This is a genomic window from Klebsiella sp. 2019SCSN059, from assembly GCF_021739525.1.
In the GTDB taxonomy this organism is placed as follows: domain Bacteria; phylum Pseudomonadota; class Gammaproteobacteria; order Enterobacterales; family Enterobacteriaceae; genus Klebsiella; species Klebsiella quasipneumoniae.
The window spans coordinates 284,682-383,274 of the sequence record NZ_JAKKOM010000002.1 but is presented as its reverse complement, the minus strand read 5'-3'; the positions used below and the strand labels follow the sequence as shown (position 1 = coordinate 383,274).

Annotated in this window: 100 protein-coding genes and 2 pseudogenes (1 of these 102 running past the window's edge); 55 read left to right on the top strand and 47 right to left on the bottom strand. The window is 59.3% G+C overall.

Going from position 1 to position 98,593, the window contains the following annotated elements:
* Window positions 1–845: 845 nt before the first annotated feature.
* From phnE (L2I46_RS04540) to phnC, 4 genes are all read right to left on the bottom strand, one after another.
* Window positions 846–1,730 carry a phosphonate ABC transporter, permease protein PhnE gene (gene phnE / locus L2I46_RS04540; protein ID WP_032453207.1) on the bottom strand — a complete coding sequence of 295 codons (885 nt, stop codon included), beginning with the start codon at window positions 1,728–1,730 and terminating at the stop codon, window positions 846–848.
* The gene (gene phnE / locus L2I46_RS04535; protein ID WP_023288541.1) at window positions 1,727–2,599 is read right to left on the bottom strand and encodes a phosphonate ABC transporter, permease protein PhnE; all 873 of its coding nucleotides are present in this window, start codon (window positions 2,597–2,599) and stop codon (window positions 1,727–1,729) included. Before phnE (L2I46_RS04535) ends, phnE (L2I46_RS04540) begins: the two co-directional genes overlap by 4 nt.
* A 66-nt stretch (window positions 2,600–2,665) precedes the next feature.
* A complete protein-coding gene (gene phnD, locus L2I46_RS04530) occupies window positions 2,666–3,604 on the bottom strand; it encodes a phosphonate ABC transporter substrate-binding protein (protein ID WP_032428601.1) in 939 nt (312 codons plus the stop codon).
* 22 nt (window positions 3,605–3,626) lie between these two features.
* Window positions 3,627–4,469 (bottom strand): phosphonate ABC transporter ATP-binding protein, encoded by an 843-nt coding sequence (gene phnC / locus L2I46_RS04525; RefSeq protein ID WP_064155221.1) that lies wholly within the window; start codon window positions 4,467–4,469, stop codon window positions 3,627–3,629.
* An 842-nt stretch (window positions 4,470–5,311) separates the two neighbouring features.
* Here phnC and ecpR point away from each other — a divergent pair.
* The 6 genes from ecpR to L2I46_RS04495 all read left to right on the top strand — a co-directional run bounded on the left by ecpR (window position 5,312) and on the right by L2I46_RS04495 (window position 12,105).
* Entirely contained in the window at window positions 5,312–5,854 is a 543-nt protein-coding gene (gene ecpR / locus L2I46_RS04520; protein WP_023288544.1) for an ECP biosynthesis operon DNA-binding transcriptional regulator EcpR, read from the top strand.
* A 73-nt stretch (window positions 5,855–5,927) separates the two neighbouring features.
* Window positions 5,928–6,515: a common pilus major fimbrillin subunit EcpA gene (gene ecpA / locus L2I46_RS04515; RefSeq protein WP_023288545.1), complete on the top strand. Its 588-nt coding sequence runs from the start codon at window positions 5,928–5,930 to the stop codon at window positions 6,513–6,515.
* Window positions 6,516–6,573: 58 nt separating this feature from the next.
* Complete coding sequence (locus L2I46_RS04510; protein WP_023288546.1) at window positions 6,574–7,242, top strand: hypothetical protein; 669 nt, start codon at window positions 6,574–6,576, stop codon at window positions 7,240–7,242.
* Window positions 7,243–7,267: 25 nt separating this feature from the next.
* Window positions 7,268–9,793, top strand: a complete 2,526-nt coding sequence (locus tag L2I46_RS04505; RefSeq protein WP_023288547.1) for a fimbrial biogenesis outer membrane usher protein — start codon at window positions 7,268–7,270, stop codon at window positions 9,791–9,793.
* Window positions 9,783–11,426 (top strand): fimbrial adhesin EcpD, encoded by a 1,644-nt coding sequence (ecpD, locus tag L2I46_RS04500; protein ID WP_236947573.1) that lies wholly within the window; start codon window positions 9,783–9,785, stop codon window positions 11,424–11,426. The genes L2I46_RS04505 and ecpD overlap by 11 nt, the downstream gene beginning before the upstream one ends.
* The gene (locus L2I46_RS04495) at window positions 11,395–12,105 is read left to right on the top strand and encodes a fimbria/pilus periplasmic chaperone (protein WP_077271762.1); all 711 of its coding nucleotides are present in this window, start codon (window positions 11,395–11,397) and stop codon (window positions 12,103–12,105) included. Before ecpD ends, L2I46_RS04495 begins: the two co-directional genes overlap by 32 nt.
* Before the next feature lie 3 nt (window positions 12,106–12,108).
* On the opposite strand, the gene L2I46_RS04490 is transcribed toward L2I46_RS04495, so the two are convergent.
* From L2I46_RS04490 to L2I46_RS04475, 4 genes are read right to left on the bottom strand one after another with little or no spacing between them, the layout of a single operon-like run.
* Complete coding sequence (locus L2I46_RS04490; RefSeq protein WP_017900979.1) at window positions 12,109–12,798, bottom strand: amino acid ABC transporter permease; 690 nt, start codon at window positions 12,796–12,798, stop codon at window positions 12,109–12,111.
* Window positions 12,788–13,540 (bottom strand): amino acid ABC transporter permease, encoded by a 753-nt coding sequence (locus L2I46_RS04485; protein WP_023288550.1) that lies wholly within the window; start codon window positions 13,538–13,540, stop codon window positions 12,788–12,790. Before L2I46_RS04485 ends, L2I46_RS04490 begins: the two co-directional genes overlap by 11 nt.
* Window positions 13,537–14,355: an amino acid ABC transporter ATP-binding protein gene (locus L2I46_RS04480; RefSeq protein WP_023288551.1), complete on the bottom strand. Its 819-nt coding sequence runs from the start codon at window positions 14,353–14,355 to the stop codon at window positions 13,537–13,539. Before L2I46_RS04480 ends, L2I46_RS04485 begins: the two co-directional genes overlap by 4 nt.
* 1 nt (window position 14,356) lies before the next feature.
* Window positions 14,357–15,166: an ABC transporter substrate-binding protein gene (locus L2I46_RS04475; RefSeq protein WP_002890106.1), complete on the bottom strand. Its 810-nt coding sequence runs from the start codon at window positions 15,164–15,166 to the stop codon at window positions 14,357–14,359.
* A gap of 329 nt (window positions 15,167–15,495) precedes the next feature.
* Between L2I46_RS04475 and L2I46_RS04470 the strand changes: the two genes are divergently transcribed.
* Complete coding sequence (locus L2I46_RS04470) at window positions 15,496–15,666, top strand: hypothetical protein (RefSeq protein ID WP_002890108.1); 171 nt, start codon at window positions 15,496–15,498, stop codon at window positions 15,664–15,666.
* A 116-nt stretch (window positions 15,667–15,782) separates the two neighbouring features.
* Here the strand turns inward: L2I46_RS04470 and L2I46_RS04465 are convergent, their stop codons facing one another.
* The 5 genes from L2I46_RS04465 to L2I46_RS04445 are packed head-to-tail and all read right to left on the bottom strand — an operon-like array spanning window position 15,783 to window position 20,314.
* Window positions 15,783–16,478 (bottom strand): ABC transporter ATP-binding protein, encoded by a 696-nt coding sequence (locus L2I46_RS04465; RefSeq protein ID WP_032453291.1) that lies wholly within the window; start codon window positions 16,476–16,478, stop codon window positions 15,783–15,785.
* Window positions 16,471–17,253 (bottom strand): ABC transporter ATP-binding protein, encoded by a 783-nt coding sequence (locus L2I46_RS04460; protein WP_023288553.1) that lies wholly within the window; start codon window positions 17,251–17,253, stop codon window positions 16,471–16,473. Before L2I46_RS04460 ends, L2I46_RS04465 begins: the two co-directional genes overlap by 8 nt.
* Window positions 17,240–18,289, bottom strand: a complete 1,050-nt coding sequence (locus L2I46_RS04455) for a branched-chain amino acid ABC transporter permease (protein WP_008805324.1) — start codon at window positions 18,287–18,289, stop codon at window positions 17,240–17,242. The genes L2I46_RS04460 and L2I46_RS04455 overlap by 14 nt, the downstream gene beginning before the upstream one ends.
* Window positions 18,289–19,188: a branched-chain amino acid ABC transporter permease gene (locus L2I46_RS04450; protein WP_002890128.1), complete on the bottom strand. Its 900-nt coding sequence runs from the start codon at window positions 19,186–19,188 to the stop codon at window positions 18,289–18,291. The genes L2I46_RS04455 and L2I46_RS04450 overlap by 1 nt, the downstream gene beginning before the upstream one ends.
* Before the next feature lie 19 nt (window positions 19,189–19,207).
* Window positions 19,208–20,314 (bottom strand): ABC transporter substrate-binding protein, encoded by a 1,107-nt coding sequence (locus tag L2I46_RS04445; RefSeq protein WP_072096492.1) that lies wholly within the window; start codon window positions 20,312–20,314, stop codon window positions 19,208–19,210.
* On the opposite strand from L2I46_RS04445, the gene L2I46_RS04440 reads away from it, so the two are divergent.
* Entirely contained in the window at window positions 20,307–20,450 is a 144-nt protein-coding gene (locus L2I46_RS04440) for a hypothetical protein (RefSeq protein ID WP_032428606.1), read from the top strand. The two genes, L2I46_RS04445 and L2I46_RS04440, sit on opposite strands and share 8 nt — an antisense overlap.
* A gap of 440 nt (window positions 20,451–20,890) precedes the next feature.
* On the opposite strand, the gene eutC is transcribed toward L2I46_RS04440, so the two are convergent.
* The 3 genes from eutC to eat are packed head-to-tail and all read right to left on the bottom strand — an operon-like array spanning window position 20,891 to window position 24,441.
* Window positions 20,891–21,667 (bottom strand): ethanolamine ammonia-lyase subunit EutC, encoded by a 777-nt coding sequence (eutC, locus tag L2I46_RS04435; protein ID WP_023288555.1) that lies wholly within the window; start codon window positions 21,665–21,667, stop codon window positions 20,891–20,893.
* Window positions 21,664–23,052, bottom strand: a complete 1,389-nt coding sequence (locus tag L2I46_RS04430; RefSeq protein ID WP_117132783.1) for an ethanolamine ammonia-lyase subunit EutB — start codon at window positions 23,050–23,052, stop codon at window positions 21,664–21,666. The genes eutC and L2I46_RS04430 overlap by 4 nt, the downstream gene beginning before the upstream one ends.
* Window positions 23,053–23,061: 9 nt before the next feature.
* Window positions 23,062–24,441, bottom strand: a complete 1,380-nt coding sequence (eat, locus tag L2I46_RS04425) for an ethanolamine permease (protein ID WP_032453381.1) — start codon at window positions 24,439–24,441, stop codon at window positions 23,062–23,064.
* A gap of 62 nt (window positions 24,442–24,503) precedes the next feature.
* On the opposite strand from eat, the gene L2I46_RS04420 reads away from it, so the two are divergent.
* The 7 genes from L2I46_RS04420 (at window position 24,504) to tauD (ending at window position 30,681) form a co-directional block, all read left to right on the top strand.
* Complete coding sequence (locus L2I46_RS04420; RefSeq protein WP_072199122.1) at window positions 24,504–24,632, top strand: hypothetical protein; 129 nt, start codon at window positions 24,504–24,506, stop codon at window positions 24,630–24,632.
* An 82-nt stretch (window positions 24,633–24,714) separates the two neighbouring features.
* Window positions 24,715–26,124 (top strand): S-methylmethionine permease, encoded by a 1,410-nt coding sequence (gene mmuP / locus L2I46_RS04415; protein ID WP_032453383.1) that lies wholly within the window; start codon window positions 24,715–24,717, stop codon window positions 26,122–26,124.
* A complete protein-coding gene (mmuM, locus tag L2I46_RS04410) occupies window positions 26,111–27,043 on the top strand; it encodes a homocysteine S-methyltransferase (RefSeq protein ID WP_236947572.1) in 933 nt (310 codons plus the stop codon). Before mmuP ends, mmuM begins: the two co-directional genes overlap by 14 nt.
* Window positions 27,044–27,267: 224 nt before the next feature.
* Entirely contained in the window at window positions 27,268–28,230 is a 963-nt protein-coding gene (tauA, locus tag L2I46_RS04405) for a taurine ABC transporter substrate-binding protein (RefSeq protein ID WP_023288560.1), read from the top strand.
* 11 nt (window positions 28,231–28,241) lie between these two features.
* Entirely contained in the window at window positions 28,242–29,009 is a 768-nt protein-coding gene (tauB, locus tag L2I46_RS04400) for a taurine ABC transporter ATP-binding subunit (protein WP_023288561.1), read from the top strand.
* Window positions 29,006–29,833 (top strand): taurine ABC transporter permease TauC, encoded by an 828-nt coding sequence (tauC, locus tag L2I46_RS04395; protein ID WP_032453385.1) that lies wholly within the window; start codon window positions 29,006–29,008, stop codon window positions 29,831–29,833. The genes tauB and tauC overlap by 4 nt, the downstream gene beginning before the upstream one ends.
* Entirely contained in the window at window positions 29,830–30,681 is an 852-nt protein-coding gene (tauD, locus tag L2I46_RS04390; RefSeq protein ID WP_023288563.1) for a taurine dioxygenase, read from the top strand. Before tauC ends, tauD begins: the two co-directional genes overlap by 4 nt.
* 161 nt (window positions 30,682–30,842) lie before the next feature.
* Here tauD and L2I46_RS04385 read toward each other — a convergent pair whose 3' ends face one another.
* From L2I46_RS04385 to ampH, 4 genes are all read right to left on the bottom strand, one after another.
* Window positions 30,843–32,561, bottom strand: a complete 1,719-nt coding sequence (locus tag L2I46_RS04385; RefSeq protein WP_223064031.1) for a lysophospholipid acyltransferase family protein — start codon at window positions 32,559–32,561, stop codon at window positions 30,843–30,845.
* Between the two features lie 178 nt (window positions 32,562–32,739).
* Window positions 32,740–33,231 (bottom strand): REP-associated tyrosine transposase, encoded by a 492-nt coding sequence (locus L2I46_RS04380; RefSeq protein ID WP_236947571.1) that lies wholly within the window; start codon window positions 33,229–33,231, stop codon window positions 32,740–32,742.
* 255 nt (window positions 33,232–33,486) lie between these two features.
* Window positions 33,487–34,461, bottom strand: coding sequence for a porphobilinogen synthase (gene hemB / locus L2I46_RS04375; RefSeq protein WP_002890201.1), 975 nt, complete (start codon window positions 34,459–34,461; stop codon window positions 33,487–33,489).
* Between the two features lie 106 nt (window positions 34,462–34,567).
* Window positions 34,568–35,728, bottom strand: coding sequence for a D-alanyl-D-alanine-carboxypeptidase/endopeptidase AmpH (ampH, locus tag L2I46_RS04370; RefSeq protein WP_236947570.1), 1,161 nt, complete (start codon window positions 35,726–35,728; stop codon window positions 34,568–34,570).
* Window positions 35,729–35,947: 219 nt separating this feature from the next.
* Here ampH and L2I46_RS04365 point away from each other — a divergent pair, with 219 nt between their 5' ends.
* The 3 genes from L2I46_RS04365 (at window position 35,948) to L2I46_RS04355 (ending at window position 38,923) form a co-directional block, all read left to right on the top strand.
* A complete protein-coding gene (locus tag L2I46_RS04365; RefSeq protein ID WP_236947575.1) occupies window positions 35,948–36,460 on the top strand; it encodes an isochorismatase family protein in 513 nt (170 codons plus the stop codon).
* A 117-nt stretch (window positions 36,461–36,577) separates the two neighbouring features.
* Window positions 36,578–37,798 carry a peptide antibiotic transporter SbmA gene (sbmA, locus tag L2I46_RS04360; RefSeq protein ID WP_236947569.1) on the top strand — a complete coding sequence of 407 codons (1,221 nt, stop codon included), beginning with the start codon at window positions 36,578–36,580 and terminating at the stop codon, window positions 37,796–37,798.
* Window positions 37,799–37,816: 18 nt separating this feature from the next.
* On the top strand, window positions 37,817–38,923 hold the full coding sequence (locus L2I46_RS04355) for a DUF1615 domain-containing protein (RefSeq protein WP_017898945.1): 1,107 nt from the start codon (window positions 37,817–37,819) through the stop codon (window positions 38,921–38,923).
* On the opposite strand, the gene L2I46_RS04350 is transcribed toward L2I46_RS04355, so the two are convergent.
* Window positions 38,920–39,222, bottom strand: coding sequence for a YaiY family protein (locus L2I46_RS04350; protein WP_023288568.1), 303 nt, complete (start codon window positions 39,220–39,222; stop codon window positions 38,920–38,922). The two genes, L2I46_RS04355 and L2I46_RS04350, sit on opposite strands and share 4 nt — an antisense overlap.
* Window positions 39,223–39,474: 252 nt before the next feature.
* Here L2I46_RS04350 and L2I46_RS04345 point away from each other — a divergent pair, with 252 nt between their 5' ends.
* A complete protein-coding gene (locus tag L2I46_RS04345; protein ID WP_004204881.1) occupies window positions 39,475–39,678 on the top strand; it encodes a DUF2754 family protein in 204 nt (67 codons plus the stop codon).
* A 31-nt stretch (window positions 39,679–39,709) separates the two neighbouring features.
* On the opposite strand, the gene ddlA is transcribed toward L2I46_RS04345, so the two are convergent.
* Window positions 39,710–40,807 (bottom strand): D-alanine--D-alanine ligase, encoded by a 1,098-nt coding sequence (gene ddlA, locus L2I46_RS04340; protein WP_023288569.1) that lies wholly within the window; start codon window positions 40,805–40,807, stop codon window positions 39,710–39,712.
* A 99-nt stretch (window positions 40,808–40,906) separates the two neighbouring features.
* Between ddlA and L2I46_RS04335 the strand changes: the two genes are divergently transcribed.
* The 5 genes from L2I46_RS04335 (at window position 40,907) to psiF (ending at window position 45,450) form a co-directional block, all read left to right on the top strand.
* Window positions 40,907–41,590, top strand: coding sequence for an extensin-like domain-containing protein (locus L2I46_RS04335; RefSeq protein ID WP_023288570.1), 684 nt, complete (start codon window positions 40,907–40,909; stop codon window positions 41,588–41,590).
* 169 nt (window positions 41,591–41,759) lie between these two features.
* The gene (locus tag L2I46_RS04330; protein ID WP_023288571.1) at window positions 41,760–42,959 is read left to right on the top strand and encodes a multidrug efflux MFS transporter; all 1,200 of its coding nucleotides are present in this window, start codon (window positions 41,760–41,762) and stop codon (window positions 42,957–42,959) included.
* 301 nt (window positions 42,960–43,260) lie between these two features.
* Window positions 43,261–43,521, top strand: a complete 261-nt coding sequence (iraP, locus tag L2I46_RS04325) for an anti-adapter protein IraP (protein WP_004204875.1) — start codon at window positions 43,261–43,263, stop codon at window positions 43,519–43,521.
* An 89-nt stretch (window positions 43,522–43,610) separates the two neighbouring features.
* Window positions 43,611–45,041, top strand: a complete 1,431-nt coding sequence (gene phoA / locus L2I46_RS04320; protein WP_032428614.1) for an alkaline phosphatase — start codon at window positions 43,611–43,613, stop codon at window positions 45,039–45,041.
* A 91-nt stretch (window positions 45,042–45,132) separates the two neighbouring features.
* Window positions 45,133–45,450: a phosphate starvation-inducible protein PsiF gene (psiF, locus tag L2I46_RS04315; RefSeq protein ID WP_023288573.1), complete on the top strand. Its 318-nt coding sequence runs from the start codon at window positions 45,133–45,135 to the stop codon at window positions 45,448–45,450.
* A gap of 67 nt (window positions 45,451–45,517) precedes the next feature.
* On the opposite strand, the gene proC is transcribed toward psiF, so the two are convergent.
* On the bottom strand, window positions 45,518–46,327 hold the full coding sequence (gene proC, locus L2I46_RS04310; protein ID WP_023288574.1) for a pyrroline-5-carboxylate reductase: 810 nt from the start codon (window positions 46,325–46,327) through the stop codon (window positions 45,518–45,520).
* A gap of 116 nt (window positions 46,328–46,443) precedes the next feature.
* Here proC and L2I46_RS04305 point away from each other — a divergent pair, with 116 nt between their 5' ends.
* Window positions 46,444–46,902 carry a YaiI/YqxD family protein gene (locus tag L2I46_RS04305; protein WP_101862436.1) on the top strand — a complete coding sequence of 153 codons (459 nt, stop codon included), beginning with the start codon at window positions 46,444–46,446 and terminating at the stop codon, window positions 46,900–46,902.
* Here L2I46_RS04305 and L2I46_RS04300 read toward each other — a convergent pair.
* On the bottom strand, window positions 46,899–47,591 hold the full coding sequence (locus L2I46_RS04300; RefSeq protein ID WP_023288576.1) for a DUF2076 domain-containing protein: 693 nt from the start codon (window positions 47,589–47,591) through the stop codon (window positions 46,899–46,901). The two genes, L2I46_RS04305 and L2I46_RS04300, sit on opposite strands and share 4 nt — an antisense overlap.
* A gap of 328 nt (window positions 47,592–47,919) precedes the next feature.
* Here L2I46_RS04300 and aroL point away from each other — a divergent pair, with 328 nt between their 5' ends.
* From aroL to ppnP, 4 genes are all read left to right on the top strand, one after another.
* Entirely contained in the window at window positions 47,920–48,453 is a 534-nt protein-coding gene (gene aroL / locus L2I46_RS04295; protein WP_085551224.1) for a shikimate kinase AroL, read from the top strand.
* A gap of 71 nt (window positions 48,454–48,524) precedes the next feature.
* A complete protein-coding gene (locus tag L2I46_RS04290) occupies window positions 48,525–48,716 on the top strand; it encodes a YaiA family protein (RefSeq protein ID WP_008805350.1) in 192 nt (63 codons plus the stop codon).
* A 249-nt stretch (window positions 48,717–48,965) separates the two neighbouring features.
* Entirely contained in the window at window positions 48,966–49,646 is a 681-nt protein-coding gene (locus L2I46_RS04285; RefSeq protein WP_072096489.1) for an AroM family protein, read from the top strand.
* A gap of 77 nt (window positions 49,647–49,723) precedes the next feature.
* Entirely contained in the window at window positions 49,724–50,008 is a 285-nt protein-coding gene (gene ppnP / locus L2I46_RS04280) for a pyrimidine/purine nucleoside phosphorylase (RefSeq protein WP_002890284.1), read from the top strand.
* Window positions 50,009–50,080: 72 nt separating this feature from the next.
* Here ppnP and rdgC read toward each other — a convergent pair whose 3' ends face one another.
* Window positions 50,081–50,992: a recombination-associated protein RdgC gene (gene rdgC / locus L2I46_RS04275; RefSeq protein ID WP_002890285.1), complete on the bottom strand. Its 912-nt coding sequence runs from the start codon at window positions 50,990–50,992 to the stop codon at window positions 50,081–50,083.
* A gap of 91 nt (window positions 50,993–51,083) precedes the next feature.
* On the opposite strand from rdgC, the gene mak reads away from it, so the two are divergent.
* Entirely contained in the window at window positions 51,084–51,998 is a 915-nt protein-coding gene (gene mak / locus L2I46_RS04270) for a fructokinase (protein WP_023288578.1), read from the top strand.
* A 74-nt stretch (window positions 51,999–52,072) separates the two neighbouring features.
* Here mak and sbcC read toward each other — a convergent pair whose 3' ends face one another.
* Together sbcC and sbcD are read right to left on the bottom strand one after the other, a co-directional pair.
* Complete coding sequence (sbcC, locus tag L2I46_RS04265; RefSeq protein ID WP_236947568.1) at window positions 52,073–55,210, bottom strand: exonuclease subunit SbcC; 3,138 nt, start codon at window positions 55,208–55,210, stop codon at window positions 52,073–52,075.
* Window positions 55,207–56,412: an exonuclease subunit SbcD gene (gene sbcD, locus L2I46_RS04260; protein ID WP_023288580.1), complete on the bottom strand. Its 1,206-nt coding sequence runs from the start codon at window positions 56,410–56,412 to the stop codon at window positions 55,207–55,209. The genes sbcC and sbcD overlap by 4 nt, the downstream gene beginning before the upstream one ends.
* A 182-nt stretch (window positions 56,413–56,594) precedes the next feature.
* Here sbcD and phoB point away from each other — a divergent pair, with 182 nt between their 5' ends.
* The 5 genes from phoB (at window position 56,595) to malZ (ending at window position 63,764) form a co-directional block, all read left to right on the top strand.
* Window positions 56,595–57,284, top strand: a complete 690-nt coding sequence (gene phoB / locus L2I46_RS04255; RefSeq protein ID WP_004204861.1) for a phosphate response regulator transcription factor PhoB — start codon at window positions 56,595–56,597, stop codon at window positions 57,282–57,284.
* Window positions 57,285–57,305: 21 nt separating this feature from the next.
* The gene (gene phoR / locus L2I46_RS04250; protein WP_060591738.1) at window positions 57,306–58,601 is read left to right on the top strand and encodes a phosphate regulon sensor histidine kinase PhoR; all 1,296 of its coding nucleotides are present in this window, start codon (window positions 57,306–57,308) and stop codon (window positions 58,599–58,601) included.
* A 414-nt stretch (window positions 58,602–59,015) separates the two neighbouring features.
* The gene (brnQ, locus tag L2I46_RS04245) at window positions 59,016–60,335 is read left to right on the top strand and encodes a branched-chain amino acid transporter carrier protein BrnQ (protein ID WP_023288582.1); all 1,320 of its coding nucleotides are present in this window, start codon (window positions 59,016–59,018) and stop codon (window positions 60,333–60,335) included.
* Between the two features lie 86 nt (window positions 60,336–60,421).
* Window positions 60,422–61,795, top strand: a complete 1,374-nt coding sequence (gene proY, locus L2I46_RS04240) for a proline-specific permease ProY (RefSeq protein ID WP_023288583.1) — start codon at window positions 60,422–60,424, stop codon at window positions 61,793–61,795.
* Window positions 61,796–61,946: 151 nt separating this feature from the next.
* On the top strand, window positions 61,947–63,764 hold the full coding sequence (malZ, locus tag L2I46_RS04235) for a maltodextrin glucosidase (RefSeq protein WP_236947567.1): 1,818 nt from the start codon (window positions 61,947–61,949) through the stop codon (window positions 63,762–63,764).
* On the opposite strand, the gene L2I46_RS04230 is transcribed toward malZ, so the two are convergent.
* Window positions 63,761–64,663 (bottom strand): LysR substrate-binding domain-containing protein, encoded by a 903-nt coding sequence (locus tag L2I46_RS04230; protein ID WP_023288585.1) that lies wholly within the window; start codon window positions 64,661–64,663, stop codon window positions 63,761–63,763. The genes malZ and L2I46_RS04230 overlap by 4 nt on opposite strands.
* A gap of 266 nt (window positions 64,664–64,929) precedes the next feature.
* Here L2I46_RS04230 and L2I46_RS04225 point away from each other — a divergent pair, with 266 nt between their 5' ends.
* The 3 genes from L2I46_RS04225 (at window position 64,930) to L2I46_RS04215 (ending at window position 68,146) form a co-directional block, all read left to right on the top strand.
* Window positions 64,930–65,571 (top strand): hydrolase, encoded by a 642-nt coding sequence (locus tag L2I46_RS04225; protein ID WP_002890357.1) that lies wholly within the window; start codon window positions 64,930–64,932, stop codon window positions 65,569–65,571.
* Window positions 65,572–65,707: 136 nt separating this feature from the next.
* Window positions 65,708–66,253, top strand: a complete 546-nt coding sequence (locus L2I46_RS04220) for an antibiotic biosynthesis monooxygenase (RefSeq protein WP_023288586.1) — start codon at window positions 65,708–65,710, stop codon at window positions 66,251–66,253.
* Between the two features lie 24 nt (window positions 66,254–66,277).
* A complete protein-coding gene (locus tag L2I46_RS04215) occupies window positions 66,278–68,146 on the top strand; it encodes an amidohydrolase (RefSeq protein WP_236947566.1) in 1,869 nt (622 codons plus the stop codon).
* A 58-nt stretch (window positions 68,147–68,204) separates the two neighbouring features.
* Here L2I46_RS04215 and fba read toward each other — a convergent pair whose 3' ends face one another.
* From fba to L2I46_RS04190, 5 genes are all read right to left on the bottom strand, one after another.
* Window positions 68,205–69,059, bottom strand: a complete 855-nt coding sequence (gene fba, locus L2I46_RS04210; RefSeq protein ID WP_072199152.1) for a class II fructose-1,6-bisphosphate aldolase — start codon at window positions 69,057–69,059, stop codon at window positions 68,205–68,207.
* A gap of 35 nt (window positions 69,060–69,094) precedes the next feature.
* A complete protein-coding gene (locus L2I46_RS04205; protein WP_236947565.1) occupies window positions 69,095–70,057 on the bottom strand; it encodes a carbohydrate kinase family protein in 963 nt (320 codons plus the stop codon).
* A gap of 65 nt (window positions 70,058–70,122) precedes the next feature.
* Window positions 70,123–71,514 carry a PTS ascorbate transporter subunit IIC gene (locus tag L2I46_RS04200; RefSeq protein ID WP_032453580.1) on the bottom strand — a complete coding sequence of 464 codons (1,392 nt, stop codon included), beginning with the start codon at window positions 71,512–71,514 and terminating at the stop codon, window positions 70,123–70,125.
* 20 nt (window positions 71,515–71,534) lie between these two features.
* Window positions 71,535–71,822, bottom strand: coding sequence for a PTS sugar transporter subunit IIB (locus L2I46_RS04195; RefSeq protein WP_017898931.1), 288 nt, complete (start codon window positions 71,820–71,822; stop codon window positions 71,535–71,537).
* Between the two features lie 5 nt (window positions 71,823–71,827).
* Window positions 71,828–72,271: a PTS sugar transporter subunit IIA gene (locus L2I46_RS04190; protein WP_023288591.1), complete on the bottom strand. Its 444-nt coding sequence runs from the start codon at window positions 72,269–72,271 to the stop codon at window positions 71,828–71,830.
* A 55-nt stretch (window positions 72,272–72,326) separates the two neighbouring features.
* On the opposite strand from L2I46_RS04190, the pseudogene L2I46_RS04185 reads away from it, so the two are divergent.
* A pseudogene (locus tag L2I46_RS04185) lies at window positions 72,327–72,491 on the top strand (hypothetical protein); the annotation flags it as partial.
* Window positions 72,492–72,617: 126 nt separating this feature from the next.
* Here L2I46_RS04185 and L2I46_RS04180 read toward each other — a convergent pair.
* Both L2I46_RS04180 and acpH read right to left on the bottom strand, forming a co-directional pair.
* Complete coding sequence (locus L2I46_RS04180) at window positions 72,618–73,220, bottom strand: peroxiredoxin (protein WP_004178733.1); 603 nt, start codon at window positions 73,218–73,220, stop codon at window positions 72,618–72,620.
* 127 nt (window positions 73,221–73,347) lie between these two features.
* On the bottom strand, window positions 73,348–73,929 hold the full coding sequence (gene acpH / locus L2I46_RS04175; RefSeq protein WP_023288592.1) for an ACP phosphodiesterase: 582 nt from the start codon (window positions 73,927–73,929) through the stop codon (window positions 73,348–73,350).
* An 88-nt stretch (window positions 73,930–74,017) separates the two neighbouring features.
* Between acpH and L2I46_RS04170 the strand changes: the two are divergent.
* The 8 genes and pseudogenes from L2I46_RS04170 to L2I46_RS04135 all read left to right on the top strand — a co-directional run bounded on the left by L2I46_RS04170 (window position 74,018) and on the right by L2I46_RS04135 (window position 80,931).
* Window positions 74,018–74,133, top strand: a pseudogene (locus L2I46_RS04170) (hypothetical protein).
* 64 nt (window positions 74,134–74,197) lie between these two features.
* Window positions 74,198–75,262, top strand: coding sequence for a tRNA preQ1(34) S-adenosylmethionine ribosyltransferase-isomerase QueA (gene queA, locus L2I46_RS04165; RefSeq protein WP_004204841.1), 1,065 nt, complete (start codon window positions 74,198–74,200; stop codon window positions 75,260–75,262).
* Between the two features lie 108 nt (window positions 75,263–75,370).
* Window positions 75,371–76,498, top strand: coding sequence for a tRNA guanosine(34) transglycosylase Tgt (gene tgt / locus L2I46_RS04160; RefSeq protein WP_002890395.1), 1,128 nt, complete (start codon window positions 75,371–75,373; stop codon window positions 76,496–76,498).
* Window positions 76,499–76,520: 22 nt separating this feature from the next.
* On the top strand, window positions 76,521–76,853 hold the full coding sequence (gene yajC, locus L2I46_RS04155) for a preprotein translocase subunit YajC (RefSeq protein WP_002890398.1): 333 nt from the start codon (window positions 76,521–76,523) through the stop codon (window positions 76,851–76,853).
* A 26-nt stretch (window positions 76,854–76,879) separates the two neighbouring features.
* Complete coding sequence (gene secD, locus L2I46_RS04150; RefSeq protein ID WP_008805370.1) at window positions 76,880–78,727, top strand: protein translocase subunit SecD; 1,848 nt, start codon at window positions 76,880–76,882, stop codon at window positions 78,725–78,727.
* 10 nt (window positions 78,728–78,737) lie between these two features.
* Entirely contained in the window at window positions 78,738–79,709 is a 972-nt protein-coding gene (gene secF / locus L2I46_RS04145; protein ID WP_008805371.1) for a protein translocase subunit SecF, read from the top strand.
* Window positions 79,710–79,845: 136 nt separating this feature from the next.
* A complete protein-coding gene (locus tag L2I46_RS04140; RefSeq protein WP_012968837.1) occupies window positions 79,846–80,211 on the top strand; it encodes a VOC family protein in 366 nt (121 codons plus the stop codon).
* 24 nt (window positions 80,212–80,235) lie between these two features.
* Entirely contained in the window at window positions 80,236–80,931 is a 696-nt protein-coding gene (locus tag L2I46_RS04135) for a helix-turn-helix transcriptional regulator (protein ID WP_023288594.1), read from the top strand.
* A gap of 42 nt (window positions 80,932–80,973) precedes the next feature.
* On the opposite strand, the gene L2I46_RS04130 is transcribed toward L2I46_RS04135, so the two are convergent.
* Window positions 80,974–81,858 (bottom strand): nucleoside-specific channel-forming protein Tsx, encoded by an 885-nt coding sequence (locus L2I46_RS04130; protein ID WP_004204836.1) that lies wholly within the window; start codon window positions 81,856–81,858, stop codon window positions 80,974–80,976.
* A gap of 300 nt (window positions 81,859–82,158) precedes the next feature.
* Window positions 82,159–82,698: a DUF3251 domain-containing protein gene (locus tag L2I46_RS04125; protein ID WP_236947564.1), complete on the bottom strand. Its 540-nt coding sequence runs from the start codon at window positions 82,696–82,698 to the stop codon at window positions 82,159–82,161.
* Window positions 82,699–82,845: 147 nt separating this feature from the next.
* Between L2I46_RS04125 and nrdR the strand changes: the two genes are divergently transcribed.
* The 6 genes from nrdR to pgpA all read left to right on the top strand — a co-directional run bounded on the left by nrdR (window position 82,846) and on the right by pgpA (window position 86,938).
* Window positions 82,846–83,295 (top strand): transcriptional regulator NrdR, encoded by a 450-nt coding sequence (gene nrdR, locus L2I46_RS04120; RefSeq protein WP_002890417.1) that lies wholly within the window; start codon window positions 82,846–82,848, stop codon window positions 83,293–83,295.
* Between the two features lie 3 nt (window positions 83,296–83,298).
* Window positions 83,299–84,402 (top strand): bifunctional diaminohydroxyphosphoribosylaminopyrimidine deaminase/5-amino-6-(5-phosphoribosylamino)uracil reductase RibD, encoded by a 1,104-nt coding sequence (ribD, locus tag L2I46_RS04115; RefSeq protein ID WP_032453582.1) that lies wholly within the window; start codon window positions 83,299–83,301, stop codon window positions 84,400–84,402.
* Between the two features lie 87 nt (window positions 84,403–84,489).
* A complete protein-coding gene (gene ribH / locus L2I46_RS04110) occupies window positions 84,490–84,960 on the top strand; it encodes a 6,7-dimethyl-8-ribityllumazine synthase (protein WP_001021161.1) in 471 nt (156 codons plus the stop codon).
* 19 nt (window positions 84,961–84,979) lie between these two features.
* A complete protein-coding gene (nusB, locus tag L2I46_RS04105) occupies window positions 84,980–85,399 on the top strand; it encodes a transcription antitermination factor NusB (protein WP_002891356.1) in 420 nt (139 codons plus the stop codon).
* 71 nt (window positions 85,400–85,470) lie between these two features.
* The gene (thiL, locus tag L2I46_RS04100; protein ID WP_109546608.1) at window positions 85,471–86,442 is read left to right on the top strand and encodes a thiamine-phosphate kinase; all 972 of its coding nucleotides are present in this window, start codon (window positions 85,471–85,473) and stop codon (window positions 86,440–86,442) included.
* Window positions 86,435–86,938 (top strand): phosphatidylglycerophosphatase A, encoded by a 504-nt coding sequence (gene pgpA, locus L2I46_RS04095; RefSeq protein ID WP_004177266.1) that lies wholly within the window; start codon window positions 86,435–86,437, stop codon window positions 86,936–86,938. The genes thiL and pgpA overlap by 8 nt, the downstream gene beginning before the upstream one ends.
* A gap of 45 nt (window positions 86,939–86,983) precedes the next feature.
* Here the strand turns inward: pgpA and L2I46_RS04090 are convergent, their stop codons facing one another.
* From L2I46_RS04090 to xseB, 4 genes are read right to left on the bottom strand one after another with little or no spacing between them, the layout of a single operon-like run.
* Window positions 86,984–87,958 (bottom strand): aldo/keto reductase, encoded by a 975-nt coding sequence (locus L2I46_RS04090; protein WP_023288598.1) that lies wholly within the window; start codon window positions 87,956–87,958, stop codon window positions 86,984–86,986.
* A gap of 60 nt (window positions 87,959–88,018) precedes the next feature.
* On the bottom strand, window positions 88,019–89,881 hold the full coding sequence (gene dxs / locus L2I46_RS04085; protein ID WP_023288599.1) for a 1-deoxy-D-xylulose-5-phosphate synthase: 1,863 nt from the start codon (window positions 89,879–89,881) through the stop codon (window positions 88,019–88,021).
* 18 nt (window positions 89,882–89,899) lie between these two features.
* Complete coding sequence (ispA, locus tag L2I46_RS04080) at window positions 89,900–90,799, bottom strand: (2E,6E)-farnesyl diphosphate synthase (RefSeq protein ID WP_004204826.1); 900 nt, start codon at window positions 90,797–90,799, stop codon at window positions 89,900–89,902.
* A complete protein-coding gene (gene xseB, locus L2I46_RS04075; protein ID WP_004204824.1) occupies window positions 90,800–91,042 on the bottom strand; it encodes an exodeoxyribonuclease VII small subunit in 243 nt (80 codons plus the stop codon).
* Between the two features lie 181 nt (window positions 91,043–91,223).
* Here xseB and thiI point away from each other — a divergent pair, with 181 nt between their 5' ends.
* Entirely contained in the window at window positions 91,224–92,672 is a 1,449-nt protein-coding gene (thiI, locus tag L2I46_RS04070; protein WP_004151340.1) for a tRNA uracil 4-sulfurtransferase ThiI, read from the top strand.
* Between the two features lie 66 nt (window positions 92,673–92,738).
* Here thiI and L2I46_RS04065 read toward each other — a convergent pair whose 3' ends face one another.
* The 3 genes from L2I46_RS04065 to panE are packed head-to-tail and all read right to left on the bottom strand — an operon-like array spanning window position 92,739 to window position 94,734.
* The gene (locus tag L2I46_RS04065) at window positions 92,739–93,215 is read right to left on the bottom strand and encodes an SRPBCC family protein (RefSeq protein ID WP_236947563.1); all 477 of its coding nucleotides are present in this window, start codon (window positions 93,213–93,215) and stop codon (window positions 92,739–92,741) included.
* Between the two features lie 51 nt (window positions 93,216–93,266).
* Entirely contained in the window at window positions 93,267–93,860 is a 594-nt protein-coding gene (gene yajL / locus L2I46_RS04060) for a protein deglycase YajL (protein ID WP_236947562.1), read from the bottom strand.
* Entirely contained in the window at window positions 93,823–94,734 is a 912-nt protein-coding gene (gene panE, locus L2I46_RS04055; protein ID WP_023288602.1) for a 2-dehydropantoate 2-reductase, read from the bottom strand. Before panE ends, yajL begins: the two co-directional genes overlap by 38 nt.
* A gap of 218 nt (window positions 94,735–94,952) precedes the next feature.
* Between panE and L2I46_RS04050 the strand changes: the two genes are divergently transcribed.
* A complete protein-coding gene (locus L2I46_RS04050) occupies window positions 94,953–95,444 on the top strand; it encodes a YajQ family cyclic di-GMP-binding protein (RefSeq protein WP_002891465.1) in 492 nt (163 codons plus the stop codon).
* Between the two features lie 43 nt (window positions 95,445–95,487).
* Here the strand turns inward: L2I46_RS04050 and L2I46_RS04045 are convergent, their stop codons facing one another.
* From L2I46_RS04045 to L2I46_RS04035, 3 genes are all read right to left on the bottom strand, one after another.
* Window positions 95,488–96,852, bottom strand: a complete 1,365-nt coding sequence (locus tag L2I46_RS04045; RefSeq protein WP_023288603.1) for an MFS transporter — start codon at window positions 96,850–96,852, stop codon at window positions 95,488–95,490.
* Between the two features lie 159 nt (window positions 96,853–97,011).
* Entirely contained in the window at window positions 97,012–98,190 is a 1,179-nt protein-coding gene (locus L2I46_RS04040; RefSeq protein WP_023288604.1) for a Gfo/Idh/MocA family protein, read from the bottom strand.
* A gap of 333 nt (window positions 98,191–98,523) precedes the next feature.
* Window positions 98,524–98,593 carry the 3' portion of an MFS transporter gene (locus L2I46_RS04035; protein ID WP_121936313.1) on the bottom strand. Its footprint extends 1,292 nt past the window's final position, so 70 of the gene's 1,362 nt are visible here — the last part of the coding sequence; the start codon falls outside the window, past its right edge; its stop codon occupies window positions 98,524–98,526.

Sequence of the window (98,593 nt, the reverse complement as noted above, 5' to 3'; positions counted from 1 at the left end):
CTGAGCTGGCGGCTGGAATAGCGGAGCGGATAAATGTTTCTGCGGGTTCAGTCGTTGTAGGCCGGATAAGGCGTGAGTCGCCATCCGGCATAAAGGCGGCTTCGTGCCGGCGGTCGTTGCCCGGCGGCGCTGCGCTTGCGCGGGCCTACAGACTGAGCTGGCGGCTGGAATAGCGGAGCGGATAAATGTTTCTGCGGGTTCAGTCGTTGTAGGCCGGATAAGGCGTGAGCCGCCATCCGGCATAAAGGCGGCTTCGTGCCGGCGGTCATTGCCCGGCGGCGCTGCGCTTGCACGGGCCTACGGGGTGTGAGCCTGTGAGAGGAACTTGTAGGCCGGGTAAGGCGCGGCCGCCACCCGGCAACATCACGGGTACTGCGCCTGGCGTCTCGCCCGGCGGCGCTGCGCTTGCACGGGCCTGAACGCCAGCCGGACTGTTTCCTGGAGAGGGGAAGCATTGCCGTGTGGTTGTTTATGTTATCTGTGGCTTCAGCGTAGTTTGCGCTCCCGGTTCGTCTTCTGCGTTATGTCCCTTATGGCGCAGGGAGCGCACAGGGGGCGGCCAGTCGCCGCCGCCCCCTGTACCCCCGGGCTCCGGCCAGCAAAATCGCCACTGCGTGGTGCCTTCGACTTATCCCTGCAGGCTTCGGGTCGGGCCGAGGCAGCGTCCGTGCAAAACACGGCCCTCAGCCCGCATCCATGCGGGCTGCCCCGGCCTTCCGGGAACGTCTCAGCGATTTTGAGGCCGTCAGCACCGGCAGTTTCAGCAACAATGATGAATAAATTAACGACAGGTCGTAAGAACGTAGGCCGGGTAAGGCGCAGCCGCCACCCGGCACAAAGGCGCGCTAGCGTTCCTCCTGATACAGCGGCACTACGGCGCCGCCGATATAGCGACGGCGCAGCCAGGCGGAGAGGGTGTCCATGATCATCACCACCGCCACCAGCAGCAGCGTGATAAACATCACCACATCCCAGTTCCACAGGCGCATATTCTCGGCATAGATAAGCCCGATACCGCCGGCGCCGACGAAGCCCAGCACCGCCGCGGAGCGGGTGTTGGATTCAATCTGGTACAGGCTCAGCGCGAGGAAGGTCGGGAACGACTGGGTAAAAATACCAAAACGATGCTTTTGCAGGCCATTCGCGCCCACGGCGGTCAGCCCGCGCCCGGGGGAGCGGTCCACGGCTTCGTGTCCTTCCGCGTACAGCCGTCCCAGCAGACCGGTGTCCTGCATGATGATCGCCAGCACCCCGGCCAGCGGCCCGAGGCCTACCGCGCGCACGAAAATCAGCCCCCAGATAGCCATGTCGATCCCGCGCAGCACATCAAACAGGCGGCGCATCAGCAGGGCGAGGGTCCCCAGCACCACGCCGCGCATGATGTTGCGGGCGGCGAAGAAGGAGAGCAGCAGCGCCAGCACCGTGGCGGTGAGCGTCCCGGCGAAGACGATAGCCAGGGTAATGCCGATTTGCGTGAAGTAATAGCCGAACGGCCAGTTCCAGAAGTCGTGCCAGACGAACATCCGCGCCAGATAGCGGCCAATCTGCTGCAGGCCGGTGGTCAGCTGTTCGCCGCTGATGCCGAACTGCAGAAAAAACCAGACGTAATAGAGCACGCAGGCCAGCGCCACCAGCCCGACGTAGCGCAGGTAGCGCCCCTGGACCTGATAGAGCTGTTTATGCTGCCGACGGCTGGCGGCGATATCCGGTTGCATGTGCCAGACGCTCATTTCTTACCCTCCAGTACCCACAGGCGCAGACGACCGGACAGCATGTCCAGCGCCGACACCACCAGAATGATCAGCAACAGGGTGATGCTCACCTGATCGTAACGGTCGAGCTTGATGTTGGTCATCAGCTCCTGGCCGATGCCGCCCGCGCCCACCAGCCCGAGAATGGTCGACGAGCGGAAGTTGATTTCAAGCCGCATAAAGCCGTAGGAGAGAAACAGCGGTTTCACCTGCGGCCACAGGGCGAAGCGAATTTTCTGCAGCGGCGATGCGCCGCAGGCCGCCAGGCCGCGTACCGGTTTGTTTTGCGCGCTTTCCACCGCCTCGTAGAACAGTTTGGTCAGACTGCCGACGGTATGCAGCATGAGCGCCAGAAAGCCCGGGATCGCGCCGATGCCGAACGCCATCACAAAGATCACCGCCCACGCTAGCTCGGGCATGGTGCGCAAAAACGCCACCAGCACGCGAATGGCAAAGCGCACCGGCGCCGGGGACCAGGCGTTATTGGCGGCGAGAAACGCGAAAACCGTGGCAATGGCGACCGCCACCAGGGTTGAGGCCAGCGCCAGCTGCAGGGTTTCCCAGATCAGCGGCAGCTGGATCGGCAGGCGATAGCCCCACCAGGCCAGCGACCCTTTGGTCTGCACGTCGGCGAACAGGTTGCCGGCGCTCAGGGGCGGAATAGTCTCTGCCATATAGTCCAGGAAGTGGGGCAGCGAGTGCCAGATAGTCAGCAGATTAAATTCCGCGGCGCTGCCGGCGGCAAAATAGAGCGCCAGCAACAGCAGCGACCAGCAGACGGCATCGCGCTTTTGCCGCGAGCGTACCTGCTGGTAATAGCGTTCAAATTCGATGTGGGTCGTCTTCATGCGTCGGGAATCTTCAACGTAGCGCCGCCGCTCACCTCAGGGCAAGCCGGCGGCGTTGAGGCAGGATTAACGCGCGCTCACCAGCTCGCGTTTCATATCGATAATCTGCTGGAAATCAGCCACGCTGCCCGGGCCGATGTGCTGAGTACCGCCCATCGCTTTGATAAAGCAGGCGTGATCCTCGGTATCCAGTTTTTTCACCGCCGCCACGACCTTCGCCTTAAAGTCCGCCGGCAGCGCATTGCTCACCAGGATCGGGCCGTTCGGGATCAGCGGCGATTGCCAGATAATGCGGATCTGCTTCATCAGATCCGGATGATCCATGCGAATCAGGCGGTTGAACGCGCCGGTGGTGTAGCCGGTGTTGTAATCGCCAACCATCGAGGCCCAGGTCACCGCCCCCGCGAACTGGCCATTCAGCACGCCGAGGATGTCCTGCTCGTGGCCACCGGAGAAGGTGACGCTGGAGAAGGTGTTGTTGTATTTGTTGTCGGCGTTGCCGCCAAATTTTTCTTTAAACGCATGGTTAGGGATCAGATACCCGGAAGTGGAATCCGGGTCGGCGAAGCCAAAGGCTTTGCCTTTTAAATCGTCCAGCGTTTTATACGGGGAGTCGGCTTTGACAATCACCACCGAGTGATAGCCGCGAGACTGATCTTTGTCGTCCACGGCGATGCCGACGATATCCACCGCTTTCGGGTTATTGAGATAAACCGAGGCGTAAGAGGAGGGGGACATGCTCAGCACCACGTCGACTTTACCCCCCAGCAGACCCTGAATCACCCCGGAATAGTCGGAAGAGTTACGCAGTTTGGTATCCACGTTCAGCTCTTTATCGAGGAAGGTCTTCACGCACTGGTTATCGCCGATTTGCTGGGTGGCGTTCTGGCCGCCGAGAATGCCCAGATTCAGCTCTTTCGGCTGCGCCGCCGCTGCCTGCCATGCCATCATCATGCCCGCGACCATTGCGGATAAACGAACTGCGCCAGTCATATATTTTTTCATTATCTTGCCCGTGTGAGTGAAATTAATGCAATTGGCTAACGTCATCGCCGTACAGCTGCTGCAGTACATCCTGCGTCAGCCGGGCGGGGTGATCGTCAAAAATAAGCTGTCCGTTGGCGACGCCGATAACCCGGGTGCAGTAGGTCCTGACCAGCTCCACCGAATGCAGGTTGACCATCACGCTGATGCCCTGCTCGCTAATCTCGCGCAGCACATCCATGATGCGCTGAGTGTTTTTCGGATCCAGCGAGGCGACAGGCTCGTCGGCCAGCAAGATCCCGGGGTTTTGCATCAGCGCCCGGCAGATCGCCACCCGCTGCATCTGCCCGCCGGAGAGGTTCTCCGCCCGCTGCAGCGCGTGCGGCAGCATGTTCATCCATTCAAGCAGCGCAATGGCGCGCGCCCGGTCGGCTGCGGGAAAGATTTTAAACAGCGATTTCAGGGTTGAAGTCTGGCTGAGGCGGCCCAGCAGAACGTTGGTGAGTACGTCGAGGCGCGGCACCAGGCAGAAGTCCTGGAAGATCATCCCGCAGTGGCTGCGCCAGGCGTTGAGCGCGCGGCCTTTCAGCCGGGAGACATCGTGCGGGGTACCGACTTCCGGGTAGCTAAGAATTTCGCCGCCGCTGGCGCTGTGGGTGCCATTGAGAACATGCAGGAGCGTCGATTTACCGGCGCCGGAGCGACCAATAACCCCGACCATTTCACCGGCGTGCAGATCAAAGCTGATGCCGTCCAGCACCTTGTGCTGAGCCTCGTAGGCTTTACTCAGGTTACGCACGCTTAAGACCTTCCGCTGCCGGCCGGCATTGAGATCGGTGAACGGCTGGAAATCAGTTTCGGCCACCGCGGCAAGAGAGCTGTTCATAAGAGTGTCCAGGTTCGTCATTAACTGGCCACTATTAATAGGTCTTTATGTGAAATTTCGATGACGGTATTGCGAACAAACCGTGAACAGGCGGGAAAGGGCGGCGGTGAGCGGTCCACCCGAGCGCGCGTGGCGCGCTGGCGAAGCGCCGAAAAGCGGCTATGCTTTCGGGGGCGCGGAGCCAGGCGCCCCTTGACGGCCGGAACGCTCGTCAATCTTCGCTTAATCTTGCTGATGAGAACTGTTATATCGAATAGATAATGCGTCTGCCTTTGTTTAGCATTCAACATTCCCCAGGTATTAACATATACATAACTATTTTGTGCGGCAGGTTAATCTATTCATGAGTCTTATGTGTTGGTGAATCATCCTGGTTGTTGCTTCTTTTTGGATTTATATTCTTTATTTTTTAATAAATTTGGTTTATTCGACAACTTCATTCTGCCCTGCATTAAGAATATTCCTAACATAATAGGGTGAAGATCCTGGGTAATATAAAATTCAGCTAAGAATCGACGGTAATATTGCCAATAACCTTATGAAAATAAATGTCTTTTTTCTTTCCTCAAAAAAACGATATTTTCAGTTTTTGTAAATATTGACCTGGGCGCGAAATTCATTGCCTTTCCGCATGTTGACACTCTATAGGAAAAAACTTAAATTCAACGCCAAGCAGAAAATAATTATAGTTTAACCCCGCTTATCCAATATTGATAGGTAATGCGTGTCTTATTTAATGGCGATTTATTAAAGGAATGGAATACGCCAGTTAACTTTATAGGCCTGGCAAGCAGTGAAGTTGTAAAAATGATTACTTCAAGGACTATGAGGTTAAAAACTATATGGAATATAAAAGCTGTTCCGATAAGTATATTTGGTCTGCCCATGACTCCTACTTCTATAAAGGATTATCCGAACTGATTGTAGATATCGACGAATTAATTTATCTGTCGCTAGAGAAAATCAGAAGAGATTTCGTGTTTATCAATCTCAATACGGCTTCGTTAAACGAATTTATCAGGCGCGACAGCGAATGGCTATCCGCGGTAAAGGGGAAACAGGTCGTATTAATTGCGGCCAGAAAGTCAGAGGCCTTAGCGAATTACTGGTATTACAATAGCGATATTCGCGGCGTGGTATATGTTGGCCTGAGTCGCGATATTCGAAAAGAGCTGGCCTATGTGATTAATGGCAGGTTTCTCCGTAAAGATATTAAGAAAGATAAAATTACAGACCGGGAAATGAAAATTATCCGCATGACCGCCCAGGGCATGCAGCCGAAATCGATCGCCAGAATTGAAAATTGTAGCGTGAAGACAGTGTATACCCATCGGCGCAATGCTGAGGCCAAGCTGTATTCCAAAATATATAAGTTAGTTCAGTAACACCCAGGCAAGTTAATTTTTGAATGGTTCACCGGGACATCATGTCCTTAATTCAACTCAGGAAGAAAAAGCGATGAAAAAAAAGGTTCTGGCAATAGCTCTGGTAACGGCGTTTACCGGTATGGGTGTGGCGCAGGCTGCTGACGTAACGGCTCAGGCTGTAGCGACCTGGTCTGCGACCGCCAAAAAAGACACCACCAGCAAACTGGTCGTCACCCCGCTCGGCAGCCTGGCGTTCCAGTATGCCGAAGGCGTGAAAGGTTTTAACTCACAGAAAGGTCTGTTTGACGTGGCAATTGAGGGTGACGCAACGGCGACCGCCTTTAAGCTGACCTCGCGTCTTATCACCAACACCTTAACCCAGCTGGATACCTCCGGCTCCACGCTGAGCGTGGGCGTGGATTATAACGGCGCAGCGGTGGAAAAAACCGGTGATACCGTGATGATCGATACCGCCAACAACATTCTGGGCGGCAACCTCAGCGCGCTGGCTAATGGCTACAACGCCAGCGGTCGCACCACCGCGCAGGATGGTTTCACCTTCTCTATCATCAGCGGCACCACTGACGGCACCACCGCCGTGACCGATTACAGCACCCTGCCGGAAGGGATCTGGAGCGGCGACGTTAGCGTCCAGTTCGACGCCACCTGGACCAGCTGATCCTTCTGATGCACCAGCAGGGGGGGCTCCCCCTGCTTTTTTCACGGACGGAATTGTTATGAAAAAGCACCTTCTGGCCCTCGGGCTGCTGCTTGCCGGAGTATCGCCGGCGCAGGCGCTGGATGTCGGCGATATCTCATCTTTTATGAACAGCGGCAGCAGCACGCTGAGCAAAACGATCAAGAACAGCACCGACAGCGGCCGGCTGATCAATATCCATCTCGAACGGCTCTCTTCCCCGCTGGATGACGGACAGGTTATCCCGATGGATAAACCGGATGAGGTGCTGCTCACTCCCGCCAGCCTGCTGTTACCCGCCCAGGCCAGCGATGTGATCCGCTTCTTCTACAAAGGCCCGGCGGATGACAAAGAGCGCTATTACCGCATTGTCTGGTTCGACCAGGCGCTCAGCGATGCCCAGCGCGATAACGCCACCCGCAGCGCGGTGGCCACCGCTTCCGCCCGCATCGGCACCATCCTGGTGGTGGCGCCCCGGCAGGTGAACTACCGCTTTCAGTACGCCAACGGCTCCCTGACCAACACCGGGAACGCGACGCTGCGGATCCTCGCCTACGGCCCTTGCCTGAAGGCCGCCGAGGGAAAGGAGTGTAAAGAGAACTACTACCTGATGCCGGGTAAATCACGCCGTTTTACGCGCGTGGACACGGCGGATAAAAAAGGACGGGTTGCGCTTTGGCAGGGTGAGCAGTTTGTTCCCGTGAAATAGACAGCTGTGCAGATGGATAACGACGATGCCTCTACAACGGATTTCCCCAGGACTGAAAACACGGCTTGCCTTCGGCATGTTTTTTTTGTTCGTTCAGCCCGACGCCAGCGCGGCTGCCCCAGGGGCGCAGCAGATTGGCGGGGTGATTATTCCGCAGGCCTTCAGCCAGGCGCTGCAGGACGGCATGAGCGTTCCGCTCTATATTCATCTTGCCGGCAGCCAGGACACCCGGGACGATCAGCGGATCGGCAGCGCCTTTATCTGGCTGGACGGCGGCCAGCTGCGCGTTCGGCAGATCCGGCTGGAGGACAATGAGGGTAACGCCAGCGTCAGCGAACAGACCCGCCAGCAGCTGACTGGCCTCGCCAACGCCCCGTTCAGCGAGGCGCTCACCATCACGCTGACCGACAGCGCGCAGCTGGATCTCAGCCTGCGCCAGCTGCTGCTGCAGCTGGTGGTCAAGCGCGAGGCGCTGGGCACCGTGCTGCGCTCGCGCAGCGAAGACATCGGCCAGTCGAGCGTCAACGCCCTCAGCAGCAACCTGAGCTATAACCTCGGCGTTTATAACAACCAGATGCGCAACGGCGGGAGCAACACCTCCAGCTATCTGTCGCTGAACAACGTCACGGCGCTGCGTGAGCATCATGTGGTGCTCGACGGCTCACTGTACGGGATCGGCAGCGGTCAGCAGGACAGTGAATTATATAAGGCCATGTATGAACGCGATTTCGCCGGCCACCGCTTTGCCGGCGGGATGCTTGACACCTGGAACCTGCAGTCCCTGGGGCCGATGACCGCTATTTCGGCGGGCAAGATTTACGGCCTTTCCTGGGGGAACCAGGCCAGCTCCACCGTCTTCGACAACAGCCAGTCCGCCACGCCGGTGATCGCCTTTCTGCCGGCGGCGGGCGAGGTGCATCTCACTCGTGACGGCCGGTTGCTGAGCGTCCAGAACTTCGCCATGGGGAACCATGAAGTGGATACCCGCGGCCTGCCGTACGGTATTTACGACGTGGAGGTGGAGGTGATCGTCAACGGGCGGGTGGTCAGCAAACGCACCCAGCGGGTCAATAAGCTGTTCAGCCGGGGACGCGGCGCCGGCGCGCCGCTGGCGTGGCAGGTGTGGGGCGGCAGTTTTCATATGGATCGCTGGTCGGAGAGCGGGAAAAAGACCCGGCCGGCGAAAGAGAGCTGGCTGGCGGGCCTCTCGGCCTCCGGGTCGCTCAGCACCCTGAGCTGGGCGGCAACGGGCTATGGCTACGACAACCAGGCGGTGGGAGAAACCCGCCTGACGCTGCCGCTGGGCGAGTCGATCAACGTTAACCTGCAAAATATGCTGGCCAGCGACAGCTCGTGGAGCAGCGTCGGCAGCATCAGCGCCACGCTGCCGGGGGGCTTTAGTTCAGTGTGGGTCAACCAGGAGAGAACCCGCATTGGCGATCAGTTGCGGCGCAGCGATGCCGACAACCGGGCGATCGGCGGCACCCTCAACCTCAACGCGCTGTGGTCGAAGCTGGGGACGTTCAGCGTCAGCTACAACGATGACCGTCGCTACAACAGCCATTACTACACCGCGGATTACTATCAGACGGTCTACAGCGGCGCCTTTGGATCGCTCGGCCTGCGGGCAGGGATCCAGCGCTATAACAATGGCGACAGCAGCGCCAACACCGGGAAGTATATCGCCCTCGATCTGTCGCTGCCGCTGGGCAACTGGTTCAGCGCCGGGATGACCCATCAGAACGGCTACACCATGGCTAACCTCTCAGCGCGCAAGCAGTTTGATGAAGGCACCATTCGCACCATCGGCGCCAATCTGTCGCGGGCCATCTCCGGCGATACCGGGGATGACAAAACCCTCAGCGGCGGGGCGTATGCCCAGTTCGACGCCCGCTACGCCAGCGGCACGCTGAACGTCAACAGCGCGGCGGACGGCTACGTCAACACCAACCTCACCGCCAGCGGCAGCGTCGGCTGGCAGGGCAAAAACATCGCCGCCAGCGGACGAACCGACGGCAACGCCGGGGTGATCTTCAACACCGGGCTGGAGGATGACGGTCAGATCAGCGCCAGGGTCAACGGGCGGATCTTCCCGCTCAGCGGCAAGCGTAACTATCTGCCGCTCTCACCCTATGGCCGCTATGAGGTGGAGCTGCAAAACAGCAAAAACTCGCTCGACAGTTACGACATCGTCAGCGGGCGCAAGAGTCATCTGACCCTCTATCCCGGCAACGTGGCGGTGATTGAGCCTGAGGTGAAGCAGATGGTCACCGTCTCCGGTCGTATTCGGGCGGAAGACGGCACGCTGCTGGCTAATGCGCGGATTAACAACCATATCGGCCGTACCCGCACCGATGAAAACGGCGAATTTGTCATGGATGTGGATAAGAAATATCCCACGATCGATTTCAGCTACGGCGGCAATAAAACCTGCGAAGTGGCGCTGGAGCTCAGCCAGGCGCGCGGCGCCGTCTGGGTGGGGGATGTGGTTTGCAGCGGCCTCTCGTCGTGGGCGGCGGCGCAGCAGACAGGAGAAGAGAATGAAAGTTAACCCTTTAATCGCCCTGGCGATCCTCGCGCTGCTCTGGCCGGCGGCCGCGCTCAGGGCGGCGGTGTCGAAGACCACCTGGTCGGATGCGCCGGCGCGCGAGTTTGTGTTTGTGGAAAACAACGCCGACGACAACTTTTTCGTCACCCCCGGCGGGGCGCTGGATCCGCGCATGACCGGCGCCAACCGCTGGACCGGCTTAAAATACACCGGCTCCGGGACCATCTATCAGCAGAGTCTCGGCTATATCGATAACGGCTACAATACCGGGCTCAATGCCAACTGGAAGTTTGATATGTGGCTGGAAAACTCGCCGGTTTCGCACCCCTTAACCGGCCTGCGCTGCATCAACTGGTACGCCGGGTGCGATATGGCCACCAGTCTGATCCTGCCGCAAACCACCGACGCCAGCGGGTTCTATGGCGCGACGGTGACCAGCGGCGGCGCGAAATGGATGCACGGTATGATGTCGGACGCCTTCTATCAGTATCTGCAACAGATGCCGGTCGGCGGCAGCTTCACGATGACCATCAATGCCTGCCAGACCTCGGTGAACTACGACGCCAGCAGCGGCGCGCGCTGTAAGGATCAGGCCTCCGGCAACTGGTATGTGCGCAACGTCACCCACACCAAAGCCGCGAGCCTGCGGTTGATAAACACCCACTCGCTGGCGGAGGTGTTTATCAACAGCGATGGCGTGCCGACGCTCGGGGAAGGGAACGCCGACTGCCGGACGCAGACCATCGGCAGCCGCTCAGGATTAAGCTGTAAGATGGTCAACTATACCTTGCAGACCAATGGGTTAAGCAACACCTCGATCCATATTTTCCCGGCGATCGCCAACTCGTCGCTGGCCTCGGCCGTCGGGGCGTACGATATGCAGTTCAGCCTCAACGGCAGCTCATGGAAGCCGGTGAGCAATACCGCCTATTACTACACCTTCAACGAGATGAAGAGCTCAGACGCAATCTATGTGTTCTTCTCCAGCAACTTCTTTAAGCAGATGGTGAATCTCGGGATCAGCGATATCAATACCAAGGATCTGTTCAACTTTCGCTTCCAGAACACCACCTCGCCGGAGTCAGGCTGGTATGAGTTTTCCACCTCCAATACGCTGATTATCAAGCCTCGTGATTTCAGCATCAGCATTATCTCCGACGAATATACCTCGGTGCCGTCGCGGGAGGGGTATGTCGGCAGCGGCGAACCGGCGCTCGATTTCGGCTACATCGTCACCACCAGCGGTAAAACGGCCGCCGACGAAGTGCTGATCAAAGTGACCGGACCGGCGCAGGTGATTGGCGGGCGCTCCTACTGTCTCTTTAGCTCCGATGACGGTACGGCGAAAGTGCCGTTCCCGGCGACGCTCTCTTTTATCACTCGCAGCGGCGCGACGCAGACCTACGACGCCGGGTGCGATGACAGCTGGCGGGATATGACCGATGCGCTGTGGCTGACCACGCCGTGGACCGATATCTCCGGCGAAGTGGGGCAGATGGATAAGACCACGGTGAAATTCTCGATTCCGATGGATAACGCCATTTCGCTGCGGACGGTAGACGATAACGGCTGGTTTGGCGAAGTCAGCGCTTCAGGAGAGATTCATGTCCAGGCGACGTGGCGCAACATTAACTAAGGCCCTGCTGACGGTGGGCTGCCTGATGGTGGCTCCGCTGGCGCAGGCTATCTCGGTCGGCAACCTGACCTTTTCCCTGCCGGCTGAAGCGGATTTCGCCAGCAAACGGGTGGTGAACAACAATAAAAGCGCGCGGCTGTACCGCATCGCCGTCAGCGCCATCGATCGCCCGGGCGGCAGCGAAGTGCGCTCCCGGCCGGTGGATGGCGAGCTGCTGTTCGCCCCCCGTCAGCTGGCGCTGCAGGCCGGGGAGAGCGAATACTTCAAATTTTACTATCATGGCCCGCGGGACAATCGCGAGCGCTATTATCGGGTCTCGTTTCGCGAAATCCCCACCCGCAACCTGACGAGGCGCAGCCCGACCGGCGGCGAGGTCAGCATGGAGCCGGTGGTGGTGATGGATACCATTCTGGTGGTGCGCCCGCGCGAGGTGCAGTTTAAATGGTCTTTCGATAAGGTGGCCGGGACGGTGAGCAATACCGGCAATACCTGGTTTAAGCTGCTGATTAAGCCAGGATGCGATTCGACCGAAGAGGAGGGGGACGCGTGGTATCTGCGTCCCGGGGACGTGGTTCGCCAGCCGGCGCTGCGCCAGCCGGGGAACCACTATCTGGTCTATAACGACAAATTTATTAAGATCAGCGATACCTGCCCGCTGAAGCCCCGCCCTGCGGAGTGAACCTTATCCGGCGGTCGCGCGGCGGGTAAAGCGCCGGCTGGCCAGCAGGCTCAGACCGCAGCACAGCAGGTAGTACACCGCGCCGGTGAAGACGAAGATCGCCAGGGGATAGATCTGCACCCGGTTGTTGACCTGGCCGGCCACGGTGGTCAGCTCCGGGACGTTGACGATAAACGCCAGCGAAGTGTCCTTCAGCAGGCCGATAAAGATCCCCACCAGCGACGGCTGAACGTTGCGCAGCGCCTGCGGGAGCAGCACCAGGCGCAGCGTTTGCCCGGGGGCGAAGCCCTGGGTCAGCGCCGCCTCATACTGACCTTTCGGCAGCGACTGCAGCCCCGCCAGCACCGAGTGCATCACCGAGGCGGCGGTAAACCACGCCAGCGCCAGGGTCACGGTCACCGCGCCGGGCAGATCGCCGCCGGTCAGCATCGGCAGCAGATACCACAGCCAGAAGATGACAAATATCAGCGGGATGCCGCGGATAATTTCCGCCCACAGAAACAGCAGACGCCGCGTCAGCCCGCCGTAGCGCCAGGCCAGGCCCGCCAGCGCAATGCCTCCCGGCAGCGCCAGCAGCGTGGCGCCGATAGCCATCAGCAGGGTCAGGGCCACGCCGCCGGGCTGGCCCTCCGCCAGCCGGCCCCACAGCAGGTAATCAAGGTTATCGGCGATCACCGCCAGATTAGCGTTCATGTTGGGCGCTCCGTTGCAGTTTTCTTCCCGGGCCGAGACGCGTTAGCGCCACGCCCATCGCCACCCCCAGCGCCAGATACAGCGCGGTGCCGACGGCAAAAGCCTCCAGGGCGTGCGCGTTATAGCTCTCAATCTGCCGCACCTGATAGGTCAGTTCCGCAAAGCCGATGCCGCTGGCCAGCGATGAGAGTTTCATCAGGTTGAGATACTGGCCGACAATCGGCTGCCAGGCGTTGGCCAGCCCCTGCGGCAGAAGGATAAAGCGCAGCTCCTGCCACGGCGTAAAGCCCTGCGACAGCGCGGCTTCCCGCTGCCCGTGGCTGACGGCGCGCAGTCCGGAGGCGATCTCTTCCACCAGAAAGGCGGAGGTAAAGACCCCCAGCCCCCACATTGAGCAGAGGAACTCCGGCGTCAGCCACCAGACGTTGCCCGGCAGAATGGACCAGGCGTGCTCGTCGTTCACCACGTTCTTCACCGCCAGCGGCAGCAGGTTCCAGGCGGCAAAGTACCAGAACAGCAGCTGGACCAGCAGCGGGGTGTTGCGAAACAGCGAGACCCACGCGGCCACCAGCCCGCGCCCCGCGCGGCCGCCGCCGAGACGCAGGGCCAGCAGCAGAACCGCCAGCAGGGTGGCGAGCAGGATCCCGGCGACGCTGACCCAGACGGTGGTGAGAAAACCAGAGATAATCCATTGCAACGGCTGTCCGCTCAGGACGCCGTGCCAGTCAAGCATCGGCGTCACTCGAGGCTCTCCTGGTGCAGCGGATCCAGCACCTTCTGCAGAAAACGCCGCGCGCGGGCATGCTGCGGATGGGCGAAAAACTCAGCCGGCGGGGCGACCTCGAGAATGTCGCCGCCGTCGATAAACACCACCCGGTCGGCAATTTCGCGGGCAAACTGCATCTCGTGGGTCACCACCAGCATGGTGATCCCGCTGTGGGCGAGGTTTTTCATCACCTGCAGCACTTCGCCGATCATCTCCGGGTCGAGCGCCGAAGTGGGCTCATCGAACAGGATAATCTGCGGCGAGGAGGCCAGGGCGCGGGCGATCGCCACCCGCTGCTGCTGGCCGCCGGAGAGCTGCGCCGGCATCTGCTGCGCTTTCTCCTCCAGCCCGACCTGACGCAGCAGCGCCAGCGCCCGCTCCTGTGCCGCGCTTTTTCCCCAGCCGTGGACGCGCTCCAGCGCCAGCGTGATGTTCTCCTGCGCCGTCAGGTGGGCGTAAAGGTTGAACTGCTGGAAGACAAAGCCGACACGGCTGCGCAGCTGGCGCAAGGCGCTGCCGCTCAGCCGGCTGGTGGGTTTGCCGTCGATCAGGATCTCGCCGCCGCTTAAGGATTCGAGCTGGTTGATCAGGCGGATCAGCGTCGATTTTCCCGATCCGGAAGGGCCGAGGATCGCCACTACTTCGCCGGGATCGACCTGCAGGTTGATGGCGTTAAGCACCTGATGATCGCCGTAGCGCTTGGCCACCTCACGAAAGGTAATGCTGGCGCGCTGCAGACGTGAAAAATCCGCGGCCGGAGCCGCGGAGTGGGAGAATAAACCCGAGAACATATTATTTCGCTTCTATGGTAAAGGCGCGCGGCTGCGGCGTTTTAGTGGCAGGGCCAAACCAGACATCGTAAATTTTCGCGGCTTCGCCGGTTTTCTCCAGCTTCACCAGCTCATCGTTGACGGCCTTCAGCAGGGCCGGTTCGCCTTTCTTCACCCCCACGCCAATCTCTTCTTTGCTGAGCAGGTCGGGCAGAATTTTAAACTTGGCTTTATCCGGCGCTTCCGCCAGCAGACCGGCAAGGATGGTGCTGTCCTGGGTGATGGCCTGCACGTTGCCGTTGCGCAGGGCGGTCAGGGCCAGCGGAATATCGTCATAGGAGAGGACGCGAGCCTGCGGGAAACGCTGGTGCAGCGCCTGTTCGCCGGTGGTGCCTTTCACCGCGCCGATGCGCGCTTTGCTGTACTCATCAAGCTTATCCGGAGAGCCGGCCGGCACGAGGAACTGCTGGCCGGTGACGAAATACGGCGTTGAGAAATCAATAACCTGGGCCCGCTCCGGGGTGATGGTAATGTCGGCGACGATCAGGTCGGCTTTGCCGGACTGCAGCAGCGGAATACGGTTGGCCGGATTAGTGGCCACCAGTTCGAGTTTGACGCCGAGCGCTTTCGCCAGCGCCTGGGCAAAGTCGACGTCGTAGCCGACGATATGGTGGGTTTTGGCGTCCACGGAGCCGAACGGCGGATTGGCGTCAAAGGTGGCGACTTTCACGACGCCGGCGGCTTTGATGTCAGCCAGCTGGTCGGCCTGCGCCTGCGAGGCGAGCAGCAGCATACCCAGCGCCAGTGCGATTTTTGTGGTTTTGTTGCGCATATTTTTTCCCCTGAATCCCTGTTTTGTTTTGTGGACATCACGCTCCCACACATTCCCCGTCGGCGGCAAAGAAGAAAAAATTCTTATCTATAACGAAAAAGAACTTAACAAACCTGTGGGTATTCTTTATGCGCTGGTAGCGTTTTACCGGCACAGTCACGAGTGCCGGGCGGTCCTCTTTCCCTCCGGAGAGAGGGTGAGGGTGACAGGACCGGGCGTAATATGCGCCAGCCAGGATTGCAAATTCGGAATTAATATTTCCCGCGCCCGGCCAACTGTGGTTGAAATAGACCCAGGCGATTCGCTTCCCGACAGAGGAGAAAACGAAAGTGGCATTGTGGCAACGGTTAACGGGCTGGCTGGCTTTTTTGTCCAACGGTGAAGCCGGACAGCAAGATACTCAACGCGTCATGGAGGCGATCCTGCCGGTGGCCAGCCTCTACGGCGTGGACATTGGCAACGTGGAAACCCGGTGGTTCCGTCATGATAAGACATACTGAGCGACGCAGGACGCGAGAAGCCTACTGGAACGAGGTGTGCTTTGTGTAGCAAGAGACTGCCTGAGGTTGCGGCATCGCAGGAGGCGCCGCCGCAGCCCAGGCAGTTTTAACCACCCTTATCCCCCCAGATACATCCGCTTAATTTCCGGGTTAGTCAGCATCTCCCGCGCCGCGCCTGACAAGGTGATCCGGCCATTCTCCAGGACATACGCCCGATCGGCGATCGCCAGCGCGGCCGTCGCATTCTGCTCCACCAGCAGCACCGTCATATTCTCATCGCGCAGTTGCTTAATGATGCCGAACAGCTCGCCGACAATTTTCGGCGCCAGCCCGAGGCTTGGTTCATCCAGCATCAATAACACCGGCTCGCTCATCAGCGCCCGGGCGATGGCCAGCATCTGCTGCTCGCCGCCGCTCATGGTGCCCGCCATCTGATGGCGCCGCTCCTTGAGCCGTGGAAAAAGGGCGTACATACGATCGCGCAGGCGGGTGTAGCCGGCGAGATTATTGTAAGCGCCCATGCGCAGGTTCTCTTCGATGGTCAGGTTGGTAAAGACCCGGCGTCCCTCCGGCACCAGCGCCAGCCCGCGACGTACGATCTGGTGGGTCTGGCTGCGCGAGATATCGTCGTTGAGGAAGCTGACGCGCCCGCTGGAGCGCACCAGGTTGACGATCCCATTGAGGGTAGAGGTTTTACCGGCGCCATTGCTGCCGATCAGGGTGACGATCTCCCGGTCATAAACATCGATATCGACGCCTTTCAACCCCTGGATCACGCCGTAAAAGACCTTCAGTTCTCTGGCGTTAAGCATAATTGGCTTCTCCCAGATAAGCGGAAATGACGTCCGGATGCTGGATCGCCTCGGCCATCAGGCCGCTGAACAATGGCTTACCATACTCCAGGACCATCACCCGTTCGCACAGACGGTTGACGAAGGGCATATCGTGCTCGATTAACAGGACGCTGAGCTGATAGTCATGGCGCATGCGGAAGATCAGCTCCGCCAGATCCTCGGTCTCCTTCGGGTTCATCCCGGCGGCCGGCTCATCGAGCAGCAGCAGCTTCGGCGAGGTGGCCAGCGCGCGGGCGATCTCCACTTTGCGCTGGTTGCCATAGCTCAGGTTCGTGGCCTGCATATGGGCGAAGTGGGCGATGCCGATGTCTTCCAGAATGGCCATCGCTTTGGCCTTCGCCGCCCGCTCGGCCGGAAAATAGCGGCCAATGTGCAGGGCCGCCTCCAGCAGCGAGTAGCGGCTGGCGCGGTCGAGTCCAACCATCACGTTCTCCAGCACCGTCATCGAGTTAAACAGCCGGATATTCTGGAAGGTGCGGGCGATCCCGGCGTTGACCACCTGGTTGGGCTTTAGCCCCTTCAGCGAGGCGCCCGCGAGGGTGACGCTGCCGCTGGTGGGCTTATAGTTGGCGGTGATGACGTTAAACAGGGTCGTTTTGCCCGCGCCGTTCGGGCCGATAAGGCCAAAGATCTCCGCTTCGTCAACATGGAAGCTGACGTTGTCGATGGCCCGCAGGCCGCCAAACTGCATGGTGACGTCCTGCACCTGCAGGATGATTTTATTTTCCGCCATAGCTGCTGTTCCTTCTTCCCATCTGCCAAATCTCTTTTTTCCCCAGCAGCCCTTCGCGGGCGAAAAGCATGATGATCAGCAGCAGCAGGGAGAAGACCACCATTCTCAGGCCCGGATAGGCGCCGAGATCATGACCGAAGAACTGCAGCGGCTGGTCGAGAAAGCGCAGCCACTCGCCGCTGCCGACCACCAGCACGGTGCCGAGCAGGGCGCCGGTGGTGCTGCCGAGCCCGCCGAGGACGATAATAATCAGCAGCTGGAAGGTGAGCATAAAGTCGAACAGCCCCGGGGAAATGGTGGTCAGCAGCGAAGCCAGCAGACCGCCGCCGATCCCTTCGAAGAAGGCGCTGGTGGCGAAGGCGCAGGTTTTAATGCGGAAGGTGTTGACCCCCATGGCGATCGCCGCATCTTCATCGTCGCGAATGGCTTTCATCATCCGGCCATACTTCGACCACACCAGCTGGAGGATCATGCCGGTAGCCAGCAGGGCGAACAGGCCGCACCAGAACAGGAGATGCGGCTGCTGCGGAATATCGTTCAGCCCGATGGCGCCGTTGGTGATTTGCGGGTTGTTAATGGCGAGGATCTTGATGATAAACCCGAAGCCGAGGGTGACGATGGCCAGGTAGTCGCCGCGCACCCGGAAGACCGGCACGGCGAGGCACACCGCCAGCGCCGCCGCGCACAGGCCGCTTATCAGCAGGGCGGGGAGGAAGCCCGCGTGCAGGCTGAGGATCCACGGGCTGGGGGCGGCCATTTCAAACATGTCTACCTTGCTGTCGCTGGAGAGGATCAGCAGGGCGGTGACGTAGGCGCCCACCGCCACGAAGCCGTTCGGCTCCAGCGACAGCTGGCCGGTCACGCCGTTGATCAGGTTGTAGCTGACCGCGAGGATCATAAAGATAAAAATGGTGCTGATGACGCGAACAATGTAGTCATTGAAAACCACGTTGATTCCGGCCAGCAGCGCGATACAGATGACAATAATGGCCAGGTTGCGCAGCTGCGCCCCGGCGGTGGTCGTCGCGTTGAGCATCAGAAACGGCTCCTTTCCAGACGTTCGTCGCCCATAATGCCGACCGGGCGGAACAAGAGGACCAGAATCAAGAACAGGAAGGCGAAAGCGTCTTTATAGCCGCCCAGTTCGGGGAAGATCGCCACCGCGACCACCTCGGTAAAACCGAGGATAAAGCCGCCCAGCACCGCGCCGGTGACGCTGCCGATCCCGCCCAGCACGGCGGCGGCGAAGGCCTTCAGGCCGATAAGCACGCCCATCAGGGGATCGATCGTCGGGTAGCTGATGGAGTAGAACACGCCGCCGAGCGCCGCGAGGCTGCTGCCGAGGGCGAAGACCAGGGAGATGATCCGGTTGGCGTCAATGCCCATCAGACGCACGGTGTTGACGTCAAAGGCTACCGCGCGGATCGCCATTCCATAGCGGGTGCGGTACAGCAGCCAGAGGATCGCCAGCAGCAGCAGGACGGTGATCAGCGGCACAATCCACGCCACGTTGGTAATGATGACGCTGCCGAAGGCCCGGGTCTGGTTGAAAAAGTCAGGGGCGGAGAAGAAGCGCGAGCTGCCGCCAAACAGCACGTTAAACAGGTTTTCGAGGAAGAAGCTGACGCCGATGGCGGTGATCAGCATGGAAATTTTCGAGGCCTGGCGCAGCGGACGATAGGCGACCCGGTCAATCAGCATGCCAAACAGGCCGCACAGCCCGAGAGTCAGGAAAACGGCTACCCCGAAGGGTAGCCCAACCGAAGAAAATAAAAACAGCGTACTAAACGCGCCGACCATCATCACGTCCGCATGGGCGAAGTTGATCAGCCTTAGCACGCCATAAACCATCGTATAACCGATGGCAATCAGGGCGTACATGCCCCCAAGACTCATTCCATTGACCACTTGCTGGAGAAAAATGGCGCCGTCCATTTTGTAGCCTCGTCACAACTTAAGGGTTAACCACGGTACGAAACGCCAGCTTGCCATCTTTCACTTCGTTGATGACCGCGCTGCGAATGGCGTCGCCGTTCTGTAACGTCAGCGTGCCGGTCACGCCCTGGAAATCTTTGGTGGCGCGGATTTTTTCATTCACGCAGACCCGATCGTGGGGATCGCTGCACTGGTTCATGGCGTTGACGATAACGTTATAGGCGTCCGCCGCCATAGCGCCCCAGGTATGGGTCGGCTGCTGGTATTTGGCTTCCCAGGCTTTGATGAAGGTTTCCCCGGCCGGGGTCTGCTCTTTGGCGTTCGGCGAGTAGTAATCGGTGGTCATATAGCCGTTGACCGCGTCTTTACCCACATCGAAGAAGACCTGATCCGCGGCCAGACCGTCGCCGCCGACCACCGGTTTGTTGAGCCCCAGCTGTTTTGACTGCACGGCAATCAGCGCCCCTTCGGTGTAGTAGATCGGCATATAAATCATGTCGACATTCTTCGCCTTGACGCTCGCCAGCTGGGCTTTAAAGTCCTTGCTGCCGCCCGGGGCCTGTACCTCGATGGGAATGGTGCCGCCGTTTTTCAGGAACTGGGTGCGGAACGCTTTCGCCAGGCCGACGGAGTAATCGTTGCTACTGTCAAACACGATGGCGGCGGTTTTGGCTTTCAGATCGCGGGAGGCCAGATTGGCCCCGACCACCCCCTGGAAGCTGTCCGAGAAGCAGACCCGGCTGACGTACGGATGGTTGCGGGTGACGCGGTCGTTGGTGGCGGTGGAGGAGACCAGCGGCGTTTTGCTGTCGTCGGCGATCTTGGTCATCGCCAGGGTGTTGGAGGAGGTAACTTCCCCGATCACGGCATCCACTTTATCGCTGGAGACCAGCCGCTGCATGGCGTTGGCCGCTTCGACTTTGTCGCTTTTATCATCGATAACGATAAGCTTGATGGTATCGCCATTTTTTAACGTCGGGGTGATGGTCTGAATAATGTCCAGCCCTTTCTGCGACGGCTGACCATAGCCGCTGAGGGCGCCGCTCAGGGGTAATACCACCCCGATTTTAATTTCCGCTGCCTGCGCGCTGCTCGCGCCGGCCAGCGCGGCTACCAGCGTGGCCATTAAAGACGCTTTCCCGGAAAACGATTTCATTGGTATTTCTCCGTCGGTCGATTATTTATCTTTAACCATCAATGACTGCATAACATTGAGGAATAATTCGCCAGCGTATCTGGCGAATTATTGGCTGTTATGTTGAATAGATAACGAGATATATACCCTAAATAATTCGAGTCGCATGAAGGCGGCATGTGAGCGAGTCCCCAGACGCTTGCAGAAGTCAGTGACTGGGGGGAGAGAACGCAGTCAACGCACATGCAACTTAAAGTATGACGGGTATTTTTTAAGGCGCTGAATTACCTTACAACGTCCGTTTCGTTTTTACTCATGCAATATTCTTATTACCTGCAGGCAAGGGCATAAGGCTGGTGACAACACGGCTTTTGATACGCTGAACGTATTTTCCCAGGTGGCGGCTGGCGCCTTATCCGGCCTGGAAAAAAAGCAATATAAACCGGTTGGACGGTTTCCACAGGCTCGCGCCAGCGAAGCGCCGCCGGGCGATTTCAGCGCACCCGAATATAATATTCAGGTGCGCCAGGTAATATTAAAAATCTATTCTTCGGCTCGCGTGACTTATTATTTTAAAGGGGTCAATGGTTTTATTTTTCCATGCAGCGCCGGATTATCGCTTTCATCTTTCAGGCGCACGCCGGTAAGCCGTCGTAAAAAAGCCTGCTCCAGCAGCCAGGCCAGTTTAAAGGCGGCGGCGTCATGGCTCAGCCCTTCCGGGCGAATATTGGAGATACAGTTGCGCTCTGACTCCAGCCGCTGCCGATGGGGCTGCCAGGTGAGGTAGACGCCGAGGCTGTCCGGCGAGGAGAGGCCCGGTCGTTCGCCAATCAGGATCGCCACCGCGCGGGCTTTCAGGGTTTCGCCAATATCATCCCCCAGCGCCACCCGCGACTGATGGGCCAGCACCACCGGCGCCAGGCCGATCCCCAGCGTCTGCAGCCAGGGCAGCAGGGCGCGGATCAACGGCACCGCCTGACGCTCTACCGCCCAGGAAGAGAGGCCGTCGCCGATCACCAGCAGCAGGTCGGCGGGGCGGACGCCGCTGGCGGCGAGGTCGGCGCGACTCTCGTCGGCGAGCTGACGCCCGAGATCCGGGCGCCGCAGATAGGTATGACGGTCCGGCGCGGCGCTGTGCACCGTCAGGGTGTCGAGGCCGAGCGCCGCCAGCGGCGCCACCAGCTGCTGGCTGGCGAACGGCTGATGAATGGCGTCCCGCGCTCTGGCGTGGGCCAGACCAAAGTTAAGGACTTCGCGGGTCGGCAGGCTGGCGCCGCTGCGGCCCAGGGCGATCCGCGCATCGGTAAATTCACGCAGCGGGTTCCAGGCGTCGGGACGGTTCATACGGGGGCTCCTTGCGGCAGAACGGACAGCAGCGGATGGCGGGCATCGGTGAGCCGCAGCGCGCCGAGCGGATCGATAATTTGCATCTTCGCCAGCCAGTCGGCGAACTCCGGGGCATGCTTTAAGCCCAGCAGACGACGGGCGTAGAGCGCATCATGGAACGAGGTGCTCTGGTAATTAAGCATGATATCGTCCGCCCCTGGCACGCCGATCAGGAAGGTGAGCCCGGCGGCGCACAGCAGGGTCAGCAGGGTGTCCATATCATCCTGATCCGCTTCCGCGTGGTTGGTATAGCAGACGTCGCAGCCGATCGGCAGGCCCATCAGCTTGCCGCAGAAGTGATCCTCCAGCCCGGCGCGAATAATCTGCTTACCGTCGTAGAGGTACTCCGGACCGATAAAGCCGACCACCGTATTGACCAGCAGCGGTTCAAAGTGGCGGGCGACGGCGTAGGCCCGCGCCTCGCAGGTCTGCTGGTCGACGCCGTGGTGGGCGTTGGCCGACAGGCAGCTCCCCTGGCCGGTCTCAAAATACATTACATTGTTGCCGAGGGTGCCGCGACCGAGGCTGAGGGCCGCCTCGCGGGCCTCCTGCAGCATGGCAAGGTTGATGCCGAAGCCGCTGTTGGCCGCTTCGGTTCCCGCCACCGACTGAAACACCAGATCCACCGGCGCGCCGCGCTCAATCAGCTGCAGCGTATTGGTGACGTGGGTCAGAATGCAGGACTGGGTGGGAATGGCGAAGCGCTGGATAATATCGTCCAGCATCACGTTCAGCTGCGCCAGCACCGGTAAGCTGTCGCTGGCCGGGTTGATGCCGATCACTGCATCCCCGGCGCCGTACAGCAGTCCGTCGAGCATACTGGCGGCGATGCCTTTCAGGTCATCGGTGGGATGATTGGGCTGCAGGCGCACGCTGAGGTGGCCGGGCAGGCCGATGGTGTTGCGAAAGCGCGTCACCACCTGACACTTGCTGGCGGCGAGGATCAGATCCTGATTGCGCATCAGCTTGCTTACCGCCGCCGCCATCTCCGGGGTGATAGCGCGGGCGACCCGCTGCAGCGTGGCGGTATCGGTGGCATCGTCCAGCAGCCAGTCGCGGAAATCGCCGACCGTCAGGTGACGCAGGGCGGCAAAGCCCTGCGCATCATGGGTGTCGAGGATCAGGCGGGTCACTTCGTCCTGCTCGTAGGGGATAAGCGGGTTGTCGAGAATGTCGGTCAGCGGCACCTCGGCGAGGGTCATTTTCGCCGCCATCCGCTCTTCGGCCGAGTGGGCGATAACGCCCGCCAGGGCGTCGCCGGAGCGGGCCGGCGACGCTTTCGCCATCAGCGTTTTCAGACTATCAAAGCGCCATACCTGGCCCGATAGCGTGGTTTTATACATGCCGCCTCCTCAGGAGACCGTGCGCAGTTGAGGATCCACTGGCGCCCGTTCACGGGCCGCTGCGGTTTTGCGGAACCACAGGTAGCCGCCGAGCATCATCGCCGCGAAAATCAGCGCCAGCAGCAGGTTATACCAGACCATCGCCACCAGGCAGATCACCGCCATGCCGAGGGCAAAGGCCGGCGCCAGCGGGTAGAGCGGCGCGCGGAACGGACGGATCAGCTTCGGCTCGCTACGGCGCAGTTTGAACAGCGCCGCCATGGAAGTGATATACATAACAATAGCCCCAAATACCGACATGGTGACGATGCAGGCGGTCAACGGCATGCCGCTGATGGTGATCAGCGAGTCGGAGAAGATCGCGGCGATACCCACCACGCCGCCGGCGAGGATCGCCAGATGCGGGGTGCGGGTGCGGCGGTTGAGGGAGGCCAGCCCGGCGGGCAGATAGCCGGCGCGGGCGAGGGAGTAGATCTGCCGCGAGTAGCCCATAATGATGCCGTGGAAGGAGGCGACGAGGCCAAACAGCCCCAGCCACACCAGCATATGCAGCCAGCCGCTGCCGTTGCCCACCACCGTTTTCATCGCCTGAGGCAGCGGGTCGTTGATATTGGACAGCGCGCGCCAGTCGCCGACGCCGCCGGCGAAGACCATCACGCCGATCGCCAGCACCGTCAGCGTCAGAATGCCGCCGCCCAGGGCGCGCGGAATGGTGCGCTGCGGATCTTTGGCCTCTTCGGCGGCCATGGAAGCCCCCTCAATGGCGAGAAAAAACCAGATAGCGAACGGAATGGCGGCGAACATCCCCGGTAGCGCCAGGCCGCTAAAGCTTTCCGCGCCCGCCCAGCCGTTGGCGGTGAAGTGGCTCCAGGAGAAGCCGGGGGCGACCACGCCCATAAACACCAGCAGCTCGAAGATGGCCAGCAGGGTGACGATCAGCTCGAAGGTGGCGGCGATACCGACGCCGAGGATATTGAGCGTCATAAAGATCACGTAAGCGCCGCAGGCGACCCACTTCGGATCCAGCGCCGGAAACTGCACGTTGAGGTAGGCGCCGATGGCCATGGCGATGGCCGGCGGGGCGAAGACGAATTCAATCAGAGTGGCAAAACCGGCGATAAAGCCGCCGGTGGGCCCGAAGGCGCGGTAGGCGTAGGCGAAAGGGCCGCCAGCGTGCGGGATGGCGGTGGTCAGCTCGGTAAAGCTGAAAATAAAGGCGCAGTACATGGCGGCGACCGCCAGGGCGACGACCATAAACCCCATCGTGCCCGCCTGCGACCAGCCGTAGCTCCAGCCGAAGTACTCCCCGGATATCACCAGTCCGACGGCGATCCCCCATAAACGAAAACTGCCGAGCGTTCTTTTTAAGGTGGTGGTGTGCTCTGTCATACGTGTTGCCTCGCCAGATAGAAAGGTTCTGAACGACAGGCTGCAAAGAGAGTGCCAGAACGTTGTCCGCCGCGATGAGGCGCCAGCCCGTGGCGCGCTCACCGGCGCTGCGCAAAAATGGGGCAGGCTGCACGCTGTCGGCGCGCGACCTGGTGCAGCGGCTTTGCTTTTTTCGCGGTGGCACGGTATAACACTTCTTCTTTTGGATGTTTAGATGTCTATACGTTTATACGCATCATGGCCCGGGCAAGCGGGCTGGCGTGAGAAAATAAAATGCAAAGCACAACACAACAACAAGGTGGGCAACTGAAGCGCACCATGAAAACGCGCCATCTGATCATGCTGTCGCTCGGCGGCGTGATTGGCACCGGCCTGTTCTTTAATACCGGCTATATCATCTCCACCACCGGCGCGGCCGGAACGCTGCTGGCGTATCTGATTGGCGCCCTGGTGGTCTGGCTGGTGATGCAGTGCCTCGGCGAACTGTCGGTGGCGATGCCGGAGACCGGCGCCTTCCATGTTTACGCGGCGCGCTACCTTGGCCCGGCGACGGGCTATACCGTGGCGTGGCTCTACTGGCTGACGTGGACGGTGGCGCTGGGTTCGAGCTTCACCGCCGCCGGCTTCTGTATGCAGTACTGGTTCCCGCAGGTGCCGGTCTGGATCTGGTGCGTGGTGTTTTGCGCGGTGATTTTCGGTCTTAATATCATTTCGACCCGCTTCTTCGCCGAAGGCGAGTTCTGGTTCTCGCTGGTGAAAGTGATCACCATCATCGCGTTTATTATTCTCGGCGGCGCGGCCATTTTCGGCATCATTCCGATGCAGGATGGCTCCCCGGCGCCGGGCCTGCGCAATCTCACCGCCGAAGGCTGGTTCCCGCACGGCGGCCTGCCGATCCTGATGACCATGGTGGCGGTGAACTTCGCCTTCTCCGGGACGGAGCTTATCGGCATTGCCGCCGGAGAGACGGAAAACCCGCATAAGGTCATTCCGGTCGCCATTCGCACCACCATCGCCCGGCTGATTATTTTCTTTATCGGCACCGTGTTTGTGCTGGCGGCGCTGATCCCGATGCAACAGGCGGGGGTGGAGAAAAGCCCCTTCGTGCTGGTGTTTGAAAAGGTGGGCATCCCTTACGCGGCGGATATTTTCAACTTTGTGATCCTGACGGCGATCCTCTCGGCGGCCAACTCCGGCCTGTACGCTTCCGGGCGGATGCTGTGGTCGCTGTCGAACGAGAAGACGCTGCCGGCCTGCTTTGCCAAAGTCAATAAACGGGGCGTGCCGGTGACCGCGCTGTCGGTGAGTATGCTGGGCGGCGTGCTGGCGCTGTTCTCCAGCGTGGTGGCGCCCGATACGGTGTTTGTGGCGCTGTCGGCGATCTCCGGCTTTGCGGTGGTGGCGGTGTGGTTGAGCATTTGCGCCTCGCACTTTATGTTCCGCCGCCGCCATCTGCAGCAGGGTAAGGCGCTGAGCGATCTGCAGTATCGCGCCCCCTGGTATCCGGTGGTGCCGATTCTGGGCTTTGTGCTGTGCCTGGTGGCCTGCGTGGGCCTCGCTTTTGACCCGAGCCAGAGAATTGCGCTGTGGTGCGGGATCCCCTTTGTGGCCCTGTGCTATGGTGCCTGGTATCTTACTCGTTCACGGAAAATGACTCAGGAGCCACAACATGTCGCAGACTAATCCGTTTACCGCCCTGCTTGCCGCCCAGCCTTTTGTGCTGCTGGACGGCGCCATGGCCACCGAGCTGGAGGCCCGCGGCTGCGATCTGGCTGACAGCCTGTGGTCGGCGAAAGTGCTGCTGGAGAACTCGCAGCTGATCCGCGATGTGCATCTCGACTACTTTCGCGCCGGAGCGCAGGTGGCGATCACCGCCAGCTATCAGGCCACTCCCGCCGGCTTTGCCGCGCGCGGCCTGGATGATGCGCAGTCCCGGGCGCTGATCGGCAAAAGCGTCGAGCTGGCGCGCAAAGCGCGCGAGGCGTACCTCGCCGAGAATCCACACGCCGGCACGCTGCTGGTCGCCGGTTCGGTGGGGCCGTATGGCGCCTTTCTCGCCGACGGCTCGGAGTATCGCGGCGATTATCAGCGCAGCGCGGCAGAGTTCCAGGCCTTCCACCGCCCGCGCGTCGAAGCGCTGCTGGATGCGGGCGCCGACCTGCTGGCCTGTGAAACCCTGCCGTCATTCGCCGAGATCCAGGCCCTGACAGCCCTGCTGCAGGAGTATCCCCGCGCCCGCGCCTGGTACTCCTTCACGCTGCGCGACGCCGAACATCTCAGCGATGGCACGCCGCTGCGCGAGGTGATGGCCGCCCTGGCGGATAACCCGCAGGTGGTGGCGGTGGGCATCAACTGTATCGCGCTGGAAAATACGCCCGCGGCGCTGGCGCATCTGCACAGCCTGACGGCGCTGCCGCTGGTGGTCTATCCTAACTCCGGTGAGCATTATGATGCGGTGAGCAAGACCTGGCACCATCATGGCGAAGCCTGCGCCAGCCTGGCGGATTATCTGCCGCAGTGGCTGGCGGCCGGGGCGAGGCTGATCGGCGGCTGCTGCCGCACCACGCCGAAGGATATCGCTGAGCTTAACGCGAAGCGCTGAGTTTTTTGCCGGGTGGCGCTGCGCTTACCCGGCCTACATATGGCGCGATCTGTAGGCCGGGCAAGGCGTCAACCCTCTGCCGCCAACTCACCGCGCAAAATCAACTATCCTTTCCCGCTTTTGTTCTAAAAACGATTCGCTATTAGCCAGAATTTTTAATTACTTCATCTCCATCCTGATGCCGGAAATACTGCACCTATAACAACTCAGGGGAAGCAGACATTATGGCATTCACATCGCGAATTACTCTTCTGGCGGCGCTGGCCGTCGCCGCCTTCCAGGCGCAGGCGGTCAATGTGACCGTGGCGTATCAAACCTCCGCTGAGCCGGCGAAAGTCGCCCAGGCGGACAACACCTTCGCCAAAACCAGCGGGGCGACCGTCGACTGGCGGAAATTTGACAGCGGCGCCAGCGTGGTGCGCGCCCTGGCCTCCGGCGATGTGCAGATCGGCAATATCGGCTCCAGCCCGCTGGCGGTGGCCGCCAGCCAGCAGGTGCCGATTGAAGTGTTCCTGCTCGCTTCAAAGCTCGGCAACTCCGAAGCGCTGGTGGTGAAGAAAAGCATCACCAAACCGGAAGATCTGATCGGCAAGCGCATCGCCGTGCCGTTTATCTCCACCACCCACTACAGCCTGCTGTCGGCGCTCAAACACTGGGGCATCAAGCCGGGCCAGGTGCAGATTATTAACCTGCAGCCGCCGGCGATTATCGCCGCCTGGCAGCGCGGGGATATCGACGGGGCTTACGTCTGGGCGCCAGCGGTTAACGAACTGGAAAAAGAGGGCAAGGTGCTGACCGATTCCGCGCAGGTCGGGGAGTGGGGCGCACCGACCCTCGACGTCTGGGTGGTCCGTAAGGACTTCGCCGAGCAGCATCCGGAGATCGTCAAAGCGTTTGCTAAAAGCGCCATCGACGCTCAGCAGCCCTACATCGCCAACCCGGATGAGTGGCTGAAGCAGCCGGACAACATCAGCAAGCTGGCACGCCTGAGCGGCGTGCCGGAAGCCGATGTCCCGGGGCTGGTGAAGGGGAACACCTACCTGACCGCCGCTGAGCAGGCGCAGGCGCTGAACGGGCCGGTCAATCAGGCCATCGTCGATACCGCGCGCTTTCTGAAAGAGCAGGGCAAAGTGCCCGCGGCGGGAACCGATTATCGTCAGTATGTTACTGACCGTTTCGTGAAGTAAAGGAGGCGGCGATGCTGCAAATCTCGCATCTTTCCGCCGACTACGGCGGTAAACCGGCGCTGGCGGATATCAACCTGACGCTGGAGAGTGGGGAGCTGCTGGTGGTGCTGGGGCCTTCGGGCTGCGGTAAAACTACCCTGCTGAACCTGATTGCCGGATTCGTGCCCTATCAGCACGGCAGCATCACCCTCGAAGGTCAGCGGGTGACCGGGCCGGGCGCAGAGCGCGGCGTGGTCTTCCAGAACGAAGGCCTGCTGCCATGGCGCAATGTGCAGGATAACGTGGCGCTGGGGCTGCAGCTGGCGGGCGTGGATAAAGCGCAGCGGCGGCAAGCGGCGGCGCAGATGCTGAAAAAGGTTGGCCTCGAAGGGGCGGAAAAGCGCTTTATCTGGCAGCTGTCCGGCGGTCAACGCCAGCGGGTGGGCATCGCCCGGGCGCTGGCGGCGAATCCGCAGCTGTTGCTGCTGGATGAGCCCTTCGGCGCGCTTGACGCCTTTACCCGCGAGCAGATGCAAACGCTGCTGCTGACCCTCTGGCATGAGACCGGCAAACAGGTGCTGCTCATCACCCATGACATTGAAGAGGCCATCTTTATGGCGACCGAGCTGGTGCTGCTGTCGCCGGGGCCGGGGCGGGTGGTGGAGCGGCTGCCGCTGGATTTCAGCCGCCGCTTTGTCGCGGGCGAACCCTGCCGCAGCATCAAATCCGACCCGCGGTTTATTGAACAGCGGGAATACATTCTGAGCCGGGTGTTTGACCAACGGGAGGCTTTCTCATGAGCGTGGTACTGAACGACAAACCGCGTCAACTGACGCTGAAGTGGCGCTGGCCGCTCTCCCGTCAGCTCACCCTCAGCGTGGCGACCCTGGCGGTGTTGCTGGCCGTCTGGTGGGCGGTCGCAGCGCTGCAGCTGATTAGCCCGCTGTTTCTGCCGCCGCCGGGCCAGGTGCTGCAGAAGCTTATCACTATCGCCGGGCCGCAGGGCTTTATGGATGCGACGCTCTGGCAGCACCTGGCGGCGAGCCTGACGCGGATCGTTATCGCTCTGCTGGCGGCGGTGCTGATCGGCGTGCCGGTGGGGATCGCCATGGGGCTCAACTCAACGGTGCGCGGGATCCTCGATCCGCTGATCGAGCTTTATCGGCCGGTGCCGCCGCTGGCCTACTTACCGCTGATGGTGATCTGGTTTGGCATCGGTGAAACGTCGAAGATCCTGCTGATCTACCTGGCGATTTTCGCCCCGGTAGCGATGTCGGCGCTGGCGGGGGTAAAAAGCGCGCAGCAGGTGCGGATTCGCGCCGCCCGTTCGCTGGGCGCCAGCCGGGCGCAGGTGCTGTGGCTGGTGATCCTGCCCGGCGCGCTGCCGGAGATCCTCACCGGGCTGCGCATTGGTCTTGGCGTCGGTTGGTCAACGCTGGTGGCCGCTGAGCTGATCGCCGCCACCCGCGGGTTAGGATTTATGGTGCAGTCCGCCGGCGAGTTTCTCGCCACTGATGTGGTGCTGGCGGGGATCGCGGTGATTGCCATTATCGCCTTTTTACTGGAACTGGGTCTGCGCGCGCTGCAGCGGCGCCTGACGCCCTGGCATGGAGAAGTACAATGAGTGAACGTCTGAGCATTACCCCGCTGGGGCCGTATATTGGCGCGCAGGTGACCGGGGCGGATTTAACCCGTCCGCTGAGCGACAACCAGTTTGAGCAGCTGTATCACGCGGTGCTGCGTCATCAGGTGGTATTCCTGCGCGAGCAAAATATCACCCCGGCGCAACAGCGCGACCTGGCGCTGCGGTTTGGCGACCTGCATATTCATCCGGTCTACCCTCACGCCCCAGGCGTCGAGGAGATTATCGTCCTCGATACCCACAACGATAATCCGCCGGATAATGACAACTGGCATACCGATGTCACCTTTATCGACACGCCGCCCGCCGGCGCTATTCTGGCGGCGAAAGAGTTGCCGACGACCGGCGGGGACACTCTGTGGACCAGCGGTATCGCCGCCTGGGAGGCGCTGTCAGAGCCCTTCCGGCAGCTGCTGAGCGGCCTGCATGCGGAACACGATTTCCGTAAATCGTTCCAGGAGTATAAGTACAACCACACGGAAGCCGAGCATCGGCGCTGGCAGGAGGCGGTGGCGAAGCATCCGCCGCTGCTGCACCCGGTGGTGCGTACCCACCCGGTGACCGGCAAGCAGGCGCTGTTCGTTAACGAAGGCTTTACCACGCGGATTGTCGACGTGACCGAGAAAGAGAGCGCGGCGCTGCTGAGCTTCCTGTTTGCCCATATCACCAAACCGGAGTTTCAGGTGCGCTGGCGCTGGCAGCCGAACGATGTCGCTATCTGGGATAACCGGGTAACCCAGCATTACGCCAACGCCGACTATCTGCCGCAGCGGCGGATCATGCACCGGGCGACGATCCTTGGCGATAAGCCGTATTACCGGGCGGGGTAAGGCTTGTATTAGCCGCGAGCCGCGGAGAAAAGCGGATGCTGCATTGCCCGCTGCTTCCCGGAGGCGGCGCCTGACGCGCCTTTTCCGGGCGACCGAACCGTCGGAAACGGTGAACCGTAGCCCGGCTAAGGCGCAACGCGCCGCAAGCCGGGAAAAAGCGTTTATGCCGATTTTTGCGCACCCAGATGCGCGCCAATATAGCGCTGATAGCGATTCGCCTTCAGGTAGGTGAGATCCACCAGCACCAGACCATCCACGCAGTTATTGAAATCCGGATCGCTGCCGAAATCGATAAACTGCACTCCGCCCGGCTCGCAGACTTCCGAGTACTGCTTATACAGCGGCGGGATTGCGCAGCCGAGATTGCCCAGCAGGGACTTCAGCCGGGCCAGGTCGTCGTTGTAATCCTCCCCGCCAAACTGCGCCAGCACGTCGGGCAGCGACGCCGGATAAGGGCGACGCGACTCCGCCAGCGGATGCGTCGCCGGGAACCACAGCCGGTAGAACGCCACCAGCAGATCGCGAGCGGCGGGCGGCAGCCCGCCAGAAATCGACACCGGGCCAAACAGATAGCGATAGTGCGGATAGCGCGCCAGATAAGCGCCGATGCCGGACCACAGATAGTCCAGCCCGCGTCGACCCCAGTAGCGCGGCTGGATAAAGCTGCGCCCCAGCTCAATGCCGTGCTGCAGGATGTCGTCCATCCGCCCGTCGTAGTGGAAGAGACTGGAGCTGTAGATCCCCTCCAGGCCGCGCTTTGCCAGCTGTATGGCCGTCGGCATAAAGCGGTATGCGCCGACGATTTCCAGATCTTCTTCATCCCACAGGATCAGATGCAGATAGTCGTCATCATACCGGTCGATATCCCGCCGTTTACCGCTGCCTTCCCCGACCGCGCGGAAGGCGATTTCCCGCAGGCGTCCCAGCTCGCGCAGCAGCGGCGCCTCCTCCTGGCCGTTGCGCTGCCAGAGGTAAATCACTTTGCCGTCGGCGGTGCGGCCCAGGCATTCGGCCTTGTGCAGTTCGCGTTTAAGCCGCGCCCGGTCTTCCGGACGGGCGATGGCGCTTTCGGTTTTAAACCGCCCCGGCAGCCCTTTGCGCAGCTGGTCAAGGTGCTGATAGCAGCGGCCGGTAAGCTCGCGAGCGCTGGACTGGGTATCGAACCAGCTCGACCAGGGGATCTGCTGGCCGATGCGCACCGGCAGGCTGCTGTTGCGCCGGCGAAACATCTGTTGCATCAGCAGGAGCAGCGGCAGGTTGTCGGAGACCAGGGTGCTGGCGTAAAACAGGGCGCTGTTGTGGGCGTTAATCCACGCCGGCAGCAGCGGGGCGCGATATTTCGCCGCCAGCTTAATAAAGCCCGAGTGCCATTTTTTATCGCGGATGCCGCGACGGGTTAGGCGGGAGACTTCCCCCGCCGGGAAGAAGATCAGCACCCCGCCGGCCTGCAGCTGCTGGTCCATCTGCTGCAGCGCCGTTTTAGCGGTGCGGCCATGAATATTATCCACCGGGATAAACAGCGAGCTCAGGGGCTCAAGGTGGGTGAGCATGCGGTTGGTGACCACTTTGACATCGCGGCGCACGCGGGATACCGCATACAGGAGCGCCAGGCCGTCGAGGGTGCCGGTGGGGTGGTTGGCGATAATGACCAGCGGGCCATATTCGGGGATTTGTTCGAGATCGTGCGCCGGGATAGCGCAGCGGATATTGAGGTATTCCAGCACCTGTTCGACCGTATCAAGCCCCTTCAGGTGGCGGTGACGGTCGGCAAATTGTTGAAACTCTTCCTCATAAAATAGCTTTTTTAACAGTTTCTTTTGCCAGGGGGCGGGCCTCGCCTGAGGCCACAGGTCATCGAGTACGTTGTCGAGACTAAACATAGTGGCTCCTCCTCCGTCCTGCCCAGACAGTAGAAGGTAGAGATGTCGTTCAGATTACAGTTGGGTGAAGTTTCGCTCGCAGCGGGGGAGGTTTCCCGGATAGCGGCTAACGCCTCATCCGGGCTACGGTTGGCGCCGATTTGTAGCCCCGGTAAGCGTCAGCGCCACCGGGGAGAGGCTATCGGCGTTCACCGCAGCTAAGATCAAAGCTATCGCCAGCCCAATTTGGGGGATATAGCCCGCGCTGGACATCGCGATGAAAGGTTGAAAATGGCCAATTGATCACCCGGGTGACCCAGCCATGCTTAAGTGGATTGATATGGATGTAATCAACGTGTCGGCGGTAATCATCTTCATCGCGTATGGCATGCTCCCAGAAGCGCGGTTGCCAGAGGGGTTGTCGTTTTAACGTTCTGGTAAAACAGCCTTTGATATCTCTCCAGCGTGAAGAAAAATCGTCATCATTATGAGGTAGTGTCCAGATGCAATGCAGATGTTCAGGCAACACCACCCAGGCATCAATAATAAAGGGGCGATGTTGTTTAACAACGGCGACAGAGTAGCGCAATAATTCTATGTTTTCAGTTAGGTGCATGCTTCTACGGTTTTTAAGGTTAACAGTGAAGAACCAGGTTCCCCCCTTAATGTAATAACGTCGATAAGCCACCACAGGATCTCCTGGAATTCGGTATTTATGATGTGGTTTAACACGTTAGAAGGCGAAATCCGGTACGCCAAGGAGAAGGCGCAGAAGGTGGAAAGCGGCGCGCAAAGTTTTAGCTACAGATATTGGTTAGCGCCTGTCCCCGGATAGCGGCGCAAGCGCCTTATCCGGGCTACGGTGTGGTGGTCGCGATAAATACAGCGCACCGGGGATGAGGTTTGGTCGCCCCGGTAAGCGCAGCGCCACCGGGGAGAGGGAGGCTTAACGGAGGATTTTTTTCTCGGCCAGGTCGAGGGCGAAATAGCTGAAGATCAGGTCGGCGCCCGCGCGTTTGATAGCGCCAAGGCTTTCCAGAACCACTTTCTCTTCATCGATAGCGCCCGCCTGGGCGGCGAATTTGATCATCGCGTACTCCCCGCTGACCTGATACGCGCCGAGCGGCAGATCGCTGCGCTCGCGGATATCGCGCAGAATATCCAGGTAGGCGCCGGCCGGTTTCACCATCAGGCAGTCGGCGCCCTGGGCTTCATCGAGCAGCGACTCGCGAATGGCTTCCCGGCGGTTCATCGGGCTCATCTGATAGGTTTTACGATCGCCCTTCAGCGCGGTACCGGCCGCTTCGCGGAACGGGCCGTAGAAGGAAGACGCGAACTTGGTCGAGTAGGACATGATCGCCGTATTGGTGAAGCCGGCAGCGTCCAGCGAGCGGCGAATCGCCTGCACCTGACCATCCATCGCGGCGGAAGGGGCGATGAAGTCCGCGCCGGCGGCGGCGGCGACAACGGCCTGTTTGCCGAGGTTTTCCAGGGTCGCGTCGTTGTCCACCCCGTGGTCGCACAGCACGCCACAGTGGCCGTGGGAGGTGTATTCGCAGAAGCAGGTATCGGACATGACGATCATCTCCGGCACCGTGGACTTACAGATCCGCGACATACGCGCCACCAGACCATTTTCATTCCAGGTATCGCTGCCGGTGGCGTCGGTGTGATGAGAAATGCCAAAGGTCATCACCGAGCGAATGCCGGCATTGGCGATGCGTTCGATCTCACGCGCCAGATATTTTTCCGGAATACGCATCACGCCGGGCATAGCCTCGATCGCTTTGTAATCATCAATTTCTTCTTCAACAAAGATCGGCAACACCAGGTCGTTCAAACTCAGTGTTGTCTCTTCAAACAGGGCGCGCAGCGCAGCGGATTGACGCAGGCGGCGGGGGCGAGTGATTAAATCTGTCATGGTTTGCCTGATTTTGTGAAATGAAAGACGGTAGTGTAACTGAAATGGCAGCGGGATGTTTCGCCAAAACGATCGTTATGTCGCATCGGCGAAACCTCCTCCGGGCTTACTGGCTGGCCGTCTGCATGTTGGGCTGCGCGCCGCTCAGCTCGCTGACCAGGTCGTTGATGCCATCGCTCATATTGTTGAAGCGGGTTAACGGCGAGCGGGTCACCACCACAAAAGCGCCGACGTTAGCCTGCGGATTCATCGCCATATAGGTGATAAACCCGCCGCCGCCGCCGGTTTTCTGAATAATCCCCGGATGGCCATTCTTCGGCTTCATATACACCCAGCCAAGCCCCAGCGCGTCGGCGCGGCCCGGCACGTCCATACCGATCACCCGGGTCAGCTGGTTACGCTGATAAATCAGCGTCTGCATCCGGTCGGCCTGCTGGCCGCGGGTATAGAAATCGGATGACAGGAACTGCTGCATCCAGCGCATCATATCCCCCGGCGTCGAGTAGACTCCGCCGCTGCCGATCGCCGCCAGGGTGTTGTTGCACGGGCTGGCGCCTTTTTCCGGGATCATCAGCCGCTGGCACTGGTCCGGCGACGGGGTAAAGGTGGTGTCCTTCATCCCCAGCGGTCGGGTGATCTGCTCTTCAAATAGCTGCGGATAAGGTTTGCCGGCGGCGGTGGAGAGCGCGTCCGCCAGCAAATCGAAGGCCAGGTTGGAGTAGGCCGCCTGCGAGCCCGGCGCGGTCTTCAGGGTCGCGGTAGAGAGCCAGCTCCAGCGCTGCTGGCGGGTCGGCCAGACAAACACCGGGCGATGGGCGGCGCCGCCAGGCTGTTCGCGCGGCAGGGCGCTGGTATGGGTCGCGAGATTCACCAGGGTGATCGGTTTTCCCTGCCAGTCAGGCACCCGGGCGCCCGGCGGGGCGTATTTGCTCAGCGGATCGTCGAGTTTCACCACCCCCTGGTCGAGCAGCTTCACCAGCATCTCGCTGGTCATCAGTTTGCTGAGGGAGGCGATACGGATCACCGAGTCGAGCTGCGGGTGCTGATTATTCCCGGGGCGGGTTTCGCCAAAGCTGCGAAACACACGCTGATTGCCATCGATCACCACCAGCGCCATGCCGGTGGCGCCGCTGCCGTAGTAGATTTGATTGGCGTAACGATCGACCACATCCGAGGCGAAAACCGGGTCAACGGTGGGCTGTACGGCCTGCGCCGAGGTCCACGACGCCGCGCACAGCGCAGCAAAAATGAGCAAACTACGTTTCAACGGAAATCATCCATTAAATAAATAAAAGAGAAGAGGGTATTTATACTACGAAGTGGCGCAGAACAAAGCGGGATTCACGACATTCCTGCAGGAAAAAGGTAACGGTGCGTAAAAAAGACTTTTTTACGCTTTCGGATATCGGCTTTTTTCGCCGGCGCGTATGATGACCGTTTGGCTGAAGGTTCGCGGGAGAAAACAATGGCGGCTCAACGGGTAGTGATGGTCGTGGATATGCAAAACGGCGTGTTCGCCACGCCGCGTCTGGCGCGCGAGCGCTGCGTCGCGCAAATTAATCGTCTGGTGCGCGCGGCGGATAAGGTCATTTTTATTCAACATGATGAGGCCGGCGGCCTCGAAGCCGGCAGCGAAGGCTTCGCCCTGCTCCCTGAGCTGGAGCAGCCGGCCGGCGCGCTCTATGTCACTAAAACCGCCTGCGACGCCTTCTACCACACCTCGCTGGAGCAGGTGCTGCGGGAACACGACATTCAGCAGTTTGTCATCTGCGGTTGCGCCACCGACTACTGCCTCGACACCACCATTAAAAACGGCGCCAGCCGCGGATACGGCATTATTATCGCGGAAGATGCCCACACCACCGCCAACCGCCCCGCCGCGCAGGCCGCGACGCTCATCGCCCACTACAATGAGGTGTGGCGAACGCTGACCGTTCCTGGCAATCCTTTACAGGTGAAACCCACAGAAACAATTCTGCACGCCTGGCAGCAGAACTAAGCTGTTGATATCCGGTCTTATCATCCGTCTGCCCCGCGAGAACGCTTTCACGCGGCGGCCGACGTATGCGTCGTATACAGCAATAGCAGAACGATAAGAAGTTAGCAGGAGACAATGATGTTTAAATCTTTTTTCCCCAAACCGGGGCCGTTTTTTATTTCTGCCTTTATCTGGTCGCTGCTGGCGGTGATCTTTTGGCAGGCGGGCGGCGGCGACTGGCTGCTGCGGGTCACCGGGGCATCGCAGGATGTGGCGATCAGCGCGGCGCGCTTCTGGTCGCTCAACTATCTGGTGTTCTACGCTTACTATCTGTTTTGCGTCGGCGTGTTTGCGCTGTTCTGGTTTGTCTACTGCCCGCATCGCTGGCAGTACTGGTCGATTCTCGGCACGTCGCTCATCATCTTCGTCACCTGGTTTCTGGTGGAAGTGGGGGTGGCGATCAACGCCTGGTATGCGCCGTTCTATGACCTGATCCAGAGCGCGCTGGCCACCCCGCATAAGGTCAGCATCAACCAGTTTTATCATGAGATCGGCATCTTTCTCGGCATCGCGCTCATCGCGGTGATCATCGGCGTGATGAACAACTTTTTCGTCAGCCACTACGTCTTCCGCTGGCGCACGGCGATGAACGAACACTACATGGCCCACTGGCAGCATCTGCGCCATATCGAAGGCGCCGCGCAGCGTGTGCAGGAAGACACCATGCGCTTTGCCTCCACCCTGGAGGATATGGGCGTGAGCTTTATCAACGCGGTGATGACCCTGATCGCCTTCATGCCGGTGCTGGTGACGCTCTCGCAACACGTTCCCGACCTGCCCATCGTCGGTCACTTGCCGTATGGCCTGGTGATTGCCGCGATCGTCTGGTCGCTGATGGGGACCGGCCTGCTGGCGGTGGTGGGGATTAAGCTGCCGGGTCTGGAGTTTAAAAACCAGCGCGTGGAAGCGGCCTATCGTAAAGAGCTGGTCTACGGCGAGGACGATGAAACCCGCGCCACGCCGCCGACGGTGCGCGAGCTGTTCAGCGCGGTGCGTCGCAACTATTTCCGTCTCTATTTCCACTATATGTATTTCAATATCGCCCGCATTCTCTATCTGCAGGTGGATAACGTTTTCGGCCTTTTCCTGCTGTTTCCGTCGATCGTTGCCGGTACGATTACCCTCGGGCTGATGACGCAAATTACCAACGTTTTCGGCCAGGTGCGCGGTTCGTTCCAGTACCTGATCAGCTCGTGGACGACGCTGGTGGAACTGATGTCCATCTACAAACGTCTGCGCAGCTTTGAGCGCGAACTGGACGGCAAGCCGCTGCAGGAAGCGATCCCGACATTACGTTAATCAAGACAAGGAAGCAGGATGGCCGCACGTTTATCGCGCATTATACCCGGTTCATTGACGCTGCTGGCGGCCGTGGTGCTAAGCGCCTGTACCAGCCAACAGGCGCCGGTGTTGAAAGAGGGCGAGAAGCCCGTTGACGTGGCGTCGGTGGTGCGGCAGAAAATGCCCGCCAGCGTCAAGGACCGGGAGGCCTGGGCGCAAGCCATCGCCACCGCCTTTGACAGCCAGAAGCTGGCGCCGACGGAAGAGAACGTCTGCTCGGTGCTGGCGGTCGCGCAGCAGGAGTCCAATTATCAGTCCGACCCGGTGGTGCCGGGGCTGAATAAAATCGCCTGGCAGGAGATCGACCGCCGGGCGGAAAAAATGCACATTCCGCTGTTTCTGGTCCATACCGCGCTGAAGATCACCTCGCCAAACGGCAAAAGCTACAGCGACCGTCTGGACAACGTGAAGACGGAAAAGCAGCTGAGCGCTATTTTTGATGACTTTATCGGGATGGTGCCGATGGGGCAGAAGCTGTTCGGCTCCCTGAACCCGGTGCACACCGGCGGCCCAATGCAGGTCAGCATCGCCTTTGCCGAGCAGCACACCTCCGGCTACCCGTGGAAAATGAACGGTACGGTGCGCCAGGAGGTCTTCAGCCTGCGCGGCGGCCTGTGGTTTGGCACCTATCATCTGCTGAACTACCCGGCCAGCTACAGCGTGCCGCTGTACCGTTTTGCCGACTTTAACGCCGGCTGGTATGCCAGCCGTAACGCCGCCTTCCAGAACGCGGTGGTGAAAGCCAGCGGGGTGAAACTGGCGCTCGACGGAGACCTTATCCGCTATGACAGCGATGAGCCGGGCAGCACCGAGCTGGCGGTGCGCCGCCTGGCGGGCCAGCTGGGGATGAGCGACAGCGAGATCCATAGCCAGCTGAAAAAGGGCGACAGCCTGGCGTTTGAGAAGACTGACCTCTATCAACAGGTTTTCCGCCTCGCGGATAAAAAAGCGGGCAAAACCCTGCCGCGGGAGATGTTGCCGGGGATCCAGCTTGAGAGTCCGAAAATCACCCGTAATCTGACGACGGCGTGGTTTGCGAAACGGGTCGATGAGCGGCGGGCAAGCTGTATGGCGCGGCGTTAACGGCGCCGACGCCAGCGCACAATGAGCGCCAGCAGCCCGATGAACGAGCAGCCGATCAGAAAAGGGATCAGGCCAAAGAGGGTGCCAACGGCGAGGCTGATATCGACCTGCGGACGGCTGGCGTCCTGGGCCTGCATCAGGCGCTCAAAGACTCCCGGGGCGTGGATCAGCATGCTGAGCATCTGCGCGCCGGCCCAGCAGCAGATCAGGACGAACAGTCCGTAAGCGACATGGCTGCCGGTCAGCGCCCCTCTTTTTTTATTTCCCAAAAGCGATTTTGAAAAACTGAATTCAGCCATAGGCCCTCCCACCTCTGTACTGCTGGTTTTTTCTCCAGCTCTATGGCAGGTATTCTGGCAGTGCGACGCCGTCGCCAGTATCAGATTGCTGGTAATTGCCCTCCAGGAATAATCCTGTTTTCGCCGTTGTGTTAACCGCGCCACAGGAAGGGAAAAGGGAGACCGGCGTCGCAATCCAGCAACATTCTCCATATCGCTACAGACCGCCGCGGGCGGCTATGCGAAGATGCGTTTTTTGCTGTTGGAGGCCGCATGAAGCTCACTGATAAAATTCGCCGCGACTGGCACTACTACGCGGTGGCGCTGGGGTTAATTTTTATTCTAAATGGCGTGGTGGGGCTGCTGGGGTTTGAGACGCAGGGCTGGCAATCTTACGCCGTCGGTCTGGTCACCTGGGTGATAAGCTTCTGGATCGCGGGCTTTGTGATCCGCCGCCGCCCGGCAGAAGAGGCCTGAGGCCGCCGCTGCCAGGCGGGGTAAACGCGTTTTAGTTCATGGAGGTTTTCAGCGCCCGGTCCGCGGCATGGCGCTCCAGCGCCAGCTCAATCAGGCGAGTGATCAGACTGGTGTAATCGAGGCCGCTGGCCTGCCACAGCTTCGGATACATGCTGATGTTGGTGAAGCCCGGCAGAGTGTTGATCTCGTTGATCACCACCTCGTTGTCGGCGGTGAGGAAGACGTCGACGCGGGCCATGCCGCTGCATCCCAGGGCCTGGTAAGCCTGCACGGCGATAGCGCGGATCTTGTCGTTGATCTCCGGGGCGATAGCGGCCGGGACCACCACCTGCGCGCCCTGGTCGTCGATATACTTGGTGTCGTAAGCGTAAAACTCGCTGTTGAGGACAATTTCGCCGCAGGTACTGGCCTGCGGGTGGTCGTTACCCAGCACCGCACACTCAATTTCCCGGCCTTGAATGCCTTGCTCTACCACCACTTTATGGTCAAATTCAAAGGCCAGGGCCACCGCCTGATGGTACTGCTCTTCGTTTTTAACTTTGCTGACGCCAACCGACGATCCCTGGTTGGCCGGCTTAACGAACAGCGGCAGGCCCAGCTTCGCTTCGACATCGGCAAAGCTGAACTGCGCGCGGTTGGCGCGGGTCAGGGTGATAAACGGCGCGACGGCGAGCCCGGCGTCGCGCAGCAGGCGTTTGGTCACATCTTTGTCCATACAGGCCGCAGAGCCCAGCACATCGGATCCGACGAAAGGCAGATTGGCCATGCGCAGCATCCCCTGCAGGGAGCCATCTTCGCCCAGCGTGCCGTGGACGATGGGGAAAATCACATCGATGGCCGCCAGCGGCTGGCCGCTTTCGGCGTTAATCAGCTGCTGCGCTTCACGGCCCGGGATCTGCGCCAGGGTCACCGTTGAAGGGCGCAGGGCGATGCGGGCAGGATCCTGAGCATTGAGCAGGTAGTTGCCGGCGTCGTTGATGTGCCATAGCCCCTGTTTATCAATCCCCAACAGAACCACATCGAAGCGTGATTTATCAATCGCTTCCACGATATTCTTCGCTGACTGCAGCGACACTTCATGCTCTGCCGACTTACCGCCAAAAACGATCCCAACCCTCATCTTTGCCATTTCAACTTCCATCCAGATTACATCAAAGGGCATAACATACCATGTGAAACCGCCGCCTGCCTGCCATAATATTTACCTGATCAATTGACGGGAGCGGGCGTGAGAGGAAAGACGCTGCTGGTGCTGGCCGGGCTGCTCGGCGCGGGCCTGGTGGGATATCGCTATCTGCCGCCACACCTGAATCCGCTGGCGCCGCTGGCCCTTGACGATCCCCCGGGCTGGCTGACGTCGTTCAAGTTGCGCAGCCTGACGGCCGACCAGTGCGCCTCTCTGCTGGCGGAGGCCAACCGCCGGCGGCTCATCGCCAGCCAGCCGGTGGCCGACAGCGAGGGCGCCTGCCCGCTGCGTAACGTGGTGCGGGTGGCTAATTTTGGCTCGGTGCAGCTGAGCAGCAGTTTCCTCGCCAGCTGCCCGCTGGCGCTCAGCAGCGCGCTGTACGTCGAACAGCAGGCGAAGCCGCTGACCCGTCAGCTGATGGCCAGCGATCTGCGCCAGATCGATCATCTCGGCAGCTTCGCCTGCCGTAATATCTACCATCGGGAACAGGCGCGGCGCAGTGAACACGCGACGGCGGATGCCCTTGATGTCAGCGGCTTCCGCCTGACGGACGGCAGACGCATCAGCGTCCTGCAGGGCTGGCGCAGCGAGCGCTCTCACCCCTGGCTGGCGGCGCTGTTGAGCAACAGCTGCCCTTACTTCGGCAACGCGCTGGGGCCGGAGTACAACGCGGCGCACGCCAACCATTTTCACTTTGGCATGCGCGGGCAGGGCTTCTGCTTTTGAGCATAAAGCCCTGTGAGCAGCCTGAATAACCAGAAAATGCTTCGTCAGCCTCTCATGCGCATTCATAAAACACCAAACTCACCGCCAGCGCATCTATGGTAGTACACCAGTGGAATGAAATTGCTAAGCTAGGTAATAATTGGCAAATCATTAATGAATACGCGTAGTTATGGAATCCTGGAAGGTTAATCTCATCTCCGTCTGGTTTGGGTGCTTTTTTACCGGCCTGGCGATCAGTCAAATTCTCCCCTTTTTACCCCTCTACGTCTCCCAGCTGGGCGTCACCTCGCATGAAGCGCTGTCGATGTGGTCGGGGCTGACCTTCAGCGTCACCTTTCTGGTCTCGGCGATCGTCTCGCCGATGTGGGGGAGCCTCGCGGACCGCAAAGGCCGCAAGCTGATGCTGCTGCGCGCCTCGCTGGGAATGGCGATCGCCATTTTACTTCAGGCCTTCGCCACCAACGTCTGGCAGCTGTTTATCCTGCGGGCGATCATGGGCTTAACCTCCGGTTATATCCCCAACGCCATGGCGCTGGTGGCCTCCCAGGTGCCGCGCGAGCGTAGCGGCTGGGCGCTGAGCACCCTGTCGACGGCGCAAATCAGCGGGGTGATCGGCGGCCCGCTGCTGGGCGGTTTCCTGGCGGACCACGTCGGGCTGCGGATGGTCTTTTTTATTACGGCGATCCTGCTGACCATCAGTTTTCTGGTCACCCTGTTTCTGATCAAAGAGGGGGGCCGCCCGCCGGTCAGCAAAACCGATCGTCTCACCGGGAAACAGGTCTTTGCCTCCTTGCCCTATCCGGGGCTGGTGATCAGCCTCTTTTTCACCACCCTGGTGATCCAGTTGTGCAACGGCTCAATTGGCCCGATCCTGGCGCTGTTTATCAAGTCGATGGCGCCGGACAGCAACAATATCGCTTTTCTGGCCGGGATGATCGCCGCGGTGCCCGGGGTGTCGGCGCTGATCTCTGCCCCACGGCTGGGTAAGCTTGGCGACCGCATCGGCACTTCGCGGATCCTGCTGGCGACGCTCTGTTGCGCGGTGGTGATGTTCTTCGCCATGTCCTTTGTCACCACCCCGCTGCAGCTGGGGACGCTACGTTTTCTGCTCGGCTTTGCCGATGGCGCGATGCTTCCGGCGGTGCAGACCCTGCTGCTGAAATACAGTAGCGACAGCGTCACCGGGCGCATCTTTGGCTATAACCAGTCGTTTATGTATCTGGGCAACGTCGCCGGGCCGCTGATTGGCGCCTCCGTATCGGCGATGGCCGGCTTCCGCTGGGTATTTATTGCCACTGCCATTATCGTCTTCATCAACCTCTGGCAGCTGGCATGGATGCTGCGCCGCACCCGCCGGGCGAAGGCCTGAACCTCGGCTGACGGTATTTAACGCCATACCGTCAGCGTTTTTCACCGACAGTAGATTTATCATTACTTTTTGTTATCGCCATGGCGTGAGCGCTATTCCGTTTTATTATTTCCGACGCACTTTGGTTATAAACAGCGCCGCTCATGATTAAACAATACTATTTATAGTGGTATTTTGTTGTGGTAAAACGTTTCGCTGTATATTGGGTGTTGCGACGATTCTTATTTTAAGTAATTCTGAGGTCCGTCATCGGGTATGACATCTCAATCGAAAAACAGACCTCGCATAAGGAACTGGTGCTATGAAGAATCTCATTGCTGAGTTACTGGTTAAACTGGCGCAAAAGGAAGAAGAAGCAAAGGAACTGACGGTGCAGGTTGAAGCGCTGGAGATCGTGGTCACCGCATTATTGCGCCATATGGAGCATGATGCCCAGCAGGCATTGATTCAGGATATTGAGCAGGCGATAGACCAGGTGACGCCCTGTCCGCCGGTCAACGACCAGGATGCCATCCTGCTGCAGCAATATCTAAAGAAGCTGTTGCGGCATCCTCGTAGCTAATCTTTGCGACGCGACAAGGATGCCGTCATTTTTCTGTCATCTCCCTTTTATAAAGTCTCCCACGTTTTGTTTTTTTAAGTATTTTTTACATGGAGATGACAAAAGTGAAATTAAGCGCCCTGTTTATTGCCCTGCTGCCTCTGCTGGGCTCGCCGGTTATTCATGCGGAAACTACTGCCGCGCCGGTTCTGGAAAATCGCGCTGCCCAGGGAGATATCACCACTCCCGGCGGCGCGCGTCGTTTAACGGGCGATCAAACCGAAGCGCTGCGCGCCTCGATAATCAATAAGCCGGCCAAAAACGTTATTTTGCTGATTGGCGATGGCATGGGTGATTCTGAAATTACCGCTGCGCGAAATTATGCGGAAGGGGCGGGCGGTTTCTTTAAAGGCATTGACGCCCTGCCGTTAACCGGGCAGTACACGCACTATTCGCTGGATAAAAAAACCGGTAAACCGGACTACGTCACCGACTCGGCGGCCTCCGCCACCGCCTGGACCACCGGCGTGAAGACCTATAACGGCGCGCTGGGCGTCGATATTCATGAGAACGCGCATCAGACCATCCTCGAGCTGGCGAAAGCGGCGGGCCTGGCCACCGGCAACGTTTCTACCGCCGAGCTGCAGGACGCCACCCCTGCGGCGCTGGTGGCGCATGTGACATCGCGTAAATGCTACGGCCCCACGGTCACCAGCGAAAAATGCCCCAGCAATGCGCTGGAGAAAGGGGGCAAAGGCTCCATTACCGAACAGCTGCTGAACGCCCGGCCGGATGTCACCCTGGGCGGCGGCGCGAAGACCTTTGCCGAAACGGCGACGGCGGGCGAGTGGCAGGGCAAAACCCTGCGCGAGCAGGCGGAAGCGCGCGGCTACCAGATTGTGACCGACGCGGCCTCTCTTGCCGCCGCGACGGCAGCCAGCCAGGATAAACCGCTGCTGGGACTCTTCGCCGACGGCAATATGCCGGTACGCTGGGAAGGGCCGAAGGCGTCTTATCACGGTAATATCGATAAGCCGCCGGTGACCTGTACGCCAAACCCGAAACGCGACGCCTCGGTGCCGACGCTGGCGCAGATGACGGAGAAAGCGATTGACCTGCTGAGCCGCAACGAGAAAGGCTTCTTCCTGCAGGTGGAAGGCGCCTCCATCGATAAGCAGGATCATGCGGCGAATCCGTGCGGCCAGATCGGCGAAACCGTGGACCTCGACGAGGCGGTGCAGAAGGCGCTGGAATTTGCCAAAAAAGACGGCAATACCCTGGTGATCGTCACCGCCGACCATGCGCACGCCAGCCAGATTATCCCTGCGGATAGCAAAGCCCCGGGGCTGACCCAGGCCCTGAACACGCACGATGGCGCGGTGATGGTGATGAGTTACGGTAACTCCGAGGAAGAGTCGATGGAGCACACCGGCACCCAGCTGCGCATTGCGGCCTACGGTCCGCATGCGGCTAACGTCGTCGGCCTGACCGACCAGACCGACCTCTTCTCGACCATGAAAGCGGCCCTGAGTCTCAAATAAGTCGCTGCCGGTGGCGAATTCGCGTCACCGGCTGGTTTTTTTTCTATCTGCGTCCAGACTTACAACGTTCCACTCACAGAAGGATGGTGCGATGAAAATAACCTTACTGATGACCCTACTGTTTGGCTTGATCTTTATCAGCGCGGTTGGCGCGGCAGAAAAAACGCCTACTCCCCAGCAGCAAAAGATGACGGACTGCAATCAGCAAGCGTCAGCCAAGGCGCTGAAGGGGGATGAGCGCAAAACCTTTATGAGCCAGTGCCTGAAAAAAGAAACCACCACGCCGCAAGGAAAGACCCTCACGCCTCAGCAGCAGAAGATGAGCGACTGCAACAAAGCGGCTTCGGCAAAATCACTGAAGGGCGATGAACGCAACACCTTCATGAGTAGCTGCCTGAAGAAAGCCTGAAAAAAAGGGAGCGCTCGCGCTCCCTTGTTCTTTGACCTCTCAGGGCTTGCAGCCCGCCTGCTTAGCTTCAGGAGCGGCTCAGTTTCTCTGATTTTTCCATGCACTGGGTGATGGCTTCGATCACCGCGGAGCGGAAGCCTTTCTCTTCCAGCACGCGCACGGCTTCGATGGTGGTCCCGCCAGGAGAGCAGACCATATCTTTCAGCGCCCCCGGATGCTCACCGCTCTCCAGCACCATTTTGGCGGAGCCCATCACCGCCTGAGCGGCGAATTTGTAAGCCTGAGCGCGCGGCATTCCGCCGAGCACGGCGGCATCGGCCATCGCTTCGATAAACATAAAGACATAGGCCGGCGCGGAGCCGCTAACGCCGACCACCGGATGGATCATCGGTTCGGCAATTTGCTCCGCCTGGCCAAAGCAGCGGAAAATGGTCAGCACTTCCGCCACATCTTCGCTGCTCACCAGCGCATTTGGCGTAACGGAGGTCATGCCGGCGTTAACCAGCGACGGCGTATTGGGCATCGCGCGAATAATTTTGCGATCGTGGCCGAGCGCGCGCGCCAGCTGGTCAAGCGTGACGCCGGCGGCGATAGAGACCACCAGCGACTCTTTATTCAGGCTGGAGGCGATATCGCCCAGCACTTTGGTCATGATCCCCGGCTTCACCGCGCCGAAGACGATATCGGCAATCTGCGCCACTTCCTGGGCGCTATCGGCGGCGTTGATGCCGTACTGGTCGCGCAGAGCCGCAACCTTGTCCGGCGACGGGGTGTAGACCCAGATTTGTCCCGGCTGTACCTGGCCGCTGGCGATCAGTCCACCCAGAATGGCCTTACCCATATTGCCGCAGCCGATAAAGCCAATTTTCTTATCCATCACCATTCCCCTCTGCTTTTTTCGTTACGATCTGATTAGCTTATCATCCTGGCGCTTTCATGGGGGAGAAAAGCAGGTAACATTGGCGGCACTTATTGCAGGTAACAGGAGCTGGCATGGCCATTTGGGTGGATGCAGACGCGTGTCCGAACGTGATTAAAGAGATATTGTTCCGCGCGGCAGAGCGGACCCAGACGCCGCTGACGCTGGTGGCGAACCAGCCGCTGCGCATACCGCCGTCGCGTTTCATCCGCACCCTGCGGGTTGAGCAGGGTTTTGACGTGGCGGATAACGAAATCGTCCGTCAGTGCGCGGCGGGGGATTTAGTGATCACCGCCGATATTCCGCTGGCGGCGGAGGTGCTGGCGAAGGGCGGGGCGGCGCTCAATCCGCGCGGAGAGCGCTACAGCGAGGCGACGATCCGCGAGCGGCTGACGATGCGAGATTTTATGGAGACATTACGGGCCAGCGGCGTTCAGACCGGCGGCCCGGATAGTTTATCGCAGCGCGATCGGCAACAGTTTGCCGCCGAGCTGGAGAAGTGGTTGCTGGCGGTTAAACGTCAGCAGGGTTAAACCCAGCTGTCGTCATCGCTGCCGATATCATCATCGCCAAAGCCGGCGTCGAAGTCGTCGTTCCAGGTGTTGTCGGCAAGGAACTGATCGTCTCCCTGACGGAACGGATCGTCACCTGCGGCGGCGTCCTGCGCGGCGGCATCAGGCTGCGGCTTCTCTTCGATGATATTAACAATCTCCTGCGGGTGCGAGCCGCTGAACATATTGGTCAGCATATTGCCCAGCACCACGCCGCCCGCTACGCCTGCGGCCGTTTGCAGCGCGCCCGCCATAAAGCCGCCGCCGCGTGCGGCAGCCTGCGGGGCATAGCTCTGCTGCTGCTGTGGGGCATACTGCGGCTGCGCGCTGGCCTGCGGGCGACCGTATTGCTCCGCGCCCGGGATCGGGTCAGAACCGCGTGACGAGCCGCCGCCGCCAAACAGGCCGGAGAGGAATCCGCCGCTGCTGGGCTTCGCCGCCTGCAGCTGGCTGACCTGGCTCTCCAGCGCCTGAATGCGATCGTTGAGCTGTTTAATCGCGGCTTCCTGGATAAGAATGGTTTGCGCCATATAGTAGGGGGCCGCCGGCTGCGCGCTCACGTGTTGGGCAATCCGCTCCTCGGCGCTGGCATCGCGCGATGCACTGTGCGCCTCAGCCTCTTTCAGCCGGGAAAACAGTCCATCAATAAGGCGTTGTTCTTCAGATTGCATGTTACATTCCTCTGTCACACTGTCGAATAGGCATCAGGGTGCGTCTGAAACACGATGTTGTAAATATGTTGCTTCGTAAAGCTATGCATAAATGTGTTACCGTTTACGCCAGCAGCGGATAAAAAATAACGCCCGGCAGAAAGTAAAGCTGGTTAAACAGTACATGCAATGATAAGTTTACATTAAGAACCCCTTGTCTCACTGTGGTGATGGGGTGTAAAGAAGTTGTGTAACGTTTTCTTTACGTATGCGTTGCGGAACAGACAGCGATAATACGTTCTTTCGTTTTCCTTTTTTTGCGACAGACGGAACCAGGGGGTCTTCGGTTATGACACAGCCAATCTTTCTCATCGGGCCACGCGGCTGCGGTAAAACCACCGTCGGCCATGCGCTGGCGCGAGCGCGGCATTTTCAGTTCTCCGATACCGATCATCGGCTGCAGGCCCATGAGCAGCGGACGGTGGCGGAGATCGTGCAGGCGGAAGGATGGGCGCGCTTTCGCGAGCTGGAGACTCTGTCGCTGAAGGCCGTAACCCTGCCGAATACGGTGATCGCCACCGGCGGCGGCATCATCCTTGCGGAATGTAACCGTCATTTTATGCGGGAGAACGGCGTGGTGATCTATCTGCAGGCGTCGGTATCGGCGCTGATTGACCGTCTGGAAGCCTACCCGAAAGCCGAACAGCGGCCGACGCTCACCGGGAAACCGGTGCGTGAGGAAGTGGGCGAGGTGCTGGCGCAGCGTGAAGCGTTATACCGTGACGCTGCCCATCATATTGTCGATGCTACGGCCGCCCCGGATCGGGTGGTGGAACAGATTATGACCATGCTGTGCGGCGCGGCAGCCACCCCGGTAAGTTAAGAATTTACTTACATTAAGGCGGCGAGGGGCGCCTATACTTGATAGTTCTGATACCAGAAGAAGGAAGAACTATGCCAAACAGGCCCCCATATCCGAGAGAAGCGCGCGTGGTTGCGGTAGAGAAAGGCCCGCAGGGTCAGACGGTCACCTGGTATCAACTTCGCGCGGACTATCCTGAACCCAATTCGCTGATCAGCGAACATCCTACCGAGCAGGAAGCCGTGGATGCCAAGCGGCGCTACGAAGATCCTGACAAGTCGTAACCCCTGAGCCCGGATTGCCTGCTCTGCGGGCAATATCGGGCATACCTCACACTTTTTATTTATCAGTCGTACTAATGAATATCTAACACACGGATTTTTCAGGCGCGCCGCCGCCGCCGGGCAATCTTTACATTCTACTGCGGCGTGGAGCTGCTACGCTTCTCGACGGTTGATTTTTACTCACCAGGGGGGCGAATGCTGTGTGTGGTAAGCCTGTGTTGAAGCAGTGGTAGTGAAAAGGTACATGATATGAGTAGTGCAACGATGGCAATTTTGACCATCGGCGTTGTGCCGCTGGCGGGAGTATTACCGCTCCTGACCGAACATATCAGGGAAGAACAGATCGCTCACATCAGCCTGCTCGGCGAGATGACGCGTGATGACGTGATGGCAGAGTACGCCGTGGGTGACGGCGAACAGGGTCTCTTGACCCTGCTCAGCGATAACCAGCTGGTGATGGTGTCGCGACAAAAAATTGAACGTGATGTTCGCAGCGTGATCGCCATGCTGGATCGACAGCATTTTGATGTGATCCTGCTGCTCAGCTCCGAACAGCTGACCGGTTTTACCACCCACCACGCGATCCTCCTCGAGCCGCAGCGGATCATTCCGCCGCTGGTGGCGTCGATCGTTGATGGGCACCAGGTCGGGGTGATCGTGCCGGTGGAAGAGATCATGCCCATGCAGCGACAAAAGTGGCATTCACTGGAGAAGTCGCCGTACTACGCGCTGGCCAACCCGTTTACCGGTAGCGACAGCGAGCTGTTAACCGCCGGTAAAGCGCTGCTGGAGCAGGGCGCCGACGTGCTGGTCCTCGACTGTCTTGGTTACTATCAGCATCATCGCGATGTGTTACAAAAAGCCCTTGATGTCCCGGTTTTGCTGTCGAATGTGCTGGTTTCCCGACTGGCGGCAGAACTATTAGTCTAATGTGTTAATTTCACGTGACAGGGGCAAGGAGCGCCCCCTATATTGAGCCTTTCAACGACGATCAGAAGGGCTTGTTTATGCTTCAAAGCAATGAATACTTTGACGGAAAAGTGAAATCCATTGGCTTCACCAGCAGCAGTACCGGTCGCGCCAGCGTTGGCGTGATGGCGGAAGGGGAATACACCTTTGGTACGGCGCAGCCGGAAGAGATGACGGTGGTCAGCGGGGCGCTGAATGTCCTGCTGCCGGGTGAGACTGAGTGGAAAGTTTACGCCGCCGGCGAAGTCTTCAATGTGCCAGGCAACAGCGAATTCCATCTGCAGGTGGCTGAGCCAACCTCTTATCTGTGCCGCTATCTGTAAGCCAGCGTAACGCCCGGCGCTTGCCGCCGGGTTGTATTTTACCTTCCTGCCAGGCAGGAAGGAAAGCGGCGCTTAGCGCTGTGCTTCGCCGCCGAGCCCTTCCACCAGGCTTTGGATCAGGGCAGCCAGTTCGCCGGTCATTAAGATAAAGTCGGCGTCAAAGCGCTGGGCGAAATCTTCCCGATCGATATCTTCGTTTTGGTCGCGTAATTCATCGCAGAACTTGAGGCGCTTAATTGACGCGTCGTCGCAGATCACAAACTGAATACGCTGCTGCCAGTCCAGCGCCAGCTTGGTGACGACCTTCCCGGCCTCAATATGCACAGCGATTTCGTCGCTCACCAGATCCTGCTTCTTGGCGCGGATCACGCCGCCATCTTCCAGCATCGCTTTCAGCTCGGCTTCGTCCAGCAGCTGGAAGCCCTGCGCCACGGTGCCGGAGCGGACCCACTCGGTCAGCGTCAGCTCAATCGGATTCTCCAGGGTCAGCGGCACCACCGGCAGCGAGCCGAGGGTTTTACGCAGCAGGGCCAGGGTATCTTCCGCTTTCTTCGCGCTGGCGCAGTCCACCATGATCAGGCCGTTGACGGTGTCGATCCACATCATCGTCTGGCTGAAGCGGCTGAAGGCGCGCGGCAGCAGCGAGTGCAGCACTTCATCTTTCAGGGAATCTTTCTCAGTTTTCTTCAGCTTGCGCCCCTGATCGGCTTCCAGCTTCTGGATCTTCGCCTCCAGCGCCTGCTTGATCACCGGCGACGGCAGGATCTTTTCTTCTTTACGCGCGCAGATAATGATCTGGCCGTTCGCCGTATGCGTCAGCGCGTCGCTGTGCGATCCCATCGGCGATACCCAACCGGTTTTCGCCATATCCTGGCTGCCACAAGGGGTAAATGTCAGCTCGGCCAGCTGTTTTTCCATCTCCTCGGCGCGCAATTCGATATCGCGGCTGAGACGGTAAACCATTAAATTTTTGAACCACAGCATGATAATTTCCACGGCTTTGTCGTTAAATCAGGCGGGCATGATAGCGAATTGTCGCTATGCTTGCATTGTTAATCGGGGTGAGGAGCTGAGCGTGCGTATTGGTATTGATTTAGGTGGCACAAAAACCGAAGTGATAGCCCTGAGCGACCAGGGAGAGCAGCTGTTTCGCCATCGGTTACCCACGCCGAGGGAGGATTACCGGCAAACCATCGAGACTATCGCCACCCTGGTGGCGATGGCCGAGCAGGCGACCGGACAGCGTGGCACCGTGGGGATGGGGATCCCGGGCACGATTTCGCCCTATACCGGGGTGGTGAAAAACGCCAACTCGACCTGGCTCAACGGCCAGCCCTTTGATAAGGACCTCAGCCTGCGCCTCGACCGTGAAGTGCGGCTGGCTAACGACGCCAACTGTCTGGCGGTGTCGGAAGCGGTGGACGGCGCGGCGGCGGGGGCGCACACGGTGTTCGCGGTGATTATCGGCACCGGCTGCGGCGCGGGCGTGGCGCTCAACGGGCGGGCGCATATCGGCGGCAATGGTAACGCCGGCGAGTGGGGACATAACCCATTGCCGTGGATGAACGACGATGAGTTGCGCTACCGTGCGGAAGTGCCTTGCTACTGCGGTAAACAGGGATGTATCGAAACCTTTATCTCCGGCACCGGCTTTGCCACTGACTACCAGCGGCTGAGCGGCAAGGGGTTAACCGGCAGCGAGATTATGCGCCTGGTGGGGGAAGGTGACGAAAAAGCCGAACTGGCGCTGAGCCGCTACGAGCAGCGGCTGGCGAAATCGCTGGCCCACGTGGTGAATATCCTCGACCCGGACGTTATCGTGCTGGGCGGCGGGATGAGCAACGTCGAGCGGCTGTATCAGACGGTGCCGGACCTGGTGAAACAGTGGGTCTTCGGCGGCGAGTGTGCAACGCCGATCCGCAAAGCGATGCACGGCGACTCCAGCGGAGTACGCGGCGCGGCATGGCTGTGGCCGCTCCAGGGGACCTGAACCGCTCCCCCTCACCCCGACCCTCTCGCTCCGGAAGAGGGTTAGGGTGAGGGGACATCGCAATGATTCAAACCTCACTCCACCGCAAACGCTCTGTCCAGCCGACTGTAGCCCAGACCATTGATCTTCTTCACTTTGATCTGCACCGGAATGCGATCTTTCATCGCCTCCACGTGGCTGATCACCCCGATAATCTTGCCGCTGGCGTTCAGCGCGTCCAGCGCGTCCAGCGCCGTGTCCAGCGTTTCGCTGTCGAGGGTGCCGAAGCCTTCATCAAGAAACAGGGAATCAATCCGCGTCTTATGGCTCACCAGATCTGACAGCGCCAGGGCCAGCGCCAGGCTGACGAGGAAACTTTCGCCACCGGAGAGGGTGCGGGTGTCGCGCACGGCGTCGGCCTGCCAGGTATCGACAACCTCCAGCTCCAGCGCTTCGCTGGCTTTGCGCTGCAGCAGATAGCGCCCGTGCAGGCGGTTAAGCTGCTGGTTTGCCAGCCAGACCAGATTATCCAGCGTCAGCCCCTGGGCGAATTTGCGGAACCGGTCGCCGGTGCTGGAGCCGATCAGCGAATTGAGATAGCCCCAGTCATCCGCCCGCTGCGCCGCCTCTGCAATCTGTCGCCCCAGCGCCTGCTGATGTTGACGGCTCTCTGTGTCCTGCCTGAGCTGCTGGCGGATCTCGCCCTGGCGGGTGGTGTTGTCCCGCAGCCGCTGCGCCAGGGCCTGCAGCTGGGTTTGCAGGGCGGGGATGTCCGCGTCCGTCCCTTGCGGACGCAGCGCCAGGTGCGCCTGCTGCTGACGGGTCGCCTGCTCGCAGAGCGCCGTCGCCTGCTGGAGCTGCTGCTCCAGCGTCTGTTTTAACTGCGTCAGCCGCTGGACGGTCTCGTCATCCAGCAGCGCGGCGAGAAACGCCGGCCGATCGCTAAAGCGGCTGGCGGCCAGGGCGGCGGTAAATTGCGCCTGCGACTGGTCCAGGCGCGCCTTCTCTTCGGTCTCCAGCTGCTGCTGGGCGACAAGCTGGCTGTGCAACGCAAGGCACTCCTCATGGATAGCGCGCCAGTTGTCGGGAACCACCGGCTCAGCTTCAGCCTCTGCCTCGTCGCTGGCTGGCAGCGTCTCCAGCAGCGGCTGCAGGGCGGCAATCTGCTCCTGAATGGCGCCATGCCGGGTCTGTTGCGCCTGCCACTGGGCAAATTCGCTTTCGCGAGCGTTCAGCCAGGCGGCTTCTGTCCCTTCTTCCGGCAGGTTCAGCGTCAGGGTCTGCAGGGCGCTTTCCAGCCCCTGGCGCGTGGCCGTCAGCTGCTGCTGAGCCTGGCGCGCCAGCGCCTCCTGATCGTTAAGCTGGCTCTGCAGCATCAGGCGCTGGCTGAGCTGGTAGAGCTGTTGCTCGTAGCGCTCCTGCTCCTGTATCCAGTCGTTTATCTCTTGCGCAATATCCCGCGAGATCTGAAGAGAGGCGCAGGTTTCCTGCCACGCTTTAGTGAGCGCTTGCTCTTCCTCAGCGAGCCGCCCGGCCGCTTCGGTTTCACGCTGGAGCTGCTGCGTCAGGGCGTTGACCTGCCCGAGGATCAGCAGACCTTCTTCTTTTAGCGCGGCGACCTCTTTTTCCAGCACATCGCGGCGGCGCTGGTTATCCGTGACCGTCAGCGAGGCGTATTGTTCAATCGCCGGGTGTTCACAGGAGCCGCACAGCGGGCAGGGCTTACCGGCCTCAAGCCGGGCGCGGTAACCTTCCAGATCTTTAATCGTTTCTTCCCGCTGGCAGAGCGCCTTCAGGTCGAGATAGTGCTGGTTTTTGTCTTTGTACTGCTCCCGGCGCTGCGCCAGGGTGGCGTTGAGTTTTGCCTGCTCCGCCTGCGCCTGCTGTACGCTTTCGGCGTTCTGGCGCAGACGCTTGCGCAGCAGCTGATGCTGTTCATGAAGGGAGAGCAGCCGCTGGCGCAGCGGTCGTGACTGGGTTTGCTGCGCCATCGCCGCCGCAACGTCATCGGCGGTCAGCGACAGAGGGCTGGCCGGCAGATCGGCCAGCTTCTGGCGCAGCGCGGCCAGGCGGGTGGTTTGGGCCGTCAGCTGCTGATTATCCCGAGTCAGCTGCGAAAATTGCGCCCGCCAGCCGGCGATCTCCTGGCCCCATAAGCGAAATCGCTCATGGGCCGCCAGCCACTGCGCCAGGTCGGCCAGTTCAGCCTGACGCTGCCGCTGGGCATGCACGGCGCTGCGGCGAATGCGCGCGCGCAGCGCCGTGCTGGTAAGTAAGCGAGCATTCACTTCATTGATTCGCTGGCGGGTTTGCGCCAGGCCTGCCGCGTGCTCCTGTTGCCGCTCCCATAAGGGGCGCAACTGGGCGGCGGGCTGGGCCAGCTCAAGCCTGGCGAGCGCCGGCGCGGCGTCGGCCAGCGCCTGACGGGCCTGCTGCTGGCCGCTGACCGCCTGCTGCTGCTGCTGCGCCAGCTCATCGCGACGCGTTAGCCACTGAAGCTGCTGCTGCTGGTTTTGCTGCTGCGCCAGCAGGGCTTTCTCTTCGTCAGTAAGTACCTGCAAACTTTCCTGCAGCGCCTGCTGCTGGGCCTCCGTCAGCAGGACGATGCCCGCCGCCTGGGCTTCGAACTTCTCCAGCGTATGGCGAGCGGCTTTGTGCTGCTCATAGACCATCGCCGAAATCTGACCGTAGATTTCCGTGCCGGTCAGCTCCTCCAGCAGCTCCGCGCGATCGCTCGGCTTGGCGTTCAGAAAGGCGGCAAATTGCCCCTGGGAGAGCAGCATCGAGCGGGTGAAGCGGCCATAGTCGAGGCCGGTGAGCGTCGCGGTTTGCTCCAGCTTATCCGAGACCTTATCGGCGAGGATTTTGCCGTCGGCGCAGCGCGCCAGCTCGACGCGGGGCGCCTGCAGGTTGCCATCTGGCTGGTTACGCGCCCGGTTCTGGCTCCAGAAGGCGCGGTAGGCGATGCCTTTCACTTCAAACTCCACCTCCGCCAGACACTCGGCGGTATCGCGGGTCATCAGGTCATTTTGCGACTGGGAGACTTTATTCAGGCGCGGCGTCTCGTGATAGAGCGCGAGGCAAATGGCGTCGAGCAGAGTGGTTTTCCCGGCGCCGGTGGCGCCGGTAATGGCGAACAGGCCGTTGCTGGCGAACGGCTCGGCGGTAAAGTCTATCTTCCATTCCCCTTTCAGGGAGTTGAGGTTTTTCAGACGCAGACTGAGGATTTTCATGCGTTTTCGTCCTCCGCGGTGAGCGTGTGCAGCGTATGAGCGAACAGCTCGTGCAGCCGGGCGCGCTTCTCATCGTCAATCTCGGTCAGCGCCAGCCGGCGCTCGAACACCTCTTCCACCTTCAGTTCGCTGAGGGTCTCCCGCTGGGCGTTGAGCAGTATTTTCTCGCGCTGCTCGCGGCTGCGGCGCACCAGCAAGACTTCCACCGGCAGATCTTCCGTCAGCGCCTGAATATGACGCTGAATATCGTGCAGGTACTCCTCGGTGGTGATTTCGATATCCAGCCACACCGGCGGGTCCTGTTCAACGCCGCGCCACTGCGCCAGCTGGGCGGTGATGGCGGCCAGATCGCCTTTGATGACCGCCAGCGGCTGGGTGACGGGCACCTCAAGGGTCTCCACGGCGCTGAGTCGCCCATCGCTAAAGCTCACCAGATGCACCGATTTCGCTTTGCCGGTTTCATCAAAGCTCAGCGGCAGCGGCGAGCCGCTATAGCGGATGTGCTCGCAGCCGCCAACCACCTGCGCCCGGTGAATATGGCCCAGCGCAATGTAGTCGGCAGGGGGGAAGTGCTGCGCCGGGAAGGCATCCAGCGTGCCAATATAAATGTCGCGAACGGCATCGCTTTTGCTGGCGCCGACGGTGGTCAGATGGCCGCTGGCAATCACGGGCAGCGGCCGATCGCCGCGCAGGGCGCAGGCCTGCTGATACTGCTCCTGATAATAGTCGCTGATGGCGTGCAGCAGCTGCTGCTGTTTTTCCCGACCGGAGTGGCCGGCCTGGCTGGTGACCAGCTCGCGCGGGCGTAAAAACGGCACCGGGCAGAAGATAGCGCCTGGGGTGCCGTCGCGCCGCGGCAGCTCAATGGGCGGGCAGCCGGCGTTCGCCACGACGGTGGTGTGTAAAAAGGCGAGGATATCGCGGGATTCATTGAGCATCGCCACCGAATCATGGTTGCCCGCCAGCACCACCAGGCGACAGCCGGTCTGCTGCAGCTGGACGACAAAGCGGTTATACAGTTCGCGAGCGTAGCTCGGCGGCGATCCGGTATCAAAAATATCGCCGGCCACGATGATGGCGTCGACTTCATGCTCCTGCGCGCGGGCCAGCAGCCAGGTCAGGAAGGCGTCATGTTCGGCCGCACGGCTTTTGCTGTAAAAATTCTGGCCCAGGTGCCAGTCGGAGGTGTGAAGGATGCGCATAAATCTTCCCTAGCGAAAAAAGCATGAGCGGCAGTATACCATTTGTCGGAGAGGGGTAAGTCCGCGTCATGCTTCAAAATACCCGATCGTCAGACGGTCATTTTTTTCATAAATCTGTCACAAAAGTGACGCATAATGACGCCGCACTTCTATACTGATGGCTAAAAAACACAGGGTAAATAATGGCGAGAAGAATTCTGGTCGTTGAAGATGAAGCTCCAATCCGCGAAATGGTCTGCTTTGTTCTGGAGCAAAATGGCTTTCAGCCTGTCGAAGCGGAAGATTATGACAGCGCGGTGAATCAACTCAATGAACCCTGGCCTGATTTGATTCTCCTTGACTGGATGCTGCCGGGCGGTTCGGGGCTGCAGTTTATTAAGCTGCTCAAGCGCGAGGCGATGACCCGGGATATTCCGGTGGTGATGCTGACCGCGCGCGGAGAAGAAGAGGATCGCGTTCGCGGCCTGGAGACCGGGGCGGACGACTACATTACCAAGCCTTTCTCACCGAAGGAGCTGGTGGCGCGAATCAAAGCGGTGATGCGCCGTATTTCGCCGATGGCGGTGGAAGAGGTGATTGAAATGCAGGGGCTGAGCCTCGATCCCTCATCGCACCGGGTGATGACCGGCGAAAGTCCGCTGGACATGGGGCCAACGGAATTTAAATTATTGCACTTCTTTATGACCCATCCGGAGCGGGTGTACAGCCGCGAGCAGCTGCTGAACCACGTCTGGGGAACCAACGTCTATGTGGAAGACCGCACGGTAGACGTCCATATTCGCCGCCTGCGTAAAGCGCTGGAACACAGTGGCCATGATCGCATGGTGCAAACGGTTCGCGGCACGGGGTATCGTTTCTCCGCCCGTTTCTGAATTTTGACAGGAGTGTGACCCGTGCTGGAACGGCTGTCATGGAAAAGGCTGGCGCTGGAGCTCTTTTTAGCGTGTATTCCGGCCCTGATTCTGGGGGCGTTTGTGGGTCATTTGCCGTGGTTTTTACTGGCGGCAGTGACCGGTTTGTTGATTTGGCATTTCTGGAATTTGATGCGCCTGTCGTGGTGGCTGTGGGTGGACCGGAGCATGACCCCTCCGCCCGGCCGCGGCAGCTGGGAGCCGCTGCTGTATGGTCTGCACCAGATGCAGATGCGTAATAAAAAGCGTCGACGTGAGCTGGGAAGCCTGATCAAACGCTTTCGCAGCGGGGCGGAATCCCTGCCGGACGCGGTGGTCCTGACCACGGAAGAGGGGGCCATTTTCTGGTGTAACGGCCTGGCGCAGCAGATTTTAAACCTGCGCTGGCCGGACGACAGTGGGCAAAACATTCTTAACCTTCTGCGCTATCCTGAGTTCGCCAACTACCTGAAACAGCGTGATTTTTCAAAGCCGCTCAATCTGGTGCTGAATAATGCCCGTCATCTGGAAATTCGCGTGATGCCCTACAGCGACAAACAGTGGCTGATGGTGGCGCGCGACGTGACGCAGATGCATCAGCTGGAAGGGGCGCGGCGTAACTTTTTCGCCAACGTCAGCCATGAGCTGCGCACCCCGCTGACGGTGCTGCAGGGCTATCTGGAGATGATGCAGGAGCAGGTGCTGGAAGGGGCGACCCGTGAAAAGGCCCTGCACACCATGCGTGAGCAAACCCAGCGTATGGAGGGGCTGGTGAAGCAGTTGCTCACGCTGTCGCGTATTGAAGCGGCGCCGGCGCTGGCGATGAATGACCGCATCGACGTGCCGATGATGCTGCGGGTCGTGGAGCGCGAGGCGCAGACCCTCAGCCAGGATAAGCAGACGCTGATTTTTACCGTCGATGAGCAGCTCAAGGTGCTGGGCAACGAGGAACAACTGCGCAGCGCCATTTCTAACCTGGTCTATAACGCGGTGAACCACACCCCGCCGGGCACCGAAATTCGCGTCAGCTGGCAGCGAACGCCCCAGGGGGCGCTGTTCAGCGTCGAGGATAATGGGCCGGGCATTGCGCCGGAGCATATTCCCCGTCTGACCGAGCGCTTCTATCGGGTGGATAAGGCTCGCTCCCGGCAAACCGGGGGCAGCGGCCTGGGGCTGGCGATCGTCAAACACGCGGTCAACCATCATGACAGCCGGCTGGAGATCGCCAGCACGGTGGGCAAGGGAACCCGTTTTAGCTTCCTGCTCCCGGAACGATTAATTGCCAGAAACGACGCCTGAGCGGCGCGCTGTCAGCTTATCTTGCCAATGACCAGCTTCGGCTGGTCATTTTCCCTGGCAGTCGTTTTTCTCTCGCCTATTTAATGAACGCGCGCTGCTTTTTTGTTCGCATGATAAGCCACGGGTTTTCCATCAATATGGTAAATGATTCTGGCGTGAAACTGATAACCAGCATAATCATCTGCTTTTGCGATCGTGCCTTGCTTTAAAACGTTATAAGCGTTTAAATTGCGCCTGCGCAGTCGATGACAGACTGCTTTTGCGTGGTAATACCAAAAACAATTCTTTCCCACGCCGCTTCGGGAGCATATCTCGCTGAGTTTACCGGCAATCGCCGCTGTATCGTCCCTGAGAGGGTAGCGCGGTATTTTTCCATTTTTTTACAACACCACATCCACAGGCAGTAATGAATTTATGACCCATCAGTTAAAATCTCGCGACATCATAGCGTTGGGCTTTATGACCTTCGCGTTGTTCGTTGGCGCAGGCAACATTATTTTCCCGCCGATGGTTGGCTTACAGGCGGGCGAGCACGTCTGGACGGCGGCGATCGGCTTCCTGATCACCGCGGTGGGTCTGCCGGTGCTGACGGTGGTGGCGCTGGCGAAAGTCGGCGGCGGCGTTGAAAGCCTGAGCACCCCGATTGGTAAAGTGGCTGGTATCCTGCTGGCGGTGGTGTGTTATCTCGCGGTGGGACCGCTGTTCGCGACCCCGCGCACCGCGACCGTCTCTTTTGAAGTCGGGATTGCGCCGCTGACCGGCGACGGCCCGCTGCCGCTGCTGATCTACAGCGTTATCTACTTCGCGCTGGTGATCCTGGTCTCGCTCTATCCGGGCAAACTGCTGGATACGGTGGGCAACTTCCTGGCGCCGCTGAAAATTATCGCCCTGATTGTGCTGGCGGTCGCCGCTATTGTCTGGCCGGCAGGCCCGATCAGCGACGCGCTGGAAGCGTATCGTACCGCGCCATTCTCCAATGGCTTCGTCAACGGCTACCTGACCATGGACACCCTCGGCGCGATGGTGTTCGGGATCGTGATTGTTAATGCCGCACGCTCCCGCGGCGTCAGCGAAGCGCGTCTGTTGACCCGCTACACCGTCTGGGCGGGCCTGATGGCAGGCGTCGGTCTGACCCTGCTGTATCTGGCGCTGTTCCGTCTGGGCTCGGATAGCGCCACCCTCGTGGACCAGTCCGCTAACGGCGCGGCGATCCTCCACGCCTACGTGCAGCATACCTTCGGCGGGGCGGGCAGCTTCCTGCTGGCGGCGCTGATCTTCATCGCCTGCCTGGTGACGGCGGTGGGCCTGACCTGCGCCTGCGCCGAATTCTTTGCCCAGTATCTGCCGTTCTCCTATCGCACGCTGGTCTTTATCCTCGGCCTGTTCTCGATGGCGGTCTCCAACCTCGGTCTGAGCCACCTGATTCAGGTGTCGATTCCGGTGCTGACCGCTATCTACCCGCCGTGTATCGCACTGGTTGTATTAAGCTTTACCCGCAGTTGGTGGCATAATTCGTCCCGTGTTATCGCGCCGGCCATGTTTATCAGTCTGATGTTTGGTATCATTGACGGGATTAAGTCATCGGCGTTTGCCGCTATCCTGCCGGCCTGGACCGCGCGTCTGCCGCTGGCGGAGCAGGGCCTGGCCTGGCTGATGCCGACCGCCGTGATGGCAATTCTCGCGGTGATCTGGGACCGTGCCGCCGGACGTCAGGTGACCTCCAGCGCGCACTAACCGGCGTTGAGGACAAGCGTTTAACCACGGGACTTCGGGTTCCGTGGTTTTTTATTTTTTGTGTTAAACGGCATTGAAAAACCACGATGGAAAGTAGTAACAAGCTTAAGCGCGGGCTAAGCACCCGGCACATTCGCTTTATGGCCCTGGGATCCGCCATCGGCACCGGGCTTTTTTACGGTTCAGCCGACGCGATTAAAATGGCCGGACCCAGCGTACTGTTGGCCTACATTATCGGCGGCGTCGCGGCATATATCATTATGCGCGCGCTCGGTGAGATGTCGGTGCATAACCCTTCCGCCAGCTCATTCTCCCGCTATGCCCAGGAAAACCTCGGCGGACTGGCGGGGTATATCACCGGCTGGACCTACTGCTTTGAAATCCTGATTGTCGCCATCGCCGACGTCACCGCCTTCGGGATCTACATGGGCGTCTGGTTCCCGACGGTGCCGCACTGGATCTGGGTGCTCAGCGTGGTGCTGATCATCTGCGCCGTCAACCTGATGAGCGTCAAGGTGTTTGGTGAGCTGGAGTTCTGGTTCTCGTTCTTCAAAGTGGCCACCATCATCATCATGATCCTCGCCGGGTTCGGCATCATTATCTGGGGGATCGGCAACGGCGGCCAGCCGACGGGGATTCATAACCTGTGGAGCAACGGCGGCTTCTTCAGCAACGGTTGGCTGGGAATGGTGATGTCGCTGCAGATGGTGATGTTCGCCTACGGCGGTATTGAAATCATCGGCATTACCGCCGGTGAGGCGAAAGATCCGGAGAAATCCATTCCACGCGCCATCAACTCGGTGCCGATGCGCATTCTGGTGTTCTATGTCGGCACGCTGTTCGTCATTATGTCTATCTATCCGTGGAACCAGGTGGGTACCGACGGCAGCCCCTTTGTCCTGACCTTCCAGCATCTGGGCATTACCTTCGCGGCCAGCATTCTTAACTTCGTGGTCCTGACGGCCTCGCTGTCGGCGATTAACTCCGACGTGTTCGGCGTGGGCCGTATGCTGCACGGCATGGCCGAGCAGGGGAGCGCGCCGAAGGTGTTCGCCAAAACCTCGCGTCGCGGTATTCCGTGGGTGACGGTGATGGTGATGACCATTGCGCTGCTGTTTGCGGTATACCTCAATTACATCATGCCGGAAAACGTCTTCCTGGTGATCGCCTCGCTGGCCACCTTCGCCACCGTGTGGGTGTGGATTATGATCCTGCTGTCGCAGATTGCCTTCCGCCGCCGTCTGTCGCCGGAGGAGGTCAAGGCCCTGAAATTCAAAGTCCCCGGCGGGGTGGCGACCACGGTTGTCGGCCTGGTGTTCCTGGCGTTTATTATCGCCCTGATCGGCTATCATCCGGACACCCGCATTTCGTTGTATGTCGGTATGGCGTGGATTGCGCTGCTGCTGCTGGGCTGGGTCTTTAAGACCCGTCGCGAGCGCCGCCTGGCGCAGGCTCAGTAATCGACATCGCCCCGGTCAGCATCGCGCGACCGGGGCGGCTTGCCGACCCACGTCCTCCCCCGTTATCCTCCCCCAAAAAATCCTGTGACGATGAGTTCTGCGCCTGACGGCTATGGCAAGGTGTGCCCATTCTGCACAATGAGGATTCACGATGTTGAAGGCATGGCACCTTCCGGTTGCACCCTTTATCAAGGTGCAACAGGACCGACTGTTTATTACCCTGTGGTTAAGCGGTGAGTCGCTGCCGCAGCGGATCACGCTGCGCGCGGAAGAAGATAACGAAGAGCTGTCGCTGCCGATGCAGCGCCTCCGCCAGGCGCCGAGGCCGGGGGTGGTGGCATGGCGCGGTGAAATCCATCTCGCCAGCGGTCAGCCGCGCCGCCGCTACAGCTTTAAGCTGCTGTGGGCCGACCATCAGCGCTGGTTTACGCCGCAGGGCTTCAGCCGTTTTCCGCCGGCCAGGCTGGAGCAGTTCGCCGTCGACCTGCCGGACGCCGGCCCGCAGTGGGTGGCCGATCAGGTTTTCTATCAGATTTTCCCCGATCGCTTTGCCCGCAGCGCTGCGCGTGACGCCGAACAGGACGCGGTCTATTACCATCACGCGGCGGGACGGGAGATTGTGCGCAAGGCGTGGGACGAACCGCTTACCGGCGAGGCGGGCGGTTCGACCTTCTACGGCGGCGATCTCGACGGCATCAGCGAAAAACTGCCGTACCTGAAGCAGCTCGGCGTGACCGCCCTGTATCTGAACCCGGTCTTCGCCGCCCCCAGCGTGCATAAATATGACACAGAGGATTATCGGCGCGTCGATCCGCAGTTTGGCGGCGACGCGGCGCTGCTCCGCTTGCGCCATAACACCCAGCGGGCGGGAATGCGCATGATCCTCGACGGCGTGTTCAACCATACCGGCGATTCCCATCCCTGGTTCGACCGTCACCAGCAGGGCAGCGGCGGCGCCGGCCATCATCCGGACTCCCCGTGGCGCGACTGGTTTACCTTCTCCGGGGAGGGGCAGGCGCACAACTGGCTGGGTTATGCCAGTCTGCCGAAGCTCGACTATCGGTCGACCAGCCTGGTCAACGAGATCTATGCCGGCGAGGACAGCATCGTACGCCACTGGCTGAAGGCGCCGTGGAGCATGGACGGCTGGCGTCTGGACGTGGTGCATATGCTCGGCGAAGGCGGCGGGGCGCGAAATAACCTGCGGCATATCGCCGGCATCACCCAGGCGGCGAAGCAAACGCAGCCGGAAGCCTTTGTCTTTGGCGAACATTTTGGCGACGCGCGCCAGTGGCTGCAGGCGGATGCCGAAGATTCGGCAATGAACTACCGCGGCTTCACTTTCCCGATCTGGGGATTCCTTGCCAATACCGATATCTCTTACGATCCGCAGAAGATAGACGCCCAGACCTGTATGGCGTGGATGGATAATTATCGCGCCGGGCTGTCGCATCAGCAGCAGCTACGGATGTTCAATCAGCTCGACAGCCATGATACGGCGCGTTTTAAATCTCTCCTTGGCAAAGACGTAGCGCGCCTGCCGCTGGCGGTGGTGTGGCTGTTCAGCTGGCCGGGGGTACCGTGCATCTACTACGGCGACGAGGTGGGCGTGGATGGCAATAACGATCCGTTCTGCCGTAAACCGTTCCCGTGGGATCCGGCGCTGCAGGATACCCAGCTGCTGGCGCTGTATCAGCGGATGGCGAAACTGCGTAAAGCCCAGCAGGCGCTGCGCTACGGCGGCTGCCAGGTGATTTACGCCGAGGATAACGTGGTGGTGTTTGTCCGCGTTTATAAACAGCAGCGGGTGCTGGTGGCGATTAACCGCGGCGAAGCCTGCGAGGTGGTTATCGAGGATTCGCCGCTGCTGGACGTGGGGGCCTGGACGCTGCAGGAAGGCGCTGGCGTCTTCCATGACGGGGTGCTGACCCTCCCGGCTATCTCCCCCTGCGTCTGGTCCGGCCGTTAACGATAGAGCTGGCTCAGCAGGTCGTCGCGGAGGAGCGCCTCCCGCCACCAGCGCTGAGCCAGCCCGTCATTCCCGCTGCGCCAGGCCATGTAGGTGATATCTTTTTCCCGCCAGCAGGCGACGCTTTTCTCCACCAGACAGCCTTTTTCCAGCCACGGGCGGGCGATATGACGCGGCAGAAAGCCGCAGCCCAGCCCGGCGCACAGCAGTTCGACTTTGCTGGCGAAATCATCGACGCCGATTTGCGGTTGTTCATCAAGCAGGTTGCTGTTCAGCGGATGGCAATAACGGGCGCTGTCGCGGATCACTACCGCCCGGTGCTGGCTGAGCTGCTTATTGCTGAGCGGCGCTTCCGCGCCGGCCAGCGGGTGGGTCGGGGCGACCACGAAAATGTTATCCAGCGCGCCAAGGGTTTGCCATGACCACTCGGCGGAGGTAGGCGGCTCATTGATGGCGCCGAGGATAATATCCGCGCCATGGTGGGTCAGCTCTTCCCACGAACCGGCGAGGGTGTGATGACTGAAGTTCAGCCGCGTCTGCGGGTTTTGCGCGTAGAACTCGGCGATCAGCGGCAGCAGGGCTGAAAAGGGAAACGAGGCGTCGAGGGCGATCGCCAGCTCTCGCTCCCAGCCGGCGCTTAGCTGCTGGGCCTGCTTTTCCAGATCTCTGGCGGCGCTCAACAGCTGGCGTCCTTTCTCGAGCATCAATCGCCCGGTATCGGTAAACTTCGCCCGGTGACCGGAGCGATCCAATAAGACAATGTCCAGATCGTTCTCCAGCTTCTGGATCATATAGCTCAGCGCGGCGGGGGTTTTATACAGCGACTCCGCGGCGGTGGCGAAGGATCCGTGTCGGTCCAGCGCATCAAGGATCATCAGAACATCAAAGTTTACGCGCATCAGGGGCTTCCATTAATTTATTTTTCCCTTGTTGTACCTAAGCGCAATAATCAATGCCAGTGAATAAATCAGAACAGTTTGACGTAAAAATTTGATGAAAGCTGGCGTGAGTCAATACTAACCGCCGACAAAATATAAATCACAAAAAAACTTTAATAACTTGTTAGAAATAACTGGCTATACTCACCATGCTTTATCAGTCAGGATCTACACGACGCATTAACCATCATGTCATCTTTTTAACTCATTGATTAAGAAGGTATTTAATGTCTATTCGTGAACTGCTCGATCCCACTAATTCTGCCCTTATCTTTATTGATCATCAACCACAGATGTCATTTGGCGTGGCGAATATCGATCGCCAGACCCTCAAAAATAACACCGTGGCGCTGGCCAAAGCCGGCAAAATTTTTAATGTACCGGTGATTTACACTTCCGTAGAGACCAAAAGCTTCAGCGGTTATATCTGGCCGGAATTATTGGCCGTGCATCCTGACGTCAAGCCGATTGAGCGTACTTCAATGAACTCCTGGGAAGACGATGCCTTCGTCGCGGCGGTGAAAGCGACCGGCCGTAAAAAGCTGGTGATCTCCGCTCTGTGGACCGAAGTTTGCCTGACGTTTCCGGCGCTGATGGCCCTGGAGGCGGGCTACGAAGTGTATGTGGTCACCGATACCTCCGGCGGTACCTCTGTCGACGCCCATGAGCGTTCTATTGACCGGATGGTGCAGGCGGGTGCGGTGCCGGTGACCTGGCAGCAGGTGTTGCTGGAGTACCAGCGCGACTGGTCGCGCAAAGCGACTTACGATGCGGTCATGGACCTGGTGCGCGAACATAGCGGCGCCTACGGGATGGGCGTGGATTACGCTTATACCATGGTGCACGGCGCGCCAGAGCGTAAAGCGTAACTCACTTCATCCTTCAAGCTGCCTCTTTGTTGGCTGCGTTTGTCCGCCCAGACGCAGCATGAATGATGTTGTGCAGAGCCATTTATCGCTAATGGCAGGAGCAATCCTGCCATTCTCCTGAAGCAAGGAACTCTTTATGGCGCAGCAAAAATCGGTGACCCTGGTCATCAGCCATCTGCTCGATCCGCAACACGGCCAGCGCTACGAAGAGTGGCTCGGCAAAATCATGCCCATCGCGGCTGAATTTCCCGGCCATCTCGGGGCGAATGTGATCCGGCCCGCCGCTGGGCAGAATCTGTGGAGCGTGATTATCCGCTTCGACACCCTGGAGCATCTCTACGCCTGGACGCAGTCGGAAACCCGTCGTCAGCTGGTGGCGGAGATTGCCCCGCTGCTGACGGAGGGCGATCGGACGGAGGTGCGGACCGAACCGGCCTTCTGGTTTACCCCGCCGGTGGCGAATGTGCGCCAGCCGCGGCGCTGGAAACAGTTTCTGATCACCCTGCTGGTGATTTTCCCCAGCACCAACCTGGTGCCGGCGGTGACCGGCATGCTGTTGCCCTCGCTGAAGGGGAGCCTGCTGCTGCACCTGATCAATGATGCCTGCGTGGTTGCGCTGGTGGTCTGGTTCTGGATGCCCATCGTGACCCGCCTGTTTGCTGGCTGGTTGAAGAAAAACTGAGTCAGCCTCCCCAAGGAGTGCGTTATGTCGCAAACTGCCACACTGATTCTGACCCACGGCCAGATTCATACCCTCGATCGCGCGAATCCGCTGGCGGAAGCCGTGGCCATCGCCGACGGAAAAATTGTTGCCACCGGAAGCCACGATCGGATCATGAGCTTTGCCGCCGAGGGGACGCAGATCGTCGATCTCAAAGGGCATACGGTGATCCCGGGCCTCAACGATTCTCACCTGCACCTGATCCGCGGTGGGTTGAACTACAACCTTGAGCTCCGCTGGGAGGGGGTGCCCTCGCTGGCCGATGCGCTGCGAATGCTCAAGGAGCAAGCGGATCGCACACCCTCCCCACAGTGGGTGCGGGTGGTCGGCGGCTGGAGCGAATTCCAGTTCGCCGAACGACGGATGCCGACCCTGGAAGAGCTAAACGACGCGGCGCCCGATACGCCGGTATTTGTGCTGCATCTCTACGATCGCGCGCTGCTGAACCGCGCGGCGCTGAAAGCTGTGGGATATACCAAAGAGACGCCGGATCCGGCGGGCGGCGAGATCGTCCGCGATAGCCACGGCAACCCGACCGGGATGCTGATCGCCAAACCAAACGCCATGATCCTCTACGCCACCCTGGCCAAAGGGCCGAAGCTGCCGCTGGATCTGCAGGTGAACTCCACCCGCCAGTTTATGCGCGAGCTGAACCGGCTGGGGCTGACCAGCGCCATCGACGCCGGGGGCGGTTTCCAGAACTACCCTGAAGATTACGAAATTATCGAACAGCTGCACGCGAAAGAGCAAATGACCGTGCGCATCGCCTACAACCTGTTTACCCAGCGGCCGAAGCAGGAGCTGGAGGACTTCGAACGCTGGACCGACATGCTGAAGCCGGGGCAGGGGACCGACTTCTATCGCGCCAACGGCGCCGGCGAGATGCTGGTGTTTTCGGCGGCGGATTTTGAAGATTTCCTGCAGCCGCGGCCGGATCTGCCGCAAGGCATGGAGGATGAGCTGGAGCGGGTGGTGCGCCACCTGGTGGAACATCGCTGGCCGTTCCGCCTGCATGCCACCTACGACGAGTCCATCAGCCGGATGCTGGACGTGTTTGAGAAGGTGAACCGCGACATTCCGTTTAATGGCCTGCACTGGTTCTTCGACCATGCCGAGACCATTACCGAGCGCAACATTGAGCGGGTGAAGGCGCTGGGGGGCGGCATTGCGGTGCAGCACCGGATGGCCTTCCAGGGCGAATATTTTGTCGATCGCTACAGCAAAGAGGCGGTGAAACATACGCCGCCGGTGGCGAAAATGCTGGAGCTGGACGTACCGGTAGGGTTGGGGACCGATGCCACCCGCGTCGCCAGCTATAACCCGTGGACCGCGCTGTACTGGCTGGTCTCCGGGCGCACCGTCGGCGGGATGGCGATGTATGACGACAACAACCGGCTGCCGCGCGATGTCGCGCTGGAGCTGTGGACGGCGGGCAGCGCCTGGTTCTCCAGCGAGCAGGGGAAAAAGGGCCGTCTGGCCGCCGGTCAGCTTGCCGATCTGGTGGTGCTGTCGAAGGACTATTTCAGCGTCGCGGAAGAGGAGATCAAAGGCATTGAGTCGGTGCTGACGGTGGTTGACGGCAAAGTGGTGTATGCCGCCGGTCACTTCTCGCCGCTGGCGCCGCCGCCCATTCCGGTGCTGCCGGAGTGGTCGCCGGTGGTGAAGGTCCCGGGCCATTACCGTTCCGCTCCGCCGACCGCCGCGAAAATCGGCGCGATCGTGCAGATGCACCAGTGCTGCGGTAGCTGCGGCGTTCACGGCCATCAGCATGATATCGCGCGGAAATCGTCGATCCCGGTCTCCGACGAGCAGGCCTTCTGGGGCGTGCTGGGCTGCTCCTGCTTTGCCTTCTGATGCCTGACGCCTCCGCCCCGGTAGCTCAGGGGCGGAGGTCTCAGCCACCTTTCACGCATCAATAGCGCTGCTGTGAGCCAAATAGCGCCATGCGGCGGGCAATCATCTCGCGTACCGGCTGCAGCCCTTGGGCGATCACTTTCCGCGGATCGTTCACATCGTGCCCGGTATCGGCAGCGAAGATCGCCTTCACCTGCTGGCACCAGGCGTACATATTTTCGGTATTAACGTTAATCTTGGCGGTGCCGCAGGCAATCGCCCGGCGCATATCCTCATCGGCAATACCGGTGCCGCCATGAAGCACCAGCGGAACCTTCACCCGCTCGGCAATGGCTTTCATCTCGCTAAATCCCAGCCTGGCTTTGCCTTTATACAGGCCATGGGTGGAGCCCAGCGCGGCGGCGAGGCAGTCCACCTGGGTTTCTGTCACCAGGGTGTAGCACTCCTGCGGATCGGCATAGATGACTTCGGAATTGACAATGCCGTCTTCGCTACCGGCGATAGTCCCCAGTTCGGCCTCCACGGAGATACCTTTGCTGTGCGCCAGCGTCACCAGATGGCGGGTAATGGCCAGGTTTTCCCTGAACGGCAGATGTGAGCCATCAAACATAATGGAACTGAAGCCGGCGGCGATCGCCGCTTCGCAGGCCTCCCGGGTGGTGCCATGATCCAGATGCAGCGCCACCGGAACATCAATATGTAAATACTCCATGGCGTTAACCACGATGTCATGAATACATTTTAACCCGAGCATATGCTTAACCGTGCCGCCGGACACGCCCAAAATAACCGGTGAGCGGCACTGCTGGGCGGTGCTTAATACGGCGCCCACCCATTCCAGATTATTAATGTTGAACTGACCGACGGCGTAGCCGTCCCTCAGGGCATGCTGAAGCATGTCCTTCATCGACACTAACATATTCACCTCTTGATATTTATTAAATACAGTTATTCTTCAAAATATTGCTTTAAGTTTCTCTCGTAGCTATTTAACGAGTGGTGGACGACCGCCAGGTCCGGCATAGATTCCCGTACCCCTTTTTTCTCAATAGAAATGGCGGCGGTGAGGCTGGCAAATAAAATAATATTATCTATGTGCCATGAATAGTGGACGCCATAGGTGAAGGCGCCGTGAAATACATCCCCGGCTCCGGTGGTATCCACGGCATTGCACAGCCAGGAAGGAACGATCTGCAGCATACCGCTTTTTAAAAAAGCGCAGCCTTTTTCGCCAAGGGTAATAAATGCCTCGCCGCGGCAAATTTTATTCAGCTCAATCAGCGCCGCTTTAATTTCTGCTTCGGTGCTCAGCGAGCGATAGCTCATATAGTCGCGGGCAAAATGTTCGCTCACCACAAAATAGTCGGTCCAGGCCGCCAGTTTAATATTGCTGGCACGCAGTGACCCACCGTCCATCACGACTCTGGCGTTGGGCAGTTTCTTAATTAAATATTCACTGATTTCCGCCTCATGGCCGTCAATTAAAATAGTGACTGGCTCCTCGGCGGCAATCAGTCGCTCGGCGAGATCGTCCAGTTTGAGCTTTTGATCGTAGGTCAGGGAAGGCGGTGTTTGCATCTTGCGGGTAATAATCGTCCGCGAACCCGTTAAGCGATTGACGAGCACCGAGGCCAGCGGGGTGATCATGTCATCGGAGAAAACCACCTGGCTGGTATCCACGCCCGCTTCGGCAAACTCATCGATAATGCGCTGACCGTAAAGATCCTGATGCAGATGGCCGATGTAATAGACCTCCTCCCCCCATAATCCCAGCAGCCAGGCCGCATTGGCCGCCGGGCCGCCGCCGCTTTCGATAAAATCATGACTAAAGTTTTTAGTATTCTCCTGGGGCCATTCATTGAGAAAGAAAAACTGATCGAAACAAGCAAATCCAATGGACAAAATAGCCATAACCACTCCTGATTATTTGTCAGCGGCGGGAAGCTTGACCGTCCCGCCGGGAAAAATGACCTCGCTTATTCATTTTTCTGCTTGGCGATAAGCTCCTCATAGCTGAGCGTGTTGCCCACCACCCGTACCTGACGGAAGCAGAAAGGCGCCAGCAGCGCGACGAGCAGCGCCAGACAAATCAGGTAGATAGTGACCTGGCCAAACTGGGTAAACGCGTTACCGATAATGATGCCCCACACCGCGAAGTCGAAATCGGCGAAGGTGCTGTTTTCAAACCCGAGGTTGCCGAGCGCCGGCAGCAGCATCGCCGGCAGGAAGGCCAGGAAGATCCCGCCGATAAAGGCGGCGATGATACAACCGCGCTTACCGCCCAGCTTGTCGGCAAAGACCCCGGAGGTACCGCCGCAGAAGAAGTGCGGCACCATGCCGGGAATAATCAGCGCCATGCCCAGTCCGCCGAGCATGAGCATCCCGACCAGCCCGCCCACAAAGGAGCTGATGAATCCCACCACCACCGCGGTGGGGCTAAAGGTGAAGAACACCGCGCAGTCAACGGCCGGGATGGAGTCTGGGATCAGTTTCTGGCTGATGCCCTGGAATGCCGGCACCAGATCGCCCAGGATCAAGCGCACGCCGTTGTAGACAATGGCTACGCCAACGGCGAACTGCAGACCGGTCAGCACGGAGAAGATCAGCATGTTCTGGTCGGTGATGGTGCTCAGGTACGCCGACCCGGCGACAGCGCTGCAGACAAAGTAGATGACAAACATCACGATACCGGTGGTGACGGTGGTATCGCGCAGAAAACCCCATTTCTCTGAGATTTCGGTATCGGCGAAGGAGTTTGCCGGATTACCGGTCCGGCTGGCGATCCACGCCGAGAGGTAGTAGCCCAGTGAGCCGAAATGGCCCATGGCGATCCCGCCGTCCTCGGTTACCTGCCTGGTGTAACGCTGGCCAATGGCGGGGGAGATGGCCGACCATGAGCCCAGCAGGAATCCGCCGATCAGGATCAACATCCAGCCCTGGAACTCCGCCGCCTGCAGGACGGCGGAGAACAGGCAGGCGAGAAAGAATGAGTGATGACCGGTGAGAAAGATATATTTATATTTTGTGCAGCGGGCAATGATCAGATTGAAAATAAAGCCCAACAGCAAAATACTCATGGTTTCCACGCCCAGCATCTTCTGGGCGACGGAGACAATGGCTTCATTGTTCGGAATAACGCCGCGGATATTAAATCCCGCTTCGATAATGCCGCCCAACGGGTTGAGATTGGCAACGATAACGCCTGCGCCAGCGCTCAACATCAAATAGCCTAAAATCGGCTTTAATGTGCCGGTAAGGAGTTTGTTGCCGGGGGAGCGCAGCGCCACTAAGCCAACGAAGGCGATAAGCCCCATTAAAAAAGCGGGTTGACTGAATATTTCCGTTAAGAAACTAAGAATAGCCTGCATGGTCGTTCCCTCTATGCTGATTAAGAGTGAGTCGCAGCAATTTTCATCAGCGCGTCGGTAATATCCTCGGCGATTTTTGCTTTATGGACATAGCTGCGAATAATGGCGACATGACAGTGGGCCGGAAATTGATTTGCCAGTTCTTTGATCGTGACATAAAGGTCGGCTTTTTCCCCGACGGCGTTAGCAAAATCGACCGAGGCGACGTCCGCTTTGATACCTAATTCTTCACAAATCTTCTTCACATTATTCGCAGCCATCAATGAACTGCCAATACCGTTACCACAAACCGTTCTGATAACTAACATAATGACTACTCCATTTGTTTTTGGATGAAATGTAAGACTGAATTCACGTCAGTTTCCTGCTGAAGAAAGGTCACGATATCTGACTCGATCAGCGAGGCTATCAGTTGGATCATTTTGATATGACTGTCAGCATCGGCGCCGGCGATGGCGATGACGACGGTAACCGGATCGAACTCATCGTGGCCGAAGGTCACTGGCGTGGCGGTGGTGACAAGCGAAAATCCGGTCTGCAATGCCCCTTTTTCCGGGCGGGCGTGCGGCATGGCAATCCCGTCATCTATCACGATGGCGGCGCCAAAATCTTCGTATACCGTCAGCATCTCGCTGACATATTCGGCGCTGCAAATCTGATGCCTGGCGAGTAATGAACCCGCCAGTTCGATGGCCTCTTCCGCATGGGAAATATTCTGCTTCAGGGCGATTAACGTCGGGTCAAAAATAATATCCATTCTCTTCTCCTGAACGTATTCCTGTTCCTGAGTAAAATCATGACCAAATACATTGATAAAAATGATGGATGAGATCACATCCGCGGTTTTAAATATTGATGGCGATCACATCGACGGCAAAGTGCTGGCAGAAAACCATATAAATAATTTATATGATTTTCAGGGAGTTATGGAGTGCTTGAGATTTGGCGCTGAAATTTGCCAGAGAATAAATGAGAGGCAGAGCGAAATTTTTCGGCAGAAGTGTATTCCTGGTCACAAATATCGCCGGGTCATTTTCCTAAATTTTGACGTCGCTAACAAAAAAGGCCCGCCTGAGCGAGCCTTTTATAAAAACGTGTGCCGATTACAGGCTGGAGACGTTTTCGGTCAGGTATTTTGCAACGCCTTCCGGAGAGGCAGCCATACCTTCTTTTCCTTTTTCCCACTGCGCCGGGCAAACTTCGCCGTGCTCTTCGTGGAACTGCAGCGCGTCAACCATGCGCAGCATTTCGTCGATGTTACGGCCCAGCGGCAGGTCGTTAACCACCTGGTGGCGAACCACGCCGTTAGCGTCGATCAAGAAGGAACCACGCAGAGCAACGCCTTCGTCCGGATGCTCGATACCGTAAGCTTTCTGGATTTCACGTTTGATGTCAGCAACCATCGCGTATTTAACCGGGCCGATACCGCCCTGGTCTACCGGGGTGTTACGCCATGCGTTGTGCACGAACTCGGAGTCGAAGGAAACGCCAACCACTTCCACGCCGCGTTTCTGGAATTCTTCGTAACGTTTGTCGAACGCGATCAGCTCAGACGGGCAAACGAAGGTGAAGTCCATCGGCCAGAAGAACAGAACGGTAGGTTTACCGTTGGTGTGCTGTTTGAAATTGAATTTCTCAACGATCTCACCATTACCCAGCACAGCGGCTGCAGTAAAATCCGGCGCTTGACGAGTGACCAGAACCATTTGATTCTCCTGTAATTACTAAGGTTATTTAAAACGCAACGCCGGCAAGTATAGAGCCTGTCCGCCAATAACACAAAGAGGCACCGACAATCGTTCAGCCAGCTTTTACCTATCAATGTCGCAGCGATTACAGCTGTTTGTTTTTCGCCTGACGCATCATCTGCGGATAAAAGCGCCAGAACTGCCCCTCCAGCCGGTCATAGTGGGTATCCAGATCCTGCCAGGAGTCGCGCAGCGCCTCGAGACGCGGGCGGCGGCTGGCCATGCCGTTAAGCACGCGCTGAATAAAATCCATCTCCTGATAGCGCTCCAGCCAGCGCTCCGACCACAGATATTGGTTGAGATTGACGAAGCGGGGCGGCGAGTCGGGCAGGATGGGGACGATCTGCCGCTCGGCGTAGCGCACGAACTCCTCCAGCGGCAGGTCAGGGGAGAGCTGCGCCCAGTGCTGCGACAGGAAATGATCCCACATGACGTCGAGGGTGATCGGGGCGACCCGGCGGGTCTGCGGGCGAAACCACTCCCGCGCCTCTTTGACTTCCGCCAGGTTGTCAGTCAGCACGTCAATCCGCCGATGCATATAGATGCCGTCAACAATCTCCGCCGGATAGTCGCCCTGCGGGTTGCCGCGCACAAAGTCGGCCATCAGATTGCCGGGCAGCGAACTGTCGGCGAGATGGGCCAGGTGCAGGTGGGCGAGAAAATTCATAGTGACGACATCCTTCAAATACTTTCTGGCGGGCAGAGTGAGCGGTGTAGCGCTGCGCGTCGCCCTGAACGGCAGCCCCGGTGCCCGGATGGCGTGCTGTCTGGCCGCGCGCGGCCCTCTGCCACCGGTGATGCATTCGGCTGCCGCATGGCGGCATTCGGAATGATTTGGAATATAGATTATGTCATTCATCCGGAGGGGTAAAGGTTGCAGGCAGACCGCCCCGGCACTAGACTACCCGCCTCTTTATTCAGTCTGAGTTATCGTCATGCGCGTTACCGATTTTGCTTTTGAACTACCCGAATCCCTGATCGCCCACTATCCGATGCCTGAGCGCAGTAGTTGCCGCTTACTCTCCCTGGACGGGCCGACGGGCGCGCTGACGCATGGCACCTTCACCGACATCCTCGATAAGCTCAATCCCGGCGATCTGCTGGTGTTTAACAACACCCGGGTGATCCCGGCGCGTCTGTTCGGCCGCAAGGCCAGCGGCGGCAAGATTGAAGTGCTGGTGGAGCGGATGCTGGATGATAAGCGCATCCTCGCCCATATTCGCGCCTCGAAAGCGCCGAAGCCGGGCGCCGAGCTGCTGTTGGGCGACGACGAGAGCATTCAGGCCACCATGCTGGCGCGTCACGGCGCGCTGTTTGAAGTGGAATTTAACGACGAGCGCCCGGTGCTGGAGATCCTTAACGGGATCGGCCATATGCCGCTGCCGCCCTACATTGATCGCCCGGACGAAGACGCTGACCGCGAGCTCTATCAAACCGTCTACGGCACCCGGCCGGGCGCGGTAGCCGCCCCGACCGCGGGTCTGCACTTCGACGAACCGCTGCTGGACAAACTGCGCGCTAAAGGCGTTGAGATGGCGTTTGTCACCCTGCACGTGGGCGCGGGTACCTTCCAGCCGGTGCGCGTCGACAGCATTGAAGAGCACACTATGCACTCAGAATATGCGGAAGTGCCGCAGGAGGTGGTCGATGCGGTGCTGGCGGCGAAAGCGCGCGGCAATCGCGTGATCGCGGTGGGCACCACCTCGGTACGCTCGCTGGAGAGCGCGGCGCAGGCGGCGAAAGACGCCCTGATCGCGCCGTTCTTCGACGATACGCAGATTTTCATCTATCCGGGTTATCAGTACCAGGTGATCGATGCGCTGGTGACCAACTTCCATCTCCCTGAATCCACACTGATTATGCTGGTGTCGGCGTTTGCGGGTTATCAGCACACCATGAACGCCTATAAGGTAGCGGTAGAGCAGAAATATCGCTTTTTTAGCTACGGGGATGCGATGTTTATCACGTACAATCCGCAGGCTATTTCTGAGCGTCCCTGAAAAGGCCGGCCCGCCGGCTTTTGGCACGCCATGACGCATTTTTAGCCACGGAATCATTCCGTGGCGAGTATCAAAACGTCGGACTGTTTTTCTGACGCAGGAGCAAGCATGAAATTTGAACTGGATACCACCGACGGTCGCGCCCGCCGCGGTCGCCTGGTGTTTGAGCGCGGCGTGGTGGAAACACCGGCCTTTATGCCCGTTGGCACCTACGGCACCGTCAAAGGGATGACGCCGGAAGAGGTGGAAGCCACCGGCGCGCAGATTATTCTCGGCAACACCTTCCACCTGTGGCTGCGCCCGGGTCAGGAGATCATGAAGCTGCACGGCGATCTGCACGATTTTATGCAGTGGAAAGGACCGATCCTGACCGACTCCGGCGGCTTCCAGGTGTTCAGCCTTGGCGATATCCGTAAGATCACCGAACAGGGCGTCCACTTCCGTAACCCGATCAACGGCGATCCGATTTTCCTCGATCCGGAAAAATCCATGGAGATTCAGTACGATCTCGGTTCCGACATCGTGATGATCTTCGACGAATGTACGCCGTACCCGGCGGACTGGGATTACGCCAAGCGCTCGATGGAGATGTCTCTGCGCTGGGCGAAGCGCAGCCGCGACCGTTTCGATAGCCTTGGCAATAAAAATGCGCTGTTCGGCATCATTCAGGGCAGCGTTTACGAAGATTTACGTGATATCTCGGTGAAAGGTCTGGTAGAGATTGGCTTTGATGGCTACGCTGTCGGCGGTTTGGCGGTCGGCGAGCCGAAGGAAGACATGCACCGTATTCTGGAGCACGTCTGCCCGCAGATCCCGGCCGATAAACCACGATACCTGATGGGCGTCGGGAAGCCGGAAGATCTGGTGGAAGGGGTACGTCGCGGTATCGATATGTTCGACTGCGTCATGCCGACGCGCAACGCGCGTAACGGCCACCTGTTCGTCACCGACGGCGTGGTGAAAATCCGCAACGCGAAGCACAAAAGCGATACCGCACCGCTGGACGCCGAGTGTGATTGCTATACATGTCGCAATTATTCACGCGCTTACTTGCATCACCTTGACCGTTGCAACGAAATATTGGGCGCGCGTCTCAATACCATTCATAACCTGCGCTACTATCAGCGTTTAATGGCTGGTTTACGCAAGGCTATCGAAGAGGGTAAATTAGAGAGCTTCGTGACCGATTTTTACCAACGTCAGGGGCGCACCGTGCCTCCTTTGAACGTTGATTAATTTTAATAATGAGGGAATTTCAATGAGCTTTTTTATTTCTGATGCGGTAGCGGCAACGGGTGCACCGGCGCAGGGCAGCCCGATGTCTCTGATTCTGATGCTGGTGGTGTTCGGTCTGATTTTTTACTTCATGATCCTGCGTCCACAGCAGAAGCGCACCAAGGAACATAAGAACCTGATGAACTCCATCGCCAAAGGTGATGAAGTGCTGACCAACGGCGGTCTGGTCGGTCGCGTGACCAAAGTAGCGGAAACTGGCTACATTGCTATCGCGCTGAACGATACCACTGAAGTGGTTATCAAACGTGACTTCGTTGCTGCCGTTCTGCCGAAAGGCACCATGAAGGCGCTGTAATCTAACTTTTCCCAAAGGGAACTGCCGTGTTAAACCGTTATCCTTTGTGGAAGTATGTCATGCTGGTCGTCGTCATTGTCGTCGGCCTGATCTATGCGCTTCCCAACCTGTATGGTGAGGATCCGGCTGTTCAAATCACTGGCGCGCGCGGCGTCGCCGCCAGTGAGCAAACGCTGATCCAGGTCCAGAAAACTTTACAAGAAGAAAAAATTACCGCGAAGTCTGTGGCACTGGAAGAGGGCGCTATTCTTGCGCGCTTCGACACCACTGATACCCAGCTGCGCGCGCGTGAAGCGCTGCTTACCGTGTTGGGTGACAAATACGTCGTGGCGCTAAACCTTGCTCCGGCAACCCCACGCTGGCTGGCGGCACTCTATGCCGAGCCGATGAAGCTGGGTCTTGATCTGCGCGGCGGCGTGCACTTCCTGATGGAAGTCGACATGGACACCGCGTTAGGCAAACTGCAGGAACAGAACATCGATAGCCTGCGCAGCGAGCTGCGCGACAAAGGCATTCCTTACGCGACCGTGCGCAAGGAAGACAACTATGGTCTGAGCATCGTCTTCCGCGACAGCGCGGCGCGCGACCAGGCTATCTCTTATCTCAGCCCTCGCCATCGCGATCTGGTGATCTCCTCTCAGGGTGACAACAGCCTGAAAGCGGTGATGACCGATGAGCGCCTGAAAGAAGCTCGTGAGTATGCGGTCCAGCAGAACATTAACATTCTGCGTAACCGTGTGAACCAGCTGGGCGTCGCCGAACCGCTGGTTCAGCGTCAGGGCGCTGATCGCATCGTGGTTGAGCTGCCGGGTATCCAGGATACCGCGCGGGCGAAGGAGATCCTTGGCGCGACCGCGACCCTCGAGTTCCGTCTGGTCAATACCAACGTGGACCAGTCCGCCGCCGCCTCTGGCCGCGTGCCGGGCGACTCGGAAGTGAAAGAGACGCGTGAAGGCCAGCCGGTGGTGCTGTACAAGCGGGTGATCCTGACCGGTGACCATATCACCGACTCGACCTCCAGCATGGATGAGTACAACCAGCCGCAGGTCAACATCTCGCTGGACAGCGCGGGTGGCAACATCATGTCCAACTTCACCAAGGACAACATCGGCAAGCCGATGGCGACCCTGTTCGTGGAGTATAAAGACAGCGGTAAGAAAGACGCCAACGGTCGCGCTATCCTGGCGAAAGAGGAAGAGGTGATTAACATCGCCAACATCCAGTCGCGTCTGGGCAACAGCTTCCGTATTACCGGTATCAGCAACCCGAACGAAGCGCGCCAGCTGTCGCTGCTGCTGCGTGCCGGCGCGTTGATTGCGCCGATTCAGATCGTCGAAGAGCGGACTATCGGCCCAACCCTTGGCATGCAGAACATCAAGCAGGGTCTGGAAGCCTGTCTGGCCGGTCTGGTGGTCTCTATCCTGTTCATGATCCTCTTCTATAAGAAGTTCGGTCTGATTGCGACCTCGGCGCTGATTGCCAACCTGGTGCTGATTGTCGGCATTATGTCCCTGATCCCGGGGGCGACGCTGACCATGCCGGGCATCGCGGGTATCGTGTTAACCCTTGCGGTGGCGGTCGATGCTAACGTTCTGATCAACGAGCGTATCAAAGAAGAGCTGAGCAACGGGCGTACCGTTCAGCAGGCGATTGACGAAGGTTATCGCGGCGCGTTCAGCTCGATCTTTGACGCCAACGTGACGACGCTTATCAAAGTGATCATCCTGTACGCGGTCGGTACCGGTGCCATTAAAGGGTTTGCGATTACCACCGGTATCGGTATCGCGACCTCAATGTTTACCGCTATCGTCGGCACCCGTGCCATCGTGAACCTGCTGTACGGCGGCAAGCGCGTTAAAAAGCTGTCTATCTGAGGAGTGCGTTGTGGCACAGGAATATACTGTTGAACAATTGAACCACGGCCGTAAAGTCTGGGACTTTATGCGCTGGGACTACTGGGCCTTCGGCATTTCAGGCTTTCTGCTGATTGTGTCGATCGCCATCATCGGCGTCCGCGGCTTTAACTGGGGTCTCGATTTCACCGGCGGTACGGTGATCGAAATTACCCTTGAGAAGCCGGTCGATCTGGACCAGATGCGCGATTCCCTGCAGAAAGCGGGCTTTGAAGAGCCGCAGGTGCAGAACTTTGGCAGCAGCCGCGACATCATGGTACGTATGCCGCCGGTGCATGACGCCAACGTCAGCCAGGAGCTGGGCAGCAAGGTCGTGACGGTGATTAACGAATCGACCAGCCAGAACGCGGCGGTGAAGCGTATTGAGTTTGTCGGCCCGAGCGTCGGCGCGGACCTTGCGCAAACCGGCGCCCTGGCGCTGATTGCCGCGCTGGTCTGTATCCTGATCTACGTCGGCTTCCGCTTCGAATGGCGTCTGGCGGCGGGGGTGGTTATCGCCCTGGCGCACGACGTGGTGATCACCATGGGTGTGCTGTCGCTATTCCATATCGAGATCGACCTGACCATTGTGGCCTCGTTGATGTCGGTTATCGGCTACTCGCTGAACGACAGTATCGTGGTATCGGACCGTATCCGTGAAAACTTCCGTAAGATCCGCCGCGGTACGCCGTACGAGATCTTCAACGTGTCGTTGACCCAGACGCTGCACCGTACCTTGATCACCTCCGGGACCACCCTGATGGTGATCCTGATGCTGTTCCTGTTCGGCGGCCCGATTCTGGAAGGCTTCTCGCTGACCATGCTGATCGGTGTCTCCATCGGTACGGCTTCTTCTATCTACGTCGCCTCCGCGCTGGCGTTGAAGCTGGGCATGAAGCGCGAGCATTTGCTGCAGCAGAAGGTCGAAAAAGAAGGGGCGGACCAGCCGTCTATTCTGCCGTAATACAGTTCAGTTGAAATAACGCAATCCCGGCCAGGCGGCCGGGATTTTTTTTGCCCGCGACAAAACCTGCTGACAGCATGCTGTCAGGAGCCCTCCCATACACTCCTTCTGAACTCACTAACGAGCAGGAGGAAGTATGAATAACGTGATTAACTGGTTTGAAATTCCGGTCGCCGATATGGATCGCGCCGTCGCGTTTTATGAGCCGGTGATGCAGGTGACGCTGCGTCGCGAAACCATGGACTGCGCCGAGCTGGCGGTGTTCCCGCATCAGGATCCGGCCCCCGGCGGCGCGCTGGCCAAATTTGAGGGTATCGCGCCCTCTGCGCAGGGCGCTATTATTTACCTGCATACAGACCATCTTGCCGCCACCCTCGACCGCATTGCCTCGGCGGGTGGGGCATGCGTTTTCGGGCCGCTGACGCTGCCGAATGATATTGGCACCATCGCGCTGTTTACTGACAGCGAGGGCAACCGCGTCGGCCTGCACCAACCGGCTTAACCTGAACTTTTTGTGAAGTGAGACATGACCCGACGCGCCGACCGTTTATTTCAGATTGTGCAGATCCTGCGCGGCAGGCGGCTCACCACCGCCGCGCTGCTGGCGGAGCGGCTGGGCGTGTCGGAGCGCACCGTGTATCGCGATATTCGCGATCTCTCCCTCTCCGGCGTGCCGGTGGAGGGCGAGGCGGGGAGCGGTTATCGCCTGCTGGCGGGCTACGATCTGCCACCGCTAATGCTGACCACCAAAGAATCCGAAGCGCTGATCGCCGCGATCCGGCTGCTGAAAACCTGGGGCGGCGAGGCGCTGTCGCAATCGCTGGAGTCTGCCCAGGAGAAGATGCTGGCGATCCTGCCGGAGGCGCGCCGGCGCCAGGCGGAGCAGACCCGCCTGTTTGCCCCCGATCTCGGCGCCCATCGCTATGCCAAAACCTTCTTTGACGTCATTCATCAGGCGGTCTCCGGCCAGCAGGTGCTGGCGCTGCGCTATCAGGATGAGTCCGGTCGGGTGACCGAGCGCGACGTGCTGCCGCTGGGGCTGTTTTTCTGGGGGGAGCGCTGGCTGCTGGTGGCCTGGTGCGAGCTGCGCAATGATTATCGCAACTTTCGCCTCGACCGCTGTCTGGCGGTCAGGGCGACCGAGCGTCGATTCAGCGAGTGCGCCGACCGCTCGTTAAGCGATTTTCTGCGCAAGGTCCGCTGCGACGTGTGGGAGAAATAAAAACGCCCGGGAGGCCCGGGCGCTGTCCTGCCGTTTCAGCAATCAGAAGTTGTAACCAACCACAAAGTAACCACCCCAACCGGTTGAGCGGACGCTGAAATCGCCATCGCCGAAGTTCAGCTTGGCATCGTCAGCCCACTGGCCGCCGTTATGGAAGTAACGGGCCACTACCGAGTAGTGCCAGTGCGCGTAGTTCAGCGCCAGGATATGGCTGGAGGCGATGGAGTTGCTGGTGCGCGCGTGCTTCCCGTTCAGATCGTAGAAGTTGTCATCGCCGAGGTCAGAGCCCCAGTCGAAGTTGGTGAAGCCGATGTAGCTCAGCGAACCGCCCCACAGGTCGGTCAGCGGCACAAAGTATTTCACTTTGAAGCGGTAGCCGTCCCACTCGTTTTCGTTGGACGCGCCGTAGTTCTGCCACTGGTATTTGGCGTAGACGTTCAGCGACAGGCTCATCGGCAGGCCGGTGTCGATATCGGTACCCAGACCCATATACCAGGTGCTCTGCTCCTGGGAGTCATTGCGGCCCATATCGTAGATATAGTTGTTCGCGAAATACCACTCTTTGAACGGCCCGAAGCTCAGGTCGGTGTTGGTCAGCTTATCGATAGAGAAGCGCGGTTCGATCTCCATAAACAGCGGGGAGCCGTTGTTCCAGATACCTTTTGCCGTGCTGTTGCCGCCGAAGAATACCGGGGCATCAATATAACCGTAGAAATCAAACCAGTCTTTTTTGGCGAACGCTTCGTATTCCAGGTAGGTATCGTTACGGATCTGCGGTCCAAAACGGGTGTGGTAGCTGCCCACCACGTTAACACTCTGGTGCCACCAGTCAGACAGATACTGCGGTTTGTCGTTTTCTGCCGCGCCCGCGGTAAAAGAAGTGGAGAGCGCCACAACCGCACCCGCTGCCAGTAATGTTTTTTTCATAGTAATGCCACTGTTTAAATTGAGCCTGAAGGCGTTAAAAGAAGTGCCGAAGCGTTTCTAAATATTTCGTGTTTCTGTGGGGGTCTATTATAGGAATCATTGCTCACAAAAATACGTGTTGTTTCACATAACCAGAACATGCGTAATCGATTGCGTTCACGATTCTATGCATTTCTTGACAAAATGCTACTGAAAATCGCGATGCAGAACGATTTCTAATGAACTCTTGCGAAAAGTTGTAAGTGGATAAGAATAACGGGACGGGACGTCGCCGGGCAGGGGGAAGCCCGGCGGCAAGGCTTACTGCGCGGCGGCTGGCTGGATATCGTGGACGAGAATAAAACCGACTTTGTCCGGCGTCACGTTCAGGCGCAGCGGGATATCGACATCGCTGGGGGCGAGAATGCTGGCCGGGGCGCTGATCAATTGATCCTGAACATTCACTTCCTGGTAGCTGTGGGTAGTGCCGGTGATCTGTCCGGAGGCGACGGTGGCGGTAAAGGCCGGCAGCGGATCGTTGGATTCGCCCTGAATACGTAAGGTCAGGCGTGACCCGTCGCCATCCGGCGTAATGCTCGCCACCGACATGCGCAGGGTGCCGATCTGGCTCTCCAGCCGCGCCGGGGTTTTCGCCTCCGGCAGCAGATAGACGCCGCGGGTGGATTTCGCGTTCAGCGCGTTTTGCTGGGTAATTTTGATCGTTTGCTGATTGAGCTGGGTCATCTCCTGGCTCAGCGTACTCACGCTCTGGTGCATCTGGCGGATTTCGCTTTGCTGGGCGCAGGCGGTCAGGGTAAACAGGCTGCCCGCGATGGCGAGTTTCAGGTAACGTCTTGTCATGGTCAGGATTCCGTTTGCAGAGGATGCTTAATGGTAGCCAAACCGCCTGACTCTCCCATAGATCCTTTGTCTCAAAAGCTCTTTCTTTGTAGTCAGGTCACTTCGCGGTAAACTACCCTTCAGTTTAACTACCTGTCAGGACGCGCTATGCATTGCCCTTTCTGTTTCGCCGTGGATACCAAAGTGATCGACTCTCGTCTGGTAGGGGAAGGCTCTTCCGTGCGTCGCCGTCGGCAGTGTCTGGTCTGTAATGAGCGCTTTACCACCTTCGAAGTGGCGGAGCTGGTCATGCCGCGGGTGGTGAAGAGTAACGATGTGCGTGAACCCTTCAACGAAGACAAGCTGCGCAGTGGGATGCTGAAAGCGCTGGAGAAACGTCCGGTCAGCGCCGATGACGTCGAAATGGCGGTCAACCATATCAAAACCCATCTGCGCGGCACCGGCGAGCGCGAAGTGGCCAGCAAAATGATCGGCAACCTGGTGATGGAGCAGCTGAAAAAACTGGATAAAGTCGCCTATATTCGCTTCGCGTCGGTCTATCGCAGCTTCGAAGATATCAAAGAATTCGGCGAAGAGATCGCCCGCTTACAGGACTAAGCCATGCAGGACGAAATGTACATGGCGCGTGCGCTCAAGCTCGCCGCCCGCGGTCGCTTTACCACCCATCCTAACCCTAACGTTGGCTGCGTCATTGTCAAAGACGGCGAGATCGTCGGCGAAGGGTTCCACTATCGCGCCGGCGAGCCGCATGCCGAAGTGCACGCCTTGCGGATGGCCGGGGAAAAGGCGCGCGGCGCCACCGCCTACGTCACCCTCGAGCCCTGCAGCCACCACGGTCGTACGCCGCCGTGCTGCGACGCCCTGATTGCCGCCGGCGTCAGCCGCGTGGTCGCCGCGATGCAGGATCCGAACCCGCAGGTGGCGGGGCGCGGCCTGTACCGTCTGCAGCAGGCCGGTATTGACGTCAGCCACGGGCTGATGATGAACGAGGCGGAAGCGCTGAATAAGGGCTTCCTGAAGCGGATGCGCACCGGTTTTCCCTGGGTCCAGCTCAAGCTGGGCGCCTCGCTGGACGGCCGCACGGCGATGGCCAGCGGCGAAAGCCAGTGGATCACCTCCCCGCAGGCGCGACGCGACGTGCAGCGTTTGCGCGCCCAGAGCCATGCTATCCTGACCAGCAGCGCCACCGTGCTGGCGGACGATCCGGCGCTGACCGTGCGCTGGCAGGAGCTGAGCGCCGATACCCAGGCGCTGTATCCCGAAGCGAATTTGCGCCAGCCGCTGCGCGTCGTTATCGACAGCCAGAACCGCGTCACGCCCGAGCATCGTATTGTGCAGCAGGCGGGGGAAACGCTGTTTGCCCGCCTGAGCGCCGATGAGCGCCAGTGGCCGGACAGCGTGCGCACGCTGCTGGTTCCGGAACATAACGGCCATCTCGATCTGGTGCTGCTGATGATGCTGCTCGGCAAACAGCAGATCAACAGCGTCTGGGTGGAGGCGGGGGCCACGCTTGCCGGGGCGCTGCTGCAGGCGGGCCTGGTCGACGAGCTTATCGTCTATATTGCGCCTAAACTGTTAGGCAATGCGGCGCGTGGATTATGCGCGCTGCCGGGGCTTGAAGAACTGAGTCAGGCGCCCCATTTCAAATTCAATGAGATACGTCAGGTTGGCCCGGATGTCTGCCTGCATTTAACCACTGCGTGAGGCTTTCCTGATTATTAGGAAGCAGCGCTCAGAATAATATGATAAAATCCGCCCCCCTTGCGGGGCACATGAACCCGAAGGAAGAGTATGAACATTATTGAAGCTAACGTTGCTACCCCGGACGCTCGCGTCGCCATCACCATTGCGCGTTTCAACAACTTTATCAATGACAGCCTGCTGGAAGGTGCGATTGACGCCCTGAAACGCATTGGTCAGGTAAAAGATGAAAACATCACCGTTGTTTGGGTTCCAGGCGCGTACGAGCTGCCGCTGGCGGCTGGCGCACTGGCGAAAACCGGTAAATATGACGCGGTGATTGCGCTGGGTACGGTGATTCGCGGCGGTACCGCCCACTTTGAATATGTGGCTGGCGGTGCCAGCAATGGCCTGGCGCACGTCGCTCAGGACAGCGAAATCCCGGTAGCCTTTGGTGTTCTGACCACTGAAAGTATTGAACAAGCCATCGAGCGCGCTGGCACCAAAGCCGGTAACAAAGGCGCAGAAGCTGCGCTGACCGCGCTGGAAATGATTAACGTATTGAAAGCCATCAAGGCCTGATTTTTGTAAGGGGAATTCCGTGAAACCTGCTGCTCGTCGCCGCGCCCGTGAGTGTGCCGTTCAGGCGCTCTACTCCTGGCAGTTGTCCCACAACGACATCGCTGATGTCGAATACCAGTTCCTGGCGGAACAGGACGTAAAAGATGTTGATGTTCTGTATTTCCGCGAACTGCTGTCCGGAGTGGCGACTAACAGCGCGTACCTCGACGGCCTGATGAAGCCCTACCTGTCCCGTCAGCTGGAAGAGCTGGGTCAGGTGGAAAAAGCGGTGCTGCGTATCGCGCTGTTTGAGCTATCCAAACGTGATGACGTACCGTATAAAGTGGCCATCAATGAAGCTATCGAACTGGCGAAAACCTTCGGCGCTGAAGATAGCCACAAGTTCGTCAACGGCGTGCTGGACAAAGCGGCTCCGGTAATTCGTCCCCACAAGAAGTAAACTGCAGGCCGGGTTTTGCGAGGGTCGCCTCGCAACCCGGCCTTATTTATTATTTTGCTGAGGCATAACGTATGGCATGTGGCGAATTCTCCCTGATTGCCCGTTATTTTGATCGCGTTAAAAGCGCTCGTCTTGATGTCGAAACCGGTATCGGCGACGACTGCGCTCTCCTGAATATTCCCGAGAAAAAAACGCTGGCAATCAGCACCGACACTCTGGTGGCGGGCAATCACTTCTTACCCGATATCGACCCGGCCGACCTCGCCTATAAAGCGCTGGCGGTAAACCTGAGCGACCTCGCGGCGATGGGCGCGGAGCCGGCGTGGCTCACCCTGGCGCTGACCTTGCCGGAGGTGGATGAAGCCTGGCTGGAAGCCTTCAGCGACAGCCTGTTTGTCCAGCTTGACTACTACGATATGCAGCTGATTGGCGGCGACACCACCCGCGGCCCGCTCGCCATGACCCTGGGTATCCACGGCTTTGTGCCGCCAGGGCGCGCCATGAAACGTTCAGGCGCGAAGCCGGGAGACTGGATCTATGTCACCGGCACTCCAGGGGACAGCGCCGCCGGCCTGGCGCTGTTGCAGAACCGTCTGACGGTGGATGCGCCGACGGATGCCGATTACCTGCTGGCCCGTCACCTGCGTCCGATGCCCCGCGTGCTGCAGGGCCAGGCGCTGCGCGACCTGGCGACGTCGGCCATCGATCTCTCCGACGGCCTGATCTCCGATCTGGGTCATATTCTCAAAGCCAGCGACTGCGGCGCGCGCATCGATCTTGATGCCATGCCGTACTCTGACGCCATGCTGCGCCAGGTTGAGCCCGAGCAGGCGCTGCGCTGGGCGCTCGCAGGTGGAGAAGATTACGAACTGTGCTTTACCGTACCGGAACTGAACCGCGGGGCGTTGGACGTGGCCCTTGGCCATCTAGGCGCGCGTTTTACCTGTATCGGACAGATTGCGCCGGAGAGCGAAGGTTTGCAGTTTATCCGTGACGGTAAGCCGGTCATGCTTGATTTAAAGGGATACGATCACTTTGCGTAGTCGAGACGAGGCGCTTAGCCGCCTGAGTATGCGTAATCCGTGGCATCTGCTGGCGACCGGCTTTGGCAGCGGCTTAAGCCCGGTGGTGCCGGGGACGATGGGCTCGCTGGCGGCGATCCCGTTCTGGTATCTGATGACTTTTCTCCCCTGGCAGCTCTACTCGCTGGTGGTGATGATGAGCATCTGTATCGGAGTCTATCTGTGCCATCGCACGGCCAAAGATATGGGCACCCATGACCACGGCAGCATCGTCTGGGACGAGTTCGTCGGGATGTGGATCACCCTGATGGCGCTGCCGACCCTGGACTGGCAGTGGGTGGCCGCCGGCTTCGTCATTTTCCGTATTTTCGATATGTGGAAACCGTGGCCGATTCGCTGGTTTGACCGCAATATTCACGGTGGAATGGGGATCATGGTGGACGATATCGTCGCCGGGGTGATCTCCGCCGGCGTGCTGTATGTTATTGGCCATCACTGGCCGATCGGTCTGCTTTGACCGCTGCTCCCCGGCAGCGCCATGCTGTCGGGGAAATCACGCCCGTCACTTAAATCCTACCACCGGATGCGGCTGATAGGGCGCCTCCAGTTTGTCGATCTGTTCCGAAGATAGCGTCAAATCCACCGCCTGCAGCAGGTCATCGAGCTGCTCCTGGCGCGACGGACCGATAATCGGCGCGGCGACGCCGGGCTTGCTTAACAGCCAGGCGAGGGCGACCTGCGCGCGACTGGCGTCGAGCTCTTCCGCCACGTCCGCGAGATTCCCGGCGATCTGCGCGTCGTTCTCTTCGCTGGTGCTGTAAAGCGATTTGCCGAACTCATCCGAGACCAGCCGGGCGGTGGTCTCACCCCATGGGCGGGTCAGTCTGCCGCGCGCCAGCGGGCTCCACGGGATCACCGCCACGCCGTTACGCTGGCACAGGGGCAGCATCTCATTCTCTTCTTCCCGGTAAATCAGGTTGTAGTGATCCTGCATGGTGACGAAGCGCGCCCAGCCGTTCTGCTGCTGAAGCGCCAGCGCCTGGGCAAACTGCCGGGCATGCATGGACGAGGCGCCGATATAGCGCGCTTTGCCGGCTTTCACCACCTCGTCCAGCGCTTCGAGCGTCTCTTCAATCGGGGTGCTGTAGTCCCAGCGGTGGATCTGCAGCAGGTCGACATAGTCCATCCCGAGACGGCGCAGGCTGTCGTCGATGGAGCGCAGGATCTGCGCCCGGGAAAGCCCTTCCGCCAGATCGCCGACCTGGTGATAGACCTTGGTGGCGACAATCACCTCATCGCGGCGGGCAAAGTCGCGCAGGGCTCGGCCGACGATCTCTTCGCTGCTGCCGTCGGAGTAGCTGTTGGCGGTATCGAAGAAGTTGATGCCGCCTTCAATGGCGTGCTGAATGAGCGGGCGACTGCTCTCTTCCGGAAGCGTCCAGGCGTGCCTGCCGCGGTCCGGCTCGCCGAAGGTCATGCAGCCGAGGCAGAGTCGGGAAACACGTAAGGCAGTATCGCCGAGGGGGATATAGTGCATAGTGCGCTCCTGCTATTCATCAAGGGTATCCCTTAAGCATAGCAGGAGCGGGAGGGGCGATTATGCCAGCCAGTCGAGGATTTTGGCTTCAATGCCGGCGGCATCAAGGCCGAGGTCGGCGCGGATCTCTTCCTGAGTGCCCTGCGGAATAAAGACATCCGGCAGGCCAATATTGAGTACCGGTACCGCCCGGCGATGGGCCATCAGCACTTCATTCACGCCGCTGCCGGCGCCGCCCATAATGGCGTTCTCTTCCAGCGTCACCAGAACGTCGTGCTCGCCTGCCAGCTGCAGGATCAGCGCGGTATCCAGCGGCTTCACAAAGCGCATATCCACCAGGGTGGCGTTGAGTTTGTCCGCCACCGCCGCGGCTTCCGGCAGCAGGGTGCCGAAGTTAAGGATCGCGACCTTCTCGCCCTGGCGCTTCACGACCCCTTTGCCGATCGGCAGCGATGCCAGCGGCTCCAGCGTCGCGCCGGTGCCGCTGCCGCGCGGATAGCGCACCGCGCAGGGTCCGTCGCTGTAGTGGTAGCCGGTGTGCAGCATCTGGCGGCATTCATTTTCATCGCTCGGCGTCATCACCACCATATCCGGAATACAGCGCAGGAAGGAGAGATCGAACGCCCCCTGATGCGTCTGGCCGTCTGCGCCGACAATCCCGGCGCGGTCGATGGCAAACAGCACCGGCAGCTTCTGAATAGCCACATCGTGGATCACCTGATCGTAGGCTCGTTGCAGGAACGTGGAGTAGATGGCGACGACGGGCTTGTAGTCGCCAATCGCCAGTCCGGCGGCGAAGGTGACCGCATGCTGCTCGGCGATGGCGACGTCAAAGTACTGATCGGGGAATTTCTTCGAAAATTCCACCATCCCTGAACCTTCGCGCATCGCCGGGGTGATGGCCATCAGTTTGCTGTCTTTGGCCGCCGTTTCGCACAGCCAGTCGCCGAAGATTTTCGAGTAGGAGGGGAGACCGCCGCTGCTTTTGGGCAGCACGCCGCTGGTATGGTCGAACTTCGGCACCGCGTGGAACGTGATCGGGTCTTTCTCGGCGGGCTCATAGCCGCGGCCTTTTTTGGTCATAATATGCAGGAACTGCGGGCCCTTCAGGTCGCGCATGTTCTTCAGCGTGCTGACCAGGCCGAGCACATCGTGGCCATCCACCGGGCCGATATAGTTAAAGCCCAGCTCTTCAAACAGCGTCCCTGGCACCACCATGCCTTTGATATGCTCTTCGGTCCGCTTAAGCAGCTCTTTAATCGGCGGTACGCCGGAGAAGACCTTTTTGCCGCCTTCGCGCAGGGTGGAGTAGAGCTTACCGGAGAGCAGCTGCGCCAGATGATTGTTCAGCGCGCCGACGTTCTCAGAGATCGACATTTCATTGTCATTCAGCACCACCAGCAGATCGGGTTTGATATCTCCGGCGTGGTTCATCGCCTCAAACGCCATGCCGGCGGTGATCGCCCCGTCGCCAATCACGCACACCGCGCGCCGCTGCTTATCCTCTTTCGCGGCGGCGATAGCCACCCCGATGCCAGCGGAAATGGAGGTGGAGGAGTGACCGACGCTCAGTACGTCGTACTCGCTCTCACCGCGCCACGGGAAGGGGTGCAGGCCGCCTTTCTGGCGAATGGTGCCGATTTTGTCGCGGCGGCCGGTCAGAATTTTATGCGGGTAGGCCTGGTGGCCGACGTCCCAGATCAGGCGATCGAAGGGCGTGTTATAGACGTAGTGCAGCGCCACGGTCAGTTCCACGGTGCCGAGGCCAGAGGCAAAGTGACCGCTGGAGCGGCTGACGCTGTCCAGCAGGTAGCGCCGCAGCTCATCACACAGCTTCGGCAGGCTCTCTTTTGGCAACAGGCGCAACTCCTGGGTGGAATCTACCAGCGCCAGGGTCGGGTATTTGGCAATATCAAAACTCATCAGAGACTCATTTATTGTTTATTTATCGCGCTGAATAATGTAATTCGCGAGCGCTTCCAGTGCCGAAGTATCCAGAGATTGTGCGGCCAGTTCATCTAACGACCGGCGGGCATCAGCGATCAGGTCATGCGCTTTCTTCCGGGCTTGCTCAAGGCCCAGGAGGGCGGGATAGGTGCTTTTACCCAATTGCTGGTCGGCACCCTGACGTTTGCCAAGGGTCGCAGTATCCCCTACCACGTCGAGAATGTCATCCTGGACCTGGAAGGCCAGGCCGATATTTTCCGCATAGCGATCCAGCGCGGGAAGGGCGGCGCGCCCACGTTCGCCGGCGCTCAGCGCCCCCATGCGGACGGCGGCGCGGATCAGCGCGCCCGTTTTGTGGCGGTGGATACGCTCCAGCGCCTGCAGATTCACCTGCTGTCCTTCCGCCTGCAGATCCAGCGCCTGGCCGCCGCACATGCCCGCCACGCCGCTGGCCTGCGCCAGTTCGGAAACCATCGCCAGACGATCCCGGTCAGGGACGTCCGTCATCGGCGCATCACTGAGTATAGAAAACGCCAGCGTTTGCAGGGCATCTCCCGCAAGAATTGCGTTGGCTTCGCCAAATTTAATATGGCAGGTCGGCAGTCCGCGACGCAGATCGTCATCATCCATCGCCGGCAAATCATCATGCATCAGGGAATAAGCATGAATGCATTCGACCGCGGCGGCAGGGGCGTCCAGCGTGGTGCGGCTCACGCCGAACATCTCGCCGGTAGCGTAGACAAGGAAGGGACGCAGGCGTTTACCGCCTAAGAGTGCGCCATAATGCATCGCTTCCACCAGCGGAGTGTTCTGAAAGGGCTGCGGCGCGATAAAACGGCGCAGCGCCTCGTTAGCCTGTTCCACACAGGCCTGCAATTGTTGCGGGAAATCCATTTATTCAGCGTCCGGCGTAAAAGGCGTGGTCGGGGAATCTTCACTATCCGCCAGCAGGATCTGCACGCGCTGTTCGGCCTGCTGTAGCTGGCTTTGCCCCTGGCGGGCCAGCTGGACCCCGCGCTCAAATTCGCTGAGCGCTTCTTCTAACGGCAAATCGCCGCTTTCCAGACGGTTAACGATCTGCTCCAGTTCGCCCAGCGCAGTTTCAAAGCTGGCCGGGGCCTCATTTTTCTTTGGCATAGTGAATGTAGACTCTTGTTATGTCGCGACGGCAATACCGGGTATGGTAACGAAGTCACGCGTGTAAGCAAATAACGCGCAATGGTGATATACTCCGCGCCCAGGATGCAGGCACCGGTGTGCGCTGCTTTACAACTTTTGCTTAAAGCCCCGTCGGGCTTGCCAACGAACTATTGTCGCCATGAAGTTTATCATTAAATTGTTCCCGGAAATCACCATCAAAAGCCAATCTGTGCGGTTGCGCTTCATTAAAATCTTAACCGGGAACATTCGTAACGTTCTCAAAAACTATGACGAGACGCTGGCCGTCGTTCGTCATTGGGATCATATCGAAGTTCGCGCGAAAGATGAAAATCAGCGCCCGGCTATTCGCGATGCGCTGACCCGTATTCCCGGCATCCACCATATTCTGGAAGTCGAAGACGTACCGTTCACCTCGCTGCACGATATTTTTGAGCAGACGCTACCGCTGTGGCGCGAGGCGCTGGAAGGCAAAACCTTCTGCGTGCGGGTGAAGCGTCGCGGCAAACATGAATTCACCTCAATTGAGGTGGAGCGCTACGTCGGCGGCGGCCTGAATCAGCATATTGAAACGGCGCGCGTGAAGCTGACCGACCCGGACGTCACCGTCAATCTTGAGATTGAAAACGATCGCCTGCTGCTGGTGAAAGGCCGCTATGAAGGTATCGGCGGCTTCCCGATCGGCACGCAGGAAGATGTGCTGTCGCTGATTTCCGGCGGCTTTGACTCCGGCGTCTCCAGCTACATGCTGATGCGCCGCGGCTGCCGTGTGCACTACTGCTTCTTTAACCTTGGCGGCGCCGCCCATGAGATTGGCGTCCGCCAGGTCGCGCATTATCTGTGGAACCGCTTCGGCAGCTCGCACCGCGTTCGCTTTGTGGCGATTAACTTTGAGCCGGTGGTCGGCGAAATCCTCGAAAAAGTGGATGACGGTCAGATGGGCGTGGTGCTCAAGCGCATGATGGTCCGCGCCGCGTCAAAGGTCGCGGAACGCTACGGCGTGCAGGCGCTGGTCACCGGCGAAGCGCTGGGCCAGGTCTCCAGTCAGACTCTCACCAACCTGCGCCTGATCGACAACGTCTCCGATACCCTGATCCTGCGTCCGCTGATTTCGCACGATAAAGAGCACATCATCGACCTGGCCCGCGAGATCGGCACGGAAGATTTCGCCCGCACCATGCCGGAGTACTGCGGCGTGATCTCCAAAAGCCCGACCGTGAAGGCGGTGAAGGCGAAGATTGAAGCGGAAGAAGAACACTTCGATTTCAGCATCCTCGATAAAGTGGTGGAAGAGGCGAGCAATATCGATATTCGCGAAATCGCCCAGCAGACGGAAGAGACGGTGGTGGAAGTGGAAACCGTGACCGGCTTTGGCGCCAACGATGCGATCCTCGACATTCGCTCCATCGACGAGCAGGAAGACAAGCCGCTGAAGGTCGAGGGGGTTGAGGTCGTTTCCCTGCCGTTCTACAAGCTGAGCACCAAATTTGGCGATCTCGATCAGAGCAAAACCTGGCTGCTGTGGTGCGAACGCGGGGTGATGAGCCGTCTGCAGGCGCTTTATCTGCGCGAGCAGGGTTTCAGCAACGTAAAAGTTTATCGCCCGTAACAGGTTGTTATGATGCAAAAGGCCTTCCCTGATGGAAGGCCTTTTTACTATTGGCAGGGGCGTGTATTAGCGCAGGGTCAGCGCCAGGTCATTCAGCTGATCGATGACAATATTCCAGCCCTCGAAAAATCCCATCTGCTCATGCTGCTCGCGGGTTTCATCGTCGGCATGCAGCACCGTGGCCGTATAGCGACACCCGCCCTGTTCATCGGCAAAGGTGATGATAGCCGTCATCGCGAAGGGGGAAACGGCGGGACGATAATCCGCCGTCAGCATCGAGGTCATGACGATTTTTTGTTGCGGGATAACCTCAAGAAAACAGCCGGGGTTATCGCTGCGTTCACCGTCAGGGCCGTGCATCACGGTGTGAAAGGCCCCGCCGGCGCGAAAATCAAAGGCCAGCACCTCGGTTTGCCAGGGCTTCGGGCACCACAAGGTTTTGAGTAATGCCGGGTCGGCCCACGCGCGCCACAGGGCAGGGACGGGCGCGCTGAGCAGGCGGCTGATAACAAGATCGCGAGAATCGGTTGCGCTACGGGACATGCTACGACTCCTCAGGAAAAGGGGGAGCCAGTCCGCGGCGCGGACCGGCTATCAGGCTTCGTAGTAATTATAGATGCCGGCGGCCATCACCAGCTGCGAGGCGACCTCATACGCTTTCTCGCGCCCCACCAGCAGATCGATCATTTTCAGGGCGAAATCAATCGATGTTCCCGGCGCCTGGCTGGTTAACAGATTCACCCGTGGATCCCAGACCACCCGTTTATCCTGCCACTGATCGGCGGGGATATGATCCTTCAGCGCCGGAAAACCGGTCATGTTGCCGATCGGGAACAGCTGATGGGGCACCAGCACGGTCGCCGGGGCGGCACAGATGGCGGCCACAATGCGCCCGGAGAGATGGAACTGTCGGACGGTTTCCACCAGCAACGGGCTGTCGCGGAAGCACTCTGCGCCCTTGATACCGCCCGGGAGGACGATGATATCGAAATCGCCATCGGCCACCTCGACCAGCGGGGCATCCGCCAGCAGTTTGACGCCGCGCGAGCAGACGATGGACAGGTTGCCGTCGCTGGCGACGCTGGCGGTGGTCACTTTGACTCCGCCGCGAACCAGCAGGTCGATGGTGGTGACCGCTTCGGTCTCTTCGCTACCAGGGGCGAGGCAAATCAGTGCCGACGCGCTCATATTCATTCTCCTTACGCTTGACCAGTTCAAATAAGCGGGCGTTTTCCGGTACGGCAACGCCGTGGGCGCGGGCGCGGTTGAGCAGAAAACCGGTGATATAGTCGATCTCCGTGTGCCGCTGGGCGCGAACGTCCTGCAGCATGGATGAGATATTTTCTGCCGTACTTTCAATCACCTGTTCGACATAAAATAGCAGGTTTTCCGCCGAGGTATGAATACCTTCGCGCTCCATCACTGCCGCCACCTCGCGACAAATGGCCGCAACTTCCTGCGGATAGTCGCGCAGATCGCCGTTTTTACACCCTTTCAGCGCGGTCAGGGGGTTAATCACGCAGTTAACCGCCAGCTTGCGCCAGGTGGCCGAAAAGATATTGTTGTGCCAGGCGACATCCGGCAGCACGCTCTGCAGCACTTCAGCGAGGTAGCTGTAGTCCTCTTCGTAGCTTTTCGCCGGCCCGATGTGCGTGGTGCCCTGGGCGACGTGGATGATGACATTCCCGTCGCGGCGCGCCGCCTGGGTGGTGGAGGCCAGCAGCAACGGCTGTTTCACGCTGCGCAGCTCCTCGACGGTTCCCATGCCGTTATGCACCAGCACAATCGGCGTGGTGACCGGCAGGATCGCGGCCAGGTGCTTCACCGCGTTTGAAACCTGCCAGGCTTTTAAGGTGACAATCAGCAGCTCGCTGCTGGCAAGAAAATCGGGGTCGTTGGCCGTCAGCGACTCGTTGAACACCGAGCCGTCGGTTTCAATGACGTTGACGCTACAGAATGGCTGCGGTACGCGTAGCCAGCCCTGGACTTCATGTCCCTGTTTGCACAACGCGGTCAGCCATAGTTGTCCCAGTGCACCGCATCCCAGTACGGTTACTTTCATTGTTCCTCCTCATCTGCCGCTACCCCAGGCGCTGATGGCTAAAGTATATCTCGTCGCTTTTCGCATCGTCGGACGGAAAGGGGGTTTCGGCGTCGTCGGGCAGCATGGGGAAAATAGCGCGAGCGTTGCGTAATCAGCTAAGCTTCCGGGATAACAAGTTGAGTTATGCCGCGTTGCAGGTATTATGCAACGCAAAAGAAACGGAAGGAGAGGAAAAGATGCCATCTTTCGATATTGTCTCTGAAGTTGATCTTCAGGAAGCCCGTAACGCGGTGGACAACGCGAGCCGCGAAGTCGAGTCGCGTTTTGATTTTCGTGGCGTTGAAGCCACGTTTGAATTAAACGACGCCAACAAGACCATTAAAGTGCTGAGCGAGTCTGACTTCCAGGTGAATCAGCTGCTGGATATCCTGCGCGCCAAGCTGCTCAAGCGCGGCATTGAAGGCACCTCCCTCGACGTGCCGGAAGATATCGTACACAGCGGTAAAACCTGGTTTGTTGAAGCGAAGCTGAAACAGGGCATTGAAAGCGCGGTGCAGAAGAAGATCGTTAAACTGATCAAAGACAGCAAGCTGAAAGTGCAGGCCCAGATTCAGGGCGAAGAGATCCGCGTGACCGGTAAGTCCCGCGACGATCTGCAGTCGGTGATGGCGCTGGTGCGCGGTGGCGATCTGGGACAACCGTTCCAGTTCAAAAACTTCCGCGACTAAGGCGGTAGACTGACAGCAAAAAGCGGGGAATTCCCCGCTTTTTTTATACCCCTTTGATGAGCTGCTCTATCTCGAAGCGGTTGGTGACCTTGCTGTCGATTTTGATATACACCGAACGCTCCTCGGGCACCACCAGCGCCTGATGAACCCCGCTGGCGCTGAGCAGACGCGCCTGCAGCGCGCTGTCGACCACCACGCCGTCCGGTACCTCCACCCGCAGACTGCTGACGTAGGGCGGCTCGCTCATGGTGCTGGCCACCAGCAGCCACAGCATCGCCAGCAGCGCGCCCAGCAGAAACACGGTCTGTGAATCAAAGAAACCATCGACCCAGCCGCCAAGGGCGCCGCCAATCGCCACCCCGAGGAACTGGCTGGTGGAGTAGACGCCCATCGCGGTGCCTTTATAGCCCGCCGGCGACTCTTTGCTAATCAATGACGGCAGTAGCGCTTCCAGCAGGTTAAACGCCAGGAAGAAGAGCTGAACGCCCGCTACCAGTTCCCAGAAGTAGCCTCCGGCGCCCCAGAGGACAATTTCCGCAATCAGCAGGATGGCCACGCAGAGCAAAAAGACGCGCTTCATCTTGCGCTTCACTTCGGCGTAGATAATAAACGGCACCACCGAGATGAAGGAGATAACCATGGTGACCAGGTAAATCTTCCAGTGCTCGGCGGCCGGGAAGCCGGCGGCCTCCAGCTGTCCGGGCAGCGCGACAAACGTGGACATCAGCATGATGTGCAGGCACATGATGCCAAAGTTGAGCTTCAGCAGGCGCGGCTCCGCCAGCACCTTGCTAAAGCAGCCCTTCACCATCCCGGATTCGCGGTTAAGCACATGATTCTGGCTGTTGGGAACCACCCACAGGGTGAGCAGGATGCCGACGGTCGCCAGGATGGCGATCATCCAGAACAGGGCGTGCAGGCCCAGCTGATGGGTAATAATCGGCCCCAGCACCATGGCGATAGCGAAAGTGACGCCGAAGCTGACGCCAATAAACGCCATCGCTTTGGTGCGGTTCTGTTCGCGGGTGAGATCGGAGAGCAGGGCCATGACCGCGGCGGCGATGGCGCCGGAACCCTGCAGGGCGCGGCCAAGAATGATGCCCCAAATGGAGTCGGTGAGCGCGGCGATGACGCTGCCGAGCACGAAGATAAGCAGGCCGCCGACGATCAACGGCTTACGGCCAATACGGTCAGATAACAGTCCGAAGGGGATCTGGAACACCGCCTGCGCCAGACCGTAGATGCCGATCGCCAGGCCAATCAGCGCTTCACTGGCGCCCTGCAATGCCATGCCATACGTGGTCAGAACCGGCAGGACCATAAACATGCCAAGCATGCGCAGGGAGAATACCGTCCCCAAACCCCAGGTCGCGCGCAGTTCCCCTGGCGTCATTTTGTTATCGTTCATTACCACCTCAATATAAAAACTGCGCCTAGTGTAGCGGCGGGGGGTAAGAAGCGTAAATAAATGTTTGTTTAACAGATATTACGGGGCTGTTGCGCGATGCGACAAGTTGGTAAAAATCAATAAACCAGTGGAGGGGGACTCCACTGGCGAGGGGGAAAATTAAGGTAAAGTAAAGTCAACCCACTGGCTGCCGGCATCAGCCGATTTGACGCACTGCTCGACCCAGTAGACGCCGTGCAGCCCGGCTTCGACGTCCGGATACCAGAAGTCTTGCAGGAAGGCGCGATCGTCACGGTCCGTGGCGTCAATCGCCTGCGCATAGCGGCGATAGAGATTGGCCCAGGCTTCAAACAGCCCTTCCGGGTGGCCGCCGCCGATGCGATCGTCCGCCAGCGCGTTTGCGCTCAGGTAGGGCATCCCGCGTTCCAGAATGCGCGCCGGCTCGCCCTGCACCTCATAGCTGAGCTGGTTAGGATGCTCATCCCACCATTCGATACTCGCCTTTTCGCCGACGATGCGCACTTTTTGCGAGTGCATGGCGCCGCTGTTCACCGCGCTGGTCCACATCGAACCAACCGCGCCGTTGTCATACTCCATCAGGACAAAGGCGTTATCTTCCAGCGGCGCGCGGGAGGGGACAAAGCTCTGGCGGGAGCACATCAGCCGTTTGATATTGAGCTGCGGCGCCATGGTTTCGGCGACAAACAGGGGATGGGTGGCCAGATCCCCCAGCACATAGCTGGGCCCGGCGAACTTCGGCGTTACGCGCCAGCGGGTGGATTCTGCCTGCAGCTCGACGGCCTGGTTATGAAAGCCGTGGGCGAACTGCATATTGACGATGCGGATCTCGCCGAGCAGCCCATCGGCAATCATCTGCCGCGCCTGCTGGATCATCTGATAGCCGGCGTAGCCGTAGGTGACGCCGACGATTTTGTTCTGTTTTTTGCTCAGGTCCACCAGCTCGCGCGCCTCTTCGGCGGTAAAGCAGAGGGGCTTTTCACAGATGACGTGGAGGCCCGCTTCCAGCGCCGCTTTGGTGATAGCGAAATGGGTATTGTTCGGGGTGGTGACCGAGACGACCTCGATCCCGTCAGGACGGCGGGCTTCTTCACGAAACAGGGTCTGGTAGTCGGCGTAGCAGCGCTCCGGCGCGATGCCCAGCTGTTCACCAAACGCGCGCCCGCGCTCGGCATCAACGTCAAGCGCGCCGGCCAGCAGGGTGTAAACATTGTCACGCAGCGCCGCACAGCGGTGGCTGTAGCCGATCTGGCTGGTTCCCCCGCCGCCGACCATGCCCCAACGCAGGGAACGGGATAAGGGTTTCAGACCGTTTAACATGGTGCTCTCCTTTTTGAAATCATTCGCACTCTGAGGCGCTCAATGCCGACGCCTGCGGCAACGCGCATCCGGATAAACTGACCTAAACTTAAGGAAATGTTTGTTCTGTTTCAATTGTTGTGTGGAATTTATTTTTCATATATGCGAAGGGGATCGAATAAGCAGAAGTTTATTTTGTGCTGGCTTGAAAAGAGGAGAGGGGAAACAACGGCAATGGGTGCAGGCCGGACGGTTGCGCAGCGCTTTTCGTTACACGGCAAGATGAAATAAATGTTCTTTTTAGCCGCAGCGCGCGGTGCAATCCGCAGATTGCACCGGAGGAAGGATACCGCATTACGCTCCGCGCACAGACGCGGGGGCTGGCGAAGCGGCGGGAGGATTACCTGCGGCGAAGATGCCCTTC

Bases quoted from the DNA above. Each gene is read 5' to 3' on its own strand.
- phnE (WP_032453207.1), bottom strand. From the start codon at position 1,730: ATGAGCGTCTGGCACATGCAACCGGATATCGCCGCCAGCCGTCGGCAG.
- phnE (WP_023288541.1), bottom strand. From the start codon at position 2,599: ATGAAGACGACCCACATCGAATTTGAACGCTATTACCAGCAGGTACGC.
- phnD (WP_032428601.1), bottom strand. From the start codon at position 3,604: ATGAAAAAATATATGACTGGCGCAGTTCGTTTATCCGCAATGGTCGCG.
- phnC (WP_064155221.1), bottom strand. From the start codon at position 4,469: ATGAACAGCTCTCTTGCCGCGGTGGCCGAAACTGATTTCCAGCCGTTC.
- ecpR (WP_023288544.1), top strand. From the start codon at position 5,312: ATGGAATATAAAAGCTGTTCCGATAAGTATATTTGGTCTGCCCATGAC.
- ecpA (WP_023288545.1), top strand. From the start codon at position 5,928: ATGAAAAAAAAGGTTCTGGCAATAGCTCTGGTAACGGCGTTTACCGGT.
- L2I46_RS04510 (WP_023288546.1), top strand. From the start codon at position 6,574: ATGAAAAAGCACCTTCTGGCCCTCGGGCTGCTGCTTGCCGGAGTATCG.
- L2I46_RS04505 (WP_023288547.1), top strand. From the start codon at position 7,268: ATGCCTCTACAACGGATTTCCCCAGGACTGAAAACACGGCTTGCCTTC.
- ecpD (WP_236947573.1), top strand. From the start codon at position 9,783: ATGAAAGTTAACCCTTTAATCGCCCTGGCGATCCTCGCGCTGCTCTGG.
- L2I46_RS04495 (WP_077271762.1), top strand. From the start codon at position 11,395: ATGTCCAGGCGACGTGGCGCAACATTAACTAAGGCCCTGCTGACGGTG.
- L2I46_RS04490 (WP_017900979.1), bottom strand. From the start codon at position 12,798: ATGAACGCTAATCTGGCGGTGATCGCCGATAACCTTGATTACCTGCTG.
- L2I46_RS04480 (WP_023288551.1), bottom strand. From the start codon at position 14,355: ATGTTCTCGGGTTTATTCTCCCACTCCGCGGCTCCGGCCGCGGATTTT.
- L2I46_RS04475 (WP_002890106.1), bottom strand. From the start codon at position 15,166: ATGCGCAACAAAACCACAAAAATCGCACTGGCGCTGGGTATGCTGCTG.
- L2I46_RS04465 (WP_032453291.1), bottom strand. From the start codon at position 16,478: ATGCTTAACGCCAGAGAACTGAAGGTCTTTTACGGCGTGATCCAGGGG.
- L2I46_RS04460 (WP_023288553.1), bottom strand. From the start codon at position 17,253: ATGGCGGAAAATAAAATCATCCTGCAGGTGCAGGACGTCACCATGCAG.
- L2I46_RS04455 (WP_008805324.1), bottom strand. From the start codon at position 18,289: ATGCTCAACGCGACGACCACCGCCGGGGCGCAGCTGCGCAACCTGGCC.
- L2I46_RS04450 (WP_002890128.1), bottom strand. From the start codon at position 19,188: ATGGACGGCGCCATTTTTCTCCAGCAAGTGGTCAATGGAATGAGTCTT.
- L2I46_RS04445 (WP_072096492.1), bottom strand. From the start codon at position 20,314: ATGGCCACGCTGGTAGCCGCGCTGGCCGGCGCGAGCAGCGCGCAGGCA.
- eutC (WP_023288555.1), bottom strand. From the start codon at position 21,667: ATGAACCGTCCCGACGCCTGGAACCCGCTGCGTGAATTTACCGATGCG.
- L2I46_RS04430 (WP_117132783.1), bottom strand. From the start codon at position 23,052: ATGTATAAAACCACGCTATCGGGCCAGGTATGGCGCTTTGATAGTCTG.
- eat (WP_032453381.1), bottom strand. From the start codon at position 24,441: ATGACAGAGCACACCACCACCTTAAAAAGAACGCTCGGCAGTTTTCGT.
- mmuP (WP_032453383.1), top strand. From the start codon at position 24,715: ATGCAAAGCACAACACAACAACAAGGTGGGCAACTGAAGCGCACCATG.
- mmuM (WP_236947572.1), top strand. From the start codon at position 26,111: ATGTCGCAGACTAATCCGTTTACCGCCCTGCTTGCCGCCCAGCCTTTT.
- tauA (WP_023288560.1), top strand. From the start codon at position 27,268: ATGGCATTCACATCGCGAATTACTCTTCTGGCGGCGCTGGCCGTCGCC.
- tauB (WP_023288561.1), top strand. From the start codon at position 28,242: ATGCTGCAAATCTCGCATCTTTCCGCCGACTACGGCGGTAAACCGGCG.
- tauC (WP_032453385.1), top strand. From the start codon at position 29,006: ATGAGCGTGGTACTGAACGACAAACCGCGTCAACTGACGCTGAAGTGG.
- tauD (WP_023288563.1), top strand. From the start codon at position 29,830: ATGAGTGAACGTCTGAGCATTACCCCGCTGGGGCCGTATATTGGCGCG.
- L2I46_RS04385 (WP_223064031.1), bottom strand. From the start codon at position 32,561: ATGTTTAGTCTCGACAACGTACTCGATGACCTGTGGCCTCAGGCGAGG.
- hemB (WP_002890201.1), bottom strand. From the start codon at position 34,461: ATGACAGATTTAATCACTCGCCCCCGCCGCCTGCGTCAATCCGCTGCG.
- L2I46_RS04365 (WP_236947575.1), top strand. From the start codon at position 35,948: ATGGTCGTGGATATGCAAAACGGCGTGTTCGCCACGCCGCGTCTGGCG.
- sbmA (WP_236947569.1), top strand. From the start codon at position 36,578: ATGTTTAAATCTTTTTTCCCCAAACCGGGGCCGTTTTTTATTTCTGCC.
- L2I46_RS04355 (WP_017898945.1), top strand. From the start codon at position 37,817: ATGGCCGCACGTTTATCGCGCATTATACCCGGTTCATTGACGCTGCTG.
- L2I46_RS04350 (WP_023288568.1), bottom strand. From the start codon at position 39,222: ATGGCTGAATTCAGTTTTTCAAAATCGCTTTTGGGAAATAAAAAAAGA.
- L2I46_RS04345 (WP_004204881.1), top strand. From the start codon at position 39,475: ATGAAGCTCACTGATAAAATTCGCCGCGACTGGCACTACTACGCGGTG.
- ddlA (WP_023288569.1), bottom strand. From the start codon at position 40,807: ATGGCAAAGATGAGGGTTGGGATCGTTTTTGGCGGTAAGTCGGCAGAG.
- L2I46_RS04330 (WP_023288571.1), top strand. From the start codon at position 41,760: ATGGAATCCTGGAAGGTTAATCTCATCTCCGTCTGGTTTGGGTGCTTT.
- iraP (WP_004204875.1), top strand. From the start codon at position 43,261: ATGAAGAATCTCATTGCTGAGTTACTGGTTAAACTGGCGCAAAAGGAA.
- phoA (WP_032428614.1), top strand. From the start codon at position 43,611: ATGGAGATGACAAAAGTGAAATTAAGCGCCCTGTTTATTGCCCTGCTG.
- psiF (WP_023288573.1), top strand. From the start codon at position 45,133: ATGAAAATAACCTTACTGATGACCCTACTGTTTGGCTTGATCTTTATC.
- proC (WP_023288574.1), bottom strand. From the start codon at position 46,327: ATGGATAAGAAAATTGGCTTTATCGGCTGCGGCAATATGGGTAAGGCC.
- L2I46_RS04305 (WP_101862436.1), top strand. From the start codon at position 46,444: ATGGCCATTTGGGTGGATGCAGACGCGTGTCCGAACGTGATTAAAGAG.
- L2I46_RS04300 (WP_023288576.1), bottom strand. From the start codon at position 47,591: ATGCAATCTGAAGAACAACGCCTTATTGATGGACTGTTTTCCCGGCTG.
- aroL (WP_085551224.1), top strand. From the start codon at position 47,920: ATGACACAGCCAATCTTTCTCATCGGGCCACGCGGCTGCGGTAAAACC.
- L2I46_RS04290 (WP_008805350.1), top strand. From the start codon at position 48,525: ATGCCAAACAGGCCCCCATATCCGAGAGAAGCGCGCGTGGTTGCGGTA.
- L2I46_RS04285 (WP_072096489.1), top strand. From the start codon at position 48,966: ATGAGTAGTGCAACGATGGCAATTTTGACCATCGGCGTTGTGCCGCTG.
- ppnP (WP_002890284.1), top strand. From the start codon at position 49,724: ATGCTTCAAAGCAATGAATACTTTGACGGAAAAGTGAAATCCATTGGC.
- rdgC (WP_002890285.1), bottom strand. From the start codon at position 50,992: ATGCTGTGGTTCAAAAATTTAATGGTTTACCGTCTCAGCCGCGATATC.
- sbcC (WP_236947568.1), bottom strand. From the start codon at position 55,210: ATGAAAATCCTCAGTCTGCGTCTGAAAAACCTCAACTCCCTGAAAGGG.
- sbcD (WP_023288580.1), bottom strand. From the start codon at position 56,412: ATGCGCATCCTTCACACCTCCGACTGGCACCTGGGCCAGAATTTTTAC.
- phoB (WP_004204861.1), top strand. From the start codon at position 56,595: ATGGCGAGAAGAATTCTGGTCGTTGAAGATGAAGCTCCAATCCGCGAA.
- brnQ (WP_023288582.1), top strand. From the start codon at position 59,016: ATGACCCATCAGTTAAAATCTCGCGACATCATAGCGTTGGGCTTTATG.
- proY (WP_023288583.1), top strand. From the start codon at position 60,422: ATGGAAAGTAGTAACAAGCTTAAGCGCGGGCTAAGCACCCGGCACATT.
- malZ (WP_236947567.1), top strand. From the start codon at position 61,947: ATGTTGAAGGCATGGCACCTTCCGGTTGCACCCTTTATCAAGGTGCAA.
- L2I46_RS04230 (WP_023288585.1), bottom strand. From the start codon at position 64,663: ATGCGCGTAAACTTTGATGTTCTGATGATCCTTGATGCGCTGGACCGA.
- L2I46_RS04225 (WP_002890357.1), top strand. From the start codon at position 64,930: ATGTCTATTCGTGAACTGCTCGATCCCACTAATTCTGCCCTTATCTTT.
- L2I46_RS04220 (WP_023288586.1), top strand. From the start codon at position 65,708: ATGGCGCAGCAAAAATCGGTGACCCTGGTCATCAGCCATCTGCTCGAT.
- L2I46_RS04215 (WP_236947566.1), top strand. From the start codon at position 66,278: ATGTCGCAAACTGCCACACTGATTCTGACCCACGGCCAGATTCATACC.
- L2I46_RS04205 (WP_236947565.1), bottom strand. From the start codon at position 70,057: ATGGCTATTTTGTCCATTGGATTTGCTTGTTTCGATCAGTTTTTCTTT.
- L2I46_RS04200 (WP_032453580.1), bottom strand. From the start codon at position 71,514: ATGCAGGCTATTCTTAGTTTCTTAACGGAAATATTCAGTCAACCCGCT.
- L2I46_RS04195 (WP_017898931.1), bottom strand. From the start codon at position 71,822: ATGTTAGTTATCAGAACGGTTTGTGGTAACGGTATTGGCAGTTCATTG.
- L2I46_RS04190 (WP_023288591.1), bottom strand. From the start codon at position 72,271: ATGGATATTATTTTTGACCCGACGTTAATCGCCCTGAAGCAGAATATT.
- L2I46_RS04180 (WP_004178733.1), bottom strand. From the start codon at position 73,220: ATGGTTCTGGTCACTCGTCAAGCGCCGGATTTTACTGCAGCCGCTGTG.
- acpH (WP_023288592.1), bottom strand. From the start codon at position 73,929: ATGAATTTTCTCGCCCACCTGCACCTGGCCCATCTCGCCGACAGTTCG.
- queA (WP_004204841.1), top strand. From the start codon at position 74,198: ATGCGCGTTACCGATTTTGCTTTTGAACTACCCGAATCCCTGATCGCC.
- tgt (WP_002890395.1), top strand. From the start codon at position 75,371: ATGAAATTTGAACTGGATACCACCGACGGTCGCGCCCGCCGCGGTCGC.
- yajC (WP_002890398.1), top strand. From the start codon at position 76,521: ATGAGCTTTTTTATTTCTGATGCGGTAGCGGCAACGGGTGCACCGGCG.
- L2I46_RS04140 (WP_012968837.1), top strand. From the start codon at position 79,846: ATGAATAACGTGATTAACTGGTTTGAAATTCCGGTCGCCGATATGGAT.
- L2I46_RS04135 (WP_023288594.1), top strand. From the start codon at position 80,236: ATGACCCGACGCGCCGACCGTTTATTTCAGATTGTGCAGATCCTGCGC.
- L2I46_RS04130 (WP_004204836.1), bottom strand. From the start codon at position 81,858: ATGAAAAAAACATTACTGGCAGCGGGTGCGGTTGTGGCGCTCTCCACT.
- L2I46_RS04125 (WP_236947564.1), bottom strand. From the start codon at position 82,698: ATGACAAGACGTTACCTGAAACTCGCCATCGCGGGCAGCCTGTTTACC.
- nrdR (WP_002890417.1), top strand. From the start codon at position 82,846: ATGCATTGCCCTTTCTGTTTCGCCGTGGATACCAAAGTGATCGACTCT.
- ribD (WP_032453582.1), top strand. From the start codon at position 83,299: ATGCAGGACGAAATGTACATGGCGCGTGCGCTCAAGCTCGCCGCCCGC.
- ribH (WP_001021161.1), top strand. From the start codon at position 84,490: ATGAACATTATTGAAGCTAACGTTGCTACCCCGGACGCTCGCGTCGCC.
- thiL (WP_109546608.1), top strand. From the start codon at position 85,471: ATGGCATGTGGCGAATTCTCCCTGATTGCCCGTTATTTTGATCGCGTT.
- L2I46_RS04090 (WP_023288598.1), bottom strand. From the start codon at position 87,958: ATGCACTATATCCCCCTCGGCGATACTGCCTTACGTGTTTCCCGACTC.
- dxs (WP_023288599.1), bottom strand. From the start codon at position 89,881: ATGAGTTTTGATATTGCCAAATACCCGACCCTGGCGCTGGTAGATTCC.
- ispA (WP_004204826.1), bottom strand. From the start codon at position 90,799: ATGGATTTCCCGCAACAATTGCAGGCCTGTGTGGAACAGGCTAACGAG.
- xseB (WP_004204824.1), bottom strand. From the start codon at position 91,042: ATGCCAAAGAAAAATGAGGCCCCGGCCAGCTTTGAAACTGCGCTGGGC.
- thiI (WP_004151340.1), top strand. From the start codon at position 91,224: ATGAAGTTTATCATTAAATTGTTCCCGGAAATCACCATCAAAAGCCAA.
- L2I46_RS04065 (WP_236947563.1), bottom strand. From the start codon at position 93,215: ATGTCCCGTAGCGCAACCGATTCTCGCGATCTTGTTATCAGCCGCCTG.
- yajL (WP_236947562.1), bottom strand. From the start codon at position 93,860: ATGAGCGCGTCGGCACTGATTTGCCTCGCCCCTGGTAGCGAAGAGACC.
- panE (WP_023288602.1), bottom strand. From the start codon at position 94,734: ATGAAAGTAACCGTACTGGGATGCGGTGCACTGGGACAACTATGGCTG.
- L2I46_RS04050 (WP_002891465.1), top strand. From the start codon at position 94,953: ATGCCATCTTTCGATATTGTCTCTGAAGTTGATCTTCAGGAAGCCCGT.
- L2I46_RS04045 (WP_023288603.1), bottom strand. From the start codon at position 96,852: ATGAACGATAACAAAATGACGCCAGGGGAACTGCGCGCGACCTGGGGT.
- L2I46_RS04040 (WP_023288604.1), bottom strand. From the start codon at position 98,190: ATGTTAAACGGTCTGAAACCCTTATCCCGTTCCCTGCGTTGGGGCATG.